Genomic DNA, 86,705 nt, shown 5'->3' on the forward strand with positions numbered 1-86,705 from the left:
TAGTGCGGATTACCCGTGTGAAAGTAGGTAATCGTCAGGCTCCCCACCACCGTCAGATACCCCACCCCGCAAAGGTGGGGTTTCTGCGTTTACGGCCCGCGGGAACAGCGTCTCGGAAACGGCACGCGCCCGACGCGCCAGGCGCCGCACGCCCGATCGCCGCATCGCTCATCCTGCTCACCGCTTACCGCCAGTACGCAGCGCCCCCGCATACCCCGTCAGTTCCAGATACGCGCGCCCGACGTCGGCGCCCGCGCGGCTCACCCGTGCCGCGCCTTCCCAGTACACCGCCCCCCGTCGACTGACGCGAGTCGAGCTCCTGATCGTCCATCAGCGGATCGAGCTTCCAGGTCAGCGGGCCGGCCCTGACCGTCATCGCGACCGGATACGCGGTGTTCGTGCGCGGTGAGCGCCACGTGCGCCGCGGTGTGAACTCGACGTCACTCGGCCCGAAGGCGGTGACGCGTCCGTTAGGATCCCGCAATGCTGCGTGCGCCCACATTGCACGGCCGTCGCGGCTACGCACCTTGAAGGCCATTAAAGCCGAACCGTCGAACAGATTAGCGCCCAGCCAGTCCCATCCCACCGCGTCCGCGTCGAGCAAGGTACTCGACCATTCATGATCCAGCCACGCACTGCCCGTCACCGCAGTGACGCGTGGTGATGTTCCGCTTCCCTCAGCAGGCCGTACCACGCTACCGGATACGCGTAGTTGCGGCTCGCTGTAGTAGTAGCTCGCCTGTTCCGGCCGAGGGCCTTTGCGGGAGTAGCCGCGCTCGCCGTGAATCAACGGCGCTTGCGTGGGCGCGAGCGTGAGATGCAAGGCAAAATCGCCGGCATCGACGGTGACGTCGTAGCGGCCATCGGCGGCACGGACCATTTTCCATGCGTCCAGTTTCACATCGGTGTTAGCCGGCTTCGCGTAGGCAAGTCCGAACCCCTCCCGGCTAATCCGCTGATCGTGTATGAGATGACCGATTGCAGGATCGCTCAGCGCGGCATGCGCAATGATCAATTGCGAAGGAGCGAAAGCACTTGGATCCGCGGCATCGTGGCCCGTTGCAGAGCGAAAAAACGTGATCTGGAAACCGAGCGGCAGACCGTCCGGCGTCGCGAGCCAGCCAGTCGCGTACCACCATTCGGTGCGAAAGCGGGCGTGAGCGCCCGTATCCAGCGGCAACACAATCGGATGGTCTTTCGTCACCGCAGAAAAATCCGGCGGTGTACCCGCCGCAGGTGAGATGGCAAGCGCAGTAGCCAACAGCCCAGCAGAAATCCGCAGACATACGCGGCGAAACCGCGCAATGACGACGGCAATGCGAACCGCCACGCGTCGCATTGGCACGAGAACACATGTCGACAAGCGCAACCCCGCTCGCATCACCAGTCCTCCTTGACCGCGCGCACAGCATCGACGGAAACGGCGCCACGCCCGGCGACCACGGCCGTCGTGCAGGACGACGCCAGCATCACCGCCGCAACAGTGCCAAGAATAGCCCACGGAACGTGCAGCGACATGGTCCAATGAAACGACTGAGGATTGACCACAAATACAAGAATCAGACTAATTGCGAACCCGAGGACGAAGCCCACCGCGATGCCGCACGCCGTGAGCATGCCGCCCTCGAATGCGAGTATCGCGAGGATTTGCGAGCGCGTCACACCGACGTGCCGCAGCATCCCGAACTCGCGAGCCCGTGCAAGCGTCTGCGCGGAAAATGTCGCCGCCACGCCGAATAAGCCGATCACAATCGCGACCGCTTCCAGGAGATAAGTCACCGCGAAGCTCCGGTCGAAGATCACGAGCGTGCGCGCGCGAATGTCGCCTGGCTGCGAAATCTCCAGTGCCGCGTTGAAGGGCAGTGCACGGAGCCCCGCAATCACGCGTTCCACGCTCACGTCTCGGGCGACGCTCACAGCGACATCGGTCGCGCTCATGTCGGCGGTGAGGCGGCGATAGTCGGCGAGCCGCATCTGGATCGCACCGCTTTGCCGCACATAGTCACGCCATACGCCGGCGACGACGAACACTTGCCCGCGTACGCCAAGCGGCAGTCGCACCCGCTGTCCGAGCGTATAGCCGTATAGATCGACCATTGCTTCGGACACCCAAACAGCCACCTCGCCGTCATGCAATTCCCGAGGGGGCAGCAATGGCCCGGTCATTTGCAGATTCGCACCAGGATCGGCCGCCTCGATCTCGCGGGCAAGTAGCGCGATGTCGGGGCGCGCCGGGTCGAGCGTGATACGCGAGATGCGCGCGAATGCCGCCTTTGCAATGCCCGGCACGGCGGCAAGCCGGTGCTGCTGATCGAGGCTCAGGCCGCCGGTGTCGCCGTTTTGCGCGACGCGCACATACACATCGGCCGATAGCAGATGAACCAGCCAGTCCTCGACGGATACACGGAAGCTCGCCACCATGATCGCCATCGCCACGATCAGCGCGAAACTCGACAGCACGCCGCCCATTGCAATCGACGCGTGACCCGGGGCATTCGCGAGACGCGCGAGCGCGAGCGTAGCCACCGCGCCGCTGCGCACTCGCGCTGCACGGGCACGGCTTGCAACACCGAATACGGCTGCGGTGATGCGCGGCATCAGTGCAATTCCGCCGATCAGCAGCAGTGCAACGGCGGCGTAACCGGCAATGGGCGCGTCGAACAATGGCGGTGCTTGCGTCAGGACTGCGCCGCTCACAAGGCATAGCAACGCAGGCCACGGCGTTGCGAGCCGCGCGAGCGCGCCTTCTTCGGCGCCCGCCTTGAGCGCTGCCGCCGGTCGCGCGTGTGCCGCTTCGAGTGCTGGCGCGAGGCTGCCGAGCACAGCCACCGCGACGCCGAGCGCCAGAAACACGGCGCTTGCGAGCGGCTCAAAGTGGACTTGAGGTTGCACGCCGGGAAAATAGCCACCGCCAAGATCGCTGCCGAAGAAGTGCAAGGCGCCTGCTGCGAGCGCGTAACCCAACGCGAGACCGCCAAGCGAACCGAGTAAGCCGAGCAGCGCGCCCTCCAGCAGAATCTGTCGCAACAGCCGGCCGCGTGTGAGTCCCAGCACGCGCAGCATCGCGAATTGCGCGCGGCGCCGCACCACGCTCAGCGCCTGCGTCGAAAATACGAGGAACGCGCCGGTGAAAAGCGCCACCAGCGCAAGCACGTCCATATTGATTCGATAGGCACGCGAGAGCCTGTCAGTGCGGCTGTCGACATCACGCGCTTCGGCGATCACCCATTGATCGCCCAGTTGATTCTGCAAATCGCGCCTGAAGCGCTCACGGTCGACGCCGCGTTGGAGTTGCAGGTCCACGCGCGAAAGCTTGCCTGCCATGCCGAACTTCCATTGAACGGCGGCGATATCCATGATCCCGAGTCGTTGACCCGGGCGCGTTCTCGCGATGCCGCCGGCCACGCGCAACTGCACGACAGACGTGCCGTTGCGCAGCGTGATCTTATCGCCCGCTTTGACGCCTAGCCATTGCCGTGCGGCGGTGGAAAGAAAAATCGTGTCGGACGCGAGCGCATCGAAAGGCCGCTCGGGCGACGGCACGCCGGTCAGGTCCGGCGCAATGCGGCTCGCCCGGAATACGTCGATGCCGAGCACCGGCAAAGTGGCGTTATGGTCAGGCACGCTGACGTCCAGCGCGAGAACCGGACTCGCGAGCGCGACGCCCGCGGTTGTGGCGAGGCGCGGGTAAACCGACTCCTCGACGAAAGCTCGAGCGCCGCGTACTTGCAGATCCGCCTGGCCGGAGAGGCTGCGCGCGGCGGCGGAAAATTCGTTGAAGGCCGCGCTGTTGATCAGTTGCACCGCATAGCCGAGCGCCACGCCTAGCGCGATCGTTGCAAGCGCAACGAGTGCGCGGCCGCGTTGACTGCGCCATTCGGCGCCAAGCAGCCAGCGCGTAAGCGTCGCATGCCCGTGCGTGCGCGCTGGGCGGCGCCGGTCAGCGGGCGTCATCGGTTGATCGGGTGGGTGGCTGCATGCCGTCTCGCGCGCGTGAAAACACCGGCGTTTTCAATGCGGGCGCAGGATGCAAGCCGCCTCCGCTGAGAATGAGCACGCGGTCGGCAACGGCCGCAGCGGCCTCGGAGTGGGTGACCATCATCGTGGCCGCACCGGTCGCCTTGCTTTGGGCGCGAAACAGCGTGAGCACGCCATGCGCGGTATCGGGGTCCAGATTGCCCGTCGGCTCGTCGGCGAGAATCAAGGCGGGGCGATGCACGAGGGCTCGCGCGATGGCAACGCGTTGCAGTTCGCCGCCCGACAGTTGGCGCGGGAAATCGTCGCCGCGGCCTTCGAGTCCCACGGACGCGAGCATCTCGCGCGCGGCGGCAACCGGCAATTCATTGAGGAGCAAAGGCAACGCGACATTCTGCGCAAGCGTCAGATGAGGCAGCACGTGAAAGGCCTGAAACACGAAGCCGAGCTTGTGCCGGCGCAAACGCGTTGCCGCATTGTCGTCCAGACGCGAGACCGCAGCGCCGCCAATCATCACTTCTCCGCTGTCCGCCCGGTCGAGACCGGCAATCAGGTTGAGCAGCGTCGATTTGCCGACGCCGGAGTCGCCCATGATCGCCACGAATTCTCCGGGCGCGAGCGCAAAGTCGAGATCCGCCAGCACGATGCGGCCGGCGCCGTATGCCTTGTTGAGTCCCCGGCACTCGAGCGCGGGAACGACACCTTCGTCAAGAAACGGCATGCATGGTCCGCAAGATGTGGCCGAAGGACCGCGTTTCACTTCTCTGAAGCGCGCAGCTTTCGGCCCGTTGAGCGCTGAGTATATTCGGCTTCTGTAAGGTGCGTCGGGGCACCGCGCCGCCGCGCGGGCGGCCGCTCCCGGCGCGCGGTTGCTGCGAGCGGGACCGTGAATGGACTCTTGGCCGCCGGCAAAAATATTTCTGACCGGTTCAGAAAAGGGCGACAGCGGCCGCGCAACAAGATCCCACAAAGCTGTATCCGCGACCCAGCCGTATGCCGCGCATGCCAATGCGGGACAAACCCAGACAGATCTTCTCCCGAACCGTCCGCAAAAGACGGCTTTTTGCTGCAATTGCACGGTGCCGCTGCGGGCAATTCGCTCATTGTGCGGATGCACATTTTTACTCATTCCGCAAGGGGCAGAGTTCGCCAGAGCGCATTGACCAGCCGTTCCGCGCAATGCTGCGATGCAAAATTATTCTTATCTTGGTAATCTCCCACCCTTGCCGTTCGACTGCGGGTAAACGTGAACTCCGGCAATCGCGTGTTCACATTCCCGCTCCATTTAAAGCCTACATATTCGTTTCAATGCTTTCTAAATGGAAAGCGTTGGAGCGGCGTTTTGTACCTCAAGCTCCCGACAGCGCCTATGCAATTGCCTCTCCTCAGTCTTCTCATCTGGATTCCAATCGTCGCCGGCCTCGTGGTATTGCGCGCCGGCTCGGACGCCTCACGCGGTCGGACGCGATGGCTCGCCTTGATCGGCGCGGTCGCGGGCTTCGTGCCGGTCATTCCGCTCGTGGCGAATTTCCGCAACGACGTGACGTCGATGCAGTTCGTCGAAAACATCAGGTGGTCGCCGACGTTCGACATTGCGTGGCACGTGGGCGTCGACGGCATTTCGCTCTGGCTCGTCGCACTGACCGCGCTGACGACGATCATCATCGTGATCGCTTCGTGGGAGTCGATCACCGAGCGAACCGCGCAGTACTTTGGCGCGTTTCTAATGTTGTCGGGTTTCATGCAAGGCGTCTTCACTTCGCTCGACGGCATGATGTTCTTCGTCTCGTTCGAGGCCACGTTGATTCCGCTTTACCTGCTGATAGGCACATGGGGGCAATCCAACCGTTCCTACGCCGCGGTGAAGTTCTTCTTCGTATCGTTTCTCGGCTCGCTGATGATGCTGATGTCGATGCTGTATCTCTACAGCCAGACGCATAGCTTCGACCTTGCGTTGTGGCGCGAAACGCGACTCGGCACGATGCCACAAGTTTTGATCTTTCTCGGCTTTCTCGCGGCATTTGGCGTGAAAGTGCCGATGTGGCCGCTGCATACGTGGTTGCCCGACGTACACCTCGACGGACCCACCGGTGCGGCAGTGATGATCGGCATGCTGAAGCTCGGCGGCTACGGTCTGCTGCGCTTCGCATTGCCGATCGCGCCGCAGGCAAGCCACTTTTTCGCACCGATGATGATCACGCTCTCGCTTGTCGCCGTCGTCTACGCGAGCCTGCTCGCGCTCGTGCAGACCGACATGCGCCGCCTGCTTGCCTACTCGACGGTGGCGCACATGGGGCTCGTCACGCTGGGGCTTTTCGTGTTCAACCGTATCGGCCAGGCCGGGGCGGTTGTGCAGATGCTGTCGTATGGTGTGGTGTCGGGCGCCATGCTGTTGTGCACGGGCATGCTCTACGATCGCACGAGAACTGCAGCTATTGACGGATACGGTGGCGTGGCGAACACCATGCCGCGTTTCGCCGCATTCGTGATGTTGTTCTCGATGGCCAATATCGGTTTGCCCGGCACCTCCGGTTTTGTCGGCGAGTTCATGGTGTTGATGGGCACGATCCGCTTCAACTTCTGGATCGGCGCGATAGCGGCCTCGACGCTGATTCTGAGCGCAGCCTATACGTTGTGGATGTATAAGCGCGTGGTTTTCGGCGCGATTGCGAATGCGCGAGTCGCCGCGTTGAAGGACCTGGGCAAGCGCGAGCTCGTGCTGCTGGGCGCGATGGCGTTGCTCGTGCTCGCAATCGGAGTCGATCCCAAGCCTTTTACCGATGCGATCGATCCGTCCGTGGGGACGCTGCTCGCGCAATCGGAGCGTTCCACCCGTCCTGCGGAGTCGGCGCCCGTCGAGGGCAGTCAGCATCTGCAAGCGGCGGCGCCCGCGGCGGCAGCTGCGACTGCGCACACGCCGGGGTGAGGGCGGTCTGCCAACGTGATGCTGCTTCGCGCCCGGTGAAAGCGCGAGCATAATGGCCGCGCATGCCCAACGCCGCGCGAAGCGCGCTTTTCAAGCAGTCACGCAAAGGAGAGCCTATGAGTCAGCAAAAGCCTGTCGAGTACGCTGCAGCGTCGCAGGAAGTGAAAGCAGTCTACGACGACATCAAGGAGACGCGCCAGGTCGACGACGTCAACAACTTCTGGAAGTACATCGCGCAGCATCCGCCGACTCTCGCCCGCACGTGGGACAGCCTGAAGGAAGTCATGGTGCCGGGCGCACTCGATCCGCTGGTGAACGAGTTGTTGTACGTTGCCGTGAGTGTGACGAACAACTGCGGCTATTGCGTCGCGAGCCACACGGCCGCCGCTCGCCGTGCAGGCATGACCGACGACATGTTCGGCGAGCTGCTTGCGATAGTTGGCATGGCTAACGAAACCAACCGCCTCGCGGTAGGCTATCGGGTCCCGATCGACGCAGCGTTCGAATAGCCGGCCTCAAGCCGCGCGCCGCCAGGCGGACAACACACGGGGCAGGTCCTCCATGTCCCTGAACACCTGAACCACGCCGACCGCACGCAATGCGTCGGCGCTGCTGTGCCCCAGTTCATTCGGACAATAGCCGAACACCGTCGCGCCCGCGGCGACCCCGGCCTTCGCGCCCGTCACCGTGTCTTCCACGACGGCGCAGCGCGCCGGCTCGACGTTCAGCGCCGCTGCCGCCGCCAGATACACATCCGGAAACGGCTTGCTGCGCGGCATTTCGTGGCCGCTAAAGATGCGCCCTTCGAAGCACTCCAGAATGCCTGCCTTGTTCAATTGCAGTTCGACCTTGATGCGGTCCGCGCCGGACGCGACAGCAATGCGCCCATTCAAGCCGTCGTGAAGCGAGCGTACCGCGGTAACGGCACCCGGAATGGCGGTCAATTCTTTGTCGAGCGCTGCATTGCGGCGCTCGCGGAATTGCATCAACCAGTCCGTCGTGATCGCAACGCCCGTGCGTGCTTTGATCAACGGTGCTTCGTCTCTCACCGCCTTGCCGACGAAAATCCGCATGGTTTCCTCAACGCTCAATTGCCAGCCCAGCTCGCCGAGCATCTCGGTGAGCACGCGGTTGGTAATCGGTTCTGAGTCGACGAGTACGCCGTCGCAGTCGAAGAGCACGGCGTCGAAGGGAAAATCGGCCATCGGGCAGGGTACGGAAAGAGTCGCGGAACCGGCAAGGATACCTCAAGGGACCGCGGCAGTCCCGGCAAGCTGCGCCCATCGACGCATTCGGCGATCAGGAATTAAGGGCACGCATATTACGTCCGCTGCCGACTGGCAATGCAATCGCGTAACCGTTTCTGACGCTGCTGCGGCGGCGCCCCGGCGGCGGATAGCTCGCACACGCCGTGCGGCACGACGAATGCTGCTTCAGGCGAACGTATTTACCAGAGCGCGCGGCCTTGAGGCTGGCGCGCCGCGACCCGTCACCTATCGAGGACTTTGCCATGACAGTGAAGCTCAAACCGATCGCCCAGCAGGTCGTCGTCATTACCGGTGCAACGAGCGGCATTGGTCTTGCGACCGCACGCCTTGCCGCGAGCAGAGGCGCGCGCCTGATGCTGATTGCGCGCGACGAGGAGGCGCTCGAAACACTCGCCACGCAGCTGCGGGACCAGGGCGCGCTCGTCGAATATGCCGTCGCCGACGTGGGCAATGCCGCGCAGCTGCAGGCAGCGGCGGATCAGGCCATCGCACGTTTTGGCGGATTCGACACGTGGGTCAACAACGCGGGCGCGTCGATCTTCGGACGTTGCGCGGATGTGCCCATCGACGAGCAGAAGGCGTTGTTCGAGACGAACTTCTGGGGTGTCGTGCAAGGGTCGATGATTGCGCTTGCGCATCTCAAGCAGCAGGGCGGTGCGCTCATCAATCTCGGCAGCGAGCTGTCCGATATCGCCTTGCCGTTGCAGGCCGCTTACGTCGCGTCGAAGCATGCCGTGAAGGGTTACACCGACGCGTTGCGCATGGAATTGATCGAAGAGCGTGCGCCGGTCTCGGTCACGCTGATCAAACCGTCGGGCATTCATACACAGTTCGTCGAGCACGCGCGCAATCATCTCGACGTGCAGCCCAAGCTGCCGCCGCCGGTCTATGCACCGGACATTGTCGCGAAGGCCATCCTGCATGCGGCGAGCACGCCGGTTCGCGATCTCTATGTGGGCGGTGCATCGGCAGCCATGGTGACGTTCGCGCGTCGGGCGCCGAGTCTGTATGACCGCGTGATGAGCCGCTTCGGCATATCTTCGCAACGCACGAATGAGCCGCCGCGCACGCCCGCCGGCAATCCTGGCGCCGATGGCGCATTGCGCGAGCGTTCGGGGCAAAAGCGCCGGGTGCTGGAGTCCAGTCTCTACACGCAGGCGTCGATGCATCCGCGGCAGACTGCGTTGCTCGCTGCCGGCGCCGCGGCGGTGTGGATGCTCGCGCGTTATGTGAAGTCATCGCATGCGGGGCGCGTGTGAGCGGCGTGCCGCGTTCTGCGGTTCATATAGCGGGAAAAAGGGCGCGCCGCGCATGCACAAAAGCAGTGCTGACACACCGCTGATGCAGCGAGGGCGCAACCCTTCGTGGTCCGATGCAATCCGGCAGCAGGTCCGCTAACCTGGCGAACTGCTTAGCCTCCTCCGCCGTTGGGCGTTGCCACGGTCAGCTTGTTGGACACCGATTTCACGCCGGCTACGCTCTTCGCCGCGTCCTCGGCCAGGGGAATCTGTGCGGCGTCAGGCACTGTTCCTGTCAACGTGACTGCGCCGCCGCGAGCCCGAACATATACGTTCGACACGTCGAAGCCTTGAGTCTTCGAGAGCGCTTTACGCACGTCGAGACCGAGCTTGCGGTCCGCTTTTTTCACCGTTTTTGTGCGCGAAGTCGTGGACGCGGTCGTGCCGGAGTCCGTCGCGTCGCTCGATTGCGCATACGCACTCGACACCGTCGCGAGACACAATGCAATGCCGAGCGCCTTCAAAAGATTGACTGTTTTCACGTTTCTCCATCCTTGAAAAGTTAATGTCGTTCGTTGCATGCAAGAAACCTCACGCCTGCCCGGCGCGCTTAAACAATAGTCCAGCACGCGCACTCATGCTGGAAAAACTGGCTCTCGCAAGCACTCATCCGCTTGAGCGCAAGCCGATCCGTTCAGGCTTGCTAATTGCACCGGCCGGGTCGCCGTGCATGAGCGTCAATCGGTCTGCATAAACGGTCTTTGCGGGCGGGCAGCAGTACGCGATTCGCGGTTTCGCATTAAGCTCTGAGCGCGAGCCGTGCGTGGCATCGCGCGGTATCCGCTGCAGTGAACGATGCGTTGCAAACAACCTGAATGCGATTGCCAACTTAAGAGGAGTCAGCCATGAAGCGCATTGCCATCAAACAGATCATGCTCGGCCTTGCAGCATCGACGCTGCTAGCGGGAGGCGTGCCGCTTGCCGCCGCACAAACCACGACCGACACTGACGCGCAAACTGCTCAACCCGGCGCGACGGGCACGGCCAAGCCGACCAAAGCCGAACGCAAAGCGGCACGCAAGCAGGCTCGGGCGAAAAAGAACGCGGAGTTAAAGAAGCTCGAAGATGCCGGCTACCAGCCCTCGCGCAACGACCCTAACTATCCGAACGACCTTCAAAAGGCGCAGAAGAAGGCCGGCATCGGCACGGGCGCGAGCCAGTAGGATTAACCCCTAATCGTCGGAGCCGTGCCGCGCGAGAATCGTGCTGCACGGCGCAAACCAATCACCGGATACAAAGCGCCGCTACGATCCGTTCACGCGCGGTGGATGGCGCCGCCGTTTTGTCCGGCTTGTGGCGGAGCCCAATAACCACGCGGCTTTGCATACCGTGCGCAATCGGACAGATGACGGTCGCGGCAACCGGGCAGCCGACTTGCCGGTGCGTTGTTGCAGCGCGGAATGCCAGCCTCGTCTTCTCACGCCCCTTTTGCGGCGTGAAACCCTTCATTTGCCTTGGAACGACATCGCCGGAAGCCCCACGCCATATCGCCGAAACCCTTGCCCAGCAAGGATCCGAGCGGGACACAACAGTGCGCGTGCGACATGGGTGTCGTATTTCCACATGTGGTTGTCGCAAATAGTCGGCTAGGCGTACTTTTTTCTGGCAACTATGTATGCACAGCGCGGACGGCGTCCGCCACGCAGCTTTGCATAAGATCGGAGCAGGTGCTTTGCGTGAACTCAGGTCGACAGCTTTGCATGGGACCGGAGTAAGCGCTTCGCACTAACTCGGGTCGACAAAGGAGAGCATTTCAATGAATTCCCCCAAGGTCGTGGTTGAAGGGCTGTGCAAGGTGTTCGGCACTAACCCGAAACAGGCGCTCGGCATGCTCGCAGGAGGCGCTACGAAAGAAGAGGTATTCGCGCGCACCGGCCAGATCGTCGGCGTTCACAACGTTTCCTTCGAAGTCAAGGAAGGCGAGATCTTCGTGCTGATGGGCCTCTCCGGCTCGGGCAAGTCGACACTGATTCGCCTCATCAACCGGCTGGTGGAACCGTCGGCAGGCAAGGTGCTGATCGACGGGCGCGACGTGGCCAGCGTGCCGCGCTCCGAATTGACGGCGCTGCGCCGCAAGGACATGAGCATGGTGTTCCAGTCCTTCGCGCTGATGCCGCAACGCACGGTGCTGTCCAACGCGGCCTTCGGGCTCGAGGTAGCGGGCGTGGGCCGCAAGGAGCGCGAGGCGCGCGCGATGACCGTGCTCGAGCAGGTCGGCCTCGCGCCCTTCGCGCAAAAGCTTCCCGCGCAGCTGTCGGGCGGCATGCAGCAGCGCGTGGGCCTCGCGCGGGCGCTGGCGGTCAACCCCTCGCTCATGATCATGGACGAAGCGTTCTCCGCGCTCGATCCGCTCAAGCGCAAGGAAATGCAGAACGTGTTGCTGGATCTGCAACGCGAGCAGCAGCGCACCATCCTGTTCGTGTCGCACGATCTCGAAGAGGCCATGCGCATCGGTACACGTATCGCGATCATGGAAGGCGGCAAGGTGGTGCAGATCGGCACCCCGCAGGAGATCATCACCAACCCCGCCGACGATTACGTCCGCGCGTTCTTCGAAGGCATCGACACGAGCCGCTATCTGACGGCGGGCGATCTGATGCAGACCGATGCCGTGCCGCTCATGCATTCGCACTCGCCGCAGATCGATGCCTCGAGCGTGGCGGCGACGCTGAACGGCAGCGCCGAATACGCGTTCGTGCTCGACGGCGAGCGCAAGTTTCGCGGTTTCGTGTGCCGCGACGAAGCGGGCAATGCGTCGCCGAAACTGAATTACGTCGAGTGCATCCGACGCACCACGCCGCTCGACGATGTGGTCCAACGCGTGGTCGCGAGCCGCGCTCCCTTGCCGGTCGTCGAAGCGGACGGCTCCTACTGTGGTTCGGTCAACAAGACGAACGTGCTGCACGTTCTCACGCGCCATCGAGGTTCCCATGTCTGAAATCATTCCACTTGGCGCCTGGGTCGATCACGGCGTCCACTATCTCCTGGACCACGACGCAAAGACTTTCGATTCCATCGGCAAGATGATCGAGAGTTTCGCGGCGGTCGTCGAGCACAGTCTGCAAGCGGTGCCGATGTGGGCGCTGATGGCATTTTTCGTCGGCATCGGCTTGTGGCGGGTGGGTTGGCGGTTCGCGCTTTTCACCTTGCTCGCCATGTTGCTCATCTACGGCACAGGCTTCTGGGATCAGATGGTGATCACGCTCGGCCTCACGCTCTCGTCCACCTTCATCAGCCTCGTGCTCGGCGTGCCGCTCGGTATCTGGACCGCGAAGAGCCGCACCGTCGAAATGATGGTGCGCCCGGTGCTCGATCTGATGCAGACCATGCCTGCATTCGTCTATCTGATTCCGGCCGCCATGCTGTTCGGTCTTGGCCGCGTGCCCGGCATTCTGTCCACCGTGATCTTCGCGATGCCGCCTGCGGTGCGTCTCACTTCGCTCGGTATCAAGCATGTGAACCGCGAAATTGTCGAAGCAGGGCAGGCGTTCGGCTGCACGCCGTGGCAACTGCTGTACAAGGTGCAGTTTCCGAATGCACTGCCGTCGATCATGACCGGTGTCAACCAGACCATCATGATGGCCTTGTCGATGGTGATCATCGCGTCGATGGTGGGCGCAGGCGGTCTCGGCAACGACGTGCTCGCCAGCATTCAGCGCCTCGACATCGGGCTCGGCTTCGAGAGCGGATTGTCGGTGGTGATGCTCGCGATCATTCTGGACCGCATCACCGAGAGTTTTGGCCGCTCGCCGGGCATGGCACGTGCGCCGCTGTTCTCGGGGTTGCGCAATCTCATGAAGGTGCGCCGCGCGCCGGCGGCGCAGCACAGCTGAGCCGCCCATGAAGCGCGACGCGATCACCCAGCTCGAGGCGCCATCCGATTCGCCGCTTTCACGGCTCGCGCACGTCGGCTTCCTGACGTTGCCGAACTTTTCGATGATCGCGTTCACGAGCGCGGTCGAGGTGCTGCGCATGGCCAACTACGTGGGCCGCGCGGAGCACTACACGTGGTCCGTGATCACGCCCGACGGCGAGCCGGCGCGAGCGAGCAACGGCATCACGGTGAAGCCCACCGTGACGCTCGCGCAAGCCGGCATGCCGGACGTGCTGATCGTCTGCGCCGGCTGGCATGTGCGCGATTACGTGGACGACACGGTGATCGCACTGCTGCGCGAAGTCGCGGCTCAGGGCATACCGCTTGGCGGCATCTGCACCGGACCCTACGCGCTTCTCGCTGCAGGCCTGCTCGACGGCTATCGCTGCACGGTGCATTGGGAAGACATGTCGCCGCTGCACAAGAGCTATCCGCATGTGCGTTTCGCCGACGAACTCTTTGTGATCGACCGCGATCGCATGACCTGCACGGGCGGCACCGCGCCGCTCGATCTGATGCTCAACCTGGTCGGCATGCGTCTCGGCCATGCGGTGGCGGCGCAGGTGTCCGAGCAGTTCATCGTGGAGAGGATTCGCGGTTCGACGGACTACCAGCACATTCCCGTCGATGCGCGCGTCGGCTTCACACGCGCCGAGCTGATCGAAGTCGTGCGGCTGATGGAGGCGAACATCGAAGAGCCGCTCTCGCTCGACGAACTCGCGCGGCTCGTGCATCTCTCTCAGCGGCATTTGCAGCGCATGTTCAAGATGTTCCTGAGCGTGTCGCCGACGCACTATTACCTGACGCTGCGTCTGCGGCGCGCACGTGAACTGCTGCGCAACACCGATGCCTCGATTGCACGCGTCACGGCGGTCTGCGGATTTCATTCGCCGTGCCATTTCAGCAAGGCATATCGCGCACAGTTCGGTCATGCGCCGAGCGTCGAGCGGCGGCTGTCGGCATAACACAACCTGTCACGAATCAACCACCCTGAGACCCTGAGGAACCGCCATGAAACGTTTGTGGGCTGCGTCGTTGTGCGCGCTGTCTGTGTCGTCCGTCACTTCCGTTGTAGCCGCCGAACCCGCGGCCTGCCGCGACGTCCGCTTTGCCGACGTCGGCTGGTCAGACATTGCAGCCACGACCGGGCTTGCGTCGACGGTGCTCGAGGGACTTGGCTACAAGCCGACCAAGACAATTGCATCGGTGCCGATCACCTTCGCCGGTGTGAAGAGCAAGCAGATCGACGTGTTCCTCGGCTACTGGTCGCCGACCATGGACCCGATGATCGACCCGTTCAAAAAGGCGGGCCAGGTGAATGTGCTGCCGACACCGAACCTGACGGGCGCGAAATACACGCTGGCGGTGCCCGATTACGCGTACCAGGCAGGCATCAAGTCGTTTGCCGACATCGCGAAGAACTACGACAAGCTTGGCGGCAAGATCTATGGCATCGAGCCGGGTAACGACGGCAATGCGCTCATCAAGAAGATGATCGACACGAACCAGTATGGACTGGGCAAGTTCAAGCTCGTGGAGTCGAGCGAGGCCGGCATGCTGGTCGAGGTGAACCGCGCGATCCGCGACAAGAAGCCGATCGTGTTCCTCGGCTGGGAGCCGCATCCGATGAACGTGCAGATGAAGATTGACTACCTGTCCGGCGGCGACGACGTCTTCGGTCCGAACTACGGCGAAGCAAAAGTGATGACTGTCACGCCGACCGATTATTCGACGCGCTGCCCGAACGTCGCGAAACTGGTGTCGAATCTGCACTTCACGACGGATATCGAGAACCACGTGATGCTGCCGATCATGAACAAGGTCGATCCGAACAAGGCCGCGCGCGAGTGGCTGAAGGCGAACCCCGCGGTACTCGACCAGTGGCTCGCGGGTGTCAAGACGTTCGACGGCAAGGATGGTTTGCCGGCTGTGAAGGCGTATGTGGCAGGAAAGTGATGGATGAGTTTTCGCGCCGCGCGATGCGGCGCGAAGCTCCTGCAGCGGAATGCAATTCACGGGTCAACTGCAGATTCGACCCATGAATAAAGGGCTCAGATCAAAGGCCACAATTAAAGCCCTTGGATCAGGGCATCAAATCGCCTGAGCCCGCCCCGGAAACGTCTCGTCATAATCCGCACCGGATTCCGCTTCAGCTGCGGTGCCGCGTTGCTCGCGGTACATCATCGGCGGCAGGCCGAATTGTTTGCGAAATTCGCGGCCCAGATGCGACGCATCGGAAAAGCCGCAGCTCGACGCAATATCGGCCACGGTCTTGTCCGAGCTCGTCAGCAACCACGCTGCGGTGCGCAAGCGCACCTGCTTCGCGTAAGCCTGCGGCGCCTTGCCGGTTTCAGCCTTGAAAAGCCGCTCCAGCTGACGCGGCGATAGATCGAGCTTGCGCGCCAGTTCCTCGAGCGAGAGGGAGCGGCCCACGTGCTGTTCCATCAGCAGGATGGCGCGCTTGACCTTGGGATGCGTGGCGGGCGCGAGCCCTGGCGGATGCGGCTGCGGCGCGTTGCCTTTCTGCATGTCGTCGACGAGCAGAATGCGCAGCGCTTTCTGCACGGTCGCGGTTTCGAAGTGGCGCAGCAGGATGGCCGCGGCCACGTCGATCGACGCCCTGCCGCCGGAACACGTAATGCGCCGCCGGTCGATCACGAAGAGCCGGTCGGCTACCAGCGACTCTTCATTCACCGCCGGAAAACGCTCGATGAAATCCCAGTAGTGAAACCAGCTCACGCAGATGCGATAACCGTCCAGCACGCCCGCGCGCATGAGCGAAAAGACGCCCGTGCACATGCCGACGAGTGTCGCATCCGTCGCGGCAGCGCGCCGGATAAACGCGAGCGTCGCGTCGCTCGCAGCCGGTCCCGAATGCAGCAACCCGCCCACTACGACCACGTAATCGAACGGCTCGGCGGTGTCGAAGGTCTCCCAAGGCGTGATCTGAATGCCGCAGCTCGCGCGCACCGGAGCAAGGGTTTCCCCTATGACGCTCCATGAGCAGCGCACCGGTTTGCTGAAATCGCCTTCGTCCGCGGACAGACGCAGCAGGTCGACGAAACCCGAGAACGCCGTCAGCGTGAAGTTCGGCAGAAGAATGATGCCGAAGCGGATGCGCTGCTTGGGCGCACCGTCGATGGATTGAAGGGGAAGCGATTCAGCGGAGTTCATGCAATGCAGCCGGAGCGAGAAAGGGTTAAGCCAAGCATAGCACCGGGGCCCGGCGCGGCATGCATCGTAATGCCCGCGGCCCGGCCCGGCAACCGGAACTGCCGCCGCCAACGCAGTGCCTGTCGAAAATACGTCAGAAGCTTTCGCAAATGCGCCGCCGCGCTTGGCGGGCCCGGCGTCTGGCGCCACTATCCCACTGCCATGCCGTTTTTATTCTATCGATTCAATTTGACGTGCGGTGCAATAGGGCCTGTTTCAAGGTAAATCCCGCCACCCTAGGTATTGCAACGCACAAGGCACGCCATGAACGTCAGCGTCTTCGATCTCTTCAAGATCGGTATCGGTCCTTCAAGCTCGCACACGGTCGGGCCGATGATCGCTGCTTGCCGTTTTGCGTCGCATATCGAAGATGCCAATCTGCTCGCCTTCGTGCGCCGCGTGAAGGTCGAACTGTTCGGCTCGCTGGGCGCGACCGGCAAGGGCCACGGCACCGACAAGGCCGTGCTGCTCGGACTCGAAGGCAATCTGCCCGAACTGATCGACCCCGACGTGATCGAGCCGCGCCTCGCCGCGATTCGCGAGACGAAGCAGCTTGCGCTCCTCGGTAAGCACACGGTCAAATTCGACGAGCGCGAGCACCTCGGCTTCTTCCGCAAGCTGATGCCGGGCGCGCCGGGCTCGAGCATCGTGCATCCGAACGGCATGCGTTTTCAGGCTTTCGACGAAAACGGGCAACTGCTCGTCGAAAAAGAGTATTACTCGATTGGCGGCGGCTTCGTGGTGAATCGCGAGGGCGACCGCGTGAACGGCGTGCGCGCTGGCGCCGAAGTGCCGTACCCGTTTCGCACCGGCGACGATCTGATGCGCGTGTGCCGGGAGAGCGGCCTGTCCATCGCACAGGTCACGCTGAAAAACGAATGCGCCGCGCGGTCCGAAAGCGAAGTGCGAGAAGGACTGCTTGCCATCTGGCGCACGATGGCGGCTTGCGTCGAACGCGGCTGCAAGGTCCGCGGCGAACTGCCCGGCCCGATGCATGTGAAGCGCCGCGCCGCCGACCTCTCTGCGCAGTTGCGTTCGCGCTCGGAAGAGTCGCTGCGCGATCCGCTTTCCATGCTCGACTGGGTCAATCTCTACGCGATGGCGGTCAACGAGGAAAACGCCGCAGGCGGCCGCGTCGTCACGGCACCCACCAACGGCGCGGCCGGCGTGATTCCCGCCGTACTGCACTACTACGTGAAGTTCATGCACGCGTCGAACGACGAAGGCATTGTCAATTTCCTGCTGACGGCGGCGGCGATCGGCATCATCTATAAAGAAACCGCCTCGATTTCAGGCGCCGAAGTGGGCTGCCAGGGCGAAGTCGGCGTGGCGTGCTCGATGGCTGCCGCAGCGCTCGCGGCCGTCATGGGCGGCACGCCCACGCAGGTTGAAAACGCCGCGGAAATCGGCATGGAGCACAACCTGGGCATGACCTGCGATCCCGTTGGCGGACTCGTGCAGATTCCCTGCATCGAACGCAATGCAATGGGCGCGATCAAGGCGATCAACGCAGCGCGTATGGCGATGAAGGGCGACGGCCAGCACTACGTGTCGCTCGATAACGTCATCAAGACGATGCGCGAAACCGGCGCGGACATGAAGACGAAATACAAGGAAACGTCGCGCGGCGGACTCGCCGTGAACGTCATCGAATGTTGAACCCCGTTTTGCATATTTCATGAAGCACCTGGCAGCAAGCACCGACAGTACCCACAAGGATCAATGATGAGCCGCTATTCGATATTCAGCCTGTTGCGCAACGGGATGTCGTATCACGAGAACTGGGAGCGACAGTGGAAGAGTCCCGAGCCCAAACGCGAGTACGACGTGGTGATCGTGGGCGGCGGCGGGCACGGTCTCGCCACGGCCTATTACCTCGCGAAGGAACACGGCGTGCGCAATGTCGCCGTGCTCGAGAAGGGCTGGATCGGCGGCGGCAATACGGCGCGCAATACGACCATCGTGCGCTCGAATTATCTGTGGGACGAATCGGCTGCGCTCTATGAAAAGGCCATGAAGTTGTGGGAAGGCCTCTCGCAGGACCTGAACTACAACGTGATGTTCAGCCAGCGCGGCGTGATGAATCTCGCGCACACGCTGCAGGACGTGCGCGACACGGAGCGCCGTGTGAATGCGAACCGGCTCAACGGCGTCGATGCGGAGTTCCTCACGCCGGCGCAGATCAAGGAACTCGAGCCGACCATCAATCTGAACAGCCGCTATCCGGTGCTCGGTGCATCGATCCAGCGGCGCGGCGGCGTCGCGCGTCACGACGCGGTGGCGTGGGGCTTCGCGCGCGGCGCGGACCAGGCCGGCGTCGATATTGTGCAGAACTGCCAGGTAACGGGCATCCGCCGCAACGGCAGCCAGGTGACGGGCGTCGATACGACGAAGGGTTTCATCAAGGCGAAGAAGGTCGCCATCGTCGCGGCGGGCAATACGTCCACGCTCGCCGATATGGCCGGCGTGCGCCTGCCGCTGGAAAGCCACCCGCTGCAGGCACTCGTGTCGGAGCCGATCAAGCCGGTGGTCAATACCGTCGTGATGTCGAACGCGGTGCATGCGTATATCAGCCAGTCCGACAAGGGCGATCTGGTGATCGGCGCGGGCGTCGACCAGTACACGGGTTTCGGTCAGCGCGGCAGCTTCCAGATTATCGAAGGCACGCTCGAAGCCATTGTCGAAATGTTCCCGGTGTTCTCGCGCGTGCGCATGAACCGTCAGTGGGGCGGCATTGTGGACGTGTCGCCGGACGCCTGCCCGATCATCAGCAAGACCGACGTGAAGGGCCTTTACTTCAATTGCGGCTGGGGCACGGGCGGTTTCAAGGCGACGCCGGGTTCGGGTTGGGCCTACGCGTACACCATCGCCAAGGACGAGCCGCACGAACTGAATGCGCCGTTCTCGCTGGACCGCTTTTATACGGGCCATCTCATCGACGAACACGGCGCTGCCGCCGTCGCCCACTAACGCACTAGAGCCAGAGAGACCTAATCATGCTGCTGATCGAATGCCCCTGGTGCGGGCCACGCGCCGAAACCGAATTTTCCTGCGGCGGCGAAGCGGACATCATGCGCCCGCTCGACTCCGAAAAACTCACCGACAAGGAATGGGGCGACTACCTGTTCATGCGCAAGAATCCGCGCGGCGTGCATCGTGAGCAATGGATGCATACGCAAGGTTGCCGCCGCTGGTTCAAGGCGCAGCGCGACACGGTGAGCTACGAGATCCAGGGCTACGAGACGTTCGATCGTCCGCTGCTCAAGATGGATAGCAACGAGGGCAAGGCACAAGAGGGCAAGACGCAATGAGCCAGAAAGACCGACTCCCGAATGGCGGGCGCATCAACCGCGCATTGCCGCTCACGTTCACATTCAACGGCCGCCAGTATCAGGGCTATCAGGGCGACACGCTCGCCTCCGCGCTGCTCGCGAACGGGCTGCGTTTCGTTGCGCGCAGCTGGAAATATCACCGGCCGCGCGGCATCGTGACCGCAGGCGTGGAAGAGCCGAATGCCGTCGTGCAGCTCGAAACCGGCGCGTATACCGTGCCGAACGCGCGCGCCACCGAAGTCGAGCTGTATCAGGGGCTCGTGGCGAACAGCGTGAATGCGAAGCCGAGCATCGAGAAGGATCGCATGGCGGTCAATCAGAAGATTGCGCGCTTCATTCCCGCGGGCTTCTACTACAAGACGTTCATGTGGCCGCGCAAGTTCTGGCCGAAATACGAGGAAGTCATCCGCGACGCGGCGGGCCTCGGCAAGGCGCCCGAACAACTCGACGCCGATCGCTACGACAAGTGCTTCGCGCATTGCGACGTGCTGGTGGTCGGCGGCGGACCGACGGGTCTCGCGGCCGCGCATGCGGCGGCGCTCTCCGGCGCGCGCGTCACGCTCGTCGACGATCAGCCCGAACTGGGCGGCTCGCTGCTGTCGTGCCGCGCGGAGATCGACGGTAAGCCGGCTTTGCAATGGGTACACAAGATCGAAGACGAACTGCGGCAAATGCCCGACGTGAAGATCCTGTCGCGCAGTACCGCGTTCGGCTATCAGGATCACAACCTCGTTACGGTGACGCAGCGTCTCACCGACCATCTGCCTGTGTCGCAACGCAAGGGCACGCGCGAACTGATGTGGAAAATCCGCGCCAAGCGCGTAATTCTCGCGACCGGTGCGCATGAACGGCCGATCGTCTTCGGCAACAACGATCTGCCCGGCGTGATGCTCGCGTCGGCCGTGTCGACGTATCTGCATCGCTATGCGGTGCTTCCGGGACGCGACGCTGTCGTCTTCACGAATAACGACGACGGTTACCAATGTGCGCTCGACCTGAAGGCGGCTGGCGCGCAAGTGACGGTGATCGACCCGCGCGCGGGCGAATCGAAGGGCACGCTGCCCGCGCTCGCACGCCGCTATGGCGTCAAGGTGATCAGCGGGGCGGTCATCACCGCGGCGCACGGTAAATTGCGCGTGGCATCCGTGGATGTGGCGTCGTATGCGAATGGTCAGGTGGGCGCCAAGCAAAGCGAATTGACCTGCGACCTCGTCGCGATGTCCGGCGGCTGGAGCCCCGTGCTGCATCTGTTCGCGCAATCGGGCGGCAAGGCGCACTGGCATGATCAGAAGGCCTGTTTCGTGCCGGGCAAGGCCATGCAGGCAGAGACGAGCGTGGGCGCCTGCAACGGCGATTTCACGCTGGGGCAGGGCATCCGCTTCGCGGTCGATGCAGGCGTCGAAGCGGCGCATGCCGCGGGTTACATCGTCAAGCGGCCGAATGCGGTGCAGGTGGCCGAGATCAGCGAAGCGAAGATGCAGCCGCTGTGGCTCGTCGGCGGACGCGAACTCGCCACGCGCGGGCCGAAGCAGTTCGTGGACTTCCAGAACGACGTCTCTGCCGCGGACATTTTCCTTGCCGCGCGCGAAGGTTTCGAGTCGGTGGAACACGTGAAGCGTTATACCGCGATGGGCTTTGGCACCGATCAGGGCAAGCTCGGCAACATCAACGGCATGGCGATTCTCGCGCAGGCGCTCGGCAAGACGATTCCCGAGACCGGCACGACGACGTTCCGCCCGAACTACACGCCTGTGACCTTCGGCACGTTCGCAGGACGCGAGCTTGGCGAGTTTCTCGATCCGGTGCGCAAGACCGCGGTGCACGAATGGCACGTGGAAAACGGCGCGGAATTCGAGGACGTCGGTAACTGGAAGCGTCCGTGGTACTTCCCGAAGAAAGGCGAAGACCTGCATGCGGCCGTCGCGCGCGAATCGCTCGCAGTGCGTACGAGTGTCGGCATTCTGGACGCGTCGACACTCGGCAAGATCGACATTCAGGGACCCGATTCGGCGAAGCTGCTGAACTGGGTCTATACGAATCCGTGGAGCAAGCTCGAAGTGGGCAAGTGCCGCTACGGCCTGATGCTCGACGAAAACGGCATGATCTTCGACGACGGCGTGACGGTGCGCCTCGGCGAACAGCACTACATGATGACGACCACCACCGGCGGCGCGGCGCGCGTGCTGACGTGGCTCGAGCGCTGGCTGCAGACGGAGTGGCCGGACATGCGGGTGCGTCTCGCATCGGTCACGGACCACTGGGCGACGTTCGCCGTGGTCGGCCCGAACAGCCGCAAGGTGCTGCAGAAAGTCTGTCATGACATCGACTTCGCAAACGCGGCGTTTCCGTTTATGAGCTACCGGGAAGGCACGGTGGCGGGTGCGGCCTCGCGTGTGATGCGTATCAGCTTCTCGGGCGAACTCGCCTATGAAGTGAACGTGCCGGCGAACGTCGGACGCGCGGTGTGGGAAGCGTTGATGGCCGCGGGCGCGGAATACGACATCACGCCCTACGGCACGGAAACGATGCACGTGTTGCGGGCGGAGAAGGGCTATATCATCGTCGGCCAGGATACCGACGGTTCCATGACGCCTTACGACCTCGGCATGGGCGGGCTCGTCGCGAAGTCGAAAGACTTTCTCGGCAAGCGTTCGCTCACGCGCTCGGACACCGCAAAGGCAGGTCGCAAGCAACTGGTCGGACTGCTCGCGGACGACCCGACCTTCGTGATACCGGAAGGCTCGCAAATCGTTGCGGGTCCGTTCCAGGGCGACACCGCGCCGATGCTCGGCCACGTCACGTCGAGCTACTTCAGCCCGATCCTGAAGCGCTCCATCGCGATGGCGGTCGTGAAGGGCGGACTCGACAAGATCGGCGAAACGGTCACGATCCCGCTTTCCAGCGGCAAACAGATAGCAGCGAAGATCACCAGCTCGGTGTTCTACGACAGCGAAGGAGCGCGTCAACATGTGGAATGAAACCAAAGCGGCGGCCTCGGTCGTGGATCGCGCCGTCGGCAAGCAAACCGGCGTATGGCAGGAATCGCCGCTCGTCGGTGCGGATGCGCTGCTGAAGAAGCATCAGGCAGCGGCAACCTCCGCGTTCAGGTTGGGCGAGCGGCCGTTCCTCGAACTCGTCAATGTGCGCGGCGACACGCGCGACGCCGCGTTCGTGCAGGCAGTGCAGCAGGTTCTCGGCTGCAAGCCACCGGAAAAGCCCAACACCGTCGCGCGCGGCAACGGCTACGACATGCTGTGGCTCGGTCCCGACGAGTGGCTCGTGCGCTCGGCAACGGCGCACGATGCGGCTCGCACGGCGCCGTTGCAAGCCGCACTCGGCGCTGCATTTGCAGGGGTTTTCGCGTCGGCAGTGGATATCGGCAGCGGCTATACGGTGCTCGAAATCAGCGGCTCGCGCACGCGTGAAGTGCTGTCGCGCGGCTGCCCGCTCGACCTTCATCCGAAGCTGTTCGGCGAAGGACAGTGCGCGCAGAGCCACTATTTCAAGGCATCCATCACGCTCGTGCCCACGGGCGCCGACAGTTTCGACATCGTCGTGCGCCGCAGCTTCGCGGACTACTTCGTGAAGATCATGCTCGATGCAGCCGAGCCGCTGATGTCGTGAGACAGCGAGCGGTGTTCCCCTGCACCGCTCGCGGCTTTTGCGCGGCGCGACCCTCATGAAGTCCACCCGTGTCGTTACCGCGCGCCTCACGGAGCGCGCGTGTCAGCAACGCGACGCCGATGCCGCGCTCGCGCTGCTCGATCAGAGCATGATGCTGCGGCACCGGCGCATCGCGCTGATCCGCTATCTGCACGCGCAGCAGCTCGGCGCGCCGTTGCAGGAGCGGCATCATCAATATGTGCAGAAGATTGCTGCGCGCCTGAGCACGGACGCGCTCGCGCGCATTGCCGGCGCTGCGCGGGCGCGCTTGCGTCGATAGTCCGTGCACTTCGCGTTGGCACGAACGACGCGCTCGTTCCATCCGGATGGCGTATTCCTTCTATGTGGCAGCTTTATGTCGGCGTCTACTTAATGAGCCGATCGGCATATCACTCGCGGCCACCGCCGCATCATTCAGGGGATGCCATGCCTACCGCTTCTCAGCCTCGCGCCAGTGCAGCCGCGCGACTCGAGCGTCTGCCGTTCTCCGGTTATCACCGGACCATCTTCATCATCATTGCCATTGCGTTTTTCTTCGATTCTGTCGATCTCGGCACGATGACCTTCGTGCTGGGCTCGATCAAGACCGAGTTCGGTCTTTCCACTGCAACAGCCGGGCTTGTCGCGAGTGCGAGCTTTTTCGGCATGGTGGGGGGCGCAGCGGTAGCGGGCCTGCTGGCAGATCGGTTCGGACGTCGCCCGGTTTTTCAGTGGAGCATGGTGCTGTGGGGCGTCGCGTCGTATCTATGCTCGACCGCGCACAGCGTGGAAGCGCTGATTTTCTATCGCGTACTGCTGGGCTTCGGCATGGGCATGGAGTTTCCGATTGCGCAGACATTGCTGTCGGAATTCGTTCCCGCTTCTTCACGCGGGCGTCTGATCGCACTGATGGACGGCTTCTGGCCGCTCGGTTTCATCACGGCGGGCGTAGTGTCGTACTTCGTACTGCCGAGCTTCGGCTGGCGCACCGAGTTCGCGTTGCTCGCCATTCCGGCCGTATTCGTGCTGATCGTGCGGCGCGTCGTGCCGGAATCGCCGCGTTGGCTCGAACATCGCGGGCGCCTCGGTGAGGCCGACACCATTCTCGCCGAAGTCGAAGCGAAGGTGATGAAGGCCGCGCGGCTGACTCACTTGCGCGCGCCTGTCATGCTCGCCGAACCGGTCGCGGCCAAGGGCGCCGGCGCGTTTCGCGAGATCTGGAGCGCGGCGTACCGCCGCCGCACCATCATGGTCTGGACGTTGTGGTTCTTCGCGCTGCTCGGGTTTTACGGACTGACTTCGTGGCTCGGCGCATTGATGCAGCAGGCGGGCTTTGCGGTGACGAAATCGGTGCTGTATACGGTGCTGATTTCTCTCGGCGGTATTCCGGGCTTTATCTGCGCGGCGTGGCTGGTCGAACGCTGGGGACGTAAGCCGACCTGCGTGGCGTCGCTGGCGGGCAGCGCTGTGATGGTCTATGTGTACGGACAAACCGCGCTGCATGCGCAAACGCCCACGTTGCTGATCTGCGCAGGGCTCGCGATGCAGTTCTTCCTGTTTGCGATGTGGGCGGTGCTGTACACCTACACGCCCGAGCTGTACGGAACGGGTGCGCGCGCAACGGGTTCCGGCTTTGCGTCGGCGATCGGACGCGTGGGTTCGTTGATCGGACCGTATGTGGTGGGCGTCGTGTTGCCGATGTTCGGACAAGGCGGCGTATTTTCGCTCGGCGCCATGTGCTTCGTGATTGCGGCTGCGGCTGTCTGGATTCTCGGCATCGAAACTCGCGGGCTCGCTCTCGAGACGCTCGTGTCCGAGGCGGTCGAGAGCGACGCACAAGGCGCGCTGCGCCCGGCGCGCGAATGACGATTCCGAGGCGTGCAGCAGCGTTCCGTTCGGCGCTACTGCACGCAATGCGAATCCGCTACGAGGAGCTGCTGCCGCTACTGCCCGCCGGCAACGAGAGCCGACATGATGCGGTACGCTGCGCTCACGCGGTCCTCAATCGGGAAGTTCTTGTTGGCAAGCAGTACGACGCCCACGCGTTTGCCAGGAATAAAGGCCACATAGGCGCCGAAGCCGTTCGTCGAGCCAGTCTTGTTGATCCACACATTCTGCTGCGGCGGTAGCGGCGGCTCGATGGCCGTGGCAGGTGTCGGCGTCACGGCCATGGAGGGTGCATTGCCCTCATGCAAGGTGCTCAATGTCACGGGGTACGGGTACTGCTCCCAGATGAGGTCCTGCGTCAGCGCGCCCGCCTTGTAGTAGCCCGTGTGCGTGGCCGTGATCGCGCGCTGAAGCTGGCTGTCCACGCCGATCAGGTTCATGTTCGCCTGAACGAAGCGGACCATGTCGGCCGCGGTGGTTCTCACGCCATAGGCTTCGTCGGCGAGAACGCCGCCTTTCATGCGGATCGGCGCGCCGTCTTTCGTATAGCCTTGCGCGTAGTCGGATATGTTTGCCGCGGGAACGTGGATGTAGCTGCCCGTCATGCCGAGCGCCGGAAACATGCGCTGCTCGATCAGCGATGCAAAGTCCTGGCCCATGCTCTTCGCCGTAATCAAACCGAGTGTGCCGATGCCGGGATTCGCATACGTGCGATAAGTGCCGGGCGCATACGCAGGCTTCCATGCCCGGAAATACTGCAGCAGCTGGGCGTTGTCGTGAATGTTGTCCGGCACCTGGAGCGGAAGCCCACCGGGCGTGTGCGTGCCGAGGTTCAGCAGGCTCACCTTGCCGAACGCACTGCCTCGCAACGAGGGCAGATAGTGTTGCGTGTCATCGGTGAGATGCAACTGGCCATTCAGCTGGGCATAAGCGGCGAGCGTCGCCGTGAAGGTCTTGCTGATCGAGCCGATTTCGAACAGCGTGCGCTGCGTGACCGGCTGGCGCGTTTCCGCCGACGCGACGCCATAGTCGAACACGTACGTCTTGCCGTTAGCGATCACACCGACCGCCATGCCAGGCACGTGGTGTCTTTCCATGAGCGGCTCTATTGCCGGGTCCACCAAGGATTTCATGGCGGCTGTCGCATCGTTCGCGGCGTCGTCTGCCGCCCGGCTTACGGGCGTGATCACACTGAGCGCAACGACGGCACTCGCCATCAGGCTCATCGCTTTTAGCTTCATTCGAGCGTTTTCCTTCCATGGTTATCGACGGATATGCTGACGCAGCACTATCTGCGCTTCGAGCAGCGCTGACAACCGAGGATAACTTTCGGGAAGGACAAGAAAAATTGATGGGCGGGGAGAATTCCCCGCGCGAGCGGAAGCCCAGGCGCTAGCGCGGGTGGGAGGATTAAACAGTCGCTCGTTCCCGCTTCCTTGAAGGCGCGCCATGGGCCACGAAATAGGGCGTTTCGACACGCGCCAGCGGCGTGCGTTGGCGAATCCGGTCGGCGATTTTTTCGGCCAGCATGATGGTCGGCGCGTTCAGGTTGCCGGTGGTGATGCGCGGCATGATGGACGCGTCGACCACGCGCAGTCCCTGCATGCCGTGCACGCGCCCTTCGTTGTCGACCACGGCCATGTCGTCGTAGCCCATCTTGCACGAGCACGAGGGGTGAAACGCCGTCTCCGCGCGCGCCCGTACGAAAGTGTCGAGTTGTGCATCGGTGGTCAGTTCGGCGCCCGGATTCAGCTCGCGTCCACGGTAACGGTCGAGCGCCGGCTGCCGCATGATCTCGCGCGTGATGCGAATGCCGTCGCGGAACTCGCGCCAGTCGAGCAGATCAGCCATGTAGTTAAAAAGGATGCTCGGATGCGCCGCCGGGTCGCGCGACGTGAGCTTCACGCGGCCGCGGCTCGGCGAGCGCATGGAACCGACATGCGCCTGGAAGCCATGCATTTTGATTGCATTCGAGCCGTTGTAGTTGATCGCGACCGGCAGGAAGTGATACTGGATGTTGGGCCACAAATCGTCGTCGCGTGTGCGAATAAAACCGCCCGCCTCGAACTGATTGCTTGCGCCGATGCCCGTGCCGTTCAGCATCCATTCGAGTCCGATGGCCGGCTGATTCCACCACTGCAGTGCAGGGTAGAGCGAGACAGGCTCCTTGCATTCGTACTGGATGTACATCTCGAGGTGATCCTGCAGGTTTTCGCCGACGCCCGGCAGATCGTGCACGAGCGGGATATCCAGCTCGCGCAACCATGTCGAGCGGCCCACGCCCGAGCGTTGCAGCAATTGCGGCGAGGCAATTGCGCCGCTGCATACCAGCACTTCGCGGCGCGCGTGCGCATTGACGGTGGCGCCGCCATGCAGATACGCGACGCCTACCGCGCGTTTGCCCGAGAACAGCACGCGATCGCTCAGCGCATGCGTGACGATAGTGAGGTTCGCACGCCCCTTGGCGCGATCCAGATAGCCCCGCGCGGTGCTGGCGCGCCGGCCGTTGGCCGTCACGGTGCGATCCATCGGGCCGAAGCCTTCCTGCTGATAGCCGTTCAGGTCGTCGGTGCGTGGAAAGCCGGCCTGCACGCCGGCCTCGACCATCGCGGCGAATAGGGGATTATTGCCGGGTTTGCTCGTGGTCACGTGCACGGGACCATCGCCGCCGTGATAGGCGTTGGGGCCCACGTCGCGCGTTTCGGCCTTGCGGAAATACGGCAGGCAGTCCAGATAGGTCCAGTTTTCGAGGCCCGGGCGCTCGGCCCAGCCGTCGTAATCGAGCGCATTGCCGCGGATATAGCACATGCCGTTGATCAGCGACGAGCCGCCGAGCCCCTTGCCGCGGCCGCATTCCATGCGGCGGTTGTTCATATGCGGCTCGGGGTCTGTCTCATAGGCCCAGTTGTAGCGGCGCCCTTGCAACGGGTAGGCGAGGGCCGCAGGCATCTGCGTGCGGAAATCGAAGCGGTAATCGGGGCCGCCCGCTTCGAGCAGCAGCACGGTGACGTCGGCATCTTCAGTGAGACGCGATGCCAGCACGTTGCCCGCCGAACCGGCACCGACGATGATGTAGTCGTATTCGTTCGAACTCATCGCAGCGCTCCTCAGAAGACCGGTTGATAGGCACCGAGCTCGACCTGCACGGACTTGATGCGTGTGTAGTGCTCGAGGGTGGTGATGCCGTTTTCGCGACCCACACCGGATTGCTTGTACCCGCCCACCGGCATTTCCGCGGGCGATTCGCCCCATGTGTTGATCCAGCAAACGCCTGCCTCGAGCCCGTGAATCACGCGATGCGCGCGCGACAGATTCTCGGTGACGATGCCTGCGGCAAGGCCATAGGCCGTGCGATTCGCGCGCGCGATGACTTCCTCTTCATCGTCGAATACGAGGATGCTCATGACCGGCCCGAAGATTTCCTCGCGCACGATGCGCATGTCGTCGCGACAGCCGGTGAACACGGTGGGCTCGACATATTGACCGCGCGCGAAGTGGCCTTCGCTCATACGCTTGCCGCCAGCGATCAGACGGGCGCCTTCCTGCATGCCGCTTTCGATGTAGCCGAGCACCTTCTGCAATTGCGCGGCACTCACGAGCGGGCCGAAGTTGGTCGCGGCCTCGCTCGGCGCGCCCACGCGAATGCGCTTCACGCGTTCCAGCACCAATGCCTCGAAACGCTCGAGCACGCTGCGCTGCACGAACACGCGCGTGCCGTTCGTGCAGACCTGACCCGAGCTGAAGAAGTTGGCGCTCATCGCGATGTCGGCGGCACGTTCGAGATTCGCGTCGTCGAACACGACGAGCGGCGACTTGCCGCCCAGTTCCATCGTCACTTCTTTGAGGGACGACGCGCCCGCCATGGACATCACCTTCTTGCCCGTTTCCACGCCGCCCGTGAACGAAATCTTTTCGATGTCCGGATGTCCGGCCAGCAGTGCGCCAACGCGCCCGTCACCTTGCACGACGTTGAAGACGCCAGCCGGCACGCCGGCTTGACTATAGATCTCCGCCAGTTTTAACGCAGTGAGCGGCGTGACTTCGCTCGGCTTGAAGATCATCGCGTTGCCCGCGGCCAGCGCGGGCGCCGACTTCCAGCACGCGATCTGAATCGGATAATTCCATGCGCCGATGCCCGCGCATACGCCGAGCGGTTCGCGCCGCGTGTACACGAACGACGACGGCCGCAGCGGAATCTGCTGGCCTTCTATCGCGGTGGCGAGTCCTGCGTAATACTCGATCACGTCCGCGCCCGTGACGATGTCCACCGCCAGCGTTTCGGCAATCGGCTTGCCGGTGTCGCCCGTTTCGAGCGCGGCGAGTTCGTCGTTGCGTTCGCGCAGAATCTCGACCGCGCGGCGCAGGATTCGCGAGCGCTGCATCGCCGTCAGCGCGGCCCATTCGCGCTGACCGTCGCGCGCGGATTGCACCGCCCGATCGACGTCCGCGGCACTGGCCTGCTGCACGGCGGCGAGGGTTTCGCCGGTCGCGGGGTCGACGGTGTCGAAGGTTTCACCGCTGGTCGCGTCGACATAAGCGCCGCCGATGTAGAGACGTTGCGTTGCGAAAACGGCCATCACTTGCTCCTTGGTAAAAATATCGCCCGGTGTTGCGTGTTGTCTCGTCAGCACGTTGCCCGCTCAGTCGCGCGCCGCCAGCACCAGGTCGATGTATTCGTTTGCCACGCGTAGCGCCGCTCTCGTGTCGAACGGCTCGCCCGATAACGCACCGCGCAGCCACAGTCCGTCGATCAACGCCGCGAGACCGCTGGCCGCGCGCCGGGCGGCCGCGCGCGGCAGCGCTTTCGAAAAGTCCGCGCACAGATTGGAGTTCAGACGGCGCGTGTTCACGTACTGCAGCCGCCGCAGCTGCGGTTTGTGCATGCTCTCCGACCAGAACGCGAGCCACGTCTTCATGACGGCCGCGCTCGTTTGTTCCGCATCGAAATTGGCCGCGACCACCGCGCGCAGTTTCGAACGCGGGTCAGGTTTGGCTGCGCGCCGCCGGCGCGAGGTGGCCTGCCACAAGTCGCGCAACACGTGTCGCATAGTGGCTTCGAGCAGGCCGTCCTTGTCGCCGAAATAGTGGCTGACAATGCCGGTGGAAATGCTGGCGCGTTGCGCCACCGACGCGAGCGTAGCCCCGGCGAGGCCGGTCTGGTCAATGGTGAGCAGCGTTGCGTCGATCAGCTGCGCGCGGCGGATTTCGCGCATTCCGAGCTTGGGCATGGTGTCGATGTGAAGATTGGACGACTCGCTTCGATCGATGCATGGTAGTTTTTTTATATTGAACGGTCAATCAATAAAAAACGTCGGAGAACGGACATGTCGGTTCCAGCCAAACCCGTGTCGCGTTCGATGCAGGTGATTTGCCGCCCTGGGCGCTACGCTCGTTGAACGGCGTGCGGCGCACAGGCCGCCCACCGCTCACAAGACATGGAGACATTCAATGAGCAGCAATCGCGGCGTCGTCTATCTGGGGCAGGGCAAAGTAGAAGTGCAATCGATCGACTATCCGAAGATGGTCGACCCACGTGGCCGCGCAATCGGCCACGGTGTGATCCTTAAAGTAGTTAGCACGAATATTTGCGGCTCGGACCAGCACATGGTGCGCGGTCGCACGACCGCCGAGGTCGGCCTCGTGCTCGGCCACGAAATCACTGGCGAGGTGATCGAGGTAGGCCGCGACGTGGAGACGCTCAGCATCGGCGACCTTGTCTCGGTCCCGTTCAACGTGGCGTGCGGACGCTGCCCGACCTGCAAGTCGCAGCACACGGGCGTATGCCTGAACGTGAACCCGTCGCGCGCGGGCGGCGCTTATGGCTACGTGGACATGGGCGGCTGGATCGGCGGCCAGGCCGAGTATGTGATGGTGCCGTATGCCGACTTCAATCTGCTGAAGTTTCCCGACCGCGAGCAGGCGATGGCGAAAATTCGCGATCTCACGTGTCTGTCCGACATTCTGCCGACCGGTTATCACGGCGCGGTAATGGCGGGCGTCAAGCCGGGTTCGACGGTGTACATCGCAGGTGCGGGACCGGTCGGCATGGCCGCGGCGGCGTCGGCGCGCCTGTTGGGCGCAGCGTGCACGATCGTCGGCGACATGAACGAGGCACGCCTCGCGCATGCTCGCAAGATGGGCTTCGAGACTGTCGATCTTTCGAAAGATGCGACGCTGGGTGAGCAGATTGAGCAGATTCTCGGCAAGCCGGAGGTGGATTGCGCGGTGGACTGCGTGGGCTTCGAAGCGCATGGCCACGGCAGCAGCGGCTCGCATGAGGAAGCGCCGGCCACGGTGCTCAACTCGCTGATGGAAATCACGCGTGCCGCGGGCGCGATCGGCATTCCCGGCCTCTATGTGACCGACGATCCGGGCGCCGTCGACGCCGCGGCGCGCAAGGGCAGCCTGAGCATCCGCTTCGGTCTCGGCTGGGCAAAGTCGCACTCGTTCCATACGGGCCAGACGCCGGTCATGAAGTACAACCACAACCTGATGCAGGCGATCTTGTGGGACCGTTTGCCGATTGCGGACATCGTGAACGTGACGGTGGTGTCGCTCGATCAGGCGCCGGACGGCTATCGCCAGTTCGACGGCGGCGCACCGCGCAAATTCGTCATCGATCCGCATGGTCTGCTGAAGGCGGCGTGAGCCCGGCGGCGAGTTAGCCGCATCCAACGAGAAACGCGTTGAACGGAAGCCCGTTCAACGCGTTTTTTTACTTGCTGGCGGCGAAAACGCTTTCGGCGCTCTGTGCTTTAGGAGCCGGTTCTTTCAGGCCGCCATCACCGGCGCAGAAGACAGCGAGGGCGCCTGCTTGCGGCGTTCGCGCGTGGGCGCAGTGCCGAATGCATCGCGATAGCTCTTTGAAAAGTGGCAGGCCGACTGGAAGCCGCACGCCATCGTGATGTTCATGATCGACATGTCGGTCTGCAGCAGCAGTTCGCGCGCGCGCCGCAAACGCAGCGTCAGATAGTAGTGCGTCGGCGTCATGCCGAGATGCTCGCGAAAGAGGCGCTGCAACTGCCGTTGCGACATGCCGGCAAGCCGCGCCAGTTCCTCGCGCGACAGCGGTTCTTCGATGTTGTTCTCCATCAGCGAGATCACTTCGAAGAGCGACTTGTTCGCCGAGCCGAGTCGCGCGACGAGCGGCATCTTCTGCTGCGCGCTGGTGTCGCGCACATGCTCGACGATGAACTGCTCGGCGATCTGTGTGACGCGTGCGGTGCCGACTCGCGGTGCGATCAGATTCAGCATCATGTCGAGCGGTGCCACGCCGCCCGTGCACGTCACACGGTCGCGGTCGATCACGAACAGCTCTTTCAGAAAACGCGTGTCGGGGAACTCTTCCTTGAGCGCCGACATGTTTTCCCAGTGGATCGCGCACGCATAGCCCGCGAGCAGACCGGCACGCGCGAGCGCATAGGTGCCGGTGCAGAGGCTGCCGAGCATGCAACCCATGCGCGCGAAGCGGCGCAATGCCGACAGATGCGCGGGCGTGGTCGCGCGCTGCACGTCGATGCCGCCGATCACGAAGACGATGTCGGGCTGACCGACGCATTCGACTGGACCCGTGTCGACCGATAGTCCATTGCTTGCGGTGACCGGCCCGCCGTCGGGGCTCACGATCGACCAGCGGTAAAGCGTTTGTCCCGTCAGGTAGTTCGCCATGCGCAGCACTTCGATAGCGTTGGTGAACGCGATCATCGTGAAGTTCGGAACGGGCATGAAGGCGAAATGCGACAGTGACGCCGTGCGATCGGTGGACATGATGAGGGGTGATTCCTTCGAATCTATAGTGTCGCGCCGCTGTGGGGCGCAGCGACTAATGTAATTTTGAGGACTAGGGCAACTACCGTGCCATCAGGCTAAACCCTCGGTTGCCGGCGGCTTCCGTGTTATGCCTCGGAGAAACGGCACCAGAAGGGCGCGGCTGCCGCGGATAGCCGCACCGCAAGCGCGCATTGCGTTCAGTTGCAGTGCAGCATGCAGCGCCATACAGCGGCACGCGCGGCCAAAGCGAACGATCGTGCGACACCGCCTCTATCGCCCACCAGCGGTACAAATCGACACCTTGAACGAAATGCCACCCGCCTGCTGCCCGCCGCTCGCGAGCAACTCCTAGAGCCGACTTGTCGAAAAAGGTCGCCTATGGCGGAAAAGGTAAAGAACGCGTCTGAATTCATAAATTGACGCGCGATGCAAGCGTCAAGAATAGACGTACGCAATCCGGCGGCGGCAGGGCAGAAACAAAGGCCCAGCAACGCTTCCGGCGCCTAACGTCAACGACTCCACGGACCTTCCATGTCGAACCCGAATCCTTTCTTCGAAGAATCGCTGACCGCGCGGGATGCGGCGGTGCGCGGCGCCATTTTGAAAGAGCTCGAGCGCCAGCAGTCGCAAGTCGAGCTGATCGCGTCGGAAAACATCGTCTCGCGCGCGGTGCTCGAAGCGCAAGGCTCGGTTCTGACCAACAAGTATGCGGAAGGCTATCCGGGCAAGCGCTACTACGGCGGTTGCGAATATGTCGACGAAATCGAAACGCTCGCGCTCGATCGTATCAAGCAACTGTTCAACGCAAAGTTCGCCAACGTGCAGCCGCATTCCGGCGCGCAGGCAAACGGCGCGGTGATGCTCGCCCTCGTGAAGCCGGGCGACACGGTACTCGGCATGTCGCTCGACGCGGGCGGCCACCTCACCCACGGCGCGAAGCCGGCGCTCTCGGGCAAGTGGTTCAACGCGGTGCAGTACGGTGTGAATCGCGACACGATGCTGATCGACTACGAGCAGATCGAGGAACTCGCGCAGCAGCACAAACCCGCGTTGCTGATCGCCGGCTTTTCCGCGTATCCGCGCGCGCTGGATTTCAAGCGTCTGCGTGCAATTGCCGACAGCGTCGGCGCGAAGCTGATGGTGGACATGGCTCACATCGCCGGCGTGATCGCGGCGGGACGTCACGCGAATCCGGTCGAGCATGCGCACGTGGTCACCTCGACCACGCACAAGACGTTGCGCGGCCCGCGCGGCGGCTTTGTGCTGACGAATGACGAAGAGATTGCCAAGAAGATCAACTCCGCGGTGTTCCCCGGCCTGCAAGGCGGCCCGCTGATGCATGTCATCGCGGGCAAGGCGGTTGCGTTCGGCGAGGCGCTGCAACCGTCGTTCAAGACGTATATCGACAGCGTGCTCGCGAACGCGCAGGCCCTCGGCGAGGTGCTGAAGGCAGGCGGCGTGGATCTGGTGACAGGCGGCACCGACAACCATCTGTTGCTGGTCGATCTGCGGCCGAAGGGTCTCAAGGGCAATCAGGTCGAGCAGGCGCTGGAGCGCGCGGGCATCACCTGCAACAAGAACGGCATTCCGTTCGACACCGAAAAGCCGACGGTCACCTCGGGCGTGCGCCTCGGCACGCCGGCGGGCACGACGCGCGGCTTCGGCGTGAACGAATTCCGCGACGTGGGCCGTCTGATCGTGGACGTGCTCGATGCGCTGCGCGATCACCCCGAAGGCCATGCGGCCACTGAACAACGCGTGCGCCGCGAAATCTTCGCGCTGTGCGAGCGCTTCCCCATCTACTGAGAACGCCTGGAGCAAACGATGAGCAATCTGCACGACAACAGCATCATCATCGACGGTTTGAACATTTCGAAGTTCGAGCGCTCGGTGTTCGAAGACATGCGCAAGGGCGGCGTGACCGCAGTGAACTGCACGGTGTCGGTCTGGGAGAGCTTCCAGAAGACGGTCGACAATATTGCCGAGATGAAGCAGCAGATCCGCGAATATGGCGAGATCCTCACGCTCGTGCGCACGACCGACGACATCTACCGCGCGAAGAAAGAGAACAAGACGGGCATTATTTTCGGCTTCCAGAATGCGCATGCATTCGAAGACAACCTCGGCTATATCGAGGCGTTCAAGGATCTCGGCGTGAACGTGGTGCAGCTTTGCTACAACACGCAGAACCTCGTCGGCACCGGTTGCTATGAGCGCGACGGCGGCCTGTCGGGTTATGGCCGCGAAGTGATTCAGGAAATGAACCGCGTCGGCATCATGGTCGATCTTTCGCATGTGGGCGGCAAGACGTCGTCCGAAGCAATTGCAGCTTCGAAAAAGCCGGTGTGCTATTCGCACTGCTGCCCCTCGGGTCTGAAAGAGCATCCGCGCAACAAGAGCGACGAGCAACTGAAAGAGATTGCAGATGCAGGCGGCTTTGTCGGCGTGACGATGTTTGCGCCGTTTCTTAAGCGCGGCGCGGACGCGACGGTGGAAGACTATATCGAGGCCATCGAATATGTGGTCGATCTGATTGGCGAAGATCAGGTCGGCATCGGCACCGACTTCACGCAAGGTTACAGCACCGAGTTCTTCGACTGGATCACGCACGACAAGGGCCGTTATCGCCAGTTGACGAACTTCGGCAAGGTCGTGAATCCCGAAGGCATTCGCACCATCGGCGAGTTTCCGAACCTGACCGCCGCGATGGAGCGTGCCGGCTGGAGCGAGACGCGCATCAGGAAAATCATGGGCGAGAACTGGGTGCGGGTATTCGGCGAAGTGTGGAAGGTCTGACCGTCACCGTCATTCAGCAAACGACATCACCCTATAAAAAGCGGAGTTTCCACATGCAACCCCAACTGCCTATCGACGTCGATCCGAACACCGGCGTCTGGACGACCGACGCGCTGCCCATGCTCTACGTGCCGCGTCATTTCTTCACCAACAACCACACCGCCGTCGAAGAAGCCCTCGGCATCGACGCGTATGCCGAGATTCTCTACAAGGCCGGCTACAAGTCGGCGTATTTCTGGTGCGACAAGGAAGCGAAGCAGCACGGCATTGCCGGCATGGCCGTATTCGAGCATTACCTGAAGCGCCTGTCGCAGCGCGGCTGGGGCATCTTTACGATCAGCGAAGCCGATCCGTCCACGTCGCATGCGCGTATCGAACTGCATCATTCGTCGTTCGTGCTCGCGCAACCGGGCAAGGTCGGCAAGCTCTGCTACATGTTCGCAGGCTGGTTCGCGGGCGCAATGGATTGGGTCAACGACACGGCGCCCGATGCTTCGCGCAAGGGGCCGCCGTCGAAATCGCGGGAAGCGCGCTGCGCGGCCGAAGGCCACGAGCATTGCGTGTTCGAAGTGTCGCCGCTCGCCGCATGACGCGCTGACCAGCACGCGTTATCACGCTCACGGCACAGCACTACCAGTCATATCATTCCGAGGTCGCAATGCGTTACCCGAACCTTTTCAAGCCTCTCACGCTGAACAAGCTGACCTTGCGCAACCGCATCGTCAGTACCGCGCATGCGGAGGTGTATGCGGAGCCGGGCGGCCTGCCTGGCGACCGTTATATCCGCTACTACGAAGAAAAGGCCAAGGGCGGTGTCGGCCTCGCGGTCTGCGGCGGTTCGAGCCCGGTGTCGATCGACAGTCCGCAAGGCTGGTGGAAGTCGGTGAATCTGTCGACTGACAAGATCATCGACCCGTTGTCCCGGCTCGCCGAAGCGATGCACGCGCACGGCGCGAAGATCATGATCCAGGCCACTCACATGGGCCGTCGCTCGGCGTTCCATGGGGAGCACTGGCCGCATCTGATGTCGCCCTCCGGCGTGCGGGAACCCGTGCATCGCGGCAATGCAAAGATCATCGAGGTGGAAGAGATCCGCCGCATCATCACGGACTTCGCGGCAGCCGCGAAACGCGTGAAGGACGCCGGCATGGACGGCGTGGAGATTTCGGCGGCGCACCAGCATCTGATCGATCAGTTCTGGAGCCCGCGCACCAACTTCCGTACCGACGAATGGGGCGGCTCGCTCGAAAACCGCCTGCGTTTCGGCGTGGAAGTACTGAAAGCGGTGCGCGAAGCGGTGGGGCCCGACTTCTGCGTGGGCTTGCGCATGTGCGGCGACGAGTTCCATGAAGACGGTCTCGACCATGAACAGCTGAAGGAAATCGCGCAGGCAATGAGCGAGAGCGGCCTGATCGATTATCTGGGCGTGATCGGTTCGGGCGCGGACACGCACAACACGCTCGCCAACTGCATGCCGCCGATGGCGCTGCCACCCGAGCCTTTCGTGCATCTCGCAGCCGGCATCAAATCGGTCGTGAAGATTCCGGTCATGCATGCGCAAAGTATTCGCGATGCAGGCCAGGCCGAGCGTCTGCTCGCGAGCGGCATGGTCGATCTGGTCGGCATGACGCGGGCGCAGATTGCCGATCCGCACATGGTCATCAAGATTCGCGATGGCCGCGAAGACGAAATCAAGCAATGCGTGGGCGCGAATTATTGCATCGACCGCCAGTACAACGGGCTCGACGTGCTGTGTGTGCAGAATGCCGCGACGTCGCGCGAAGCGACCATGCCGCATGTCATCACGCGCACGAGCGGGCCGAAGCGCAAGGTCGTCGTGGTCGGCGCCGGCCCTGCGGGTCTCGAGGCCGCTCGCGTCGCGAAGTCGCGCGGTCATGACGTAGTGCTGTTCGAGAAGAACGACTACGTGGGCGGCCAGATCATGCTTGCAGCCAAAGCGCCGCAACGCGAGCAGATGGCGGGCATTGTCCGCTGGTTCGACATGGAGACGAAGCGCCTTGGCGTGGACCGCCGTCTCGGTGTCGCCGCCGATGAGAAAACCATCATGGCGGAAAAACCCGACATCGTCGTGCTGGCTACGGGCGGCTCGTCGTTCACGTCGCAAGTCGCGGCGTGGGGCGTCGACGAAGGCCTTGCGGTCAGCTCGTGGGACGTGCTCTCGGGCAAGGTCGAACCGGGCAAGAACGTGCTCGTCTATGACGGCGTCAGCACGCATGCGGGCGCAGGTGTCGCGGATTTCATCGCGAGCCGCGGCTCGAATGTGGAAATCGTCACGCCCGACGTCAAGGTGGCCGACGACGTAGGCGGCACCACGTTCCCGATTTTCTACCGCCGTCTCTATGCGCAAGGCGTCATTCACACGCCGAACTACTGGCTCGACCGCGTGTACGAAGAAGACGGCAAGAAGATCGCCGTGATTCGCAACGAGTACACCGAGGAGCAGGAAGAGCGTGCGGTCGATCAGGTGGTGATCGAAAACGGCAGCACGCCGAACGACGAGCTGTACTGGAAGCTCAAGCCCGAGTCGGTGAATCGCGGTCAGGTGGACGTGCATAAGCTCTTTGCTTCGGAGCCGCAGCCGTCGCTGTCCGAGCCGCTCGGCAACGGCCGGTTCCTGCTGTTTCGCGTCGGCGACTGCATTTCCATGCACAACATTCACGGCGCGATCTACGACGCGCTGCGCCTTTGCAAGGACTTCTGACGATGAGCCCCGTGTCTGTCATCACCGTGTTGTTGTGGTTGTCGATGGCGGGTCTGGCGTTCGCGCTCGCGAAGCGCGCCGCGTACTGGCGCGAAGGTCGTGCGACGGCGGCAGGCGCATACGGCTGGACCAATCTGCTGTCCATTCCGAAGCGCTATTTCGTGGACCTGCACCACGTGGTTGCGCGCGACCCGTACATTGCGAAAACTCACGTCGCGACAGCGGGCGGTGCGATCCTCGCGATGGCGCTCGTGTTCGTCAACTACGGTCTCGCCATCTACTCGCCGTGGATCGACAAGCTGATCTTTCTCGCCGCGCTCGTAATGCTGGTCGGCGCCGTGTTCGTATGGCGCCGCCGGCATGGCGCGAAAGCGGTCCCGGCGCGGCTTTCGCGCGGGCCGTGGGATCATTTGCCGTTGCTGCTCGGCTCGTTCGCGCTCGGCCTCCTGCTGTTCGTCGCGCTGCCGGCGTCGGCAATGTCGGGTGCGCTCGCGATCATCGTCGCGCTGCTGATCGCAGCAGGCGCGTTCACGATGACGTTCGGCGCCGCGCGCGGCGGTCCGATGAAGCATGCGCTCGCGGGTCTTCTGCATCTCGCGTTTCATCCGCGTCAGGAGCGCTTTGCCGAGCGTAACGACAAGGACGTGGTGCCGCCGACTGCGCTCAAGGTGCCGCTTCTCGATGCGAAAGAATACGGCGTGGGTAAGCCGGTGGAATTTCGCTGGAACCAGTTGCTCAGTTTCGACGCGTGTGTGCAATGCGGCAAATGCGAAGCGGCATGTCCCGCATTCGCGGCGGGCCAGCCGCTCAATCCGAAGAAGCTGATTCAGGATCTGGTGACGGGCATGGTGGGCGGCACGGATGCCGAATACGCGGGCAGCCCCACGCCGGGCATTCCGGTAGGCAAGCATGGCGGTGCGCCGCAAAAGCCCCTGATTTCCAGCCTGATCGAAGCAGAGACACTGTGGTCGTGCACGACGTGCCGCGCGTGCGTGCAGGAGTGCCCCATGCTGATCGAACATGTCGACGCAATCGTGGACATGCGCCGCAATCAGACGCTGGTGGAAGGCACGGTGCCCGGCAAGGGGCCGATCACGCTCGCGAATCTGCGCGAGACCGGCAGCTCGAATGGCTATGACATCGGCGCGCGTTACGACTGGGCCGTCGATCTGCAGGTGCAGGTGGCGCAGCCGGGCCGTCGGGTGGAGGTGCTGGTGATTGCGGGCGAAGGCGCATTCGACATGCGCTACCAACGCACGCTGCGTGCGCTCGTGAAGGTGCTGAACCGCGCGGGTGTTGACTACGCCGTGCTGGGTGGTGTGGAGACGGATACCGGCGACACCGCCCGCCGCCTCGGCGACGAAGCCACCTTCCAGCAGCTTGCCCGCAAGTTGATCGGCACGCTTTCGCAGTACTCGTTCGGCAGAATCGTGACCGCGGATCCGCACGTGCTGCACAGCCTGCGCAACGAATACCGTGCGCTGGGCGGTTTTTACGAAGTGCAGCATCACACCGCGTTGATCGATGAACTCGTTGCGAGCGGCAAGCTGTCGCCGCGTGCGAGCGCGGCATATGCGGATCGCAAGATCACGTATCACGATCCATGCTATCTGGGCCGCTACAACGGCGAAACGGAGGCGCCGCGCCGCGTGCTGAAGAGTATCGGCATCAAGGTCGTCGAAATGGAGCGCAACGGCATGCGCGGACGTTGCTGCGGTGGTGGCGGCGGCGCACCGTTGACCGACATTCCGGGCAAGCGGCGCATTCCCGACATTCGTATCGACGACGCGCGCGGCATCGGTGCGGAGATCGTCGCCGTGGGTTGTCCGAATTGCACGGCGATGCTCGAAGGCGTGGTCGGTCCGCGTCCCGAAGTACTGGACGTCGCCGAACTGGTTGCAGCGGCGCTGGAGTAACGCGATGAACACCATTAAACGAATCGATCCGCGCCGGCCCTTTACGATCACGGCGGATGGCCTGAGACGCATCACGCTGGGCGTCGCCGGCGTGGCGGGTGCAATGGATTTTGCCGCGGCTGGCATGGCGCACCGTGAGCAACCGAAGCCGCGCCGCACGATCGCGGCCTCGCAGCATGTGATGCTCGTGGCGGCCCACGCGGACCGCGGCGCGCTCGACGAGCATGCGCGCCAGACGCTCGCCGCGGCCGCGTTGATTGCGGACGCAACGACCGAAGTCGTGTTGCTCGTGTTCGGTGAATTCACCGGCGACGTTGCCGCACTCGGCGCAGACAAGCTGATCGAGCTGCCCATGTTCGACCGGCGCAGATTCGCGCCGGTCGACGAACTCAATGCGCTGGCCGCGTGCGTCGCGGCGTACGCCCCGGTGCACGTGTTCCTGCCGGACAACGCGACGGGCGACGGCGATCTGGGCCGCCGCTATGCCGCCGCGGCGAATGCGAGCGTCGCAACGCACGTGGTCGAGATCGACGCGTCGCACGTTGGGGCTTACGTGCGCGCCAACACCGCATTCGCTTCGCGCGCGCTGCCTGAAGTGATTTTGCTCGCGCCCAACGCGGTCGATCCGAAGTTGCCGTTCGTCGGCGCGGGCGAGCGCGTGGCGTGGCGCTTCGACGGCGAGTCCGCCAGTTCGGGGAGTAACGTGCGCGATCTAGGCATCGAGGAAATGGACGCGGCGCAACTCGCACTCGAAGAAGCGGATTTCATCGTCTCGGCCGGCAACGGCGTGAGCGACGTGCCCGCGTTCGAGCGTCTTGCGGCCACGCTGGGCGCGGCGATCGGCGCCAGCCGGGTGGCGGTGGACGACGGCAAATTCACGCGCGACAAGCAGATCGGCGCGACCGGCAAAACAGTCGAGGCGAGCGTGTATATCGCCTTCGGCATTTCCGGCGCAGTGCAGCATTTGCAGGGCATCAAGGATTGCCGTCATGTGATTGCGGTGAATCTGGACGCCAGCGCGCCGATTGCGAAGCGCGCGAACCTGACTGTGATCGCGGATGCACAGGAAACCATCGCGGCGCTGAACGACGCTGCTGCGGCGGCGCGTTCGGCGCGCGGCACGGGCGCCGCGTTACTCAATTCGAAGGCCGCTGCGGAAGGAGCGCTCGCATGAAAATCGCCGTACTCGTTTCCGTGGGGCGACATCCCGTGAGCGGGGTAGCGCGCTACAGCCGCAACGACGCCGCCGCGCTGACGCTGGCGCTCTCGCTCGCGAAGCAGCACAACGCGACGCTCGACGTGCTGCATGCCGGCGACCCGTCGAACCCCGCGTTGCAGGAATATCTCGCGCTCGGGGCGCGCTCGGTGGAAGTGCTCGCGCTGCCCGATGCCGGCGACGGGCAAGCGGACGCCTCGGCGCCGCTCGCCGCGCGTTTGCAGGGATATGACCTCGTATTGACCGGCACACGCGCAGAAGGCGCGTTCGACAGCGGCATGCTGCCGTATCGCGTCGCGAATGCGCTGAACATTCCGCTTGTCGGCGCGGCCGTCGACGTCGCGTTGCAAAGCGGCAGTGCGCAGGTTCGGCAATTCATGCCGAAGGGTCTGCGCAGGCGCGTCGAGGTTCAATTGCCGGCACTCGTCGCTGTTCACCCCATGGCCAATGCGACGCCGACCTATGCCTATGCACGGCTGCGCGAGGGCATGATCCGGCCGGTGACGATGAGCGCAAAAGGCGCGAGCAGCGATGCTGCGGCACCTGCCTGGACGATTCGCCCGGCAAGCGCCAAACCCGTGCGACTCGCCGCCGCTGAAAAGCGGTCCGGCCATGCTCGCATGCTTTCGGCGACCACGACGGAAAGCCGCGGCGGCAGCGTCGTAATTGAAGGGAGTTCCGTCGAAAAAGCACAAGTGATTCTTGCCTATTTGCGCGAGCATCAACTCGTGGATTACTGATTCCCGGTTCAGGCGAACATGGCGCCAGGAGGGCCTGGCGCGGCGCCAGACGTGACACGCAACGGAGCACACAATGAAAGTTTCGGCAGACGTTCGCGCAATGATCGAACGCCGCAAAAAGGATTACACGCTGGAAGCGCCGTTCTATACGAGCGAGGAAATCTTCGCGCTCGACCTGGACGCCATCTTCCGCCAGCACTGGATTCAGGTCGCGGTGGAGCCGGACGTGCCGGAACCGGGCGACTACATTACGGTGGAAATCGGTCAGGATTCCATTCTGATCGTTCGCGACGACGACATGCAGGTGAGGGCCTTCCACAACGTGTGCCGCCATCGCGGCGCGCGTCTGTGCAATACGGACAAGGGCTCGCTCGGCAATATCGTCTGCCCGTATCACAGCTGGACGTATAACCTGAACGGCGACCTGATGTTCGCGGAGCATATGGGCGACCAGTTCGACCGTTGCAAGCACAGCCTGAAGAAGGTGCACGTCGAAAATCTGGCAGGCCTGATCTTCATCTGTCTCGCGGACAATCCGCCGGCGGACTTCTCCGTAATGCGCGCCGCGATGGAGCCGTATCTGCTGCCGCATGAACTGGCCAACTGCAAGATCGCGGCCTCGATCGACATTATCGAGGAAGGCAACTGGAAGCTGACGATGGAGAACAATCGCGAGTGCTATCACTGCGTCGCGAACCATCCTGAACTGACCATTTCGTTGTATGAGTACGGCTTTGGTTATCAGCGCACGCCGGCCAACGAAGAGGGCATGGCGGCTTTCGAAGAGACCGTCGCGCGGCGCACTGCGCAATGGGAAGCGATGAAGCTGCCGTCGGCGGAAATCGAACGGCTCGCGGATCTCGTCACCGGTTTTCGGACCCAGCGTCTGCCGCTCGACCGCGATGGCGAGTCGCAAACGCTCGACGCAAAAGTCGCGTCGAAGAAACTGCTCGGCGGCTTCGAGCAGGCCGATCTCGGCGGCCTTTCGTTCTGGACGCAGCCGAACTCGTGGCATCACTTCATGAGCGATCACATTGTGAGCTTCTCGGTGATTCCGCTTTCGGCAGGCAAGACGCTCGTGCGTACGAAATGGCTCGTGCACAAGGACGCGCGCGAAGGCATCGACTACGACGTGAACAATCTCACGGCGGTGTGGCGCGCCACCAACGATCAGGACCGCGCGCTCGTCGAATACTCGCAACGCGGCGCATCGAGCAGCGCGTATGAACCGGGCCCGTATTCGCCGTTCACTGAAGGTCTCGTCGAGAAGTTCTGCGAGTGGTATATCGGCCGCATCGCGGAGTACAGCAATGCACCGCAAACACACGACGCCACGCCGGCCACACACGGCGAGAAAGTCGTGTCGTTCGTGCGCTGAGCGCAACAGCGCCATCAGGAGCGGGAGAAAACAATGATGCGCGATCAGGCGACGTTCCAGCCAGGCGGCGAGCCGGCTTCGAACCCAGCAACAAGCCGTGTGACGCAGCCGCGCTTCTGGGACGCGCTGCCGGCGCGCTGGAACAGCGATGCGGACGAGACGCTGGTGTGCTGCCACGTCCGTCAGGAAACGCACGACGTGAAGAGCTTTTTCTTTCGCGCGCCGAACGAACGGGCGTTCGTGTTCGAGCCGGGACAGTTCATCACGCTTGAACTCGATATCGACGGCGAGTCCATCAACCGCTGCTATACGATTTCGTCGCCGCCCACGCGGCCGCACACGATCTCTATCACGGTGAAGCGCGTGCCCGGCGGCAAGGTGTCGAACTGGCTGCACGACAATCTGCAAGTGGGCGGCGAGGTTCGCGTGCTCGGGCCGGCCGGCGAGTTCACGTGCGCTCACCATCCCGCGCGCAAGTTTCTGTTTCTGTCGGCGGGTTCCGGCATTACGCCGCTCATGTCGATGAGCCGCGCGCACCACGAACTCGGCGAGGACAGCGACATTGTGTTCGTGCACAGCGCTCGCACGCCCGACGACATCATCTTTGCACGCGAGCTCGATCTGATCGCATCGAATCAGGCGCATTTCCGCACGGCGTTTGTGTGCGAGCGCCTCGGTACGCGCACGAACTGGCATGGCGTCACCGGTTTTCTGACCTTGCCATTGCTGAAGCTCATTGCGCCGGACTTTCTCGAGCGTGAAATCTTTACCTGCGGCCCCGCGCCGTACATGCAGGCGGTGCGCAATCTGCTCGACGAAGGCGGTTTCGACCGTCGCCACTATCACGAGGAAAGCTTCTCGTTCGAGACGGTGAGCGAGGTCGCTGCGCAACTCACCACTGCTCACGTCGCGGAAGTCCTGCATGCGGCGCCCGAACCGGTGCTCGAGGAAAGCTTCGTGCAGGCGCGGGAACAGGCGCCGGCTTTCGAGCCCGCTCCCGCGGCGCCAGAAACCGAAACGCGCTACAAGGTGAGCTTCACGAAGAGCAACCGGGAGATCGAGTGCGGCAGCGGCCAGCACGTCCTGGATGCGGCAAAGAAAGCGGGCGTACGTCTGCCCGCATCGTGCACTCAGGGGATGTGCGGAACCTGCAAAGTGAAGCTCGTATCCGGCGAAGTGGCGATGAAACACGCAGGCGGCATTCGTCAGCGGGAAATCGATCAGGGCATGGTGTTGCTTTGCTGCAGCAAACCGCTCTCCGATCTCGTCGTTGAAAAATGATCGGTGCAGGTCGCACAAACACGGGTTGCAGCCAGTGCTTGAGCCAGGTCGCGTGTGGACAACTCCATGTCGCAAAACAACGTTACCGGGCAATTCTGGCTGGCGATTCTAAATGCTCATTGGGTTGTTTTTGGAAGTGAACGGGAGAACGGCGATGAGACTGATCAGAAAGATATTGGTGTTGAGCACCTTGAGTGCGGCACTGGCGGCAAGCAGCGTGAGCGTTTCGGCAGATACCAAGCCGACCATCAAGATCGGCTATGTGGAAGGCTGGGATGACAGCGTCGCGACGTCCAACGTCGCTGCGCGCGTAATCGAAAAGCGTCTTGGCTACCAGGTCCAACTGGTGCCGGTCGCGGCCGGCGTGATGTGGCAAGGTGTGGCCCGCGGCGACCTCGACGCGACGCTGTCCGCGTGGTTGCCGGTCACGCACGGCGCGTACTGGAACAACTTCAAGGACAAGGTAGTCGACCTCGGCGCAAACTTTAACGACGCGAAGATCGGTCTGATCGTGCCGGACAATCTCGACGTGAAGACGGTCGGCGACCTGGAAGCGAAAAAGGCGGAATTCGGCTCGCGCATCGTCGGTATCGACGCTGGTGCAGGCGTCATGCAGAAGACCAGCGAAGCGATCAAGGCTTACGGCCTCGACTATAAGCTGATGCCGAGCTCGGGCAGCGCGATGACCGCGGAACTCGCGCGTTCGGAAGCGGCAAACAAGCCGATCATCGTGACCGGCTGGAAACCGCACTGGATGTTCGCCAAATACAAACTCAAGTTCCTCGATGACCCGAAGAAGGTGTTCGGCGAAGCTGAGCACGTCGACACGGTCGTGAATCCGGAACTGGAAAAGAAGGCGCCTCCGGTGGTTGCGTTCCTGAAGAAATTCCAGTGGAAGCCGGGCGAGATCGACAGCGTGATGCTCGCGACGCAAAACGGCGAAAAGCCGACTGCCGCGGCCGATGCGTGGATCGGTGCGCATAGCGACCGCGTGGATAGCTGGGTGAAGTAACCCGCTTTAGCCTGTACCGCAGTTGACATGACGAAACGCCGCTTTTACAGCGGCGTTTTTCTTTGTGGCCCTCGTCACACGCTGCGGTTATTGCAGCACAACGGTCCTGTCGCCGTTGATAAACACGCGCCGTTCGATAAACGCTTTCACCGCGCGAGCGAGCGTAATGCACTCGACGTCGCGGCCCGTGGCGAGCAGCCGCTCGGGGCTGTACGAATGATCGACGCGTTCGACCACCTGCTCGATGATCGGACCTTCGTCGAGATCGTCCGTCACGAAGTGTGCCGTGGCGCCGATCAACTTGACGCCGCGCGCATGCGCCTGGTGATAGGGTTTCGCGCCCTTGAAGCCGGGCAGGAACGAATGATGGATGTTGATGGCGCGCCCGGCAAGCGCGCGGCTCGTTTCACCGGAAAGAATCTGCATGTAGCGCGCGAGAATCATCAACTCCGCGCCGGAGGTCGCGAACAGGTCGAGCAGACGCGCTTCCTGCTGCGGCTTGGTGTCCGCCGTGATGGGCAGATGATGGAACGGCAACCCATGCTGTTGAGCCAACGGTTCGAGATCACGATGATTCGAGCCAATGCCGACAATGTCCATTTTGAGCTCGCCCATGCGCCAGCGAAACAGCAGGTCGGCCAGGCAGTGCTCCAGCTTCGACACCATGATCAGGACTTTGGGGCGCGTGCCCACGTCGTGCATCGCCCATGTCATACGAAAGCGCTCGGCAATGGGCTCGAACTCGCGTTTGAGCGCCGCGACATGCAGCGTTTCCTTGCTGTCCACGCCGTGAAAAACGCAGCGCACGAAAAAGCGTTCGCTGAGATCGTCGTCAAAAACGGTGAGTTCGTCGATATAACAATGGTGCCGGTCGAGAAAGCCGACAACGGCAGCGACCTGGCCCGCGGCGCTCGGACACGCAACGGTGAGAACCAGTTGATCAGGACGGGAATCGGCGGACATGCGCTCTCCACATAGACGATAGGCCCATGCCGCAGGGGCGCGGCATGCATCGTCGCAGTAGAGCAAATTGGCGCGCCGCCGGGATAGAAGCGAATCGCCGTGGCAATGGAACGGGAGCGTCAGCGGGTCATTCCGCGTCCAGCCCGCATTCGCCCAGCAGCCATTGACGAAAAGCCTCCACCGCCGACGTGGCCGCGCGTTGGGTGACGAGCATATAGCCGCGCCCGGTCACGACGGGCGCATCGAACAGCTCGACAAGTTGCCCTGTGGCCAGCAATTCGTCGACGAGCGGCGCCCAGCCGAGCGCCACGCCCTGGCCCATGATCGCCGCATGGGCGACGAGCGTGAAGCTGTTGAAGGTGATGCCGCGATGCGCGGCGGGCGCGACGAGGCCGTGCGCGGCGAACCAGTCGGCCCATGACAGCCAGCGTGCCGGTTGCGTCGGCTCGAGATGGAGTAGCGGCAGCGCGAGGAGTTCGGACGGTGACGTGAGGGGCGGATGCGCGGCAAAAAACGCGGGGCTGCATACCGGCGTCACATGTTCGGGAAAGAGCTTGATCACACTGCGAGCGTTCCAGTCGGCATGTTCGTCGCCGAATGCAATCGCCACGTCCGCCTGCTCGTGCGACGGATCGAACACGCTTTGCGACGTGATGATCCTGACGTCGACATCGGGCATCAGCGCCTTGAATTGCGAAAGGCGAGGCATGAGCCAATAAGTCGCGAAGCCGAAGTCGGTGGACAGCGTGAGCGTTTGCGGCGTGCGGCGCGCGCGGATGTCGGCAGTGGCGCTGCGGATGGTGTCGAGCGCATGACGTACCGCTTCGAAGAGCCGCTCGCCGTCTTCCGTGAGTCTCACGCCGCGATGACCTCGCTCGAACAGCGGCGCGCCGAGGGTTTCTTCCAGTTGCACAATGCGCTGGCTCACCGCGGGTTGCGTCGAGCCGAGTTCGCGTGCGGCCGCCGTGAAGCTCGCCAGACGCGCAGCGGATTCGAACATCGTCAAGGCCTGCATTGGCGGCAAGCGATCCTGCCTCGACATAACGCCCCCTTATAGACACATAACGAATTGCCGTCTTCACAGCGCCGAATTGACCGGCAATAGTGATGTTCATGCCGGTCTCACTACACCGGCACGAGTACTTGCACAGACATTCATGATTTTATTCGAGGCGCGCTCCAATGCTTGACAGCAAAAAGAATATTCTCATTCTGATGGCCGACCAGATGACGCCGTTTGCGCTTGCCGCGTACGGACACCCGCTCACGAGAACGCCGAACCTCGACCGGTTGGCGAAGCAGGGCGTCGTGTTCGATTCCGCCTATTGTGCGAGCCCGCTCTGTGCACCCTCGCGCTTTTCGTTTCTCTCGGGCAAGCTGCCTTCCGCAATAGGCGCCTATGACAATGCAGCGGAATTTCCGTCGCAGACGCTGACGTTCGCGCATTACCTGCGCGCGGAAGGATACCGCACGATCCTCTCAGGCAAGATGCATTTCTGCGGCGCCGATCAATTGCACGGTTTCGAAGAACGCCTCACCACCGACATCTATCCCGCCGATTTCGGCTGGACGCCGGACTGGGACGATTTCGAAACGCGGCCCACGTGGTACCACAACATGAGCTCCGTCATCGATGCAGGCCCGTGCGTGCGCACCAACCAGCTCGATTTCGACGATGAAGTCACCTTCACCACGCGTCAGAAGCTTTTCGACATTGCACGTGAACGCCATGTCGGCAAAGACGCGCGGCCGTTCTGCCTCGTCGCCTCGTTGACGCATCCGCACGATCCGTACGCCATTCCGCAGAAGTACTGGGACATGTACCGGGACGAAGATATCGACATGCCCGCGCATCGCGATTCATTCGACGAAGCCGATCCGCATTCGAAGCGTTTGCGCCATGTTTGCGAAACCGATCGCACGCCGCCCACCGAGCAGCAGATCCGCAATGCACGCCGCGCCTATTACGGCGCCATTTCCTATGTCGACGATCAGTTCGGTGCGATTCTTCAGGCGCTCGAACAGGCAGGGTTGGCGAAAGATACGATTATCGTGGTCACTTCCGATCACGGCGAAATGCTCGGCGAGCGAGGGCTCTGGTACAAGATGACCTTCTTCGAAGGCGGTTGCCGCGTGCCGCTGATCGTGCATGCGCCGCAGCAATTCGACGCGCACCGCGTGCAAGCTTCCGTATCGCATCTCGACCTGCTGCCCACGCTGGTCGAACTCGCGCGCGGCGATCAGCCGGCGGCGTGGCCCGACTCGCTGGACGGGCACAGCCTTCTGCCGCATCTCCAGGGGGCGCGGGAAGGTCATGACGAAGCGATCGGCGAGTACCTCGCTGAAGGTGCTATTGCACCGATCGTGATGCTGCGGCGCGGGCGTTTCAAGTTCATTCATACCCCGGCCGATCCCGACCAACTGTACGACGTGAAAGCCGATCCCCTTGAGCGCGTGAACCTCGCATTCAAAACCGAATACGCGGCCGAAGTGGAGGTCTTTCGCAAAGAGATCGCCGCCCGCTGGGATCTCGCCGCACTGCACAACGAAGTACTCCGAAGCCAGCGCCGCCGCCGCTTCCATTTCGCGGCGACCACGCAAGGTACAGTGGCTTCATGGGACTGGCAGCCGCTCGTCGATGCAAGTCAGCGTTATATGCGCAATCACATCGACCTCGATACGCTCGAAGCCATGGCGCGCTTTCCCGCTGTAGCCCACTGAATATTCCTTGCAGCAGGACGCCGTCTACACGCTAACGATTCACCCACCCACAGGAAGCCGCGATGATGAACAAGCTATTCAAACAGGCCCTATCCGGCGTTGCGCTGCTCTGCGCGGCGGCGAGCTTTGCGTCGGCCGCCGAGCCGCAATCGTGCATGCAGGTCAATATGGCCGGGCCGGGCTGGACAGACATCGACGCGACCAATGCGATGACCGGCGTCGTGCTGAAGGCGCTCGGCTATAAGCAGAAGGTCGCGAACCTGTCGGTGCCCATTACGTATCAGGGCCTGAAAAAAGGGCAAATCGACGTGTTTCTCGGCAACTGGATGCCCGCGCAGGCGCCGCTCGTCAAACCCTTCGAAGAAGAAAAGTCGATCGTAGTGGTGCATCCGAACCTCAGCAACGCGAAGTTCACGCTGGCAGTGCCCGACTATGTCGCGGCTGCAGGCGTCCACTCGTTCGCCGACCTCGCGAAGAATGCCGACAAGTTCGACAGCAAGATTTACGGCATCGAACCGGGCGCGCCGGCCAACCAGAACATCAAGAAGATGGTGGACGACAAGGCGTTCGGGCTCGACAGCTGGAAGGTCGTCGAATCGAGCGAGACAGGCATGCTGACCCAGGTGGAGCGTGCGGTGCGCGAAAAGAAGTGGATTGTGTTCCTTGCGTGGGAGCCGCATGTGATGAACACGAAATTCAAACTGACGTATCTGGACGGCGGTGACAAGTACTTCGGTCCCAACTATGGCGGAGCCACGGTCAACACGGTCGCGCGCACCGGCTATGCGGAGCAGTGCCCGAACGTGGATCGCCTTTTCCGGCAGCTGACGTTCAACGTCGACCTGGAAAACGGCGTAATTACCGAAGTACTCGAGAAGAAGACGAATGTCGACGTAGCAGCCACCGAAGCGCTCAGGCGCCATCCGGACCTGCTCAAATCGTGGCTTGACGGCGTGAGCACCGCGAACGGCGGCAACGGCTTGCAAGCCGTTCAGGCCGCGCTCGGCATGAAATAACAGAGGCAATGGCAAGCGCGAGGTCGCGAGGCGACAGATTCATGTCGCATCCAATCGATTCGCCGTAAATCTGGACTCGTATTCTTGACTCGTCGATGCCGGCCTGGCGGAATTTCATGCTGAACAAATAGCAGCCGCGCCACATCGACCGGTCTCAGCCGGTTTTCGAACTGCCCATCACGCGAGAAATGCTGCGCACCTCGAAGCGCACAGCAGGATCGCTTTATCCAACGAATTGCGCAGGCACAGAGCAGGGGAGAATTAGATGAAGAAGAGAAATGCCGTCAGTCTTTCGGGACTCGCTATTGCAGCAAGCGCCGTATGCGCGCCCACGGCTGTCCACGCACAAAGCAGCGTCACGCTGTATGGCATTCTGGACGCCGGCATTACGTACGTGAACAACGCCGGCGGGTCCCATCAGGTCAAGTTCGATGACGGCATTTCTTACGGCAACCGTATCGGCTTCAAGGGCACCGAGGACCTCGGCGGCGGCTTGCAGGCGGTATTCGTTCTGGAATCGGGCTTTCATGTGGGCAATGGTCAACTCGGGTTCGGCGGTGCGGAGTTCGGGCGCCAGGCATATGTCGGACTGAAGAACAGCTGGGGTACGCTGTCGTTCGGTAATCAGCTCGACATGACGGAAGAATTCGCCTACCTGTACAACATTTCCGCGTGGGCGAGCGGCTACGCGATCCACCAGGGCGACTTCGACCGGATGAACGGCGACCGGCTGCCCAATTCCATCAAGTTTCTCTCCAACGACATCTCCGGCTTTTCTTTCGGCGGCATGTACTCGTTCGGCAATACGGCGGGCGACTTCCATCAGAAGAGCGCGTGGAGCGTGGGGGCGCGCTACGAGCACGGTCCCTTCAACATGGGCGCCGCCTATACGCAGTTGAACAACCCGTTCGGCATTTACGCGTTCGATCCGTATGCGATGATCGGCACGCGTACATTCCTCGGCAGGCCGACTGTTTCCGTCGATCCTGCAACCGGGGCGGTTACCGATCTGTACAGCTCCACTTCGTTCCCTGTCGACAAGCAAGGCGCGTTTGCCGTCGGCGCCGCCTACACGATCGGCAACGTGATGCTGAGCGGCAACTTCACTTACACGACGATCAAGGGCCTCGGCCAAACCTCGCATATGCAGGTATACGAAGGCGGTGCTTCGTACACCTTCACTCCGGCGTTGATGCTCTACGGCGGTTATCAGCACACGCGATTTGAAGGCAACCACTGGAATCAGGGCTCGCTCGGGCTCCACTACCTGTTGTCCAAACGCACCGATGTGTATATTTCCGGCGATTATCTGCGCGCTTCGGCTGGCGTGAATGCGGTGATCGGATATAGCTTTACGCCGTCGTCGACCAGCACGCAAGCCGACGTGCGCATCGGCATGCGTCACTCCTTCTGACGCGGCACAGGCGGATTTCCAAACAACGGGAATCCGCCTGCGTGAGGAGTCGGCGCGATGCGTCCGCGCTCTCCGAATAGGTCGCTTCTTCTTTACCTCCGCTTTACACTCCCTCCCGTACAAGATGCGCCTGCGTGCGATGAGCCGTCATTGCAGGTTCGAGCGCCGTAGTCCGTGTCTTTTTCCATAGCGCCGGCAACTGTCGGCTGCAACAGATAGTTGACCTTGATCAAGCGAAGGCCCGGGCGTGCGTTTGTTCAGTCACAACGAGCCGCTATTCTGACTGACAGGCGCATGGGCTGCACGCCCCGCATGGCTTGCGCCGGCTCGTAACCTGTGTGCCGTTCCCGCGCCATTCGACCAGGTGGACGTCATGAACATTCGCTTTCCTGACCAGCGCCCGGCGTATTGCGGGCGTGACCTCGCCGTCGCGTTTGCGGCGGAGGCGGGCAGCATACGCGTCTTTCGCCCATGAACGCCTGTCAGGAAACCGCCGAACCGGCCGCACACGCGTTACCCGGCCTCGTGCAGGGTCCGCACGGCGAGCCGTCCGCGCTGCTGCGGCTCGCGCTCGCGCGTGGGCCCGTGCGCACGGCCGTGGTTCATCCCTGCGACAGTCCGAGCCTCGCCGCGATGAGTGCGGCTTTCAGGGGCGGCCTGATCGATCCCGTCATCGTGGCGCCGCGCGACAGGCTGCGCCCGCTTGCGTCGGCGGCGGGCATCCATTTGAATGGCATTGAAATCGTCGATGTGCCGCATAGTCATGCCGCCGCCGCACGCGCCGTGGAGCTCGCGGCCCACGGCGAAGTGCAGGCGTTGATGAAAGGCAGCCTGCATACGGACGAACTGATGGCCGCCGTCGTACCGCCGGAGTCGGGTTTGCGAACGGGCAAACGCATATCGCACTGTTTTCTGATGCAACTGCCCTCGTATGCGCGTCCGTTCATCATCACGGATGCCGCGATCAACGTTGCACCCGATCTCGAGCAGAAGTGTGGGATCGTGCAGAACGCGATCGACCTCGGGCACGCGCTCGGTCTCGCGCTTCCGCGCGTCGCGATTCTCGGCGCGGTCGAAACCGTCAATCCGCACATGCGTTCGACGCTCGATGCCGCCGCGCTCTCGAAGATGGCCGACCGCGGGCAGTTGATCGGCGCGCTCGTCGATGGCCCGCTTGCGTTTGACAACGCCATTTCCGTGAGGGCCGCGCGGCTCAAGGGCATCGCATCGCCCGTCGCCGGACGGGCCGACATTCTGGTCGTGCCCGACGTGGAGGCCGGCAATATGCTCGTCAAGCAGCTTGAATTCCTGAGCGGCGCGGCGAGTGCCGGCATCGTGATGGGTGCGAGGGTGCCGATCGTGTTGACGAGCCGTGCTGACAGCGTGTCTGCACGCATCGCTTCATGCGCGCTGGCCGCGGTGCTGGCGATCAGACCCGTCGGCAGCGGTCATACTAAGGGAAACGTATGAGCTTGACGATGGTGGTCATGGGTGACAGCATCATTTGATTTGCAGCGCGCGAACGGGATGTCGAGGCATGCAGATGCGGGAATTTCGGCATGAAGCTCGCACGCAGCCGTGGGATTGGGAGTGAAGCTTATCCGCCGCGATATCGCTGCTCCCGCCAATTCGGTATGAGGTTCAAATCGCCCGCCAACCAGCATTCACAAGGGGAAGATCATGGCCGCTCAACGCGTTGCTTTTGTTACCGGCGGAATGGGCGGTCTTGGTGCCGCCATCAGCCGGCGCCTTCACGATGCAGGCATGGTAGTGGCGATGTCGCATTCCGAACGCAACGATCATGTCGCCACCTGGCTGACGAGAGAGCGCGAGGCAGGGCGTCATTTCCTCGCCTTCGAAGCCGACGTATCCAGCTTCGATTCGTGCGCGCACTGCGCGGAGCGCCTGCTTGCCGAATTCGGCGCGGTGGATGTTCTCATCAACAATGCGGGCATTACGCGCGACGCGAGCTTCGCGAAGATGACCAAGGAGGACTGGGACACGGTGCTGCGCACCGATCTCGATTCCATGTTCAACATGACGAAACCGCTCTTGCCGGCAATGGTGAAGCAGCGTTTCGGACGCATCGTCAATGTGAGTTCGGTGAATGGGGCGCGCGGCGCCTTCGGGCAGACCAATTACGCCGCGGCTAAGGCGGGTATTCACGGTTTTACGATGTCGCTTGCGCTGGAGACAGCGCGACATGGCGTGACGGTCAACACGGTCTCGCCTGGCTACCTCGCCACGGCAATGACGGCAGCCGTGCCACAGGAGGTGATGGAAACAAAGATTCTCCCCCAGATCCCCGTTGGGCGTCTCGGTGAACCGGACGAGGTCGCCGCTCTCGTGGCTTTCCTTTGTTCGGACGACGCGGGATTTATCACCGGCGCCGACTTCGCCGTTAACGGCGGCATGCATATGCGGTGAGCACGCACGAGAGGAAAGTCGCGATCTGCCGCAATCCGAAGACAATATATAATAAGGTGAAATGTTAAGTCCGAACGGCAGGACGCTGGATGAAGAAAATGACCATTTCATTCGACCTTGCGGCGATGCAAGCGTCGGCGGACAGGGCGTGTGCACTGCTGAAGGTGCTGGCCAATCGCGACCGGCTCATGCTGATGTGCCAGTTGTCGTACGGCGAGCGCTCCGTCAGCGACCTGGAGAATGAGTTGAGCATTCGTCAGCCCACTCTGTCGCAGCAGCTCGGCGTACTGCGCGACAACGAGCTCGTCAAAACGCGGCGCGAAGGAAAGAGCATTTTCTATTCGCTCGCGAGTCGCGAGGCAATGGCCGTCATGGCGGTTCTGTACGACCAATTTTGCAGATGACGCCTGACGGACGGTCGCGACTTCCAAAACTTCCCAACTGGGCTTCCCAACTCACGCGCATGTTAGACATGACGTCGTGGATCGAGCAGGGCAGCCAGTTCAAAAAGCTGGGCCAGCGCGGGAACGCGTAGCAACAGCAGCAGCGCTATCACAGTAGTCCCGAGCACGATCCAGAGATAGCGATTGCGCAGCGGCGTACGGGTGCGCCGCCGTGGCATGGCTAACATGCGGATCACGAAAATCAGCGCAACGTTGCCCACGACGAGCGCCACGAAGGCGAGCGTTCGGGCAAGCAGATGCTGATGTCCATGAGTTAGCAAGCCTATATAAAGGCCGAGTACCAGCAGGCCAAAGAGCGCGCCCACTGCCGCGCCGTTGGCGAGGGCACGATTCGATAGCAGACGCGCACCGGCGCGGCGCGGCGGAACCTGCATCAGATCGTTGCGTTCCGGTTCGTTCTCAAACACGACTGAACAGACCGGATCAATGATCAGCTGCAGAAACACGATGTGGACCGGCGCAAGCATCGGCGGCAAGCCGGCTACGACGGGAATCAGCGTCGCCGCGATCATGGGAATATGCACAGCCACGGTATAGCTGATTGCCTGCACGAGGTTGGCGTAGATGCGCCTTCCCATCCGGATCGCCGACACGATAGGCGCGAAGTCGTCGCGCAACAGCACGAGGGACGCGACTTCACGCGCCACTTCCGCGCCGCGCAGCCCCATTGCAATGCCGATATGCGCGGCTTTCAGTGCAGGTGCGTCATTCACGCCGTCCCCCGTCATCGCAACAACGTGGCCGCTGTCACGCAGCGCCTGCACGAGCCGAAGCTTCTGTTCGGGTTTGACGCGGGCGAACACGTCGACGCGCTGCACGGCCTCATGGAGTTGCTTGTCGTTCATCGCCGCGAGGTCGTGACCGGCCATGATATGCCCGTCGCCGATGCCGACTTCGGCTGCAATAGCGCGTGCCGTGGACGGATAGTCGCCGGTAATCATGACCACGCGGATGCCGGCTGCCTTGCATTGCGCGACCGCGCCGGTGACTTCCGGCCGGACCGGATCGAGAAGACCGACCAGCCCCAGGAACGAAAACTCGAAGTCGTGCTGCTTTTCCGGCCAGTCAGCATGCGAGTGGCGCGCCTTCGCGACGCCCAGCACGCGCAGCCCACCGGATGCCATTTCGGCAGCCTGATCGAGGATGCGTCGCGTTTGCTGCCCGCTCAGATGACACAAGCTGCAAACCGCCTCCGGCGCACCTTTGCATGCGACGGCGTGATGGTCGAGCTCCGCCGTACGCCACGCGTGGGACATGGCCGGCAGTTCGGGCGTGAGCGCGTATTCATGAACGAGAGACCAGTCCCTGTGAAGACGCCCGGTGCCGGCCAGGCCGACCCGGCCGGCTTCGTGAAACGCGAGTTCCATTGGATCTACCGGCTCGATTTCGCTCGCAAGCACGAGATATTCGATGAGTTCGTGATACGTCTCGTCGATGCTCCGCGTAGCAGGGTCGACGGTCTGCAGCTTTCCGCGGGCAAACAGCACGCGAACCGACATGCGGTTCTGCGTCAGCGTGCCTGTCTTGTCGACACATAACACCGAGGTCTGGCCGAGGGTCTCGATCGCGCTCATGCGTCGCGTCAACACGCCTTCGTCGGCGATGCGGCGTGCGCCCAACGCCATGAATACGGTCAGGATGACGGGGATTTCTTCGGGAAGAATGCCCATGGCCAGCGTGATGCCGGCAAGCACGCCCGGAATCCATTCTCCGGACCGCCAACGATAAGCCGCCACAAGAAACAGGCATAACGCGATTGCGGCTAATGCGAATCGATTGATGAAGTGCCTTGTTTCCAGTTGCAACGGCGAGCGCGCCTCGGATATGCCGCTCAGCGACTTGCCTATGCGGCCGAGCGTCGTATCGGAGCCTGTCGCGGTCACCACCATGCGCCCCTGGCCCTGAACCACCATCGAGCCGAAGAACAGCGTGGAGCCCGGGACATCCGCGTCTTCGAGGCCGTCTCGTGCGGCGGCTTTGCTCACCGCAACCGATTCGCCGGTGAGCAAAGACTCGTCTACGCTGAGCTCATGCGCTTCGGTCACGGCGCCGTCAGCGGGCACGCGTGCGCCTTCGTCGACGAAAACCACGTCGCCCGGCACCAGCTCCGCTGCGCAGACGAGCTGCCGTCGTCCGTCTCGAAGCACCTGCGCGCGCGGTGCGGAAAGTTCGCGAAGCGAGTCGAGGACCCGCGCGGTGCGATGACTTTGCACTACCGTAAGTAGAACGATGGCCATGACGAACGCGAGCAATGTCAGCGCTTGGGTCGCGTCGCCGATCAGAAAGTAGACGGCGCTCGCCGCAAGCAGCAGAAGAAACATCGGTTCGGCGAGCACCTCGCGCAGCGTGCGCCACCACGTGCGCCTTGGCGTCGAGTCGACGATGTTTCGACCGAAGCGCGCCCGCAGTGCTTCTACTTCTGCATTCGTCAAACCAGACGGAGACCGACTGTTTGCCTGCAACGCGGGCGAAGTCGCCTCAGCGCCGTGCTGGACGGGCTCAACAAAGAGGGCCACAGGTTGGGTTGGCATGGAGTTGCTACCCGAGCTCATCGCGCCTGAGCTCACTCAGCGCACCGACCTGCGCGCCGGCAAATACGAGCAAGACGAACAGGAGTACGACGCGGAGTGTGCTGAACATGAGGAGCCTCCTATCGAAGATCGGCGATTCGCGCGAGCAAAGCACATGCGCTGACGATTTTCAGAATGACGCGCGGGCGGCATGCGGGCGTTGATTTGTATCAAGCGGCTCACTTTCCAGTGGCATAGCCTGAAGTCAGCTTGAAGTCAACGAGGCATCGTGGCGCTGCGTCCGCAGGAAGCGGCGATCGACAATCAGGAGGCGGACAATGAAACAACGGCTTCGGCGACGACTGAGCATTGCGGCGGCGCTATTGATCTTTTCGTCGTCCGCTGCGTTGGCTGGTGACCTGACGTCGATCGAGACGCACAGCCAGCGTTACGGGAACCATATCGCCATTTCCGCATTCGACGATCCTCTCGTGAAAGGCGTGACCTGCTATGTCACGGAGTCGCAGTCGGATCGCGCTTTTGGCAGCGGGAGAATACCGCACGCGGCGGATTTCACGGCGTCGTGTCATCAGACAGGTAATCTCGAAGTCGCGGCCGCGGTTCCGGCACAGGCAAAAGTGTTTACGGTCCAGCAGAACGCGATTTTCGATTCGCTTCATATATTCCGCGTGATCGACGCTGAGCGACATGCGCTCGTGTACTTCATCTACTCGGAGGACGAGACCGCGGGCGACTTGCCCGGCCGGCTCGATGTGGTCCGCTTACCGGCGAGCCTGCGGATGCCGACACGATAGCGCTTGGCAGGCACGTCACTGTACCGGCAAAAAGGTCGAATAAGCGGGCCGCCCGGCAATCGGGTGAAAATTCGTACCACAATCAATATATAATTAAATATAATGTACAAATGCACGCGACAGATTGCGCGCTGCGAAGTAACCAGCCGGTTGGACAGCCATAACAGGCTGCATGACCCGCTCAGTGGCCTAAACATAAGGCGAAAGCATGTCGATCGATCTCGCACACTTCACACCTGGGCTGTCTTTAGCGGGCGGCCTGCTGATCGGCGCCGCGGCCGCGACACTCGTGTTTTTCAACGGACGCATCGCGGGTATCAGCGGCATTCTGGGCGGATTGCTTGGGAGTACGCAGAAAGACGCGGCGTGGCGCGTCGCATTTCTTGCGGGGCTCGTGGGAGCGCCTGCATTGGCGGCCCTGCTGGGCGAGCCCATTGCGCCCGACATTCAGACAGGGTGGGGCGGCGTACTCGTCGCCGGTCTTCTCGTCGGCATCGGCACGCGATATGCGGGCGGTTGCACGAGCGGCCACGGGGTGTGCGGCATTTCACGTGGCTCGGTTCGTTCGCTGGTTGCGACGGCAACTTTTATGGCGAGCGGCTTTCTGACCGTGTTCGTCGCGAGACACCTGCTGGGAGGCTGAGGTGGCTTTACTGACTGCGTTGCTTTCCGGGCTTTTGTTTGGCGTGGGCCTGATGATCTCCGGCATGGCTAATCCGGCGAAGGTGCTCGGATTTCTTGACCTCGCGGGGCGCTGGGATCCCTCTCTCGCATTCGTGATGATCGGTGCGATAGCAGTGGGTTCCATCGCGTTCCTGTTTGCAAGGCGCCGCAAGCAATCGCTGCTCGGTCTTGCCATGCGGATTCCGGCTCATACAGGTGTGACATTGAGACTCGTGCTGGGTAGCGCGGTGTTTGGTGTGGGCTGGGGCCTTGCTGGATTCTGCCCGGGCCCCGCGCTGGTCGCGTTGGGCGCCGGCGTTCCGAAAGCGTGGGTCTTCGTCGCAGCGATGTTGTCCGGCATGGCCGCGTTTGAACTGCTGGAGCGCGCGAAATTCGGCCGGCAGCGGGTTTGAGTTGGCCGGTGCGCGGCGGAAGAGGAGGGGCGTCGCGCAAGTCGAGTCTCGCCTGCTGAGGGGCTTCCGGTTGCCGCGAGCGGCGCCTGATCGACGCTTATTGCGCTTATTGCTTGTTGCTTCCCCTCAAACTTCATTGCGATGCACAACATCGAGCGCGGCATCCGGCTCAGTCCGCATCGCGCTTGCGTGTTCGACAGAATCCCAGAACTCGCACAATAGAGGACAAACGGCGCTGCGCCACCGGGGTCCTGTGAAAAGATCGTAATGGTCGCATTGGTTTACTGTCACCTGCCGCTGCTGCGGCGCGTCAGCGGCATCACACAGCACGTGCGCGCAATGGGTCTGTCCGGCGCCCGTGATATGGTCGCGATCGCCTTCGATCGTGCAAAGCGGAACATGCTTCAACGCAGTTGTATCGACATGCCGTCCGCCAATCGACCACACCCCGCGCGCCAGCAGGTGGTGCTTGAAGACCACGCGAAGCATGTCGAGAAAGTAGCACTCGCTCATGTCGAGGACAGCGGCGTATTCATTCAGCGAACGCAGCGCCGCTTGTGCGCCGCACGAATCGCCGGCAAACCAGCTCGACCAGTAACGCGCCTCTAACTCCAACTGGCGCGAGGGATGTGCGGCCAATAGCGCAGCTTGCTGGAGATAGCCGGGATAAACGCGGCGCCCCATGCCACGATAAGGCGGCGGCACTTTGTCGATAGTCGTGTCGCTAAACCAGCGCAGCGTATGCGAATGTGCGAAGCGATCCATGGAAGTCGCGTGCCGGCGCGTGTCGATCGGGCCGCCGAGCAGCGCGATGCTTGCGAGGTAGCCACCGTTGCTGGCGGCGAGCAGACTGGCGGCGGCAAGCGCGGGTATGCAGCCCTGACACACGGCCATGACATGCGCCGGCATCCCGGCAGCCGCGACTTGCAGAATAAAACGCTCAACCGCATTGACGTAATCCGCCAATGCAAGCGGGCCTGCTCCCAGCGGCACATCGCGCGCGTCGGCCCAATCCGTAATGTAGACGGCAGGGCGAGTTCCGAGCAGCGTCTCGACGGTTTCCCGCAGCATGACCGCATGGTGACCGGCAAGCGGCGCACACAGCAAAACCGGTGCGCTATGCGCTTTCGCGCGGCGCGCGCTGGCCCTCGTGAATCGGCGGAGTGTGCCGACTGGCGTTTCGTCGACGACGTCTTCTTCAACGGGAATCCGCCGGCCATTGCATTGCACCGCAGCGATGGCAAACGGTGGAGCCGTTGCGAACGCACAGGTTGAACGGCTCAGCCAGTCGCGAGCGGCATGAGGAAGAGAAGGCACCCATGCCGGTCCCGCCCACCCGCACACATTCAGCGCATTATCGGCAAATGCGTTGGCAAGCCGCCGCTGTGTATCCAGAAGGCTGTACCACATGAGCGTCTCTTCAGATCTGTGCGCGAACCTTGACGTTCGCTGATGTGCGATGTGCCGACGCGGCAGGCCGCGCCATGCGTCGAGGATTGCAACGGGCAGACAGCGCTGCATTAGCTCCGCTGCGCATTCAAGTGTAGTCAATGCGGCAGTGGAGGGCCTGAGTAAATGCCCTCGCCAGCATGGCCGACTTGATGCGCGTCAACCGTGCACAGGTCACTCGAATGCCGGAAAGCAGGGCCTTACAGGCAGCATTTCCTCGTGGCGATATGCAGTGAAGTTGACGAAAGTCAGTCGATCGGGCCGTTCAGGCGATATCTTTTGGACTGTTGATTAATGAGGGCAGGGGGACGGATATGCGACCGCGGCGGGAAGCGGGCTCTGGCGGCGTCACGCGCCTTCACGGCTATCTGCTGGGGGTTATCGTCTGGACTGTCACGCTACTCTTCGTCGCGAGTTTGCCGGGCGGCTGCTCCGCGTATAGCGCGCCGCCGGACAATGCCGAAGTCGACGCGGCACTGCGCAATGTACTCGACCAGTACGAGGCGCGTGGCAAACTCGTGCGCGAACTGATCGCGCTGGCGCAACCGCTCGCAGGTGACAACGGCACGCTTGTCGGCGCCGTGACGGTCGCGCAAGCCGACCTCGACTGTGTCCGGCTGGATCCGCAAGCGCTGGCGGAGCAGGTGCCATTCGAGCGGTTCGAGGTGGCGGAGCGGCAACTTGGCGATGCGATGTCGCGGCTGTTGATTGAGCTCGGCAATGATCGGCGGATTGGGCAGGACGCACGTTTCGACGCGCTGCGCACGCAACTGGGCGCAGTCGAAAGGCGTGCCGCGATAACGCGGGACGCGTACGACCAGACCGTCGATCGTTATAACGCGAGCCTCGACGCACTGCCGGATGCAACGACGCATAGGCCGGCGCTGCGTCCACGACCGACGTTTCGCGTGGTCGCGGAAACGGCGAATCGGCAGATGTGAACGGCATGTGACTGCGGACCAATTGCGGACGAGTTGCGGATATTTGCTGCGTTAATAAACGAAACGCGGCAACGGTTGCGAGGAGCGACTTATGTATCACAAGATCGTGGTGGCGCTCGACGGCAGCGAGTCGTCCAGAAACGCGCTGCATGAGGCGCTCGAACTCGCGCAACTCACGAAAGGGCGGATTCACGCGATCTATATCGTGGATCCGTGGAGTATGTCCCCTTATTCAGGCTATGTGGATCCCGAGCAGCTTCGCGCCGTGCTGCGCGAAGACGGGCGCATGGCTCTCGAATGGGCACGAGAGGCGATGGCGAATCGCGGTGTGCCTGGCGACTCCGAGATGGAGGAGACGCAGGACCCGGCAGACGATGTGCCTCGCTGTCTTGCCCGTTGCGTGCGCCGCCAGAGTGCGGACCTCGTCGTGATGGGGACACAAGGCCGGCGCGGTATCGGACGATGGCTGCTGGGCAGCGTGGCAGAAACGTTCGTGCGCGGCGCGGAGGTGCCGGTCCTTCTGGTGAGGTGCGTGCATGAAGTGGAGCAACGGCCTCGCCAGGTTCGATTCAACGCTGATTCGTTATCCTGACAGTAGCGGGGCGCACCCGTTCAACGCTTTGCCGTAGGGCGGCGAGTGTCGGACGGCTCATCGTTGACTGTGCGGCGGCAGGTCAGCTTTCGATGCTCGATCAGCATTTTCCAGTCGAGCTTCATCAGCAGGTACACGACACACAGAAACGCGACCTGTGAGACGATGAAGTAGCCGCTGAGATATCCGCCTTCATGCGGGGATTCGAGATCCAGATAAGACGAAGCGAAGCGCCCAAGGTGAGCCGAAAGTGAATAGCTGATCGTTCGACCGGCGAAGAACGCAGTGCCGATGACACGAAGCGGGAGCCCGGACAATCCATAAACGATAAAAAGGTAGTTCGACGGAAACGGACTCAACGCGTAAACAAAGAACGCACCCGCTGTCGGCTTTTTGCGCTTCTTCAGCCATGCTTCAACGACTTCGATATTCTGGCGGTCGGAAGCGCGCATGAGACGACCTTGCACGAGCGCGGAGATTGACTGAGGTCAATCTGGCAGGGGCCATCACGGTGCGGTTGCCGCTCGTCGAGCTGCGCTGCTCGGTTTTGTGATTTGACATAAGATAAATTATCAACATATTGTATGTAAGAGCAATATGAGAATGTCGTGTTCTAGCAAGATACAAATGTCATGTTTGCGGGTTCAGGCTGGCGGCCAGCATGCCTTGAGGAGCGCTGGCCATGAACGCATCCGGGACGATCACCATGTTCGATGACCGAGCTGACCGGTTGAAGGTGGTACAGGCCGTTTGCGAACGGCGCCTGAAGCCAGTCATGCCAAGGTTTACCAGCCCGGAAACCGTCGTGCGTGTCTGGGTGAAGTGATCCAGATTGACGGCAGCGATCACCGCTGGTTCGAGGAACGTGCGCCGGCCTGCACGCTGCTGGTGTTTATTGACGATGCGACTGGCCGGCTGATGACGCTGCATTTCACGGCGACGGAATCGACGTTCAATTACCTGTGAAGTAATGGCAGCGGTGCACGCGGCGCATGAAAGCGGGAAGACGGCGATGCGATGATCGGCGCGCTTCGCGAAAGCGACGCCTGAAGCGACAATCCTCCCGCGCTGCCTCATGCTTCAGCTATTCAACATGTCGAGCCGCTCGAGATCGGCAATCAGGCCGGGCCCGGTCGGATTCCAGCCCAGTGTCTTCCGGGTCTTTTCGCTCGATGCCACGAGGTCGTGGCTAGCGAACATTGCCAGCCAACCGAAATGCGCCGGGGCGTCTTCCGCGGATAGGGATTTTGTCGGCACGTTCAGGCCGCGACCGATGGCTTCGGCAATACCCAGCATGCGCACGCCTTCTTCAGCCACCGCGTGATATTTCGCGCCCGCCTCGTTTTTTTCCAACGCCATCCGGTAAAGACGCGCCACATCCGAAATGTGGGCCGCTGCCCACCGGTTGTGCCCGTCCCCAACATAGGCGGACACGCCCTTCTCCCGCGCCACAGCCACAGCGTACGTCAGAAGCCCTTGGCGCATCGTGTCGTGAACCTGGGGCAGCCGCACCACTGAGGCGCGCACGCCCTTCAGTGATAGTGCCGTCTGCTCCGACACGCGGGGTAACGGGAAATCCGGCGGCACATCATCGTCCTCGGTCGCAACCCGGCCCGGCCCAGCTAATCCCGCCGTCCCCGCCGTGGCGATGAGAAGCCGATCCGAGCCAGCGAGGACTGAACCCAGCGCTTCAATGGCGCGGCGATCGATCTCGCAAGACTGCGCAAAGTTGGCCCAGTCGTGAACAAAGCCGAGATGAATAACGGCATCGGCCGCCGCTGCGCCCGTCCGCAGGCTTTCAAGGTCTTCGAGCGAACCGCGATGTACATCCGCTCCGATAGCGGCCAGCGATTGTTCTCCTTCGTCCGAACGGGCCATGCCGAGAACCGTATGTCCGGCAGCGATTAGTTCCTCAACGGTGGGAATGCCGATAAATCCGGTGGCGCCGGTGATGAAAACGCGCATGAACTGATCTCCTGGTTTCGTTGGAGACGAGTCTCGGCTTAAATACTATTGCGGTAAAGTAGTGGCGTTATCATGGTAAAACAGCTAACAGCATGAAAGTGCAGCAGGCGAACGAAACCCTCCTCGGGACTTATCTGCGGGATCGGCGCATGAAGCTCGATCCCGCAGCACTCGGTTTTCCCGCGGAGCGCCGGCGCACGCCTGGCCTGCGCCGTGAGGAAGTGGCGCAGCGCGCCAACATCAGCCCCACGTGGTACACGTGGCTCGAACAGGGGCGCGGCGGTGCCCCCTCGGCCGATGTCCTCGACCGGATCTCGCGGGCCCTGATGCTGACCGATGTCGAGCGCGAGCACCTCTTTCTGGTCGGCCTCGGGCGACCGCCCCAGGCCCGCTACCACGAGAAGGAAGGTGTCACGCCTCGGCTGCAGCGCGTTCTCGACGCGTTGGATCCCAGCCCTGCGCTGATTCGCACGGCGACCTGGAACGTGCTTGCCTGGAATCGGGCGGCCACTGTCATGTTGGGCGACTATGGCTCTCTGCCGCCGGACCAACGCAATGTACTGCGCATCATCTTCCTCGATCCGCGTGCCCGCGCCGTGCAGTATGACTGGGAGAGCGTGGCGCGCCACGTCATCGGTGCATTCCGGGTGGACGCCGCGCGTGCCGGCGCTGCAACGGAGGTGGAGCCTCTCGTCGAGGAGCTCTGCCGGCTCAGTCCCGAGTTCAGGATGATGTGGCGCGACAACGAGATTCGCGACGTCAAAGGCGAGGCCATCAAGCGCATTCGCCATCCGGTGCTCGGCCCGCTCGCCTTCGAATATTCAACGTTCTCGGTCGACGGCCGGACGGATCTCAGCATGTGTGTCTACAATCCGGCGACGCCGGCGGATGTGCAGAAGATCGCATCGCAGATCGACTCGGTGCCAGGCCGACTGCCATCGACCGACATGCGAGCGCCTTAGGGCGCCGTTCACTCGCTGCTCGATGGTCGGACCTTCGTCATCAATTTCGCTTTACTCATTTCCAACTTTTGGGGAAGGCGCGCGAGCGCGCGCGGTTTTCCCGGGTTATGTGGACGTATGCCGCCGCCTCTTTGCTATCCACATCAATGATGCGATCACTGCGCCAACCCCGAGTTGCGGCACGCAACAAAAGATTGACGACTACACGCGCCCCTCTGCCACGCAACCGGTCTCGCGGTGATATTGTTTCCGAACCGTCGTCGGTGTATCCCCCACCCAAAGGATCTACGATGAAATACCTCGGCTTGGCCTACTTCACCCCCGAACAATTCGCCGCGCTGGCGCCAGAAGACGTCAAGGCGTTGGTGAGCCAATGTCCCGCATTGGACGAGAAGATGCGGGCTACAGGCAAGGTCCTGATTTCCGCGTCGCTTGGCGATGTCGAAAGCTGGAGGACGCTGCGCCCGCGCAATGGCAAGACGCATGTCACCGATGGGCCCTATACCGAGTCGAAAGAGGTCGTAGGCGGCCTGTTCGTGATCGAGGCGGACACGCGTGACGAGGCGTTGCGCATCGCCTCCATGCACCCGGCAGCGACGCTCGGGGAAGAAGGCGGATGGGCCATCGAGCTTATTCCCCTCGACTTTTACCTGAGCCGTTGAGGGCCTCGACGCCCGTCTCAAGAATGCGTCGGCGCTCCAGTCTGCACAAGCAGACAGGGATCACGAATCCGGAAAAGATATAAGGTGACGCAATGGCAGGCAGCGAGAGTTTCAGTGGCCACGAGAACGACGAAAACAACAACGCGTCCGGGCAGCGCATGCATTCGCAGATTCCGCCCATCGCGCCGAAGCACACCGCGCTTATCGTCATGCATTATCAGACCGACATTCTCGAACTCTTTCCATCGGTCGCGCCGACCTTGCTCGCCAATACGCGCAAATTATGCGACGCAGCGCGGGCCAAGGGCGTCAGCGTCTATTTTGCCAATCTCCGCTTCAGTCCAGGCTATCCGGAAGTCAGCCCACTGAACAAGAATGGGCAGGGAATCAAGCAACTCGGTCTCTTCGTCGACGACCAGCCCTCGCCGGAGTTAGGCCGGCAGGCCAATGAACCGCTCGTCATTGCGCATCGCGCCAGCGTCTTCTTTGGCACTGATCTCGAGGCGAGACTCTGCGCACACGGTATCGATTCGCTGATTATGGTCGGCATTGCGTCGACCGGCGTCGTACTGTCGTCGGTCGCCTATGCGAGCGACGCGGACTTTCGCCTCTACACGGTCAAGGATTGCTGTTACGACCCGGACCAGATCGTGCATGACCACCTGTTCTCCACTGCGTTCGAATCGCGCACAACGGTGCTGTCGCTCGCCGATGCCTTGCGACTGCTCGCCTAGAGAGATCGCTACATTCCCCATCTGAGCGATGGCGTATGCACACGGCTGTCCCAATGCCGCTTCATTTCGTCGTCCAGCACGCACAAGGTGATCGACGCGCCCGCCATCTCCAGCGACGTCGTGAGCGATCCGACTTGCACGCGCGCAATGGCGAGCCCGCGCTGCTGCAGCCAGGCGCGTGTGGAATTGAACAACAGGTACAGTTCCCCGAGCGGCGTGCCGCCCAGCCCATTGATCAGGACCAGCAGCTCCGAGCCGTCCGCTGGTTTCAGATCGGCGACGATCGCCGTCAGCAGCTCCGCCGCGATCGCGTCGGCGGCGGCAAAGCGCGTTCGCCGCCGCCCTGGCTCGCCATGAATGCCGACGCCGACCTCCATTTCATCGTCGCCGATCTTGAACGTCAGGGTGCCCGCAGCGGGTACCGTGCAACTCGAAAACGCCACGCCCATCGACGCCGTATGCTTGTTGATCCGGTCGCCGAATGCCTTGCATTGTTCGAGATCGGCGCCGCTCTCGGCGAGACTGCCCACCAGTTTCTCGACGATCACGGCTCCCGCCACGCCGCGGCGGCCCGTCGTGTAGCTGGAATTTTCGACCGCGACGTCGTCGTTGATCAACACCATCGCATTCGGCAGCTCCGACATCTCGGACGCCATTTCGAAATTCATCAGGTCACCGGAATAATTCTTCACGATGAAGAGCGTGCCCGCGCCCGTGTCGACGGCCTTGGCGGCCGCCATCATCTGGTCGGGCGTCGGCGAGGTGAACACCTGGCCCGGGCACGCAGCATCCAGCATGCCGTAGCCAACGAAGCCGCTATGCAAAGGCTCGTGTCCCGAGCCGCCACCCGAAATGAGCGCGACCTTGCCGGGCTTCAGCGCCTTGCGCCGCACGAACACGGGCTCCTGATTGAGCACGACGAGATCGCCGTGCGCGGCGGCGAATCCGGCAAGGCTCTCGGTCAGAAAGTCGTCGACGTGGTTGATGAACTTTTTCATGGCCTGCGCTCCTTTCACTCTCTGTCTTGCGCGAGCCGCGCGCATACCGCACCGATCATCAACTGGCTCGACCGTGCGCCGGGATCGATGTGGCCGCGCGCACGCTCGCCGAGAAACGACGCACGCCCCTTGGTTGCGAGCATGTCGCGCGTCGCGAGCATGCCCTCTTCCGCGATCAGCGGCAGCGCATCGAGCACGGTTTCGGGCGCCGCCTTGCTGTCGGCCAGTTCCACGAAGCGTGACGCGACGGGAATCAGCACGTCCATCATCGTTTTGCTGCCGATGCCGGCCTTGCCGCGCTGCGTGACGGCATCCACTCCGGCAGCGAACATCTGCGCGGCGCCCTCCACGCTCATCGTCTCTGCGTCCCCGGCGGCCTTCGCCATGCCGTGCAGCAGCGAGAAGAACAGCGGCCCCGACGAGCCGCCAACCGTCGACAGCAGTTTGGACGCGGCCAGATCCAGCGCGGGTCCGATCAGCGCCGCTTCGATATCGGCGCGCATCGCGAAGAGCGCATCGACGCCCCGCAACAAGTTGAAGATGTGATCTCCGTCGCCGATCTGCTGATCGAGCGCGGCGATTTCGTCCGTGTGTTCCTTCAGCGTCGAATGCGCGGCTTCGATGCATGCCATGACCGTTTTCCCGTTCATGCCGGAATCCTCCTGCCGTCGGAGCGGAAATAAAGAAGGCTGCGTGGAGGCAGCGACACGCCGACCGTTTGCCCCGGCATGAAATTGCGCTCGGTCATCGTCGTCGCCACGATGGGCGTGCCGTCGCGCTCCATGATCAGCAGGTGCCGCAGCGGCGAATATTCGAGCACGCGAAGGTTGAGCACGTCGCGCGTATCGGGCGCGTGCAGCACGATGTCCTCCGGCCGGATTGCGACCGTCGAGGTGTCCGCCGGCATCGCCGAGGAATCAAACAACGCGCGCGGCAGCAGGTTGATAGGCGGCGAGCCGAGCCGTTGCGCCGCGCCGAGCGAAGCCGGGTTGCCATACACTTCGCGCGGCGCGCCCATCTGCACGATACGGCCTTGTTCGAGTATGCCGATGCGGTCGGCAAGCGTGGTCGCCTCGACCTGATCGTGCGTCACGTAGATGATCGTCGCGCCGATCGAGCGATGCAGCCGCTTCAGTTCGATCCGCAGCTCCTCGCGCAACTTCGCATCGAGCGACGACAGCGGCTCGTCCATCAGAAACACCTTGGGCTGACGCACGAGCGCGCGTCCGATAGCCACGCGCTGCATCTCGCCCCCCGACAGACGCGTCGCCAGATTGCCGAGTTTCGACTCGAGATGCAGCATCTGCGCGACCGCCTGCACGCGCGCGGCGACTTCCGCCTCGCTCACGCGCCGCCGCGGGGAGCGCAACGGAAACGCCAGGTTGCCGAACACGGTCAGATGCGGATAAAGCGAGTACTGCTGAAAGATGAACGCGACGTCGCGGTCCGCGGGATGCATCTGCGTCGCGGCCGCGCCGTCGATGAATATCTCGCCCTCGTCAGGCCGTTCCAGACCGGCAATGAGCCGCAACGTGGTGGTCTTGCCCGCGCCGCTCGGCCCGAGCAACACCACGAACTCGCCCTCCTTCACGTCAATCGACACGTCATCCACCGCGACGATATCGCCGAAACGCTTCGTCACCGCCTCCAGGCGAATCTCAGACATACGCGCCTCCGTTGCCGTTGCCGCTGCCGTTACCGTTGAAGGCCATCTGCCGCGCAGCGCCGGGCAGCAGCTTGCCGTTCGCCGCGTCGTACAGGAGCGTGCGCGCCTCCCGAAACGACAGCCCGACCTGCGATCCCGCCGCCCGTCCTTCGTCCTTGCCGACGCGCACGCGCATCCCGCCGAGCGCCGTTTCGACGACCAGAATCTGATGCGAGCCGAGATACTCGTCGGCGATCACGCGGCCACGCAACGCACTGCGCTCGTCGATCACGACATGCTCGGGGCGCACGCCGAGCAGCGCTTTCGCAGTGCCCGCACCGGTGCGCGGCACGGCTACGGTCACGCCGCCCAGCGCGACGGATTCAGCGCCCGCTTCGACGCCGCTGTCCACCGCGAGGAAATTCATCGGCGGACTGCCGATAAAGCCGCCGACGAACACACTCGCAGGAAAGTGATAGACCTCATGCGGCGACGCGGACTGCAGCACTTCACCCCTGTTCATCACGACGATGTCGTCGGCCATTGCCATCGCTTCGCGTTGATCGTGCGTGACGTAGACCGTCGTTGCGTTGAGCGCGTTATGCAGCTTGCGCAGCTCGAGACACATCAGTTCTCGGAAGTCCGCGTCGAGCGTGCCGAGCGGCTCGTCCATCAGAAACGCCTTCGGATGCCGCACGATCGCGCGCCCTAGGGCGACACGTTGACGGTCGCCGCCCGACAGCCCGCCCGTCTTCCGGTCCAGCAAACCTTCGATGCGAAGCATATGCGCGGCCGCGTCGACACGAGCCGCAATCTCGCGGCGCGTAATACCCTCGTTCTTCAGCGGAAATGCGATGTTGTTACGCACCGTCATATGCGGATACAGCGCGAACATTTGGAACACGAAGGCAATGTCGCGTTGACGCGCCCGCAGTCCCGTCACGTCTTCGCCGTCGATCAGAATCTGGCCCGAGGTCGGCAGTTCGAGCCCGGCGATCATGCGCAACGTCGTCGTCTTGCCGCAGCCGGAAGGTCCGAGCAGCACCACGAAGCGGCCGTTGCCCACAGTGAGATTCGTATCGCGCACGGCGGTGAAATCGCCGAAGCGTTTATGAAGGTTGGAGAGTACGATCGTCGACATGACTCACTCCGGAAAGTGGCTGGTCACGACGAAAGCCAGCGCACCCACCAGAATCACGGGGAACGACCAGGTGTACAGATCGACCGTGAATGGCTGGACGAGCATCGCAATGCCGAGGCTGATCAGCACCGTCGAGGCGCCCTCGCCGTAGCGCCTGCGGAACAGGCGGCGACGCGGCATGGCAGGTTGGACTTTCATTTGCGCACCGCTCCAAAGGTGATGCCGCGCAACAGGTGCTTGCGCAGCACGACGGTAAAGATCAAGATGGGCAGCACGAACAGGGTCGTGGCTGCCGCGACGGCTGGCCAGTCCTGCCCGCCCTCGCCGATGATGAACGGAATGAACGGCGGCATGGTTTGCGCGTCGCCGCTCGTCAGCAGCAAGGCGAATGCGTATTCGTTCCATGCAAAGATCAGGCAGAAAATCGCCGTCGCCGCAATGCCGGTGATCGCCTGCGGCAGCACGACCTTGACGAACGCCTGCAGCCGCGTGTATCCGTCGACGAGCGCCGCTTCCTCGTATTCACGCGGAATTTCGTCGATGAAGCCCTTGAGCAGCCACACTGCCAGCGACACGTTCACTGCGGTCTACAGCACGATCATGCCCAGGTAGCTGTCGGCGAGCCCTAGCGCCCGGTACATCAGATAGATGGGAATGGCCACGGCGATGGGCGGCATCATCCGCGTGGACAGAATGAAGAACAGCAGATCGTCGGCGAGCGGAACCTTGAAGCGCGAGAACGCATAGGCGGCGAGCGTGCCGAAAAACACCGCGAGAAAGGTCGAACCAAAACCGATCACAAGCGAATTGACGAAACGCGGCAGGACTTTCGACGGCCCCGCGATCACCATATTGCGCTTTCGCACATCGCGGTCGTACCAGTTCTCTGCGGGCGGCAAACTGGCGATAAACTCCGGCGTCTGCCGCGAGCGGATCGTGAAGAGGTTCACGTAGCCTTCCATCGACGGATGAAACACGACCACGGGCGGATACGCAATCGCGTCTTCCTGTGTCTTGAAGCTCGTCATAATGATCCAGACGATCGGCAGTGTCGCAATCAGCGCATAGGCGATCACGACGACGGCGGCCAATCTCCTGCTGCGCGGCGATGCAGCCACCACCGACTGTTGAAGTGCAAGGTCTGTCATCGCTGTTTCACCCGGTTGAGCGCCTTCACATAGATATTGGCCGCACCGAACACGACGACGAACAGAATGATCGCCAGCGCGGACGAGTAACCCGTCTGCCACTTCTCCAAGGCTGCGCGCTTGAGCGTGATCGACACCGTTTCCGTCACCGAGCCCGGCCCGCCGGACGTCAGCAGATTCACCATGTCGAACATCTTGAAGTTCTCGATACCGCGAAACAGAATCGCGAGCATCAGGAACGGCAGCGTCATCGGCAGCGTGATCGACCAGAACTGCCGCCACGGCGACGCGCGATCGACTTCGGCCGCTTCGTAGATGTAGTCCGGAATCGAACGCAATCCCGCAAGGCAGATCAGCATGACGTAGGGCGTCCACATCCACGTATCGACCATCATGATCGTCCACGGCGCGAGCGGTACGTCGCCGATCATCTGGAACGAGTTGGGCGCAATGCCCGTAAAAAAGCTGACGATGTCGTTGAAAAGACCCGTTTGCGGCTGCAGCAGAAAGGTCCAGAAGTTGCCGACAACAGCGGGCGACAGCATCATCGGCAGCAGAATCAGCGTGGTCCAGAAACTATGGCCGCGGAACTGACGGTTAATCAGCAGCGCGAGCCCGAAGCCGAGCAGCACCTCGAGCCCGACCGACCAGAACACGAAGCGCGCCGTCACCTGCATTGCGTACCAGATGTCTTCGTCGGTGAGTATGTCCGTGTAATTGCTGATGCCGACGTTGCGCGCGGGCACACTCGGCATGTTCGACTTGAAGTTCGTGAACGAAAGCCGTAATGCCCAGATCAACGGAAAAATGTTGATGGCGAGCAGCAGCACGATGGTCGGAAGAATGAACAGCCACGCGATGGTGCGATCAGACAGTCCATGCAGGCGCGCGCCCGCGCGCGTCCGCGTTTTTGTCTGCAACCCTTCCGCAGGAAAAGGCTTGTTTGCCAACATGCCCAGATCCTTGAGTTCGCGGACCGCCAGGATAAACCGGCTTAGCGGTCCGCGCGTTCATGTGCGTTCATGTGCGTTGAGGCTAGTTCTTCCCTTCCGCCTTGAAGACCTTGTTCCAGTCCTTGACGAGCAGATCGAGCGCTTCTTTCGAAGTCCCCTTGTCGGCCACTACATAGTCGTGCACGCGCTTTTGCATGTCGAGCAGCAACTCGGCATACGCAGGCTCGGCCCAGAAGTCCTTGACGATCGACATCGACTTCAGGAAGGCCGGCGCAAAGGGCGCGCTCTTCGGAAAGTCCGGCGCGTCCACCACCGACTTCGCCGCCGAGTATCCGCCAAGTTGCCACCACTTCTTCTGCACGTCGGCTTGCGCAAACCACTTGATGTATTCGAGCGCGTCAGCCCTGTGATCCGAGTAGGACACGACCGAAATGCCCTGCCCGCCAAGCTGCGTGAACTGCTTCGTTTCCTTTGGATTGACGAAGAAGCCGATCTTGTCGCCGCCGACATTGGGGTCCTTGTACAGGCCGGGGAAGAAGGCGAACCAGTTCATCTGCATCGCGACCTGCCCCGACTTGAACGCATCGAGTCCTTCCTGCATGTAGGCGTTCGTCATGCCGGGCGCGGTGCAGCACTTGTAAAGCGCCTTATAGAATTCGAGCCCCTTGACGGCGCCTGGCGAATTTACGAAGCCGTCGAGGTGATACGGTTTCTTGGGGTCCTGGTATTCGAAACCGTAGTTGTAGAGCATGTTGGTCACGCCCATCGTGATCCCTTCCGAGCCGCGCTCCGTAAAGACATACACGCCATATACGGTTTTGCCGTCGATCTTGCGCCCCTGGAAGAACTCGGCGGTCTGCTTGAGTTCGTCCATCGTGGTGGGCGGTTCGAGTTCACGCTTGTACTTCTGCTTGAACTCCGCGCGCAGCTCCGGCCTGGCAAACCAGTCCTTGCGGTAGGTCCAGCCTACTGCGTCCGCCATCGCAGGCAGCGCCCAGTAATCCGGCGTGTCCTTCGGCCATTCCGCGTAGCCGACGACAGTCGCCGGCACGAAGTCGAGGGGCGGCCGGGATTCGCAAAAAATCCGCCACATGTCAATCTAAGCGGCTGATTTGAACGGGAAATCGACCTTCCGGGAAATTGCCCCTGCGAAGGACGTCGGTGGTGTTGGGGCGACTTCAATAGTGCACGCTAAGGACGGCCGCAGCGTCGCGCTCGCGCCTCATCGGGCGACAGGCTGGCTAGACTTGCGGTGTCCGCGTTGAGGAATTGTGCCCTGCCAGCCGGGCCAGTGCATCGGCCACATATACTCGGGGCCGCGGACGCTTCGAACTAATCCACCACGGCGAACCTTGCCGCCGATACCACTTCCAGCCGTTCGCCGCCGTGATTTGCATGCCCCGATCGGGGCACACCCCATCGGCGATGTCTTCGTAGTACAGGCGCATCGCCATACGCTGTCGCCATAGGCGGCGCACGTCCCAACCGATCACACACAGCGTCGCCGCCCATAACCCGGCCTCCATCAATAGCGGCCAGGTGCTACCCAGCGCCTGCACGGCGAGCCGGCAGACAATCGTTTCCCATATTGCACACAGCACCATAGCGGTCCAGCACAGGTACAGCACGGCATTGCGCCGATGCCGCTCCCATCGGCCCGCTTTGCGTGCTGCCCGCTCGATTTCGTGCCACGGATCACGCATGCGCGCACGATGGCCGGGCCATTTCATACGCGGTTCCTGTACAGGCTGGCATAGAAGTCGTCGGTTGTCGCGCGCCGGCACAGCAGCGCCCCGCCCATCTGAACCGGAACCATCAGGACCACCGTCGCCAGCACGGACCAGCCCACCCATGGCCTCATGCCGCCCAGCGTGTCGGCCCCGAACAGCATCAGGCAGGCGACGCCCACGATACCAAGGGTGGTAGAGATGCTGAGCATCCGGTAATACTCAGGCTCGACGGGTTCGACCGGCGCGAGCTGGGTACCCACCAGGTTCAATTGCACCCCGCGCGGCGTCGGCGTGGCGACCAGTTGCACACCCTGGCCGTGCCGCACCATCTGCGCGGCCAGCGCATGCAGCAGCAGCTGACTGACTGGTCCCGGTTCGCCGATTGCTTCATCCAGGTCGTGCACCGGGAGATCGAGTCCGTTGTCCTTGACGGCGGACGCGGTGGCATGCCGAGACTGGCCTGGCAGTCCGCTCATCCACAGGTGTTTGATTCGCTCGGACGGCGCCTGTTGCGCACGCAGCAAGGCGGCCAGCGCGTCCATGACCTCATCGGTCTCGGCCGTGATCGGCCGGAACAGATACGCGAGCGGCTTAAGCGTGCCCCGGTATGTGGCCACCACGTCGGAGGAAGTGGTCAGCAGCGCGACGGCGGCCTCGGACCACGCCGGCGTCTGGTCGGGCGCATGCAACTGGCAGGCAAGAATAAGCTGGAAATCCGACGACGGACGGTCTTTATCCAGCCAAGGCTCGACCAACGACAGCGGCGCGTCGAGCGACACCCACGAGGAGGTAACGAGATCCGGCAGGCGCAGTCGCTGCCAAAGTTGCTTCAGCTCCGTCAAATCATCCTGTCCGGCCGATTGCAGGCAGATGTGCAGCGAGCGGCTACGCCCGATCGCGGCGATCTTGGCAAGCAACGGCGTCAACAGACCGGTGAGCACTGCTTCGAGCCGCGCTTCGCTGGAGGCTTGATCCTGGTTCGCCAGCGCAAGTCGCTTGCCGGCATTCGCAGGTCGCGGGCCTTCGAGGCCCAGCATTCGTTCGCCTAGCTCGACCTCCGGCGTAAGCGTCATGCCAGCGACAATGACGACGCGCCAATGCGCCCAGCGCCGCCAGCGCGCCTGCCAATCCCGGCACAGGTAGTTCCACCAATCGATGTCATTGGCCTCCTGCTCGTAGCCGTTGTAGACGATCCCGCATACCGCGACACTCAGCGCCAGCGGCAGGACCAGCAGTCGAACGAAAAAATCTCCGGATGCAACCGGATGCGGCCCCCAGGTCAACACCGTGATAACGGCACCGGCGATCTGAATGACGATGAAAATGGCGAGGCCAATCCACAGCGGCGGCGGCTTGCCACAGGTGCGCGTCGACGGCTGCCGCATGTGCCAGTTCAAGCTCATTCGATCGAGACTCCCGACGAGCCGGCGATCACGTAACTTCCGCACTGCGTGCGGCAGCCATCGACGACACCCGGTCGATCTCCGTCGAACAGGTCATCGCCAGCCTCGATGATCGGATTGTCGCCACGCTCGGGGCACGACACCAGGTCGTAAAGCAGCGCGGCCGGACGGCCTTCGAGCTCGAACGTGGACGAAGCAGTGATGACCTTGCCCCCGTGACTGGTGGCGTCGCCCAGGCAAACGGGATTCTTCATGTGGTGGTCCTTGCAGGAGGAAGGCCGCGCGCGTCACGGCACCAGCGGCGCATCCGGGTTGGTCGGCTTGATTGAGGGGTCGCACGTGAGACGGTCCTGGCCAGATGGCGTGCGAAGCTTAGAAAACACACCGGGCCGTTTTGATGTGCTGAAGCTATCGCCCGTGATGCCGGTCGGATACGGCTTGCTCAAATCGATACCGGACACCATCGGGTATTCGACAACGTACGCGTCGTCGTCACCCCACTTCTTAGCTACATAAAGATGGGATTTTGTTACGAAAACCGCGTAGCCCTTCGAATCCTCAAACGGATCAGAACTGTGATCCATGTACTCCATCAGATCGAAAGTCTTGCCCCCATCGGTCGAGTAGATCAGTTCGACGGCCCAACCTCGATCATTATGCGCAAGGTGTGGCGGCGCAGACGCCGGAAAAGCCAAATTCCGGCCGGTTGGATCCGCATTAATCAGGCGGCCCTGATAGTTTTCGACATCGCCTCGACCGAGTTGCTTTCGAATCCCCGCGCGCGTGTCGTTGTAGAAGGTCTCGCCGTGGTTGCAATCCCGATAATGTTCGAGCGTCACAAAGCGGTGGTCGTCAATCCAGTAGATGATCTGCGGCGGCGAATCGTAGGGCAGCACCTTCGCGTTCATGAAGTCGCTGAGCATGAAAACGAATGGCTCGCTGGATTTTTTGGGCGAACACCCCTGCATCATCACCAGCGCGATCGCCAGCACAATCGCGCGTCGCATGCGGTTAGTCACCATATACGGTATCTTTCCCCTGGTAGTCGAACTGCCGACTAACGATTCTCTTCAGCTCCTGAATGGAAGCCTGATTCTCGCTCGCAATGGTGCTCCAATCTATTGCAGCCGGATGGGGAACAGTTTCGAGCGCTCCTGTCTCGAAGTAGGGATCGCGGCCCCGCGTCCAGTCCGCCTGTTTCATCAGGCTGATCCAGAAGTCCCGCTTTTCATACGCATCACAGAAGCCGATGGGCAGGTCGTAGGCCACCACACGGCGCATGAACGGCTGATGCATCGGCAGCGTGCTGTGATTGGTTGGCTCGGCGTGATAGTTGTCGTGTTGCTCCAGCATTTCGTCCTGCGTCTGGCGCGCGACACTGACGCCAATCGGACTCATCGGGTTCGCGGTGAGATGCGGCTCGGGTTCACAGATGGAGCGGAAATATCGATAGGTGCCGTCGTGAAATTTGCCCTTGTTTGGATCTCTCGGATCCCGGTCCCACTGTCCCATCACACGTGCCTCGACACGCGAATCCTCAAAGTCCTTCATCTCATAGTCCTGCACGGGATGAGGCACCTCCTCGGCATTCACCGTGACGGTCTGGTTCGCATTCGGCACGGCCCATAGCCTCATGAGCGACGTAAACACATTCCGGTTGCCGTTCCAGAACGACGTTTGATCGACGCCGGGCACGGGCTTCTGGATCAGCGGCAACGTGCCAAACTTCTTCACGCCGGGCTTGTCGCCAACGGGGGTATAGCGCGCCAGCATGCGTTGTTTCACGGTATCCCCCAGCTCGGCCAGCAGCTGGTCGTCCACTCCCTGCCAACCGATGCTTTGCAGCGGCGTGGCCCCCATGACGCGATCATGTGGCGTGAAATACACGTACAGGCGGCCGTGATTATCGCGCTCGTGCACGCCGGATTTGCGCTGGTTATCCGGCCGCCAGAAATTCATGTCTTCGGACGCGCCGCACTGAAGCAGCTTCATCTGCGCTTCCGCCATCGGACGCCTGTCCTGCTTGATGCGCTTCGCAATATTGCGGAAGGTATTGACGCGGGCCGCCCGGGTCTGGCGGTCCTCGCCGCACGTGAGCGCGTCGGTCACCTTGTCATCGAGGGCATACGGCGAATTCATCACGAACAGCGCATCGGGCGCGCGCGTCTTGCACAGCGCGGTAGCCGCCATCGCGATCATTGTCCCCTGGCTGTGGGACATGACCGTCACCGTATCGCGCGGGCACTCGGTGCGAATCCGGTCGATCAGGTCGGCGAGTCGCTTGGCCGCGTGCGCATAGTAGGGGCGCGGCGGCGCATCCTGGAGCTGGCGATCGGCTTCGGTGTTCAGCTCCTCCATGTCGAAACCGAGGATGTGACGCTTGATGCCTTCCTGGCTCCACAGTTGCTTGAGGTTGTTGGTGCCGTTCTGGAACGGGCCACCGCCCCAATACCACGGGCCCTTCTCCTTGGTACATTGGGGAGACCACAAATCGGCGCCGTCCCGGTTGCGCAATGGAATCCGCCACTTCCGTTCCATGCCGTCCGGCGCGCGGTAGCCCCAGTAGAAGCGGATCACGGGAGAATGTCCGGTCCCTTTCGGATCAAGTTGACGAGGGATGGGCGCCTTCGTCTTCGGATCGACCGTTATGTACAAATTTTCTTTCAGTTTCGTTTCTTCCGTCCGATGTAGACGATCGTTTAGGCCAGCACACAAGGCCTGTTCCGCATCGTCATACCACTCGCCCTCGGAGTTGACGCCGTGCACAAAAATAATCACACCGGGCATGTGTGGCGGAATGCGGCATTCGGCACGCACCTGGAAACTCGACGGCGTATGGTACGACTCCCAATACGGGTGGCCGAGATGGTCGCGCTGCATCGGCACGATGCGAGTTGCGGTCTGGTGCTGGTAGGGCTTCGGCGCGCCGGTGTCATCGGCCGCGCCGTCCTGACGCGGTGGGTTGTTCTGGTCGGTCATGAATCAGGCTTCCTTGTGGTTCTGGATCAGCAGCTTGAGGCCTTGTGCGACGTCCTGCCGACTCAGCGAGGTCTCGCCCTGGTCGTTGGTGACGCCCTCGACAATCTGTCCGCTGGCGAGCTGGATTTTGTACGGCCGGTTCGCGACCGGGCGGCCCGTGATACCGTCACTGAGAATGAAACGTTCGTCGTTCGCGATGTCGACCTGACTGAACTTCGGCAACGGCAGCGAAAGCGCGCCGGGACCGGTCTTTTGCAGCTTCGCCATCTTGATGACGAGGTTGCCGGCCCCGCCGATCTCCACGTTGTCGCCGTGCACCTTGATGTAGGCCGAGCCGCCGCCGCTGAGGATGACGCCGTTGGCCGCGTTGACGGTCGCGGTACCGTCCGCGCTGGTGATCTGCATGTTCTTCTGCGAGACCAGTTCCATCGCATCGGACTGCGCCTGGATTTGCACCTTGCCGCGCGCCGCGAACAGCTTCATACCGAGCTTGTGCGCAAACAGCGACAGGGTTTCGCCCGCCGCGATCGCGACGTTTCGGAGCGCATTTACATTGAACCGCGACGACGTCGCAACGCTCACGTCTTTGCCCGCCGACATCATCACCCGGTCCGGCGTGGCGATGCCAATTCCATGGGGCGCGGACAGCGCAATGACCGCCTGCTTCAGGCCTGCCAGTTCATCCTTCAGCCACGCGTTTTCGGCCCTCAGATCCGCAATCTCCGCTTTTGCCACCGCCGCTGCATCAACCAACCCCTGAGCCTGCGCCTGCGTGAGCTGCAACTGGTTCGTCGCAGGGCGCATGTCTGTCTGTTCGCCGTGCGCCTGCTCCTGCTTGTCGGCCGACACCAGCACACCGCCGCCGGCGCGCACGTGGCCGCGCATGTCCGTGCGAAGCTCAAACCCCTCGCCACGGTCCTTGTTGTCGCGATCGACTGTGTGGCCGAGGTTAAGCTGCGTCTTGCCGCATTCGGTCGCGACCTTGATGTGCTCTTTGCCCTCGCGGTCGTCCATTTCCAGCGTATTGTTCGACCGTGTGCGAATCGTGTTGCGCGTGCCCCACGGGGCGCCCGCGACGATCGGGTCCGTGTCTTCCGCCGTGTGCAGCACCTGACTGATGTAGGGCAGCTCGGGATTGCCCCACAAGAAGCCCACCGTGACCACCGTGCCCTCGACCAGCCCGAAGTGAAACCCGGCCTGTCCCGCGCCCGCGAACGGCTTCGCCAGGCGCATCGGGCAGCTCTCCAGACCTGGCGTGCGTTTGTCCTTGTCTGCGTGGATATGGACGATGTAACGGCCCTGGCTATCCAGATACGGGTCCCGCCAGCCCTCCGTCGACGCAACCGTCCCTGTGATGACGCCTTCAATGCGGGGCCACGTCTCCTCCTTGAGCGGAAGCCGGAAGAGCCGGTCGGAGGGAATGGCATCGAACTCGACGTGATACGCTTTCTTGCGCGATGCCCGGCACGTTACCCGCACGGCCAGCAGACCGTATTTCGCGTCCGGCAGATCACGATTCGTCAGCTTCAGCACGGACCCTGGTGTGAGATCCAGCAGGTCGCACGTGCCGTGATACTCGATCTGCGCCGCCAGCGCCGCTTCGTGCCGCAACAGCGCTTCCCGCTTCGCTTCATCCTCGGTCAGGTACGGCGCACCCCACACATAGTCCTCGCCATATACTGTGCGGTCTTCTTGAATGTCGTTCGACGCCTCTACCGGCTCAGCCGGCCGATGCTCAGTGTGGTAACTGCGCACGGTATGACGCTTGGGCACGGTAGTCGCGCGCGTTTCCAGCGACTGGACTGACTCCTGGCTGTCCGTCACCAAACCACTTTGTTCTCGGTACGGAACCTTCAACGATGAATCGTGGCGGTAATGCGTGAGGTCGTCACCAAACCGCACGTTCTCGCACTTCTCGCCGGCCTCGCAGACGAACCAGATCCCCGTGCGTTGGCAAAGCCGGGTGATAAATGTGAGGTCGTCTTCACCCCACTGCATCACGAACGAGCGCTTGCGGTACTCGCGGTACAGATTGAACTCGAAGCTCGCGAAGATCTGATTGAAGTCATGTTCCTTCAGAATCTGCCGGATGATCTCCGGCTCGCTCATGTCCAGAAAGAAACGGCAGCGCCGGGTGCCGCGCAGCAGCGCCAGGCGCGACTCGAGCACGACCTCATAAGTTGACTGGTCGCGGTTGCTGCTCAACTGAGCGAAGTTCGTTACCATGCCGTAGACCTGCCGCGCCGACTCGGGCTGGCTCCAGCGATCGCGGGGTGGCGGCTGGATGAGGAACGTGCACGGCCGATTCAGATACTCGGTGCGAGACAGATCGTGCCGGGGATGAGTAAACTGGATCGTGTATTTCGTCGGTTCACCAATCCCGCGCGTACCCTCGAAGGCATAGATATCCGCAAGCGCTGCGCTCTTGGCCTGCGGCATGTCCAGGCGGTAGAACTGATGGATGTTGACGCCCGCCCGCGCGGTTGCGTCGTAAAGGGCCGTGCTCGGAGTCAAGCGGTGTCTACCTGGAAACGTTTGCGCAATGTCCCATGAGACTGTATCCGACAGGGGGAAGGAGTCGCCATCAGATTCGTCCGAATTTGACAAGGATTGACATTTGGCGTTGTCCACCGCCGGTTGATGAGCATGAACACGGTAGCCTATCGAACGGGGCCGCGACCCTGGCGCGAGCCTTCCCGTGGGCGTTTTCTCGATAACCGGCAGGCATGACGCACGCAAAGAATCGATAGTCTGGGGCATCTCTATCGCTAATCCTTATTATCGATAGGGCGACATTTCTGGGCAAAACTCCCGTTTCGGGAAACGCGCCGCACCTGAGCTGCGGCTCCGTTGTGATCACGTTGCCTATAGTCTCCGGATGCCGAACGTTCCGTCGCCACCCTCTTTTCCTGACTCCGCGTCCCTGTCTGCGCTGCGCGCGTGGTACGCGGGCGTTGGCTCGCGGGAGGCCATTGAGCGCTATTGTCCGCAGGCGCTCGAAGGCGGCCAGTCAGCGCGCGGCGTGATCGGACGGATTCGTCGACAGCTCGCCGGTTTCGCCCTCAGCCGGCATCGCGCCGATCTGGCCCGGCTGTTCCAGTGCGCGGTGGGTGAACGGTCCCGTCACCGCAAGGCCGCGACCCGGGCGCTGGATATCCTGCCAACGCTTGCCATCCCGCAACCGCAGGTGAGCGATGCGATCGATGTCTGGCTGCCAGCCCGTGTTGTCCCCGTGCTGCAACAGCATGGCATCAAAACGCTGGCCGATCTGACCGTGCGCATCCCCCGTCGCCAGCGCTGGTGGCGCACGATTCCCGGGCTCGGCATGCGCAGCGCACGGCACATTGAAACCTTCTTTGCCGCCCACCCGGCGCTTACCGAACGCGCCCGCGCGCTGATCGTGGTGGCGACGCCGGAGCCCGTGGTGCCGTGGGAAAACATCCACGTGCCACATGACGTCGACGGCTCGCGTGGCGCCTTCCGCGCACCGAAGCCGATGTGCGCGCTCAAGGCCGATAACGACTATCAGGCGATCAGCGCCTGGCTCGACCGGCACGAAGCCGCCGAAACCCAGCGTGCCTATCGCCGGGAAGCCGAGCGCCTGCTGCTGTGGGCGATTGCTGAGCGCGGCCGCGCGCTGTCTTCGCTCACGAGCGAGGATGCGACCGCTTATCGCGCCTTCCTGCGCCATCCCACACCCCGCGCCCGGTGGGTCGCGCCGGCGCGCCCCCGATCGTCGTCCGAATGGCGGCCATTCACGGGCGCGCTGTCGCCAGACTCCATCGCCTATGCGCTGTCAGTTCTGAGTGCAATGTTTCGCTGGCTGATCGAGCAGCGCTACGTGCTCGCGAATCCGTTTGCCGGCCTCAGGGTGCGCGGCGCGCAGCGCAATGGGGAGCTGGACATCTCGCGCGCCTTTACGGCCGGAGAGTGGGATCTGATCCGCACGATTGCCGATGGCCTGGAATGGTCGCATGGCTGGGCGGTTCCCGCCGCACAGCGTCTGCGCTTTCTGCTCGATTTCGGTTACGCGACCGGCCTGCGCGCGGGCGAACTGGTCAGCGTTACACTCGGCGGCATCATGACCGGCACGCGCGGCGAGCGGTGGCTTCACCTCACCGGTAAGGGGGCGAAGGCTGGCAAGGTGGTGCTGCCGCCGCTCGCACGATTTGCGTTGGACCAGTACCTGATGCAGCGCGGCCTGCCCGTGAGCCCCACACGCTGGGCACCGGATACGCCGCTGCTCGGCCATCTCGACGAACCCGGCGGCATCACCACGCCGCGCCTGAGGGCGGTGCTGCGCCGGTTCTTCCAGAGCGCCGCCGACGCAATTCGGGCCGACCACCCGGCACTCGCCGACAAGCTGCAGCGCGCGACGCCACACTGGCTGCGGCACACGCACGCAACCAATGCTCTCGCACAGGGCGCCACGTTGACGACTGTGCGCGACAATCTGCGTCACGCGTCGATCACGACGACCTCGACCTACCTGGACGACGACGAAGTTCAGCGTACCCGGCAGATCGAGCAGATCTTTGCGCGGCGGCAGCCAACGTGACGACCGTCCACGAGACCATCTATCCGGTGCTGCCCGCTGAGCCGGACGCGGCGGAGCTGAAAGCGGCATTCACGCCGAGCGCCGCGGAAATCCGCTTCGTGCGCCGGCAGTCCCGGCAGGAAGCCTCCGCCGTATTGATCATGGTGCAGTTGAAGCTGCTGCAGCGTCTCGGTTACTTCCCGATGCTCGTGGAGGTACCGCCCGCCATTGTCGATCACATCCGGACGTCGATGCGGGCCCGCTCCCTGTCCCGGACGGCGATCGCACGGTACGACGTGTCGGGCACCCGCATCCGTCACCAGAAACTGCTGCGCGGCTGGCTTGACATCCGGGCGTTCGACGCGAGTGAGGCGACGTCGCTTGCTGAACTGGCGTCGGCAGAAGCCCGGACAAAGATCGAACTGCCCGATATTATCAACGTGCTGATCGAGGAACTGGTCCGGCGCCGGCATGAATTGCCGCCGCTGGCGACGCTGCAGCGCATCGCCACGCAGGCTCGCAACGATCACAACGAGGCGATCTATGCGGCCATCACCGGCGCACTCGATGCAGCACTCGTCGAACGCATCGACGCGCTTCTCGTCGTCAAGGCCGGCAAGTCCGGTTGGGACGATCTGAAACAGGAGCCGAAGCGACCCGCCGCGCGGGCGATCGCCAGCTTCCTCAAACATATCAATGGGATCAGGACGCTGGCGGAAGGCTTGCCGGCGCCACTCTCGATCCTGTCTGTTAGCAAACGGGCCCAACTGGTCACCGAAGCACGGGCCCTCGACGTCGCGGAACTGCGTTCGCTCAAGACCGCGAAGCGTCATGCGCTTGCGGTACTGTTCATCCAGGCGCAGTTGCAGAAGGCGCTTGATGACGTCGCCGAGATCTTCATCAAGGTGGTGCGCAAGCTGGAGTCCTACGCAAAGGTCCGACTGCAAAAATACCAGCTTGAACACGCCGGTATGCTGGAGGGGCTGGTCGGGCAGTTCCGGGACGTCCTGCAGATTCTCCAGGATGAGGGCGTACCGGAGCCTAAGCGGTTACGGAAAATCCGCGAGGCGCTCGGCGACCCGGCCGAAGCGCTCGCGCAATGCAACGAGCACATCGCTTATGCCGGGCAGTTCGATCTGCCGTTCATGCTCGTGCCGTACCGCACCCAGCGCTCGCTGCTGTTCCAGTGCCTGGACGTGCTGCCACTGCAATCGAGCTCGCAGGACCGCGCGGCGCTGGTCGCGCTCGCGTGGCTGCAAGGTTTCCGCAACGCGCACCGCGAATACCTGCTGCTGACCGACAACGACTTCGCGAACCTGCCGCTGGACTGGTTGCCGGAGAAATGGGAGCGCGCCGTGTTCCCGCACGGACGGGACAGCCGGATGCTGCATCGCCGGTTCTTCGAACTGGGTGTCTTCAGCCAGATCATGCGGGAACTCAATTCCGGCGACCTCTATGTGGACGGCAGCGACCGCTTCGACGATTATCGAGTGCATCAGGTCACCGACGAGGAATTCCGGCGTGAACTGCCGCGCTACTGCGAGATCGTGGGCTTGCCCACGGACGGCAGGAGCTTCGCGAAGGATCTGCGAGACAGGCTGAACGCGGCGCTCGACGAGGCCGATGCGAACTTCCCGGTAAACGACAGTATCGAGTTCGTCAATGAGGAACTCGTCATCCACAAGCCGGGCAAGGAGCCCGAGCCGCCGAACCGCACGCTGATCGATCAGGCCATCACGGCATCGATGCCGCAGCTCAGCATCCTGGATCTCCTCACCGAAACCGAGCAGTGGCTCGACCTGCATAAACTGTTTGGACCGCTATCCGGGTTTGACGCGAAGATCGACGACCCGCGCAAGCGTTTCATCACGACGCTGTTCTGCTACGGTTGCAACCTGGGGCCGAGCCAGACGGCGCGCTCGGTGAAAGGGCTCACTCGCAAACAGGTCGCATGGCTGAACCTGAAACACGTCACGGAGGAGCGGCTCGACAAGGCGAACGTGAAGGTGATCAACGCGTACAACCAGTTCGCGTTGCCGAAATACTGGGGCAGCGGCAAGCGCGCGTCGGCCGACGGCACCAAGTGGAGCCTGTACGAGCAGAACCTGCTGTCCGAGTATCACGTTCGCTATGGGGGATACGGCGGGATCGGCTACTATCACGTATCCGACATGTACATCGCGCTGTTCAGTCACTTCATCCCGTGCGGTGTCCACGAAGCCGTCTACATCCTCGATGGGCTGATCCTGAACGGCGCAGACGTCAAGCCCGATACGATCCACGGCGATACGCAGGCGCAAAGCGGTCCGGTCTTCGGTCTGTCGTACGTGATGGGCATCAACCTGATGCCGCGCATGCGCAACATCAAGGATCTCGTGCTATACAAGGCTGACCGGCGGCGCAAATACAAGCACATTGACAGCTTGTGCCGTCAGGCGATTGACTGGGCCTGATCGAACGTCACTATGCTGACATGATGCGCGTTGCGGTGTCGATCAAGGCGGGCAGGATGACGCCGTCGACAATCCTGCGCCGCCTCGGCTCGGAGAGCACGAAAAACAAGCTCTACTTCGCATTCCGGGAACTGGGCCGCGTGATCCGTACGCTGTTCCTGCTGAAATATCTCAATGAGCCGGAGCTGCGTCGCACGATTCACGCGGCAACCAACAAGAGCGAGCAGTTCAACGACTTCGCGCAATGGCTGATGTTTGGTGGCGAAGGCGTGATTGCCGAAAACGTCCGCCACGAGCAGCGCAAGGTGATCAAGTACAACCACCTCGTCGCAAACATCGTGATCCTGTACAACGTCCAGTGGATGTCGCGCAAACTGAAGGAACTGCAGGCGAAAGGGCATCCGGTCGATGCCGAAGTACTCAAGGTGCTCTCGCCGTACCGACGGGAACACATCAACTGGTTTGGGGACTATCTGCTGGATCTCCTACGCCTCGTTCCGCCGCTCGATCCGACCATCGAATTTGCATTCAAATCAGCTGCTTAGACTGAGATGTGGCGGATTTTTAACGAATCCCGGCCAGGCCTCATCAGTGTCCTCGAGCAGCTTTCTCGCGGTGTCGACGCGAACCTGCTCCACGAATACCGAAGGGGTGTTACGTCCCGGTCTATTTGAGGATCGGCATCCCGCGCTATTCGAGATGAAACGAAACGGGTTGTCTCGCGCTGCGATAGAAGTGCACATGATGAAGCAAGGCGCGGG

68 protein-coding genes and 6 pseudogenes are annotated in these 86,705 nt (G+C 62.5%); 43 read left to right on the forward strand and 31 right to left on the reverse strand.

All coding sequences use genetic code 11. The features are described 5' to 3' along the window. Window positions 1-177: 177 nt before the first annotated feature. The 3 genes and pseudogenes from HV711_RS24060 to HV711_RS24070 form a co-directional block, all read right to left on the reverse strand. Window positions 178-1,381: pseudogene (locus tag HV711_RS24060) on the reverse strand (lipocalin-like domain-containing protein). Beyond that, entirely contained in the window at window positions 1,381-3,954 is a 2,574-nt protein-coding gene (locus tag HV711_RS24065; RefSeq protein ID WP_035480989.1) for an FtsX-like permease family protein, read from the reverse strand. The pseudogene HV711_RS24060 and the gene HV711_RS24065 overlap by 1 nt, the downstream one beginning before the upstream one ends. Then, window positions 3,941-4,696 carry an ABC transporter ATP-binding protein gene (locus HV711_RS24070; protein WP_035480991.1) on the reverse strand — a complete coding sequence of 252 codons (756 nt, stop codon included), beginning with the start codon at window positions 4,694-4,696 and terminating at the stop codon, window positions 3,941-3,943. The genes HV711_RS24065 and HV711_RS24070 overlap by 14 nt, the downstream gene beginning before the upstream one ends. A 648-nt stretch (window positions 4,697-5,344) precedes the next feature. On the opposite strand from HV711_RS24070, the gene HV711_RS24075 reads away from it, so the two are divergent. Together HV711_RS24075 and HV711_RS24080 are read left to right on the forward strand one after the other, a co-directional pair. Beyond that, the gene (locus HV711_RS24075) at window positions 5,345-6,901 is read left to right on the forward strand and encodes an NADH-quinone oxidoreductase subunit M (protein ID WP_035480994.1); all 1,557 of its coding nucleotides are present in this window, start codon (window positions 5,345-5,347) and stop codon (window positions 6,899-6,901) included. 116 nt (window positions 6,902-7,017) lie between these two features. Beyond that, on the forward strand, window positions 7,018-7,410 hold the full coding sequence (locus HV711_RS24080; protein ID WP_035480996.1) for a carboxymuconolactone decarboxylase family protein: 393 nt from the start codon (window positions 7,018-7,020) through the stop codon (window positions 7,408-7,410). Between the two features lie 6 nt (window positions 7,411-7,416). Here the strand turns inward: HV711_RS24080 and HV711_RS24085 are convergent, their stop codons facing one another. After that, window positions 7,417-8,106, reverse strand: a complete 690-nt coding sequence (locus tag HV711_RS24085) for an HAD family hydrolase (protein WP_035480998.1) — start codon at window positions 8,104-8,106, stop codon at window positions 7,417-7,419. Between the two features lie 305 nt (window positions 8,107-8,411). Between HV711_RS24085 and HV711_RS24090 the strand changes: the two genes are divergently transcribed. Beyond that, window positions 8,412-9,428: an SDR family oxidoreductase gene (locus tag HV711_RS24090; RefSeq protein WP_035481000.1), complete on the forward strand. Its 1,017-nt coding sequence runs from the start codon at window positions 8,412-8,414 to the stop codon at window positions 9,426-9,428. 152 nt (window positions 9,429-9,580) lie between these two features. Here HV711_RS24090 and HV711_RS24095 read toward each other — a convergent pair whose 3' ends face one another. Next, window positions 9,581-9,949 carry a BON domain-containing protein gene (locus HV711_RS24095; RefSeq protein WP_028360060.1) on the reverse strand — a complete coding sequence of 123 codons (369 nt, stop codon included), beginning with the start codon at window positions 9,947-9,949 and terminating at the stop codon, window positions 9,581-9,583. Window positions 9,950-10,312: 363 nt separating this feature from the next. On the opposite strand from HV711_RS24095, the gene HV711_RS24100 reads away from it, so the two are divergent. The 5 genes from HV711_RS24100 (at window position 10,313) to HV711_RS24120 (ending at window position 15,297) form a co-directional block, all read left to right on the forward strand. Beyond that, entirely contained in the window at window positions 10,313-10,630 is a 318-nt protein-coding gene (locus HV711_RS24100; protein WP_013592266.1) for a DUF4148 domain-containing protein, read from the forward strand. A gap of 593 nt (window positions 10,631-11,223) precedes the next feature. Next, a complete protein-coding gene (locus HV711_RS24105) occupies window positions 11,224-12,405 on the forward strand; it encodes a quaternary amine ABC transporter ATP-binding protein (RefSeq protein WP_013592267.1) in 1,182 nt (393 codons plus the stop codon). Then, window positions 12,398-13,300 carry a choline ABC transporter permease subunit gene (gene choW / locus HV711_RS24110; protein WP_013592268.1) on the forward strand — a complete coding sequence of 301 codons (903 nt, stop codon included), beginning with the start codon at window positions 12,398-12,400 and terminating at the stop codon, window positions 13,298-13,300. Before HV711_RS24105 ends, choW begins: the two co-directional genes overlap by 8 nt. Before the next feature lie 7 nt (window positions 13,301-13,307). Then, window positions 13,308-14,306, forward strand: a complete 999-nt coding sequence (locus HV711_RS24115; RefSeq protein WP_013592269.1) for a GlxA family transcriptional regulator — start codon at window positions 13,308-13,310, stop codon at window positions 14,304-14,306. A 46-nt stretch (window positions 14,307-14,352) separates the two neighbouring features. Then, complete coding sequence (locus HV711_RS24120) at window positions 14,353-15,297, forward strand: choline ABC transporter substrate-binding protein (RefSeq protein WP_035481002.1); 945 nt, start codon at window positions 14,353-14,355, stop codon at window positions 15,295-15,297. Between the two features lie 135 nt (window positions 15,298-15,432). Here the strand turns inward: HV711_RS24120 and HV711_RS24125 are convergent, their stop codons facing one another. Then, window positions 15,433-16,515: a GlxA family transcriptional regulator gene (locus tag HV711_RS24125; protein WP_013592271.1), complete on the reverse strand. Its 1,083-nt coding sequence runs from the start codon at window positions 16,513-16,515 to the stop codon at window positions 15,433-15,435. 303 nt (window positions 16,516-16,818) lie between these two features. Between HV711_RS24125 and HV711_RS24130 the strand changes: the two genes are divergently transcribed. The 7 genes from HV711_RS24130 to HV711_RS24160 all read left to right on the forward strand — a co-directional run bounded on the left by HV711_RS24130 (window position 16,819) and on the right by HV711_RS24160 (window position 25,394). Further along, entirely contained in the window at window positions 16,819-18,213 is a 1,395-nt protein-coding gene (locus HV711_RS24130) for an L-serine ammonia-lyase (RefSeq protein ID WP_013592272.1), read from the forward strand. A 66-nt stretch (window positions 18,214-18,279) separates the two neighbouring features. Further along, window positions 18,280-19,524 carry a sarcosine oxidase subunit beta family protein gene (locus HV711_RS24135; protein ID WP_013592273.1) on the forward strand — a complete coding sequence of 415 codons (1,245 nt, stop codon included), beginning with the start codon at window positions 18,280-18,282 and terminating at the stop codon, window positions 19,522-19,524. A 26-nt stretch (window positions 19,525-19,550) separates the two neighbouring features. Next, window positions 19,551-19,865 (forward strand): sarcosine oxidase subunit delta, encoded by a 315-nt coding sequence (locus HV711_RS24140; protein WP_013592274.1) that lies wholly within the window; start codon window positions 19,551-19,553, stop codon window positions 19,863-19,865. Continuing rightward, complete coding sequence (locus tag HV711_RS24145; RefSeq protein WP_035481005.1) at window positions 19,862-22,864, forward strand: sarcosine oxidase subunit alpha family protein; 3,003 nt, start codon at window positions 19,862-19,864, stop codon at window positions 22,862-22,864. Before HV711_RS24140 ends, HV711_RS24145 begins: the two co-directional genes overlap by 4 nt. Next, window positions 22,854-23,510: a sarcosine oxidase subunit gamma gene (locus HV711_RS24150; RefSeq protein ID WP_013592276.1), complete on the forward strand. Its 657-nt coding sequence runs from the start codon at window positions 22,854-22,856 to the stop codon at window positions 23,508-23,510. Before HV711_RS24145 ends, HV711_RS24150 begins: the two co-directional genes overlap by 11 nt. Window positions 23,511-23,565: 55 nt before the next feature. Beyond that, window positions 23,566-23,829, forward strand: coding sequence for a hypothetical protein (locus HV711_RS24155; RefSeq protein ID WP_035481007.1), 264 nt, complete (start codon window positions 23,566-23,568; stop codon window positions 23,827-23,829). Window positions 23,830-23,975: 146 nt separating this feature from the next. Then, a complete protein-coding gene (locus tag HV711_RS24160; protein WP_035481009.1) occupies window positions 23,976-25,394 on the forward strand; it encodes an MFS transporter in 1,419 nt (472 codons plus the stop codon). A 77-nt stretch (window positions 25,395-25,471) separates the two neighbouring features. Here the strand turns inward: HV711_RS24160 and ampC are convergent, their stop codons facing one another. The 4 genes from ampC to betI all read right to left on the reverse strand — a co-directional run bounded on the left by ampC (window position 25,472) and on the right by betI (window position 30,643). Continuing rightward, a complete protein-coding gene (ampC, locus tag HV711_RS24165) occupies window positions 25,472-26,656 on the reverse strand; it encodes a class C beta-lactamase (protein ID WP_035481011.1) in 1,185 nt (394 codons plus the stop codon). A 169-nt stretch (window positions 26,657-26,825) separates the two neighbouring features. After that, window positions 26,826-28,511 (reverse strand): choline dehydrogenase, encoded by a 1,686-nt coding sequence (gene betA, locus HV711_RS24170; RefSeq protein WP_035481013.1) that lies wholly within the window; start codon window positions 28,509-28,511, stop codon window positions 26,826-26,828. Between the two features lie 11 nt (window positions 28,512-28,522). Continuing rightward, the gene (gene betB, locus HV711_RS24175; protein ID WP_035481015.1) at window positions 28,523-29,992 is read right to left on the reverse strand and encodes a betaine-aldehyde dehydrogenase; all 1,470 of its coding nucleotides are present in this window, start codon (window positions 29,990-29,992) and stop codon (window positions 28,523-28,525) included. 63 nt (window positions 29,993-30,055) lie between these two features. Further along, complete coding sequence (gene betI, locus HV711_RS24180; RefSeq protein WP_013592282.1) at window positions 30,056-30,643, reverse strand: transcriptional regulator BetI; 588 nt, start codon at window positions 30,641-30,643, stop codon at window positions 30,056-30,058. 220 nt (window positions 30,644-30,863) lie between these two features. Here betI and fdhA point away from each other — a divergent pair, with 220 nt between their 5' ends. After that, complete coding sequence (fdhA, locus tag HV711_RS24185; RefSeq protein ID WP_013592283.1) at window positions 30,864-32,063, forward strand: formaldehyde dehydrogenase, glutathione-independent; 1,200 nt, start codon at window positions 30,864-30,866, stop codon at window positions 32,061-32,063. A gap of 123 nt (window positions 32,064-32,186) precedes the next feature. On the opposite strand, the gene HV711_RS24190 is transcribed toward fdhA, so the two are convergent. Then, on the reverse strand, window positions 32,187-33,182 hold the full coding sequence (locus HV711_RS24190; protein ID WP_035481018.1) for a GlxA family transcriptional regulator: 996 nt from the start codon (window positions 33,180-33,182) through the stop codon (window positions 32,187-32,189). 534 nt (window positions 33,183-33,716) lie between these two features. On the opposite strand from HV711_RS24190, the gene HV711_RS24195 reads away from it, so the two are divergent. The 10 genes from HV711_RS24195 to HV711_RS24240 all read left to right on the forward strand — a co-directional run bounded on the left by HV711_RS24195 (window position 33,717) and on the right by HV711_RS24240 (window position 46,246). Continuing rightward, on the forward strand, window positions 33,717-34,991 hold the full coding sequence (locus HV711_RS24195; RefSeq protein WP_014973419.1) for a serine hydroxymethyltransferase: 1,275 nt from the start codon (window positions 33,717-33,719) through the stop codon (window positions 34,989-34,991). 18 nt (window positions 34,992-35,009) lie between these two features. Beyond that, window positions 35,010-35,981: a dipeptidase gene (locus tag HV711_RS24200; RefSeq protein WP_013592286.1), complete on the forward strand. Its 972-nt coding sequence runs from the start codon at window positions 35,010-35,012 to the stop codon at window positions 35,979-35,981. Between the two features lie 53 nt (window positions 35,982-36,034). Continuing rightward, window positions 36,035-36,571, forward strand: coding sequence for a DUF5943 domain-containing protein (locus HV711_RS24205; RefSeq protein WP_035481020.1), 537 nt, complete (start codon window positions 36,035-36,037; stop codon window positions 36,569-36,571). 68 nt (window positions 36,572-36,639) lie between these two features. Next, window positions 36,640-38,703 (forward strand): NADH:flavin oxidoreductase, encoded by a 2,064-nt coding sequence (locus tag HV711_RS24210; protein ID WP_035481022.1) that lies wholly within the window; start codon window positions 36,640-36,642, stop codon window positions 38,701-38,703. 2 nt (window positions 38,704-38,705) lie between these two features. Then, a complete protein-coding gene (locus HV711_RS24215) occupies window positions 38,706-40,619 on the forward strand; it encodes a (Fe-S)-binding protein (RefSeq protein WP_035481025.1) in 1,914 nt (637 codons plus the stop codon). A 4-nt stretch (window positions 40,620-40,623) separates the two neighbouring features. Next, window positions 40,624-41,793, forward strand: coding sequence for an electron transfer flavoprotein subunit alpha/FixB family protein (locus HV711_RS24220; RefSeq protein WP_035481027.1), 1,170 nt, complete (start codon window positions 40,624-40,626; stop codon window positions 41,791-41,793). Continuing rightward, window positions 41,790-42,575 (forward strand): drug:proton antiporter, encoded by a 786-nt coding sequence (locus tag HV711_RS24225; RefSeq protein ID WP_035481030.1) that lies wholly within the window; start codon window positions 41,790-41,792, stop codon window positions 42,573-42,575. The genes HV711_RS24220 and HV711_RS24225 overlap by 4 nt, the downstream gene beginning before the upstream one ends. 73 nt (window positions 42,576-42,648) lie before the next feature. Further along, complete coding sequence (locus tag HV711_RS24230; RefSeq protein WP_013592292.1) at window positions 42,649-43,953, forward strand: aromatic ring-hydroxylating oxygenase subunit alpha; 1,305 nt, start codon at window positions 42,649-42,651, stop codon at window positions 43,951-43,953. Between the two features lie 33 nt (window positions 43,954-43,986). Then, window positions 43,987-45,234: an FAD-binding oxidoreductase gene (locus tag HV711_RS24235; protein WP_035481033.1), complete on the forward strand. Its 1,248-nt coding sequence runs from the start codon at window positions 43,987-43,989 to the stop codon at window positions 45,232-45,234. A gap of 154 nt (window positions 45,235-45,388) precedes the next feature. Beyond that, window positions 45,389-46,246: a glycine betaine ABC transporter substrate-binding protein gene (locus tag HV711_RS24240; RefSeq protein ID WP_013592294.1), complete on the forward strand. Its 858-nt coding sequence runs from the start codon at window positions 45,389-45,391 to the stop codon at window positions 46,244-46,246. Window positions 46,247-46,333: 87 nt separating this feature from the next. On the opposite strand, the gene purU is transcribed toward HV711_RS24240, so the two are convergent. Continuing rightward, window positions 46,334-47,209, reverse strand: a complete 876-nt coding sequence (gene purU, locus HV711_RS24245) for a formyltetrahydrofolate deformylase (RefSeq protein ID WP_013592295.1) — start codon at window positions 47,207-47,209, stop codon at window positions 46,334-46,336. A 127-nt stretch (window positions 47,210-47,336) separates the two neighbouring features. Beyond that, window positions 47,337-48,251, reverse strand: coding sequence for a choline sulfate utilization transcriptional regulator (locus HV711_RS24250; RefSeq protein ID WP_013592296.1), 915 nt, complete (start codon window positions 48,249-48,251; stop codon window positions 47,337-47,339). A 140-nt stretch (window positions 48,252-48,391) separates the two neighbouring features. On the opposite strand from HV711_RS24250, the gene betC reads away from it, so the two are divergent. The 6 genes from betC (at window position 48,392) to HV711_RS24280 (ending at window position 55,191) form a co-directional block, all read left to right on the forward strand. Next, window positions 48,392-49,930 (forward strand): choline-sulfatase, encoded by a 1,539-nt coding sequence (gene betC / locus HV711_RS24255; protein WP_035481036.1) that lies wholly within the window; start codon window positions 48,392-48,394, stop codon window positions 49,928-49,930. A gap of 62 nt (window positions 49,931-49,992) precedes the next feature. Next, window positions 49,993-50,946, forward strand: coding sequence for a choline ABC transporter substrate-binding protein (locus HV711_RS24260; protein WP_013592298.1), 954 nt, complete (start codon window positions 49,993-49,995; stop codon window positions 50,944-50,946). Between the two features lie 265 nt (window positions 50,947-51,211). After that, window positions 51,212-52,360: a porin gene (locus tag HV711_RS24265; protein ID WP_035481037.1), complete on the forward strand. Its 1,149-nt coding sequence runs from the start codon at window positions 51,212-51,214 to the stop codon at window positions 52,358-52,360. 471 nt (window positions 52,361-52,831) lie between these two features. After that, the gene (locus tag HV711_RS24270) at window positions 52,832-53,830 is read left to right on the forward strand and encodes a bifunctional enoyl-CoA hydratase/phosphate acetyltransferase (protein ID WP_035481040.1); all 999 of its coding nucleotides are present in this window, start codon (window positions 52,832-52,834) and stop codon (window positions 53,828-53,830) included. A 210-nt stretch (window positions 53,831-54,040) separates the two neighbouring features. Then, window positions 54,041-54,787 carry a beta-ketoacyl-ACP reductase gene (locus HV711_RS24275; protein WP_035481043.1) on the forward strand — a complete coding sequence of 249 codons (747 nt, stop codon included), beginning with the start codon at window positions 54,041-54,043 and terminating at the stop codon, window positions 54,785-54,787. A gap of 89 nt (window positions 54,788-54,876) precedes the next feature. Continuing rightward, a complete protein-coding gene (locus HV711_RS24280; RefSeq protein WP_035481045.1) occupies window positions 54,877-55,191 on the forward strand; it encodes an ArsR/SmtB family transcription factor in 315 nt (104 codons plus the stop codon). Between the two features lie 62 nt (window positions 55,192-55,253). Here the strand turns inward: HV711_RS24280 and HV711_RS24285 are convergent, their stop codons facing one another. Next, window positions 55,254-57,782 (reverse strand): cation-translocating P-type ATPase, encoded by a 2,529-nt coding sequence (locus tag HV711_RS24285; protein WP_035481048.1) that lies wholly within the window; start codon window positions 57,780-57,782, stop codon window positions 55,254-55,256. Window positions 57,783-58,099: 317 nt separating this feature from the next. Between HV711_RS24285 and HV711_RS24290 the strand changes: the two genes are divergently transcribed. The 3 genes from HV711_RS24290 (at window position 58,100) to HV711_RS24300 (ending at window position 59,652) form a co-directional block, all read left to right on the forward strand. Further along, a complete protein-coding gene (locus tag HV711_RS24290) occupies window positions 58,100-58,576 on the forward strand; it encodes a CreA family protein (RefSeq protein ID WP_013592305.1) in 477 nt (158 codons plus the stop codon). Between the two features lie 208 nt (window positions 58,577-58,784). Further along, window positions 58,785-59,219 (forward strand): YeeE/YedE family protein, encoded by a 435-nt coding sequence (locus HV711_RS24295; protein WP_028360038.1) that lies wholly within the window; start codon window positions 58,785-58,787, stop codon window positions 59,217-59,219. 1 nt (window position 59,220) lies between these two features. Further along, window positions 59,221-59,652 carry a DUF6691 family protein gene (locus tag HV711_RS24300; RefSeq protein ID WP_028360037.1) on the forward strand — a complete coding sequence of 144 codons (432 nt, stop codon included), beginning with the start codon at window positions 59,221-59,223 and terminating at the stop codon, window positions 59,650-59,652. A gap of 126 nt (window positions 59,653-59,778) precedes the next feature. Here the strand turns inward: HV711_RS24300 and phaZ are convergent, their stop codons facing one another. After that, window positions 59,779-61,062 carry a polyhydroxyalkanoate depolymerase gene (phaZ, locus tag HV711_RS24305; RefSeq protein WP_035481101.1) on the reverse strand — a complete coding sequence of 428 codons (1,284 nt, stop codon included), beginning with the start codon at window positions 61,060-61,062 and terminating at the stop codon, window positions 59,779-59,781. A 353-nt stretch (window positions 61,063-61,415) separates the two neighbouring features. Between phaZ and HV711_RS24310 the strand changes: the two genes are divergently transcribed. Together HV711_RS24310 and HV711_RS24315 are read left to right on the forward strand one after the other, a co-directional pair. Next, a complete protein-coding gene (locus HV711_RS24310; RefSeq protein WP_035481052.1) occupies window positions 61,416-62,042 on the forward strand; it encodes a LemA family protein in 627 nt (208 codons plus the stop codon). 91 nt (window positions 62,043-62,133) lie between these two features. Further along, window positions 62,134-62,634: a universal stress protein gene (locus HV711_RS24315; protein ID WP_013592310.1), complete on the forward strand. Its 501-nt coding sequence runs from the start codon at window positions 62,134-62,136 to the stop codon at window positions 62,632-62,634. A gap of 20 nt (window positions 62,635-62,654) precedes the next feature. Here HV711_RS24315 and HV711_RS24320 read toward each other — a convergent pair. Then, window positions 62,655-63,107, reverse strand: a pseudogene (locus HV711_RS24320) (hypothetical protein); the annotation flags it as partial. A gap of 307 nt (window positions 63,108-63,414) precedes the next feature. Here HV711_RS24320 and HV711_RS33560 point away from each other — a divergent pair. Next, a pseudogene (locus HV711_RS33560) lies at window positions 63,415-63,597 on the forward strand (ISNCY family transposase); the annotation flags it as partial. Between the two features lie 117 nt (window positions 63,598-63,714). On the opposite strand, the gene HV711_RS24330 reads toward HV711_RS33560, so the two are convergent. Beyond that, complete coding sequence (locus HV711_RS24330) at window positions 63,715-64,599, reverse strand: SDR family oxidoreductase (protein ID WP_035481055.1); 885 nt, start codon at window positions 64,597-64,599, stop codon at window positions 63,715-63,717. 98 nt (window positions 64,600-64,697) lie between these two features. Here HV711_RS24330 and HV711_RS24335 point away from each other — a divergent pair, with 98 nt between their 5' ends. The 3 genes from HV711_RS24335 to HV711_RS24345 all read left to right on the forward strand — a co-directional run bounded on the left by HV711_RS24335 (window position 64,698) and on the right by HV711_RS24345 (window position 66,957). Further along, entirely contained in the window at window positions 64,698-65,561 is an 864-nt protein-coding gene (locus HV711_RS24335; RefSeq protein ID WP_035481106.1) for a helix-turn-helix transcriptional regulator, read from the forward strand. A 290-nt stretch (window positions 65,562-65,851) separates the two neighbouring features. Then, on the forward strand, window positions 65,852-66,223 hold the full coding sequence (locus HV711_RS24340) for a YciI family protein (protein WP_028360019.1): 372 nt from the start codon (window positions 65,852-65,854) through the stop codon (window positions 66,221-66,223). 158 nt (window positions 66,224-66,381) lie between these two features. Then, a complete protein-coding gene (locus HV711_RS24345) occupies window positions 66,382-66,957 on the forward strand; it encodes a cysteine hydrolase family protein (RefSeq protein ID WP_244142730.1) in 576 nt (191 codons plus the stop codon). Between the two features lie 8 nt (window positions 66,958-66,965). Here the strand turns inward: HV711_RS24345 and dhaK are convergent, their stop codons facing one another. From dhaK to HV711_RS24415, 14 genes and pseudogenes are all read right to left on the reverse strand, one after another. Then, window positions 66,966-67,955 carry a dihydroxyacetone kinase subunit DhaK gene (gene dhaK, locus HV711_RS24350; RefSeq protein ID WP_035481063.1) on the reverse strand — a complete coding sequence of 330 codons (990 nt, stop codon included), beginning with the start codon at window positions 67,953-67,955 and terminating at the stop codon, window positions 66,966-66,968. Between the two features lie 14 nt (window positions 67,956-67,969). Then, the gene (gene dhaL / locus HV711_RS24355; RefSeq protein WP_014973465.1) at window positions 67,970-68,605 is read right to left on the reverse strand and encodes a dihydroxyacetone kinase subunit DhaL; all 636 of its coding nucleotides are present in this window, start codon (window positions 68,603-68,605) and stop codon (window positions 67,970-67,972) included. Next, complete coding sequence (locus HV711_RS24360) at window positions 68,602-69,621, reverse strand: ABC transporter ATP-binding protein (RefSeq protein ID WP_014973466.1); 1,020 nt, start codon at window positions 69,619-69,621, stop codon at window positions 68,602-68,604. The genes dhaL and HV711_RS24360 overlap by 4 nt, the downstream gene beginning before the upstream one ends. Next, on the reverse strand, window positions 69,614-70,741 hold the full coding sequence (locus tag HV711_RS24365) for an ABC transporter ATP-binding protein (RefSeq protein WP_035481066.1): 1,128 nt from the start codon (window positions 70,739-70,741) through the stop codon (window positions 69,614-69,616). Before HV711_RS24365 ends, HV711_RS24360 begins: the two co-directional genes overlap by 8 nt. A 3-nt stretch (window positions 70,742-70,744) precedes the next feature. Then, on the reverse strand, window positions 70,745-70,939 hold the full coding sequence (locus HV711_RS24370) for a hypothetical protein (protein ID WP_028360016.1): 195 nt from the start codon (window positions 70,937-70,939) through the stop codon (window positions 70,745-70,747). Next, window positions 70,936-71,889, reverse strand: a pseudogene (locus HV711_RS33975) (carbohydrate ABC transporter permease). The gene HV711_RS24370 and the pseudogene HV711_RS33975 overlap by 4 nt, the downstream one beginning before the upstream one ends. Beyond that, a complete protein-coding gene (locus HV711_RS24380) occupies window positions 71,886-72,842 on the reverse strand; it encodes a carbohydrate ABC transporter permease (protein WP_035481068.1) in 957 nt (318 codons plus the stop codon). Before HV711_RS24380 ends, HV711_RS33975 begins: the two are co-directional and overlap by 4 nt. Before the next feature lie 82 nt (window positions 72,843-72,924). Next, window positions 72,925-73,899, reverse strand: a pseudogene (locus HV711_RS24385) (extracellular solute-binding protein); the annotation flags it as partial. A 184-nt stretch (window positions 73,900-74,083) separates the two neighbouring features. Next, window positions 74,084-74,572, reverse strand: a complete 489-nt coding sequence (locus HV711_RS24390; protein WP_035481071.1) for a hypothetical protein — start codon at window positions 74,570-74,572, stop codon at window positions 74,084-74,086. Continuing rightward, a complete protein-coding gene (locus HV711_RS24395) occupies window positions 74,569-75,975 on the reverse strand; it encodes a KPHS_23130 family T6SS system protein (RefSeq protein ID WP_035481074.1) in 1,407 nt (468 codons plus the stop codon). Before HV711_RS24395 ends, HV711_RS24390 begins: the two co-directional genes overlap by 4 nt. Then, the gene (locus HV711_RS24400) at window positions 75,972-76,229 is read right to left on the reverse strand and encodes a PAAR domain-containing protein (RefSeq protein ID WP_035481077.1); all 258 of its coding nucleotides are present in this window, start codon (window positions 76,227-76,229) and stop codon (window positions 75,972-75,974) included. The genes HV711_RS24395 and HV711_RS24400 overlap by 4 nt, the downstream gene beginning before the upstream one ends. 33 nt (window positions 76,230-76,262) lie before the next feature. Beyond that, a complete protein-coding gene (locus HV711_RS24405; protein ID WP_035481081.1) occupies window positions 76,263-76,997 on the reverse strand; it encodes a T6SS immunity protein Tli3 family protein in 735 nt (244 codons plus the stop codon). Then, complete coding sequence (locus tag HV711_RS24410) at window positions 76,987-78,954, reverse strand: T6SS effector phospholipase Tle3 domain-containing protein (RefSeq protein ID WP_035481085.1); 1,968 nt, start codon at window positions 78,952-78,954, stop codon at window positions 76,987-76,989. Before HV711_RS24410 ends, HV711_RS24405 begins: the two co-directional genes overlap by 11 nt. A 3-nt stretch (window positions 78,955-78,957) precedes the next feature. After that, window positions 78,958-81,714 carry a type VI secretion system Vgr family protein gene (locus HV711_RS24415; protein WP_254604884.1) on the reverse strand — a complete coding sequence of 919 codons (2,757 nt, stop codon included), beginning with the start codon at window positions 81,712-81,714 and terminating at the stop codon, window positions 78,958-78,960. 118 nt (window positions 81,715-81,832) lie between these two features. Between HV711_RS24415 and HV711_RS24420 the strand changes: the two genes are divergently transcribed. Further along, window positions 81,833-83,512, forward strand: a complete 1,680-nt coding sequence (locus HV711_RS24420; protein WP_035481091.1) for a site-specific integrase — start codon at window positions 81,833-81,835, stop codon at window positions 83,510-83,512. Continuing rightward, window positions 83,509-86,489, forward strand: a pseudogene (locus tag HV711_RS24425) (Tn3 family transposase). Before HV711_RS24420 ends, HV711_RS24425 begins: the two are co-directional and overlap by 4 nt. The last annotated feature ends 216 nt before the right edge of the window (window positions 86,490-86,705 follow it).

Origin of the sequence: Paraburkholderia phenoliruptrix, from assembly GCF_902859825.1 — a bacterium.
In the GTDB taxonomy this organism is placed as follows: domain Bacteria; phylum Pseudomonadota; class Gammaproteobacteria; order Burkholderiales; family Burkholderiaceae; genus Paraburkholderia; species Paraburkholderia phenoliruptrix.

Bases quoted from the DNA above. Each gene is read 5' to 3' on its own strand.
- HV711_RS24080 (WP_035480996.1), top strand. From the start codon at position 7,018: ATGAGTCAGCAAAAGCCTGTCGAGTACGCTGCAGCGTCGCAGGAAGTG.
- HV711_RS24140 (WP_013592274.1), top strand. From the start codon at position 19,551: ATGCTGCTGATCGAATGCCCCTGGTGCGGGCCACGCGCCGAAACCGAA.
- HV711_RS24330 (WP_035481055.1), bottom strand. From the start codon at position 64,599: ATGCGCGTTTTCATCACCGGCGCCACCGGATTTATCGGCATTCCCACC.
- dhaL (WP_014973465.1), bottom strand. From the start codon at position 68,605: ATGAACGGGAAAACGGTCATGGCATGCATCGAAGCCGCGCATTCGACG.
- betI (WP_013592282.1), bottom strand. From the start codon at position 30,643: ATGCCCAAGCTCGGAATGCGCGAAATCCGCCGCGCGCAGCTGATCGAC.
- HV711_RS24295 (WP_028360038.1), top strand. From the start codon at position 58,785: ATGTCGATCGATCTCGCACACTTCACACCTGGGCTGTCTTTAGCGGGC.
- betA (WP_035481013.1), bottom strand. From the start codon at position 28,511: ATGAGTTCGAACGAATACGACTACATCATCGTCGGTGCCGGTTCGGCG.
- fdhA (WP_013592283.1), top strand. From the start codon at position 30,864: ATGAGCAGCAATCGCGGCGTCGTCTATCTGGGGCAGGGCAAAGTAGAA.
- HV711_RS24340 (WP_028360019.1), top strand. From the start codon at position 65,852: ATGAAATACCTCGGCTTGGCCTACTTCACCCCCGAACAATTCGCCGCG.
- betC (WP_035481036.1), top strand. From the start codon at position 48,392: ATGCTTGACAGCAAAAAGAATATTCTCATTCTGATGGCCGACCAGATG.
- HV711_RS24150 (WP_013592276.1), top strand. From the start codon at position 22,854: ATGTGGAATGAAACCAAAGCGGCGGCCTCGGTCGTGGATCGCGCCGTC.
- HV711_RS24250 (WP_013592296.1), bottom strand. From the start codon at position 48,251: ATGTCGAGGCAGGATCGCTTGCCGCCAATGCAGGCCTTGACGATGTTC.
- HV711_RS24260 (WP_013592298.1), top strand. From the start codon at position 49,993: ATGATGAACAAGCTATTCAAACAGGCCCTATCCGGCGTTGCGCTGCTC.
- HV711_RS24290 (WP_013592305.1), top strand. From the start codon at position 58,100: ATGAAACAACGGCTTCGGCGACGACTGAGCATTGCGGCGGCGCTATTG.
- HV711_RS24090 (WP_035481000.1), top strand. From the start codon at position 8,412: ATGACAGTGAAGCTCAAACCGATCGCCCAGCAGGTCGTCGTCATTACC.
- HV711_RS24155 (WP_035481007.1), top strand. From the start codon at position 23,566: ATGAAGTCCACCCGTGTCGTTACCGCGCGCCTCACGGAGCGCGCGTGT.
- purU (WP_013592295.1), bottom strand. From the start codon at position 47,209: ATGTCCGCCGATTCCCGTCCTGATCAACTGGTTCTCACCGTTGCGTGT.
- HV711_RS24400 (WP_035481077.1), bottom strand. From the start codon at position 76,229: ATGAAGAATCCCGTTTGCCTGGGCGACGCCACCAGTCACGGGGGCAAG.
- HV711_RS24100 (WP_013592266.1), top strand. From the start codon at position 10,313: ATGAAGCGCATTGCCATCAAACAGATCATGCTCGGCCTTGCAGCATCG.
- HV711_RS24280 (WP_035481045.1), top strand. From the start codon at position 54,877: ATGAAGAAAATGACCATTTCATTCGACCTTGCGGCGATGCAAGCGTCG.
- HV711_RS24380 (WP_035481068.1), bottom strand. From the start codon at position 72,842: ATGTTGGCAAACAAGCCTTTTCCTGCGGAAGGGTTGCAGACAAAAACG.
- dhaK (WP_035481063.1), bottom strand. From the start codon at position 67,955: ATGAAAAAGTTCATCAACCACGTCGACGACTTTCTGACCGAGAGCCTT.
- HV711_RS24220 (WP_035481027.1), top strand. From the start codon at position 40,624: ATGAACACCATTAAACGAATCGATCCGCGCCGGCCCTTTACGATCACG.
- choW (WP_013592268.1), top strand. From the start codon at position 12,398: ATGTCTGAAATCATTCCACTTGGCGCCTGGGTCGATCACGGCGTCCAC.
- HV711_RS24345 (WP_244142730.1), top strand. From the start codon at position 66,382: ATGCATTCGCAGATTCCGCCCATCGCGCCGAAGCACACCGCGCTTATC.
- HV711_RS24360 (WP_014973466.1), bottom strand. From the start codon at position 69,621: ATGTCTGAGATTCGCCTGGAGGCGGTGACGAAGCGTTTCGGCGATATC.
- HV711_RS24235 (WP_035481033.1), top strand. From the start codon at position 43,987: ATGATGCGCGATCAGGCGACGTTCCAGCCAGGCGGCGAGCCGGCTTCG.
- HV711_RS24310 (WP_035481052.1), top strand. From the start codon at position 61,416: ATGCGACCGCGGCGGGAAGCGGGCTCTGGCGGCGTCACGCGCCTTCAC.
- HV711_RS24390 (WP_035481071.1), bottom strand. From the start codon at position 74,572: ATGAAATGGCCCGGCCATCGTGCGCGCATGCGTGATCCGTGGCACGAA.
- betB (WP_035481015.1), bottom strand. From the start codon at position 29,992: ATGGCCGTTTTCGCAACGCAACGTCTCTACATCGGCGGCGCTTATGTC.
- HV711_RS24145 (WP_035481005.1), top strand. From the start codon at position 19,862: ATGAGCCAGAAAGACCGACTCCCGAATGGCGGGCGCATCAACCGCGCA.
- HV711_RS24205 (WP_035481020.1), top strand. From the start codon at position 36,035: ATGCAACCCCAACTGCCTATCGACGTCGATCCGAACACCGGCGTCTGG.
- HV711_RS24200 (WP_013592286.1), top strand. From the start codon at position 35,010: ATGAGCAATCTGCACGACAACAGCATCATCATCGACGGTTTGAACATT.
- HV711_RS24240 (WP_013592294.1), top strand. From the start codon at position 45,389: ATGAGACTGATCAGAAAGATATTGGTGTTGAGCACCTTGAGTGCGGCA.
- HV711_RS24065 (WP_035480989.1), bottom strand. From the start codon at position 3,954: ATGACGCCCGCTGACCGGCGCCGCCCAGCGCGCACGCACGGGCATGCG.
- HV711_RS24410 (WP_035481085.1), bottom strand. From the start codon at position 78,954: ATGACCGACCAGAACAACCCACCGCGTCAGGACGGCGCGGCCGATGAC.
- HV711_RS24315 (WP_013592310.1), top strand. From the start codon at position 62,134: ATGTATCACAAGATCGTGGTGGCGCTCGACGGCAGCGAGTCGTCCAGA.
- HV711_RS24365 (WP_035481066.1), bottom strand. From the start codon at position 70,741: ATGTCGACGATCGTACTCTCCAACCTTCATAAACGCTTCGGCGATTTC.
- HV711_RS24225 (WP_035481030.1), top strand. From the start codon at position 41,790: ATGAAAATCGCCGTACTCGTTTCCGTGGGGCGACATCCCGTGAGCGGG.
- HV711_RS24105 (WP_013592267.1), top strand. From the start codon at position 11,224: ATGAATTCCCCCAAGGTCGTGGTTGAAGGGCTGTGCAAGGTGTTCGGC.
- HV711_RS24115 (WP_013592269.1), top strand. From the start codon at position 13,308: ATGAAGCGCGACGCGATCACCCAGCTCGAGGCGCCATCCGATTCGCCG.
- HV711_RS24395 (WP_035481074.1), bottom strand. From the start codon at position 75,975: ATGAGCTTGAACTGGCACATGCGGCAGCCGTCGACGCGCACCTGTGGC.
- HV711_RS24265 (WP_035481037.1), top strand. From the start codon at position 51,212: ATGAAGAAGAGAAATGCCGTCAGTCTTTCGGGACTCGCTATTGCAGCA.
- HV711_RS24085 (WP_035480998.1), bottom strand. From the start codon at position 8,106: ATGGCCGATTTTCCCTTCGACGCCGTGCTCTTCGACTGCGACGGCGTA.
- HV711_RS24370 (WP_028360016.1), bottom strand. From the start codon at position 70,939: ATGAAAGTCCAACCTGCCATGCCGCGTCGCCGCCTGTTCCGCAGGCGC.
- HV711_RS24070 (WP_035480991.1), bottom strand. From the start codon at position 4,696: ATGCCGTTTCTTGACGAAGGTGTCGTTCCCGCGCTCGAGTGCCGGGGA.
- HV711_RS24270 (WP_035481040.1), top strand. From the start codon at position 52,832: ATGAACGCCTGTCAGGAAACCGCCGAACCGGCCGCACACGCGTTACCC.
- HV711_RS24195 (WP_014973419.1), top strand. From the start codon at position 33,717: ATGTCGAACCCGAATCCTTTCTTCGAAGAATCGCTGACCGCGCGGGAT.
- HV711_RS24120 (WP_035481002.1), top strand. From the start codon at position 14,353: ATGAAACGTTTGTGGGCTGCGTCGTTGTGCGCGCTGTCTGTGTCGTCC.
- HV711_RS24075 (WP_035480994.1), top strand. From the start codon at position 5,345: ATGCAATTGCCTCTCCTCAGTCTTCTCATCTGGATTCCAATCGTCGCC.
- HV711_RS24130 (WP_013592272.1), top strand. From the start codon at position 16,819: ATGAACGTCAGCGTCTTCGATCTCTTCAAGATCGGTATCGGTCCTTCA.
- HV711_RS24405 (WP_035481081.1), bottom strand. From the start codon at position 76,997: ATGGTGACTAACCGCATGCGACGCGCGATTGTGCTGGCGATCGCGCTG.
- HV711_RS24210 (WP_035481022.1), top strand. From the start codon at position 36,640: ATGCGTTACCCGAACCTTTTCAAGCCTCTCACGCTGAACAAGCTGACC.
- HV711_RS24135 (WP_013592273.1), top strand. From the start codon at position 18,280: ATGAGCCGCTATTCGATATTCAGCCTGTTGCGCAACGGGATGTCGTAT.
- HV711_RS24420 (WP_035481091.1), top strand. From the start codon at position 81,833: ATGCCGAACGTTCCGTCGCCACCCTCTTTTCCTGACTCCGCGTCCCTG.
- HV711_RS24415 (WP_254604884.1), bottom strand. From the start codon at position 81,714: ATGCCCCAGACTATCGATTCTTTGCGTGCGTCATGCCTGCCGGTTATC.
- HV711_RS24160 (WP_035481009.1), top strand. From the start codon at position 23,976: ATGCCTACCGCTTCTCAGCCTCGCGCCAGTGCAGCCGCGCGACTCGAG.
- HV711_RS24215 (WP_035481025.1), top strand. From the start codon at position 38,706: ATGAGCCCCGTGTCTGTCATCACCGTGTTGTTGTGGTTGTCGATGGCG.
- HV711_RS24190 (WP_035481018.1), bottom strand. From the start codon at position 33,182: ATGTCCACCGATCGCACGGCGTCACTGTCGCATTTCGCCTTCATGCCC.
- ampC (WP_035481011.1), bottom strand. From the start codon at position 26,656: ATGAAGCTAAAAGCGATGAGCCTGATGGCGAGTGCCGTCGTTGCGCTC.
- HV711_RS24230 (WP_013592292.1), top strand. From the start codon at position 42,649: ATGAAAGTTTCGGCAGACGTTCGCGCAATGATCGAACGCCGCAAAAAG.
- HV711_RS24275 (WP_035481043.1), top strand. From the start codon at position 54,041: ATGGCCGCTCAACGCGTTGCTTTTGTTACCGGCGGAATGGGCGGTCTT.
- HV711_RS24125 (WP_013592271.1), bottom strand. From the start codon at position 16,515: ATGAACTCCGCTGAATCGCTTCCCCTTCAATCCATCGACGGTGCGCCC.
- HV711_RS24285 (WP_035481048.1), bottom strand. From the start codon at position 57,782: ATGCCAACCCAACCTGTGGCCCTCTTTGTTGAGCCCGTCCAGCACGGC.
- phaZ (WP_035481101.1), bottom strand. From the start codon at position 61,062: ATGTGGTACAGCCTTCTGGATACACAGCGGCGGCTTGCCAACGCATTT.